Source organism: Alteraurantiacibacter buctensis, from assembly GCF_009827655.1.
GTDB classification, from domain to species: Bacteria; Pseudomonadota; Alphaproteobacteria; order Sphingomonadales; family Sphingomonadaceae; genus Alteraurantiacibacter; species Alteraurantiacibacter buctensis.
The window spans coordinates 398,984-510,100 of record NZ_WTYV01000001.1 but is presented as its reverse complement, the minus strand read 5'-3'; the positions used below and the strand labels follow the sequence as shown (position 1 = coordinate 510,100).

Below are 111,117 nucleotides of genomic sequence, written 5' to 3'. Positions count from 1 at the left end.
CTGCCTGTGCCTGGTCGGCTTCGGCCTGACGCTGGACCACGCGCCCGCCGTGCCGGACCTGGCGCTGCGGACCACGCTGGATGCATTGGCGGCCGGGGTGGGGGGCTTTGCCAGCGTGGCGGTGACCACGCTCTATGCGATGGCCGCGCTGCTTTACCCGCCGGCGATCCGTGCCGGCGGCATCGGCCTTGGCATGACGCTGGGCCGAATTGGCGGCATCGGCATGAGCTTTGCCGGCGGCTACCTGCTCGACTGGGCGGGCGGATCGGCGCTGCTGCTGTTCGGCGTGCTGGCCTTGTGTGCCCTGGTGGCCACCACCGCCGGCTGGCTGGTGCGCCAGCACGTCACCGCCGCTTAGCCGCGCGCCTTTTCTCGCGCGATTTCCTTGTTGCCGATGTCCCGCCGGCAGAACCCGGTGGGGAAGCTGATCCGGTCCACCGCCGCATAAGCCCTGGCCTGGGCCTCGGCCACGGTAGCGCCGCGCGCGGTGACGTTGAGCACGCGACCGCCATTGGCGCGCAGGGTGCCGTCCTCCTCGTCGATCACGGTTCCGGCGTGGAACACCACTGCGCCGTCCGCCTCGGCATCGTTCAGCGCGATTGCGCCGCCTTTCTGCGGCGTTCCGGGATAGCCCTGCGCCGCCATCACCACGGTCAGCGCAGTATCGTGGCTGAGCTTCGGGCGCTCCATCGTGGCGAGTGCCCCGGTGGCGCAGGCCAGCAGGTAATCGGCCAGGTCTTCCTCCAGCCGCATCATCAGCACCTGGCATTCCGGATCGCCGAAGCGACAGTTATATTCCACCAGCTTGGGGCCTTCGTCGGTCAGCATCAGCCCAGCATAGAGCACGCCGGAATAGGGATGACCGTCCGCCGCCATCTGCTGCACCGTGGGCACCAGGATGCGGCTGAGCACTTCGGCACGGATCTCCGGGGTGATGATCGGGGCGGGGCTATAGGCCCCCATGCCGCCGGTGTTGGGGCCGGTGTCGCCATCGCCCACCCGCTTGTGATCCTGCGCCGTGCCGAAGGGGATGATGGTGGCCCCGTCGGTAATGGCGAAGAAGCTGGCTTCCTCGCCTTCCATGAACTCCTCGATCACCACTTCCGCCCCCGCATCGCCAAAGGCACCATCGAACATGTCGGCCAGCGCACTTTCCGCATCGGCCAGCGTCTCGGCAATCACCACGCCCTTGCCTGCCGCCAGCCCGTCGGCCTTGAGCACGTAAGGAGCGCTGAAACCGGCCAGCGCGGCCTTGGCCTGCTCCAGGCTGGTGGTGCGGACATAGCCGGCCGTGGGGATATTCGCCCGCGCGCACAGGTCCTTGGTAAAGCCCTTGCTGCCTTCAAGCTGCGCGGCTGCGGCAGAGGGACCGAACACGGCAAAGCCTTCCGTCCGCAGCGAATCGGCCAGGCCATCCACCAGCGGGGCTTCCGGGCCGATCACGACCAGGCCGATATGCTCCTGCTCGCAGAAGGCCAGCACCAGTTCGTGGTCGCTCAGGTCCGTTTCGAAGCATTCGGCGTGTTGCGCGATGCCGGGGTTGCCGGGGGTGGCGAACAGCTTTCCCCCGTCGGTGGTGATCGCGCGGGATTGCGCCAGCTTCCACGCCAGCGCATGTTCGCGGCCGCCCGCGCCGATCAAGAGGATGTTCATGCCCGCATTTCCCGAAGATGATGATGGAATTGGCGGGCTGGTAGCCCGACCGCGCGCCGGGGACAATTCCGAGCCGCTCTCCATCACCGCAATTTCTGCCGCGCTGAAGCGGACGGTGGAGGATCGCTTCGGCTTCGTGCGCCTGCGCGGCGAACTGTCGGGCGTGAAGCGCGCGGCATCCGGCCACCTCTACTGCTGCCTGAAGGATGAGGGCGCGGTGCTGGACGGGGTGATGTGGAAGGGCGGGGTGCAGCGCCTGGCCTTCCGCCCGGAGGACGGGGTGGAGGTGGTCGCCACCGGCAAGATCACCACCTATCCGGGCCGCTCCAAGTACCAGATCGTGATCGAAAGCATGGAGATCGCGGGCGAGGGCGCGCTGCTGGCCCTGCTGGAGAAGAACCGCCAGCGCTTTGCGGCGGAAGGGCTGTTTGGCAACCAGCGGGCGCTGCCGTTCCTGCCGAAGCGCATCGGCGTGGTCACATCGCCCACCGGCGCGGTGATTCGCGATATCCTGCACCGGCTGGCCGACCGCTTCCCCAGCCAAGTGCTGGTGTGGCCGGTGCTGGTGCAGGGCCACGGCGCGGCCGGGCAGGTAGCGGCCGCTGTGCGCGGCTTTGCCCAGATGCCCGAAAGCCAGCGACCCGACCTGCTGATCGTGGCCCGCGGCGGCGGCTCGATCGAGGACCTGTGGGCCTTCAACGAGGAAGAGGTGGTCCGCGCCGTGGCCGCCAGCCCGATCCCCGTGATCAGCGCCGTGGGGCACGAGACCGATACCACGCTGTGCGATTTCGCCGCCGACCGGCGCGCGCCCACCCCCACGGCGGCGGCGGAGATGGCGGTGCCGGTCCGGGGCGAACTGCTCAACGCCGTGGCCGAGCTGGCGCTGCGCAAGCGGCGCGGCGTCATGCGCCCGGTGCAGCTTGGCCGCGAGCGGCTGGCCGCGCGTGCCGAGCGGCTGCCAAGGCCCGCCGCCCTGCTGCAACCGCAGGCACAGAAGCTGGATGACCTGGCGGGCCGCCTGCAACGCGCCCTGCTCGACCGGGCGGCCAGCGGGCGCGAGCGACTGGCGCGGCTGCGGCTGACCCCGGCGCTGCTGGAGCGCGAGGTGCGGATGGCCAGCCAGCAGCTTGCCCGCGTGCGCCTCTCCCCGGTGCTGGTCACCCGCCCGCTGGCCGACCGGCGCGCTGCCCTCGCCGGCCTCGCCCGCCTGGCCGAACAGCTGCACCCGGAAAAGCCGCTGGCGCGCGGCTATGCGATGGTGGTGGACGGCAACGGCAAGGCGGTTACCAGCCGCGCCGCTGCTGCCTGCCAGCCGCAACTGGGGGTGCGCTTTGCCGATGGCGAGCTGGCGGTCACGCCGCTGGGGGCCAGACGCCCTGCGCCGTCCCGCGCCGCGCCTGCGCCAGAGGGTAGCCAACCCAAATTGCTTTGATGGCCCAAATTGCTTTGATGGCAGGGCGCTGGTAGGGCATTGGCCATGCTGATGTCATCGTCCGACAAGCCCGCCACCCTGATCTATGGCCCCAACGGGTTCCGCGTGGTCCGCCCCGGCCATTATGTGCCCTGCGCGGTGACGGGTGCACCGATTCCGCTGGAGGAGCTGCGCTACTGGAGCGTGGACCTGCAGGAGCCCTATGCCAGTGCGGAGATTTCCACCCGCCGCGCTCTGGGGCTGGTGTGACCGGGGCGCTGCGGCCAAGAGCCCTGCTTGTTGTCCTGCCCGCTGGCCTGTTGCTGGGATCGTGCGCGGTGGTCCCGCCCGAAGTGCCCCGTCCAGTCGAGGCCCTGCCGCCCCCGCCGGTGGCCGTGGCGCCCGCCCCCACGCCTACCCCGCCAGCCGTGCCCACCTTCAGCGGCCCGGCCACCTTCACCTATGACGGGCAACTGACCCAGGGCGGCTGGATTCGCGGCCAGGTCCCCGGCGGCACGGTCTCGGCCCTGCTGGGTGACCAGGCCCTGGCCATCGCGCCTGATGGCAGCTTCTTCGCCGCGTTCGACCGCGATGCCGGCCCCTCGGCGCAACTGGTAGCGGTGATGGCCGACGGGCGCGAGGTGATCAGCAGCTTCCCGATCCTGCCCCGCGCCTGGCAGATCGAGCGGGTCAACGTGGCCCGCCGCCCCGGCGGTTCGACTGCCGCCTTCATGGAGCTGCGCCGTCCCGAACTGGCCCGCATCAACGCCGCGCGCGTGGCCGACGCGCCCAGCGAGGGCTGGCGGCAGCGGTTCATCTGGCCAGCCCCGGGGCGCATATCCGGCCGCTTCGGATCGCAGCGCATCTATCGCGGGGGCGAGGAGGGGGCCTATCACTCCGGCCTCGATATCGCCGGGGGCGGGGGCACGGTCTATGTCGCCCCGGCCGACGGGGTGGTGACGCTGGCGGCCACCACGCCGTTCAGCCTGGAAGGCTACCTGCTGATCATCGATCACGGCCAGGGCCTCAACAGCGCCTTCCTGCACAGTTCCGAGCTGCTGGTGCGCGAGGGGGACGTGGTGCGCCAGGGCCAGCCGCTGGGCCGCATCGGGGCCACCGGGCGCGCCACCGGGCCGCACCTGCACTGGTCGATCAAGTGGCGCGACGCGCGGCTCGACCCGCTGCTGTTCCTGCCCGCCCGGTCCTGACGGGGCCATGCGTCCGCGCCGGTATTCCGCCTTGCGGCTGGCCGCCGTGCTGGCGCTGGGCGCGGTGCTGGCCCCGGGCACCTGGCTGCGCTCGCACGTGCCCGACATCTACACCACGGCGGTTTCCATCCACCCCCTGCCGTACAGCCAGCGTCCGGTAGCCGGGCTGCAGGTGCTGGGCCTGTGGCAATTGCGCGGCTCGGGCGAGAACTTCGGCGGCTATTCCGGGATGCTCATCCTGGGGCGCGATGCGGTGCGCCTGTTTTCCGATCGCAACTACCAGCTCAACGTGCCTCGTCCGGGGGTCGATCCGCCATCGCCGCTGGACTTTACCACGCGTCGCCTGTTCCCGGTCAACCGCCCGCTGGAGGATATGTTCGATATCGAATCGGTCACCCAGTCGGCGCTTACCGGGCAGTACTGGGTGGGTTACGAGTTCAACCACACCATTTATCGCTACGGCATGACCGGCGATCCGGAAGCCTATGTCGAGCCGGACTATGCCGCCGGGTGGACCGAGAACGGTGGGATCGAGGCCATGGTGCTGCTGGCCGACGGGCGCTTCGTGGTGCTGCGCGAATACGGCGGCGATGCCTACGTCTATGCCGGCGATCCGGTGGAAGGGGCGCTGCCGCAGCACGCGCGGGTGTCGTGGCCCGCCGGCTATTCCCCCACCGACGCGGCCGAACTGCCGGACGGGCGGCTGATCGTGGTGTTGCGCCGGGTGGGCTGGCACCTGCCGGTGTTCGAAAGCCGCCTGGTCCTGCTCGATCCGGTGCAGTTCGTGCCCGGCGAGGCCTGGCACCCGCAGGCGCTGGTGCAACTGGAAGCGCTGCTGCCGCGCGACAACTGGGAGGCGATCGGCGTGGACCACGGCGGCAGCCCTGCCCCCGGCGCGCCGGTCAGCCTGTGGCTGGCTTCGGACGACAACCGCTCGGTCTTCCAGCGCAGCCTGCTGGCGCAGCTCGCCTTCGTGCCGCCGCCGCGGAATGCCGGACGCGAGCCATGAAAAAGGCGCCCGGCCTTGCGGCGGGGCGCCCTGTTCATTGGCCCGGAACGGGCAATCAGGCGGCGGCGAGGGCCTTCTTCAGCTCGCGCTTCACCTTCTGGGCGCTGGTCGACAGCTTCTCGTCGCTGGTCTTCAGCAGCCAGTTGTCGAGGCCGCCGTTGTGCTCAACCGAGCGCAGGCCGTGGGTCGACACGCGGAACTTGAAGCTGCGGTCCAGCTTCTCCGAGATCAGCGTGACGTTCTGCAGGTTGGGCAGGAAGACGCGCTTGGTCTTGTTGTTGGCGTGGCTGACGTTGTGGCCGATCTGGCGGCCCTTGCCGGTGAGTTCGCAAATACGCGACATGACAAAATCTCTCTTGCGAGTGTGAATCGGGTTGCAGCCGAAGCTGGGAAAGGCGCGCGCTTACAGGGGGCACCCGGTTTCGTCAACCGATCTTGCGCCTTGCGGGCGCGGGCGATAGCGCATGAAGCATGACACGCTGGCCCCTGCCCCCTCCCATGCAACAGGCACTGGCGCAAGCCCGAGCCGCCGCCGCGCTGGGCGAAGCGCCCGTGGGCGCAGTGGTGGTGAAGGACGGGGCGGTGATCGCCACCGGCCACAACCGCACGCGGACCGACAGCGATCCCACGGCCCATGCCGAGCTGGTGGCGATTCGCGAGGCCGCCAGGGTGCTGGGCAGCGAACGGCTGACCGGCTGCGAGCTCTATGTCACGCTGGAGCCCTGCCCGATGTGCGCCGGGGCCATTGCCCACGCGCGAATCGCCCGCCTCCACTATGGCGCGGCCGACCCAAAGGGCGGCGCAGTAGACCACGGCGCGCGGGTATTCGACCATCCGCAATGCCTGCACCGGCCCGAAGTGGTCAGCGGCCTGGGCGAGGGGGAAGCGGGGGAACTTTTGCGGACATTTTTTCAGGAACGGAGGTCCTGATCTCCTGATTTCCGCCCGCCCATCCGGGCGTGCGATCCTCCGGCGCTGTTCGCTCCGCCCTTCGGGCTGCGCGGCACCTGCGGGCGGCCGGTCGGCCTTGCGGTTCGCTGGCCGCGAACCGAACAATTGGCGGCCGGATGGGTCACAACCCTCGCCAGATACGCACTTCGGTTTCATCGGCCACGCCAAGCTGCCAGTTGTTGCAGCGTGTCGGCCGCAGGCGGCGGTCGTAGCACAGGCGCATTTCGGTCAGCCAGCCGCGCGGGTTGAGGCGCAGGCCCACCTGGTCGGCGGTGAAGCCGGGGTTGGCCTCCACGAAGGCCTGGCGCACGTCGCCCGCCGTCAGGCCCTGCTGGCGCGAGATGCGATCGTAATCGGGCCAGCGCAGCGCGTTCCACAGGCCGCGCGCGGTGGCGAAATAGCGTTCGGGCGTGCCGGACATGCAGGCCCCGTGCTTGGCCCATTCGTGGGCCAGCAGCCAGGTATCGGGCGTCATGCACAGGTGCTGGCGGGCGAGGGCCGGGGAGACGGTGCGCCGCGTGGGACACCATTGGGGATAGGCGCTGCCCCGCCCCTCGGGCCACAGGCCGTGGAGGATGAAGCCGAAGCGTCCGCCGCTGCCCGAACACTGGAAGGCGTTGCGGGCGGAGGTCTCGCGTCCGCGGCAGAATTCCGGGCTCCAGCTCAGGGCCAGGGTATAGCGGGCCACCGGCACCTGGCGCACCGGCCCGTCCATGGTGACCGGCGGGACCGAGAGCGGCGCGGCGGGGGCCTGGCACTGGTAGGCCTGGGCCCAGGCCGTGCCGGGCATTAGCGCCAGCAGCAGGGCAAGTGCCGCGCGCTTCACAGCGGCGTGAAATCCAGCCCGATGTCGGCGGCGGGCGCGCTCTGCGTCAGGCGGCCGACCGAGACGAAATCCACCCCGCTGGCGGCCTTGGCGGCAATGGTGTCTAGCGTGATGCCGCCGCTCGCCTCGGTCACCGCGCGGCCGGCCACGATCTGCACGGCCTTGCGGAGCGTGTCCGCATCCATGTTGTCGAGCAGGATGTGACTGGCCCCCGCGGCCAGGGCCGGTTCGATCTGGTCCAGCCGGTCGACCTCGCAGATCACGTCTTTCACCCCGGCGGCGCGCGCACGGCGTACCGCCTCGCCCACGTCCCCCGCCACCAGCACGTGGTTGTCCTTGATCATCGCCGCGTCCCACAGGCCCATGCGGTGATTCGTGCCGCCGCCCATGCGCACGGCGTATTTCTCCAGCATCCGGAGGCCGGGAATGGTCTTGCGGGTATCGAGCAGGCGGGCGCCGGTTGCCCCCATCGCATCGGCATAGGTGCGGGTGAGCGTTGCAATGCCGCTCAGATGCTGCACGGTGTTGAGCGCGCTGCGCTCCCCCGTCAGCATGGCGCGGGCATTGCCTTCCAGCCGCATCAGGTCGGACCCGGCGGGCACCTGTTGGCCATCTTCCGCCAGCAATTCGATCTTCATGTCCGGATCGAGCGCGCGGAAGAAGGCGATGGCGATGGGCAGGCCCGCCACGGTTATGGCATCGCGGCTGTCCATCACGCCGGAAAACCGCGCATCGGCGGGGATCACGCTTTCGGCGGTAACATCATGCCCGCCGCCCGGCAGGCCAGTACCCAGGTCCTCATCCAGCGTGGCGCGGACGAAACGGTCGAGGTCGAAGCCGGGCAGGGTGAATGCGCTCATGCGCCACCCTTAACGCGGGGCGCGACGACCGCAACCGTCAGATAAAGCGGGCGACCACGTCACGGTAAGAGCGTGAAACCTTCACCTCGGCACCCGATTCCAGCACCAGGAAGCATTCGCCATTGGTGTGCGGGCGCACTTGGCGCACCTGATCGAGGTTGACGATGGTGGAGCGGTGGACGCGCTGGAAGCTGCGCGGATCGACCCGGCGTTCCAGGTCCTTCATCGTCTCGCGCAGGATCAGGCTGTTGTCGGCGGTGTAGATTACCATGTAGTCGCCCGCCGCCTCGATCCGCTCGATCGAATCGACATCGACGCGGAAGATCTGGCCCTTGTCCTTGATGTTGATGAGCTTTTCATAGCGGCCGGAACTGACGTTGGCATTGGGATCGCCCTCATCCGGCATGGCGTCGATGGCATCCGGCGCCACTTCGGCCAGCACGCCCTTCAGCTTGCCCGCCTCTTCCGCGCTGCGCCGTTCGGCCAGCCGCTGGCGCACGCGTTCCACGGTGTCGGCCAGTTTGGCCTCGTCCACCGGCTTCATCAGGTAGTTGACCGCATTCGCCTCGAAAGCCCGGATGGCGTGTTCCTCGTAGGCGGTAACGAAGACGAACAGCGGGGGATCAAGGTCCATCACCCCCTTCACCACGCTGAAGCCGTCGAAGCCCGGCATCTGGATGTCGAGGAACACCAGGTCGGGCTTTTCGGTCTTGATGGCGCGGATCGCCTCGCGCCCGTTGGCGCAAGTGCCGATGATCTCGACGTCGGGAAAGGCTTCCAGCCGCAATTGCAGGCCCTGGATCGCCAGCTTCTCGTCATCGACGAGGATGGTGCGAATAGTCATGTGCCGGTTCCGATTGCCTTTTGCTGTGTTGCCCCGTCAACTGTCGGGGCGGCAGGAGGTTTCCCCGGCAAGGCAGATTGCGCCGGGTTTTGTGCCAAGGGCTGGGTGGGTTCCTCCCGCTCGTAGGGGATCTCGATGAACACGGTGAAGCCACCACCGGCCGGGGTTTCGATGGCGAAGCGGTGATCCTCGCCATAGGCCTGGGCCAGCCGGTCGCGGATATTGGCCAGGCCTACGCCGGTGGAGGCGGGAGCGCCGGCGCGCGGGGCGTTGTCGATGATGTCGCTGCGGCGCGAACCCTGCAGGCCGGGTCCGGTATCGCTGACGGTGATCCGCAGGTGCCGCCCCAGCACCTGGGCGGACAGGGTGATGCGCGCGCCTTCCTCCTGCGCGGAAACGCCGTACTTGATCGCATTCTCGATCAGCGGTTGCAGCAGCATGGAGGGGATCAGCGCCTGCGCCGCGGCGGGATCGATATTGAACTCGGTGCGCAGCCGTTCCTCGAAGCGCATGCGTTCGATGCCGAGATAGAGGTGCAGCGTCTCCACTTCCTGCGCCACGGTTACCCGTGCGCCCGGCTGGGTCACCAGTGTGTGCCGCAGGAAACCACTGAGGCGGATCAGCATGGCGTTGGCCGGTTCGGTCTGCTTCAGCAGCACCAGCGTGCTGATCGAATTCAGGGTGTTGAACAGGAAGTGCGGGTTCAACTGGTAGCGCAGCATGGCCAGTTGCGCGGCGGTAGCCTGCGCCTCCAGCCGCAACAGCCGGTCGTTCTGCTCCTCCACCCGCAGGAAATAGTTGATCGCGTAATAGAGGGCCGACCAGGCCCCCAGCAGCGTCATGTCGAGGTAGAACACGCCCAGCACCAGGCTGGTGAAACTGGTTTCCGCCGCTTCGGGCCGCAGCGAGATGGTCCACGCGTTGATGAAGGCCGAGACGAACACCGCCACGGCCAGGGACAGCGCGGTCACCCCCCATGTCACCAGAGGACGGCGGTTGATGAGCTGGCCGTAGATGACCGAGAGGATCAGGCTGAGCGAGAAGCCGGTGATCGTGGCGATCAGCACCAGCACCAGGAAATCCAGTGACAGGTCGTTGGCCAGCGCCGTGGCCGATCGCAGCAGCATGGCCCCGCCCCATCCTAGTAGCTGCAGCCGCCAGAAGGCACGGTTCTTGTCACCGAAGAAGGGGGTGGGGGTCAGCTCGAGGATGCCGACCGGCTCGGTCAGCGCGCTTGCAGGCCTGTGGGCCGGCTTGCTGTCCCGGCGCGAGCCCCGGCGCGAGAAGGTGAGCGCCATGCCCGTGCCCGGCCTCAACCGGCCTCGCGCGCGTCGGCCACGGCGCGGCCCAGCGCGTCCAGGCCCACCGCGCCATCAAGCGCCCGGTCACCCACGATCCAGGCAGGCGTGCCGCTGATGCCCAGGTTCTGGGCCAGGAACATGGTGTTCTGCAGGTGGCTTTCGAAGCGACCGGATTCGATGGCCTGGCGGGCCATTGCCAGGTTGACCCCGGCGCTGGTGGCGGCAGCCTCGATCGTGGCCGGGGTTACCTGTCCGGCGGCGAACATGGCATCGTGGAACTGGGCAAACCGGCCCTGCTGGGCGGCAGCCAGCGCCATGCGCGCGGCATCGGCGCTGTGTTCGGTCAGGATCGGATATTCGCGGATCACCACCTTCAGGTCCGGGTTGGCGGCGATCAGGCTGGTCACATCGGGCAGGCTCTGCCGGCAATAGGTGCAGGCATAGTCGGTGAATTCCACCAGGGTGATCGTCCCCGCCGGATTGCCCAGCACCATGCCGGGGAAGGGGGTTTCCAGTTCCGCCCGCACCGGGGCGATGCGTGCGGCAGTATCGCGGGTCTGCAAGACCTCCATCGCCTCGGGCAGCACTTCGGGATTGGCCAGCAGGTAGGACCGGGTCTGCATGTCGGACAGCCCCGTCAGGGCAAACAACGCCGCACCAGCAAACCCGGCAAACAGCGAAACGGCAATCGTAACGATCCAGCGCATCATCGGATACAGCTAGTCGCGATCCTCCTCGCGTTCAATCGCCACGCGCGCCTCGCGGCCGATGTCCTGCGCGCGGATCCAGTCGGGCGAGCCGGCGGGCAGCGCCGATTCGGCCGCGCCGGCATTGGCAAAGGCGCCTCGGAAATTGCCCGAGAGCACCTGCTGTTCGGCACTGGCGAGCTGGGCGCGGGGAAAATCGCCGCGCATCCCGTAAACCACGCCAAGCTGGTACCAGGCGAAGGGGTTCTGCCGGTCCTTGCCCACGGCGGCGCGCAGCACCCGCTCTGCCTCCTCCAGGTAGGCCGGGTTCTCGGTGGCGACCAGCGCGTGGCCCAGTGTGGGGGCGATCAGCGGGTCCGAATTGGTCAGCTCCACCGCGCGGCGCAGCGGTGCCAGCGAGGCTTCGGGATGGCCCGATTCGAGCAGGATCTGGCCCTTCAGCTCCAGGAAATAGGGGTTGTCCGGCTCGGCCGCGATCAGGGCATCGGCCTCCGCCGTTGCCAGGTCCATCTGCGCATCGTGGTGATAGGCATAGGCGCGCGCATAGCGCGCCGGTATGCTGGTCATGTAGGTGGGGAAGGCCGCCAGCGTCCGCTCGGGCGTGGCCTGATAGCCATAAAGCTTGGCCTTCACCCGCTGGAACCGCTCCTCGATGCTCGCATCGCCGGGCCGCTCCCATGCCGCGCTCTGCTCGAAATCGCCGCGCAGGGCCGCAATGCGGTTGCCCGACAGGGGGTGTGTGCGGCCGTATTCCTGGTTCTGGTTCTGGCTGATGCCGCGCATGAATTCGTAGTTCTGCAGCTTGCCGAAAAACTCCAGCGAGCCGCGCCCGCTGATGCCGGCTCCATCGAGGAAGCGGACCGAGGCGGCATCGGCGCTTGATTCCTGCGTGCGGCTGAAACTGAGGAAATTGCTCATCGCTGCCTGCTGGCCCAGCGCCATCGCCGCCATCGCCGCCTCGCCCCCGCCGGCCAGCGCTGCGGCAATGCCGGCCAGCGTGGTCAGCAGCGAAATGCGCATGGCATTGCTCGCGCCTTCATAGATGCGCAGCGAATGGCCGCCCACGATATGGCCCAGCTCGTGCGCCATCACGCCCTGCACCTGCAGCGCATTGTCGCTTTCCGCGATCAGCCCGGTGTGGATGTACATCCGCTGCCCGGTGGCCACGAAGGCGTTGATGGAATTGTCGTTGACCAGGTAGACCTTGACCGAGCCTGCATCCATGCCGGCGGCTTCCACCAGCGGGTCGAGCATGTCCTGGAACAGCGCCTCGGTCTCGGCATCGCGCAGGATGGACTGGGCCGCAGCGGGCACGGTGCTGGCAAGCAGCAGCACCAGGCTGGACAGGAAGGCAAGGATCGGGCGCATCGGCGGGGCCTGTCTAACGTGGCCACGCCTGAACGCAAAATGAAGACTGGCGCGATGTGCTCCTGCGCCGGTCAGCCGACCAGCTTGCGCGCGGCGCGCTCCACCAGCCCGGCATCGGGCGGAACCTCGCCCAGCACCACCATGTGCCCCGCACCGGTGCGACGGACCATCACCAGGGCAAACTCCTCGCCATCGGCAGGCAGGGCTGACAGGTCCAGCGGGGCAAGCTGGCGCAGGGCGTGGAAGGCGTTCACATGGCGGGCCAGCGGGCTGGCCTCGTCGTCGGCCCGGCGCAAGGCGCGTTCCTGCGCCACCACGCCCTTGAGGCCGCCCGGGGCCGCGCGCAGGTAATCGGCCAGCGCACCCTGCGGCAGGCCCAGCCGCTGGGCGTGCAGCAGGGCGGCGGCATATTCGGTCAGCCGCGTCTTGTCGTAATCTGCCCCGAAGACAAGCTTGACCACCGGGGTCATCGGCGCGCGGTCCTGCACGGTCAGGCCGGCATCGGCCACCAGCCCGGCGAAATCGTCGGGTGCGGCAGCGGCGGCCAGGGCAAAATCGTAGGCCCGGCCAATCGCCTGGTAGAGCGCCTGGCGGGTCCGGTCCTCGCTGGTGCGGGCTTCGGCGGCCAAGGCGCGGGCGGCGGCCAGGATATCGGCCAGGCTGTCGGATCCGGACGCAGGGGCAGGGGCCGGCCCAGGCGCGGCATCATCGTCCAGCAGCCCGAAAGAGGGTACGGGAAGCGCCTGCGCAACCATCGCACCGGGGCCGTCGGCCCAGTCGGCCAGCGGCGTGTCGCTGCGGGTGCGCGGCAGTTCCAGCGCCTGGTCGATCTCCAGCAGCAGCTCGTCCGCGGTGCGGGCGTCGGCCAGCTCCTTCCAGTTAATCACGCCAAAGATGAAGTCGATCGTCTCGTCGTTGCTTGAAAAGGGCAGCAGGATCCCGCGATAGAGCACCGTGGTGCCGCGCGGGGTGATGAATTCCGCCTCGAAGCCGATCGGGGCCTGGTTGGCCAGGATCTGCATGTAATGGTCGGTAATCCGGCTGAGCAGCGAGCGCGATGGCACGTCGGACAGGCGGCGGATCGTGCCACTGGCCTTGGCGTCGGCGGCATCGCATTCGGCGGCCAGCCGGTCACCGATGAAGACCACGGCGGGATCGTCGATTCCCGCGGAGAAATCCAGCAGCACCCCGTGCGGGCCGAAATCGGGCAGGCTTTCTGGGTGAAGATCCTCCACGGCGGGGAAATTGCGGTTGTCGAGCAGGCCCGCCCAGAAGTTGTAGGCGCGCACCTGCATGCGGCGCTCGTCCCCGCCGATCACCGCCGGGGGCGCATCGCCGGAAGCGTCGTGGGACGGCAGGTAGCTGTCGTTATCGGCGGCATCCTGGCTGCCGAACTGTCCCCGCAATGTGTCCATCGCCACGCAATCCCTTGATCTTGTACGGGGACCGCTATGGCGCGACGTGGTAAATATTCGGTGAAGTTGTGCCCGGTATTACCCGCTTAGAGCATATAGCGCATGCGGATGCTCTGCCGGTTGGGCGCAGTGCCCAGGTCGAAGGCGGCATCGGTGAAGTGCGGCGGGCCCATGCGGACCGGGGCATCGCGCGAGAAGCCGAAGCCTTCGCGCGGAATCATCAGCATCTTGTCCACCCGGCCGTTGCCGTTTTCATCATGCAGCACGGCCACGGCATAGGTGCCCGGCGGCACGTCATCGAATTCCAGCACCAGGTTGCTGCCGGCATGGACGGTCAGCCGCTGGGCAGCCGGATCGCGGTCGCAATCGGGGAAGTGGCGCGGGGCGGAGGTGAGGCAGGCCTGCACCAGGCCATTGGTGTTGCGCAAGCCCGTTACCGCCACGCTGACCGAGGTTGACCCCGCGGTGGAGGCGGCGGGCGTTGCCAGCAGCAGCCCGGCACCGGCCACCGCCCCACCTGCTACAAGCGCGGCGAAAGCCCGCGATCGGTGCCGCAGAGCTTGTCCCAGAAGCGGAAGTACAGGCCGAAATTGCATAGGTACTCGTCGTGATGGCGCTGGTGATGCGTCGCCGTTATCACCCAATTGCCTGCTTTGGAATGAACAAGCGCGCGGGGGAACATCTCCCAGCCCATGTGATTGGTCACGCCCATCACGGTCATGATCAGCAACACCAGCCCCAGCACGCCGATGTGGACCGGAATTACGAACACCAGCAGCGGCACCACCAGGGCGCCGGTCAGCGCCTCGATCGGGTGAAAGCTCATTGCCGCCCAGGCCGTGGGCGGGCGGCTGGCATGGTGGACCGCATGGGCCAGTTTGAACCAGCGCGGCACGTGCATCCAGCGGTGGGTCCAGTAGAACCAGGTGTCGTGCGCGAAGAGGTAGAGGAACAGCGAGAGCGGCAGGTACCACAGCGGCCAGGCCGACACATCGGTGTAGATCTGCGTCCACCCGCGGTTCTGCCAGCCCCAGGCAACCAGCCCGGCGGGCAGCCCATAGATCGCCGCCGAGACCAGCGACCAGCCGATTTCCGCTTTCACCTGCCGGTCAAGCCCCTGGTACAGCCCGGGATGCAGCCGCCCGGTCAGCCAGGCGAAGAAACCGCTGGTGGCCAGGTAGCGCAGGCCCACGATCAGCACCATCGCCACGGCCGATGCGGCGGCGGCCAGGGCCAGGGGTGCGGGATCGGTGCCGGTCATGCCCGGTCGGTTAGCACTGCCGCGCGGCTTGCAACAGGGGGGCTTTGGGCCGCCTGGCCGGGGCGGGCCGCGTTTGGGCCATCACTCCCAGCTGGCGCAGGCCGGATCGCCCAGCACGGTCTGGCGGCGCAGGGCGGCGCGGGCGAGACGCTCGATCTCGGCCTTGCGGCGAGCGGGGGCCAGCGGCTGGCTGGGGGCGGGGCGGACGATTTCCGCATCGTAGGCATCGCCCACCATGATGCCGCACAGGTCGGGCCGGAAATCCGCCCCGTCCAGGCAGGCGCGGTCAAGCTCTGGCGGCAGGGCCCAGTAGAACCGGTCGCAGAAATCGAGGTAGTCGGGCCACTTGCCGTCGCCCATCAGGTCACCCCGGGCGGTCTTGATCTCCACGATCACGATCTGCCCGCGCGGGTCCAGCCCCATCAGGTCGGCCCGGCGCCGGTTACGCAGCGGCATTTCCGGGATCAGCCACACCCCGTTGCGGGCGAACAGGCGGCATACGCCGCGCGCCACCTCCAGCGCCCGCTGGCCGTGGCGGCCGGCGAAGTCGGAAGCGGACACAGGTTGGGCAAGCGGCGAATCGGGCATGCCGCAATTCTGGAACGAAAGTAGAACACGGTCAAGCGGCTGGCGCTTGCCGGAGGGCCGGTTCAGGCCAGCCGGGGGTGCCCCATGTCGCCGCTGGGCGGCAGCAGCGCCAGCACAGCGGCGCGCGCGGCGGTGAATTCACGCCACAGGGCGTGGGCGGCGGGGCGCGGATCGGCGCCTCGGGCGTTGACCGCCAGCAGGGCGGCGATGCCCGGTTCCATCACGGCAGCCAGATCGGCCACCATGTTCTCGGCCAGATCGCGCCGCCATTGTGGGCACTCGCGGATCAGCACGGGGAAATTGCGCAGCGCCCGGCTGGTCGCCTCGGGCTCCACCCCGGCCAGCGTGGCCACTACCGTGCCGGCATCGCCCAGGGCGGACCAGCGCATGCTGGTGGCGCTGGCGGCCAGCGTGCCGCGCTCGGCGGCGGGGCGGGGCGGGGCAGCAGGGCTGCGCGGGGCGTACTGGCCAAACTGGGCAGGCGGAATGTTCATGCCGCCGGACTTACCCTGTCCCGGCTTGCCAATTGGTTAGCGGGCAGGCCGCAGGCGTCCACTTACTCGGCGGGAGCAGGCCCGAACGGGTCGGGCTCGTCCAGATGCTCGAATCCCAGGTCGATATTGGCCCCGTTCTCGCCCGCTTCCAGCCGGTTGTTCTCCGAGCAGACATATTCGCGGATCGGGAACTCGTTATCCAGCTTGTAAGCCACCCGCGTCACATAGGGCTGGGCCAGCAGTTCCGGATTGGTGATGGTGTACTCGATGAACAGGCTTTCCGGCCCGGCGCGCCAGATATGCTCATGCACGCGGCTGGCTTCGGTGTGCGGCAGGCCGGGCACGATGTTGGTGCGCGGATGCAGGCCGTTGGTGTCCACCACCAGGGTATCGCCATCCCAGAAGCCGACCGAATTGCCGTTGTAGAACAGGTCGAAATCCTCGGGCAACGGGCGCCCGTCGGTATAGACCCGGCGGGCCTGGGCATAGGCTTCGGTCAGGATCGTCACCCGTCCCGGGCTGAACAGGATCTCGATCGGATAGGGCTGCTGCATCAGGCCCGGCAGGCCCGGCGGCAGGCACTGGGCCTGGGCTTCCTGGTTGGGGCCGTTCTCGCGGATCGATTCGTTATAGGCGTCGAGGATCTGCCGCCCCCGCTCGGTCAGCACCGGGCGGGCGCCGCGGGTCGAAAAAAGCTGCGACCAGTCGGGATACCAGATGCCGCCCCAGTCCGGCAGGCCGGTGACAGTGCCGTAATCGGTGGCGCGCGGCGGGGCATAGGCCTCCTGCGCGGCCACCGGTGCAGCCAGCACCACAGCGGATGCCAATACGGCGCCAAGCAGTCCTGCGTGCATCCCCACAGCCCTCAAAGTCATCTGCTCCCTCCCCGGATCTCAGGCGGCATTTCCTGCCTGCGCTGGTTGATTTTGCCCATCCAAATGATGTCGCAATTGGTATCAAGTCAAGGCACCGGGTTGATTTTGTCAAACGGTTGCTGGCAAAGGATCGTCGACGTGTTTTGCTCAGGGTGCGTTCAACCGCCCTGGCTCAGGAGAGAGAGCATGAAGAGCACCATCATCCGTCGTGGGTTGCTGGCCTGCGCTGTCGCTGTTGCATCGGTCGCCACGCTGGCGATTCCGGGGTCCGCCCACCACTCCACCGCCATGTTCGCCTGGGGCACCAGCACCCGGCTGGACAACATGACGGTGGACCGCTGGGAGTGGACCAATCCGCACACCTTCCTCTACGCCCATTCGGCCGATGGCACGCGCTATGCGTTTGAAGGGATGAGCCCCAACCACCTGGTGCGCTATGGCTGGTCGCGCCGCTCGCTGCAGCCCGGGCAGGTGATCAGCCTGACGCACTATGCCCTGCGCGACGGGCGCAATGGCGGCTTCAACGTCACCGTCACCCTGCCCAACGGCACCACGCTCAACCAGTTCGGCGAGTCCGGTTCGCGCACGCGCTGATCGCTTGGTCCACAATAGGACTTGGCGTTGGCCCCGCCCGTTGCTAGGCGGCCCCCTGTTGCACCCGTAGCTCAGCTGGATAGAGCGCTGCCCTCCGAAGGCAGAGGTCACAGGTTCGAATCCTGTCGGGTGCGCCAAGGGCGCCGCTCCAGCAGGAGTGGCGCCCTTGGCGCATCCACGGAGCCAAACTTCGTTCGGAGTCGCAGGCCCGCCGGGCCGGAGGCGGGCGGAGCGAAGCGCAGCCCAATCCTGCTGTGTGCAGGGCCCGGAGTGGACCATGCCTGACGAAAAGCTATTCAGATACCTCGCCCGCATCGGCCTGGCCGGCCCCATGCCGGGCGATCCTGCCGGCCTCACCCGCTGGCTGGCCGCGCACCGGCAGGCGATCCCGTTCGAGAACCTCGACATCCCGCTGGGCCGGGGCGTTGCCATCGACGGGGCGAATGTCTTCGCCAAGCTGGTGGAGCGGCGGCGGGGCGGTTACTGTTTCGAGCAGAACCGCCTGCTTGGCGACATGCTGGCTCTGGCGGACCTGCCCACCCGCCCGCTGCTGGCGCGCGTCCTGCTGGGCGTGCCGCCGGGCCAGGTGCCGCCGCGCACCCACGTGCTGCTGCTGGCGCGGATCGGCGGGCAGGATTGGATCGCCGACGGCGGCTTCGGCGGCAGCTTCGTGCCCCCGCTGCCCCTGGCGGACGGGGCCAGCGCGGACACGGCGGACGGCGCGGCCCATCGCCTGCGGCACATCGTTGATTCGCGGGGAGAATGGCTGCTGGAACGGGCCGAACCGGTGGAGGGGGCCGATGGCCGCTATACCCCCAGCAGCGAATGGCAGCCGCAATATGCCTTCGACCTGGCACCGGTGGCGCAGGGTGACCTGGAGCAGGGCAACCACTGGACATCCACCCGCCCCGGTGAACGCTTCACCACCTTCCACGTGGTCAGCCGCGTGCTGCCCGGCGGCTTTGCCGGGCTGACCGGCGACCGGCTGGCGATCTATCGCGATGGCGAGACGCAGAAGCGGCAGGTGGCAGACCTGGCCGATTATGCCGACGTGCTGGATACCGTGTTCGGCCTCAGCCTGCCGGAGGAGGACCTGGCGCGGCTGCGCCCCTTCGGCTGACGGGCCGCTCAGTCTACCACCAGTTCGCGCTGGCCGCTGCCGTCTCCGCCGCCGGACACATGGGTGCGGCTGGCGGGCAGGAAATCGTGCAGCGGCAGGGCGGCCAGGCCGTTCACGATACGATACTGCGTGGGCATGTCCTCCCACCGCGCGGGATGGAAGGCGAAACGGCCGCTGCCGCCCTCACTGGCAACAAGCGTGGCGGGCGGGCCGTCTGGCGCGGTCCGCGTCAGGCAGTCGACATCGGCCTGCCCGGGAAGGCCGGTGCGCGGCACGTACTTGCGGAACACCATTGGCGGCGGCGGCGCGGGCGGAGCGGCGGGCGCGAAGCCGGTGGCCTCCGCCGACAGGAACGGGTGCCCGTCCCAGCTTGCCACGCCGGTCCAGCCGCCGTCTGCTGCCGTGTACTGGGCAATCTCGCCATAGATCTTGGCCCAGCCCAGCTCCTCGCGGCCGGTGATGATGGGATCGGCCATGTTCTCCCACACCACGGGCACGAAATGGCCCGCCACATCCTGGTCGCCCTCGCGCCAGCGGGCGGGAATGCGGACCATCACGATGTCGTAACCGCGCCCAGCCAGCCAGCCGATGTTGCGGAAGGCGGTGAAGACCATCTCGATCCGCGGTGCGCCGTCCAGCGAGAGGCCGGCGGGCAGCAGGGCCTGCAGCATGGCGCCGTCGCTATGCGCGGCCAGGGTGACCGAGTGGATATCCTTGGTGTAGCGCCGGTGCCGCTGGTCCTGCGGCAGGTTGCGCGGGCCGGGGGCCGGGCCAAAGCACAGCGGCATCCGGAACCATCCGTCGAGTTCTTCGGTCATCGGGATGGCTTAGGCCTGCGCTGGCGGGCCATGCAAGAGGCTAGGCAGGCAGCGGACGGGTGGCAGTCCGGCGTTGGCCCAGCGCGATGAAGGGTCGTTCTACCCAGAAATAGACCGCGCTCGCCACGGCAATCGTGGCTGCCGGCACGGCCAGCACATACAGCGTTGCATCGATGGCCAGCAGGCCGTGCAGGGCGCGCAGCACCGGTTCCTGGAACAGGTAGACCGAATAGCTGATCGTCCCCAGGAACACCGGCACCCGCCCCGCCGCCGGCTGGCGCAACACGGTTGCCAGGAAGATCGGCACGGCCAGCAAGGTGGCAGTCAGGCGCGGCAGCCCGTCGATGCGCGGATTGCCGCCGTCGAACAGCAGGGCATAGCCGCTGCCCGCCGCCAGCAGCGCTACGGTTGCGGCCACGGCCCAGGGTCGTGCCCTGGGATCCTGCTCCAGCAGGGCCAGGCGCAGCAGCAGGCCGGTCAGCAGCAGCGAGAAGTTGAGCAGCATGCCCGCGTATCCCGTGGGCACGGCAGGCACCACGCCCGCCAGCAGCACCAGCGTGGCCAGGCCCACCACCCGCGCGTTGCGCAGCAGGCCGCACGTGAACAGCCCGGCGACTACCAGGTAAAACGCCAGTTCGTAGGTCAGCGTCCAGTAGACTCCCGCCAGTTCGGGCAGGCCCAGCGGGCGGGCGATCATCGCCATGTTGGCGAGCACCACGCCCGGCGTGGCGCTGGCAAAGGCCAGCATCACCGCGATGGACAGCCACAAGGCCGGGAGCAGGCGCGCCGCGCGGCTGATGGCGAAGCGGCGCAGCGGCCGATCGCCGCGAATGCTGAATGGCACCACGAAGCCGGAAATCAGGAAGAACAGGAACACGCCCAGCCGGCCGATATTGCACCATTGCAGCAGCACGAAATGCGGCACGGCCTGCTCCAGCACATGCTGCAGCACCACCAGCAGCGCGGCGATCCCGCGCAGCGCATCGAGGCATTCGAGCCGCTTCATCCGGCGGCCGGTCTAGCGCGGCAATGGTTAATTTGGCCCTTGCCGGAGGAGTCTTACGCCCAGCCGCGCTCCAGGTAGCGCAGGGCGCAGGATGCCAGGAAGGCGCTGCCCTTGGGCATCACGCTCTCGTCCACCATCATCCGGCTGTTGTGGATACCGCAACAGGTGGTCCAGTCCTTGCCCTCGTGCGCCACGCCCAGGAAGAACATGGCTCCCGGCACCTTCTGCAGCACGTAGGAGAAGTCTTCCGCGCCCATCAGCGAATGGGCCATCTGGTGCCACTTGTCCGGCCCGCCCATCTCCTCGGCCACGGCGCGGCCCAGGTCGATCGCGCGCGGATCGTTGTTGGTGACGGGGAAGCCTTCGGTGACCGTGACGTCCGCCGTGCAGCCGTGGGCGCGGGCGGTCAGCTCGGCCACCTCGGTCAGCGCCGCGCGCACCGCCTGCCGCCGCTCGGCAGACAGGGTGCGGATCGTGCCGCGCATGTGGGCGTGGTTGGGGATGATGTTGTGCGCCGTGCCCGCCTCGATCATCGAGACGGTGACCACGGTCGCCTCGGACGCGGCGAAGCGGCGGGTCACCATCGCCTGGATGGCGGTGACGATAGCGGCGGCGGCAGGCACCGGATCGGCGGTGTCATGGGGCAGGCTGGCGTGGCCGCCCTTGCCCTGGATGGTGATGTCGAACTGGTCGGCAGCGGCCAGCATGGCCCCGGGCTTGCCGGCGATCATCCCGTGCGGCGAATTGGGCATGATGTGCAGGGCAAAGGCGGCATCGGGCAGGGGATCCAGCAGCCCCTCCTCAAGCATGAAACGCGCGCCGTGGAAGCCTTCCTCGCCCGGCTGGAACATGAAGCGCACTTCGCCCGCAATGTCCGCCTGGCGCGCGGCCAGGATGCGCGCGGCGCCGGCCAGCATGGCGGTGTGGGTATCGTGTCCGCAGGCATGCATCCGCCCGGGAATGGTGGAGGCGAAAGGCAGGCCGGTGTGCTCGTCCATCGGCAGGGCGTCCATGTCGCCGCGCAAGAGCACGCTTGGCCCCGGCCTGGCTCCCTTCAGGGTCGCTACTGCTCCCGTCGTCGTGTTGCCGGTGCGCCACTCCAGCGGCAGGTCGGCCAGCTCGGCGCGGACCTTGGCCAGCGTCAGCGGGGTGTCCAGCCCCAGTTCCGGTTCGGCGTGGATCGCACGGCGCAGGGCAGTAATGCGCGGTTCGATCGCGCGGGCGGCATCAAGCAGGGCGGATGTCAGCATGGGGCCAGTCTATCGCGGGCGAATCGATTGCGCCAGCGGGCAGGTTTTCTTGCGCGACATCGGGGCGGGCAGGCCCTAAGAAGCGCCTCCCCTGGCCATCAGAGGCTTGCGGAACCGGAGAAAAGGGCCAAGACCCTTGCCGGTGTGAATGGTTAAGCAAGACGCATGCACGGTATGATTCATCGTTTCGAACGTCTGCCGCAGGTCGATGCCGCGCCGGTGGACGATGCCGCGCGTGCTGCCCCGCCGGTGCGGGCCGTGCCGCTGGTGGGGTTGATCCGCAATCCGCGCAGCCACGGCCATGCCCGCAGCGGTGATGGCTCGGACCTGCCCGGCGTGATCACCGCCGCCCCTTCGCAGCGCAGCGAGCTGCCGGCCATCCTGGCCGATTTTGCCGCCCAGCGGGTGGATTACATCGCCATCGACGGCGGCGATGGCACCGTGCGTGACGTGCTGAGCTGCGGCGCAGGCGTGTTCGGCGATGCCTGGCCCACGCTGATCCTGCTGCCCAGCGGCAAGACAAATGCCCTGGCCTATGACCTGAAGGTGCCACGCCTGTGGCCGCTGGCGGAGGCACTGGAAGCCGCGCGGCGGGACAGCCACGTGGTGCGCCGCCCGCTGGTGGTGGCCGAGGCGGGCGACGAACGCTCGCAGGTGCGCGGCTTCGTGCTGGGGGCGGGGGTGTTCACCCGCTCGATCAGCCTGGGGCAGGATGCGCACCGCTATGGCGCGTTCAACGCCGCCGCCGTGGGGGTGACCGCGCTGTGGAGCGTGCTGCAGGCCTTCTTCGGTTCGGCCGGCAACCCGTGGCGCAAGACCAGCCGGATGCGCCTGCGGCTGGAGAACGGGCAGGAACTGGCCCACGCCGGCGGTGCGCCTGCGGACGAGCGGTTCATGGTCTTCGCCTCCTCGCTGGAAGGCTTTCCTGCCGGTCTCAAGCCCTTCGGCGACCTGAAGGCGCCGGTGCGGCTGGCGGTGCTGGACAATCCGCGCCGCTCGATCCTGCTGCGCCTGCCGCTGATCTTCCGCGGCCAGATTGCGCCCAAGGTTCTGCGCCAGGGGATGCACGTGGAAGGCGGCGAGGAATTCGTCATGGACCTGTCGGAAACCTTCATCCTCGATGGCGAGGAGTTTCCCGCCGGCCACTACCGCGTGTTCGCCGGCCCCCGGCTGCGCTTCGTAGTTCCGTGAGCGCGCCTCTGGCCGCGCGGGTGGACGCGGCACTGTCCCGCCAGGTCCATCCGGCGGTGGCCGCCTTCGCCGCACGGCTGGCGGGCGAGGCGGATGCCCGGGCGGTGCTGTTCTATGGCTCCAACCTGCGGACCGGCGAGCTGGACGGGGTGATCGACTATTACGTGCTGACCGGCGGCCCGGCGGAACGGGGCCTGTGGCCGCGCGTGTCCTATCGCGAATGGGACTGCGAAGGCCGCACCCTGCGCGCCAAGATCGCCACGATGACGCTGGCCAAGTTCGCTGCCGCCTGCCGGGGCGACAGCCGCGACACCACGGTGTGGGCGCGATTCGTGCAGCCGAGCGCGCTGGTCTGGGCAGCAGACGAGGCCGCGCGTGATGCGGTGGCCGAGGCGTTGCAGAATGCCGCCCGCACCGCCGCCCGGCTGGCCGTGGCGCTGGGGCCGGAACGGGGGAGCGAGCGCGACTATTGGGGCGCACTGTTTCGCAACACCTACAAGGCGGAACTGCGGGTGGAGAAGCCGGGGCGCGAGAATTCGATCCTCGACCTCAATCCCGCGCATTTCGCCGGCCTGCTGCCCGCCGCGCTGGCGGCCGACGGGATGCGCTTCACCGTGCAGGGTGACACGATCGTGCCGGACATGCCGCACTTCCAGCGCCGTGCCGTCCTCTCGTGGTGGGCGAAACGACGGCGGCTGGGCAAGGCGTTGAACGTGGCCCGCCTGGTCCGCGCCACACGCACCTTCGACGGCGCGGGCCGCTATGCGGCGTGGAAGGTAGAACGGCACACCGGGGTGAAGGTGGACGTCACCCCTTGGCGCGAGGCGCATCCGATCCTGTCGGCCCCGGCGGTGCTATGGAAGGTCTGGCGCGCGAAACGCCAGCCCTGACTCACATATACCGCATGTTGAGGTTCAGCGTCACCATGTCGCCGCCCACGGTGAAACGGGTGCGGTTCACGCTGGGGCGGCCCAGGTTGAAGATGTTGATGCTGGGGTTGTTCGACATGGCCCCGCCATCGGTCCTGATGTCGGTGCTGCCGTTGCCGTTGATGTCATGGCGCACGGCCACGGCATAGGACCCGGCCTCGGGCACCGGCAGGCAGAAGCTCATCGCCCCGGCGCGGGCAGGTGCCTCGATGCGGTAGAGCCACTTGCCGCGCTGGAGCCATTCGCTCTCGATCCCGCGATAGAGCTGCACGCGCACCGTGCCGCTGGCCCGTTCAATGCCCGACACGTTGACCCGGATCGACGGTGTGCCGGCGCGGCAGCGGCTCATGTCGTTGCGGATTTCCTGCTGGTACTGGGCCATTGCGGGCACGGCCACCAGGCCGCCGGCCACAACGGCGACGGACGCGGCGGCAGCAAGGACCTTGCCGGAAGCGGCACGGCGAAACTGGGCGAACATGGGCAATCCTGTGACCAAAAGACAATGCCGGGGCAGCCCCCGTTTGCACGTGTAACTAGTGTTTGGCCAGTGAATGCGACCTGAAGCGGGCGCTAACCCTGCGGCAATCCGGCCGCCCCACCCACTATAGGTAGTTTCCCCCTGTGCAAAATCGCCCCGGCTGCCTTGTTCCCCGAATCGCGCGCGCGTAGGGCCTCAAGGCACTATGGCGCGCCCCCTGATATCTCCCTCCATCCTTTCGGCCGACTTTGCCCGGCTGGGCGAGGAGGTGCGCGCCATCGATGCTGCCGGGGCAGACTGGATCCACGTGGACGTGATGGACGGCCACTTCGTGCCCAACCTCACCATCGGGCCCGGCGTGGTGAAAGCGCTGCGCCCCTACACCGACAAGCCGTTCGACGTGCACCTGATGTGCGCTCCGGTCGACCAGTGGATCGACCAGTTCGCCGCTGCTGGGGCTGACATCATCACCGTTCACCCCGAAGCTGGCCCGCATGTCCATCGCAGCGTGCAGACCATCAGGAACCTGGGCAAGAAGGCCGGGCTTTCGCTCAACCCCGGAACGCCGGCCAAGATGCTCGATTACCTCTACGAGGAGATCGACCTGGTGCTGGTGATGAGCGTCAATCCCGGCTTCGGCGGGCAGAGCTTCATCGCCAGCCAGTTGCGCAAGGTGGAGGCGATCCGCAGCACCATCGACAAGCGCGGGCTGGACGTGCTGGTGGAAGTGGATGGCGGCGTGAACGCGGAGACCGCGCGCCAGTGCATGGATGCCGGGGCCCACGTGCTGGTGGCCGGCAGCGCCACCTTTGCCGGTGGCCCCGATCGGTACGCCGCCAATATCCGGGCGCTGAAGGGCGAATAGGATGGACGACTTTTCCCGAACCCTGCAGGATAGCCGCGACGATAGCGAGCGTGACTATCAGGGCGAAGGACGCAGGCAACTGGCCATGCCGCTGGATGACGACAGGCAGGAGGAGCTGGTGCTCCCCACCCCGCGGCCAGCGCCTGCCCGGTCGCCCGCCCGGCCAGTCGAGCGCCCGGCCGGCGAACCGGCGCTGCCCACGGGCCGTGAACTGACCCTCAGTGACTTCAACCCGCCGGAAGTGAGCGCTGGCGAGCGGCTGATCCGCCTGGCCTATCGCTTCGGCGTGCCCGGCCACACGCTGGCCAGCCCGTTCAAGAAGCCGCTGCGCCCGCGCCTGCTGGCCACGGTGGAAAGCCCGCTTCCAGGTGACCGGGTGGCCGGCATGGCCCTGCGCGCAGGGCACTTCCTGGTCAACGGGGTCAAGGCCCCGCTGGCCCAGGTCGATTGCTCGCCGGTGGCCAAGTTGACCCCGCCGTTCGAGCGCACGGTGCACGGTTTCACCTGGCTGCGCGATCTTTCCACCAGCGGCACCGTGGGCCAGTGCGCCCCCACCGCCCAGCGCGTGCTGGCCCAGTGGGTGGAAGCGAACCCTTCGGCCAGGGGCGGCCCGCGCGGCATCAAAGGCGGCGCCTGGAAGGTCGAGAATGCCGGCCTTCGGCTGCTGGGCTGGCTGGTCCACGCCCCGCTGCTGCTGAGCGCGGACAAGGGCCAGCGTAACGCATTCCTTGATACCGTCAGCGAGACTGCCCGCTGGTTGGACCGGCACGTGGCCCGGGCTGACGACCGGCAGGGCGAGGTGACCGGCTGGTGTGCGATTGTGGCCGCCGGCCTGCTGCTGCCCGATGGCCAGCCGCGTCGCCTTTATGGCGAGGCGGGGCTGGTGCGCGCGCTGGGCGAACTGGTGGGCGATGATGGCGGCGTGCTGTCGCGCAGCCCGCTGGCGCAGATGGAAGCCATTGCCGCGCTGGTGGACCTCAACGCCTGCTATGCCGCCGTGCGGCGCGATCCGCCGCGCGCGCTGGGCACCATGCTGGGCCTGCTGGTGCCGCCGCTGCTGGCGCTGACCCATGCCGATGGCACGCTGGGCAACTGGCAGGGCGCCGGCGCCGTCTCGGCGAAGCGGATCGAGGCGCTGGTCAGGGCCAGCGGCGTGCGGGCCCGTCCCTTGCGGGATGCGCGCCAGTGGGGCTACCAGCGCGTGGCCGTCAGCGGCACCGGGCGGGGCACCGGGCACAAGGCCGTGCTGCAGGTGGATACCTCGCCGCCGCCGCTGGCCCGCCACGCGCGCAGTGGCTGCGCCAGCACGCTGGCCTTCGAATTCAGCCATGGCGACTATCGGCTGGTGACCAATTGCGGCGGCGCAGGCCTTGCCGGCGGGCAGGTACCGATGCGGATCGAGCAGGGCCTGCGCGCCACCGCTGCCCATTCCACGCTGGTGCTGGGCGATGCCAATTCCACCGCCGTGCTGATCAACGGCAAGCTGGGCACTGGCGTGGGCACGGTGGAAGTGGACCGCCGTACGATCGAGCTTGAACGGGGCGGCGGGGCCACCCGGATCGAGGCCAGCCACGATGGTTATGCCAGCCGCTTCGGCCTGGTCCATCGCCGCATCCTGATCCTGCGCGACGATGCCAGCGAACTGCGCGGCGAGGACCTGCTGGTTCCCAGCGGCCGCGGCGGCAAGCGCGGCAAGGTGCCCTATGCTATCCGCTTCCACCTGGGCCCGCAGGTAGCGGTGAAGCTGGCCGACAACGGCCGCAGCGCCAGCCTGGCCCTGCCCGACGGATCGTTCTGGCAGTTCCTCACCGGGGCCGAGAAGCTGGAAGTGGAGGAAAGCCTGTGGGTGGACGGCGAGGGCCGCGCCCATCCGGTGGAACAACTGGTGATCCAGGGCCTGGTATCGCGCGGCGGCGGCAATTTCGGCTGGCTGCTGAAGAGAATGGGGTAAGGCAAACACGATGAGCACGATGGCAATCAGGCGGGCACTCCTCTCGGTGTCCGACAAGAGCGGTATTGTCGAACTGGCGCAGGCGCTGGCCGCGCGCGGAGTGGAGCTGGTGTCCACCGGCGGCACAGCCAAGGCGATCCGCGATGCCGGCCTGCCGGTGAAGGACGTGGCCGACCTGACCGGTTTCCCCGAGATGATGGACGGGCGGGTGAAGACGCTGCATCCGGTGGTTCACGGCGGCCTGCTGGCGGTGCGTGACGATGCCGCGCATGTCGCCAGCATGGAGGAGCACGGGATCGGGCCGATCGACCTGCTGGTGATCAACCTCTACCCGTTCGAGTCGACCGTGGCCAAGGGTGCCGCGCGTGACGAAGTGGTGGAGAACATCGACATCGGCGGCCCGGCCATGGTCCGCTCCAGCGCCAAGAACCACGCCTTCGTTACCGTGCTGACCGATCCGGCGGACTATCCCGAACTATTGGCCCAGCTTGACGCCGACGGCGGCACCAGCGCCGCCTTCCGCATCCGCATGGCGGGCAAGGCCTATGCCCTGACCGCAGCCTATGACGCGGCGATTGCCAGCTGGTTCGCCTTTGCCGATGCCTTCGGCAACCCGCTGGGGCCGGATGCACTCAAGGCCACGCCCTTTCCCGCCACCCTGCCGCTGGCTTTCGCCCGCAAGGACGAGTTGCGTTATGGCGAGAACCCGCACCAGTCGGCGGCGGTCTATGTTCCGCGTGGCCCAGCCACACCGGGCATTCCGCAGGCCCGCCAGTTGCAGGGCAAGGAGCTGAGCTACAACAACTACAACGATGCCGATGCCGCGCTTGAGCTGATCGCCGAGTTTGCTGAAAGCGATCCGGCGGTGGCGATCATCAAGCACGCCAATCCGTGCGGCGTGGCGCAGGCCTCCACCCTGCTGGCGGCCTATGAAGCGGCCTTCGATTGCGACCGCACATCGGCCTTCGGCGGCATCGTGGCCACCAACCGGCCGCTGGATGCGGAAACCGCGCGGGCGATCACCGGCATCTTCACCGAAGTGGTCATCGCCCCGGGTGCCGACGAGGAAGCGCAGGCGATCTTTGCCGCCAAGAAGAACCTGCGCCTGCTGCTGGTCGACAGCCTGCCGCGCGCCAACCGGCCTGGCCTGCAACTGAAGACCATCGCCGGCGGCCTGCTGGTGCAATCGCGCGACAACGGCACCATTTCCGCCGCCGACCTGAAGGTGGTGACGAAGCGCGCCCCGACCGAGCGCGAGCTGGCCGATTGCCTGTTCGCCTGGACCGTGGCCAAGCACGTGAAATCCAACGCCATCGTCTATGCCAAGGACGGGGTGACGGCAGGCATCGGCGCAGGCCAGATGAACCGGCGCGATTCGTCGCGCATCGCCGCCATCCGTGCGGCGGAATCTGCCGAAGTTGCCGGCTGGCCGGCATCGCGCACCGTGGGCAGCGCGGTGGCATCGGATGCGTTCTTCCCCTTCCCCGATGGTCTGCTGGCTGCGGCGGAAGCCGGGGCGACCGCGGTGATCCAGCCTGGTGGCGCCATGAACGATGCCGACGTAATCGCCGCGGCGGACGAGGCGGGCCTGGCCATGGTGTTCACCGGGATGCGCCATTTTCGGCACTGATTTGCGCCCAGCCGAGGCGGGTGAACGGCGAAAATCGCGATGTTCAGTAGGCGGCAAGAACTGGCCGGCTAGGGATGTGTCCAAGACATCCTTGCCAAGAGAAACGCGTCATGGGACTTTTCACCTCTGAACTTTACCGTTCTTTCCTTGCCGGCTTCGGTGTAACTGCCGTTGTCATGGCGGCCACGATGCTGCCCCACTTGGGAGGATAACCGCAATGAAGCTGAAGGCTGCACTTGCTGCCGGCGTTCTGGCCCTGGTCGCCGTAACCGCCGTGCCGAGTTCTGCCGAAGGCACATTCAACGCTCCTGTCGCCACCCGCCAGGCGGATGAGAGCGGCCGGCAGACCGCGATTTTCGCCGGGGGCTGCTTCTGGGGGATCGAGGGCATCTTCTCGCACACCCGCGGCGTGACCAGCGTGGTTTCCGGCTATCACGGTGGCAGCGAGGAAACGGCCCGCTATCGCGCCGTGTCGGCCGGCGGCACTGGCCATGCCGAGGTGGTTCGCGTGACCTATGATCCCGCCGTCGTCCGTTATGACCAGTTGCTGCAGATCCTGTTCTCGGTGGGGGCCGATCCCACCCAGCTCAACCGACAGGGCCCTGACCGCGGCACTCAGTACCGCAACGCCATCATCCCGGTGACGCAGGAACAGCGCGCCGTGGCCACCGCCTATGTCGCACAGATGCGCCGTTCGCGCGTGTGGGACGATCCCATCGCCACCACGATCGAACCCTACGTGCGGTTCTATCCGGCGGAGGAGTATCACCAGGACTTCATGCTGAAGAACCCGGACAACCCCTATATCGTGCGCTGGGACGCGCCCAAGGTGGCGGCATTGCGGACCATGTTCCCGCGCCTGTGGCAGTCCACCTTCCGCCGGGGTTGATCGGGGGCTAGGCGGACCGGATTTGCCCCGGCGCGCCAGGCATCCTATATCCCCGGCATGAGTGCGTATAACCATCACGAACACACCCACCGCGAGCATGAGGGCGAGCCCCTGATCGCGGAAGCCGAGCGGGTGCTGGTCAAGGCCGGCGAACAGTGGACGCAGATGCGCGCCGACGTGTTCGAGGCGCTGTCCGCGCAGGACCGGCCTGCCAGCGCCTATGACATCGCCGAATCCGTGGGCCAGGCGCGCGGGCGGCGGGTGGCGGCCAACAGCGTCTATCGCATCCTTGACCTGTTCGTGCGCACCAACCTCGCCAACCGCATCGAGAGCGCCAACGCCTATATTGCCAACAGCCACCCCGGCTGCCTGCACGATTGCATCTTCTTGATCTGCGACGATTGCGGCCAGGCCAGCCACCTGGACGATGATGCGCTGACCGGCGCCCTGCGCGCCGCGGGCGAGAAGGCCGGTTTTGCCGCTGTGCGTCCGGTGGTGGAACTGCGCGGCCTGTGCCCGGATTGCCGGGGCTGAGCGCGCGAACAACTCCTGCAAATGGACCAAAGCCCTTCATCGACAGCGGGTTCCCCGCATTGTAGGAAGGCCGGATGACTTCGCGCCCCGCAACGCCGCTCCTCGACACGGTCGATACTCCGCACGACCTGCGCCGCCTGCAGCCCGCGCAACTGCGCCAGCTGGCCGACGAGCTGCGGACCGAGATGATCGATGCCGTGGGCACCACCGGCGGGCACCTGGGTTCGGGCCTGGGCGTGGTCGAGCTGACTGTGGCGATCCACTATGTGTTCGATACGCCTACCGACCGGCTGATCTGGGACGTGGGCCACCAGGCCTATCCGCACAAGATCATCACCGGGCGGCGTGACCGGATCCGCACCCTGCGCCAGGGCGGCGGCCTCAGCGGCTTCACCAAGCGCAGCGAGAGCGAGTACGATCCGTTCGGCGCGGCGCACTCCTCCACCTCGATCAGCGCGGGGCTGGGCTTTGCCATTGCCAACAAGCTGAACGGTGTGCCCGGCAAGGCCATTGCCGTGATCGGTGACGGCGCGATGAGCGCGGGCATGGCCTACGAGGCGATGAACAATGCCGAAGCCGCCGGCAACCGCCTGGTGGTGATCCTGAACGACAACGACATGTCGATTGCCCCGCCGGTGGGTGGCCTGTCGGGCTACCTGGCGCGGCTCGTGTCCTCGGGCCAGTTCCTGGGCCTGCGCGAACTGGCCAAGCGGTTTGCCCGCAAGCTGCCCGCCCCGCTGCACCGCGCCGCCAAGAAGACCGACGAATTCGCCCGCGGCATGGCCATGGGCGGCACACTGTTCGAGGAGCTGGGCTTCTACTACGTCGGCCCGATTGACGGGCATGACCTGGACCAGCTTGTTCCCGTGTTGGAAAACGTGCGCGATGCGGCTGAAGGCCCGTGCCTGATCCACGTGGTGACGCAGAAGGGCAAGGGCTACTCCTACGCCGAAGCTGCGGCCGACAAGTACCACGGGGTGCAGAAGTTCGACGTGATCACCGGCGAGCAGAAGAAGCCCGCCGCCGGTCCGCCCGCGTACCAGAACGTGTTCGGCGATACGCTGGCCAGACTGGCGGAAAGCGATCCGAAGATCTGCGCCATCACCGCCGCCATGCCCAGCGGCACGGGTGTGGACCGTTTCGCCAAGGCCCACCCCACCCGCGCGTTTGACGTAGGGATTGCCGAGCAGCACGCCGTAACCTTCGCCGCAGGCCTTGCCGCGCAGGGGATGCGCCCGTTCTGCGCGATCTATTCCACCTTCCTGCAGCGCGCCTATGACCAGATCGTGCACGACGTGGCGATCCAGAACCTGCCGGTGCGCTTCGCCATCGACCGCGCCGGGCTGGTGGGAGCCGACGGCGCCACCCACGCGGGCAGCTTCGATATCACCTACCTCGCCAGCCTGCCGAACATGGTCGTCATGGCCCCGGCGGACGAGGGCGAGCTGGTCCACATGACCTATACCGCCGCGTGCCACGACAGCGGCCCCATCGCCTTCCGCTATCCGCGCGGCAACGGCGTGGGCGTGCCCCTGCCCGAACAGCCGCTGGCCCTGCCCATCGGCAAGGGTCGGGTGGTGCGTGAAGGCAGCAAGGTGGCAATCCTCTCGCTTGGCACCCGCCTGGCCGAGGCGCTGAAGGCCGCCGATGCGCTCGATGCCAAGGGCCTCCCCACCACCGTGGCCGACCTGCGCTTCGTCAAGCCGCTGGATGCCGAACTGATCCGCAAGCTGGCGACCACCCACGAAGTGGTGGTGACGCTGGAGGAAGGCAGCGTGGGCGGCCTGGGCGCCCACGTGCTGACGCTGGCGAGCGACGAAGGGCTGGTGGATGCCGGCCTGAAAATCCGCACCCTGCGACTGCCCGACCTGTTCCAGGACCACGACACGCCGGACAAGCAGTACGAAGCGGCCGGCCTGACCGCGCCGCATATCGTGGAAACGGTGCTGAGCGCGCTGCGGCATAATTCGGCGGGGGTCGAGGAAGCGCGGGCGTGAGGCCGATCGCGCTGGCCGCATTTGCTGCGGTGGCGCTGGCCGGCTCTGCGCAAGCCCACGAGGTTAAGTGTGGCGACAAGGCTGGCGGCCTGTGTCATCGCTGGTCGCGCAATTTCGTTGGCGGACCTGTCGATTCCGGAATGCCGGACCGGCAAGGGACGGTCACGGTTGACCTTGCCATTGATCCGACGGGCCACGTTGCAGCCTGCACTGTCGCGCAATCAAGCGGCAACCCGGCGCTGGACCGCGAAACCTGCGAGCAAATGCAGGCCTACGCGCATTATCGCCCAGCCCTCGATGATGCAGGCATGCCAACCGAAGACAGTGACACGATCACCGTGGAGTGGGTGTTTCATCTCCACGAGCCCGGGCAGGTGCTGACCGGTCCCACGATATGATCCGCAAGCTCGCCCTCGGCATCACCTCTGCCGCTTCGCTCGGCTTCGTGGGCGTCACCGGGCTGCTCTACACCTACCAGCGTGACCTGATCTATCCGGTGCCGGAGGTGGACCGCAGCGTGCCCGCCGGGTTCCAGCGCATCAGCTACACCACCGAAGATGGGCTGACGCTCAGCTCCGGCTATCGCCCTGCCCGCCCCGGCATGCCCACGCTGCTTTTCTTCCACGGCAATTCCATCGACTGGCAATCCGCGCAGCACACCACCGAGCTGGCCGTGGCGCGGGGCTATGGCGTGCTGGCGGCGGAGTATCGCGGCTATGGCGGCAATCCGGGCAGTCCCAGCGAGGCGGGGCTCTATGCCGATGGCCGCGCGGCATTCGCCTGGCTGCTGGCGCAGGGCATACCGGCGCAGCAGATCGTGCTGGTGGGCAATTCGCTCGGTTCGGGCGTGGCGACCGAACTGGCTGCCACCGCCCGCGCCCGCGCGTTGATCCTGATTTCACCGTTCATGAGCATGACCGCCACGGCAGCCAACAAGTATCCCTTCGCGCCAGTAGACTCGCTGCTGGCGGACCGGTTCGAGAACGTGGCCAAGATCGGCCGCGTGGCCATGCCGGTGCTGGTGGTCCATGGGGCGGATGACGGCTTGATCCCGCTGGACCATGCCCGGCAACTGGCGGCGGCTAACCCGGCGGCGCAACTGGTGGTGCTGCCCGGCCAGGGCCACAACATGGCCGGCAAGGCCGAAGCGCAGGTGCCGCAACTGGCCTTCCTCGCCGCGCTGGAGCGCTGAGCCGGGCGGCTTTAGATAGGGCTGTCCTACAAGGCGCGCGCTGGTGCAGCACAGGCGCCATGATGACCCTGCCCCCTCACCGATCCCGGCGTTCTGCCGCCTCGCGGAACACCGTGTGCGTGGAAGGTCACACCCTGGTGGCGGGTTGGCGGCCGAAAATCGCCGCACGCCAGTCACTTGCCGCGAAAGTCACAGGCAACACAAAGGCCGTTCCGCGTTCCACATTGCCCGTGGCCTGGCCGCGATCAGGCCTTCGCTTCGGGATGGATCCCGGCGGCGGCCGGTTCGGCCAGCTCGTCACGGCCCGCCAGGTTGCCGTCGGTCCGGTCCTCCAGCGTGTCGAGGTGCATCCAGCGCTTCACGATCGGGCTGACCAGCAGCACCAGCACGGCGGCGCCGATGGCGATCCAGCCGAACAGCTCGTAAATGTCGAGCAGCGCAGTCTTGCTCATCGCGCCGTCATGTCCGCCGGTCGCCTCGCCGATCAGGCCGGCCACGAAGTTGCCCACGGCGGTCATGTAGAACCAGGCGCCCATGATCAGGCTGGCCAGGTGGACCGGGGCGAGGCGATTCATGGCCGAGAGGCCCACGGGCGACAGGCACAGCTCGCCGGTGGTGGCGAACAGGTAGTAGAGGAAGACGAAGATCACCGGCGTCATCGCCGCCACGCCGAAAGCCTCGGCACCCCAGACCAGCACCAGGTTGGCCAGGCCCATCTGCGCCAGCGCCAGGCCGAACTTGGCCGGTGCGCTGGGCTCCTTGCCCTTCTGGCCCAGCCACACCCACAGGCTGGCGAACAGCGGGGCCAGCAGGATGATGTAGATCGGGTTGATCGACTGGAAGATGCTGGCGGGAACACCGGACCGGTCAACAAAGCGGTCGGTAAACAGGTTCATCGATCCGCCGGCCTGCTCGAACAGGCCCCAGAACAGCGGGTTCAGGCTGATCAGGAACAGGATGGCGAACATGCGTTCGCGAGGTTCCTTGGGCAGCTTGAAGCTTTCGTAAAGCACATAGCCCAGCAGGGCCACGCCGCTGACCGCCAGCAGGGTCTGGATCACGTCCTGGTACTGGACCAGCGCCCAGATGACAGCGACGGAGGCGAGGCCGACGCCATAGAGCAGCATCTCCTTGCTCTTCGCCAGCGGGGCAGGCGCTTCGCCCGCGCCCAGCAGAGCGCCCTTGCCCAGCACAAACACGATCAGGCCGGCCAGCATGCCGATGCCGGCCAGGCCGAAGCCCCAGCCCCAGCCGATCGTCTGGCCCAGGTAGCCGACCATGATCGTGCCGATGGCGGCGCCCACGTTGATGCCCATGTAGAAGATCGTATAGGCCCCGTCGCGGCGCACGTCGGTCAGCTTGTAGAGCTGGCCCACCATCACGCTGATGTTGGCTTTCAGGAAGCCGGAGCCGACGATGATGAAGGCCAGCGCCCCCCAGAACACGTTGATCGTGGGATCGCTCTGCCCGCCGGTGCCTTCCACCGCCATCAGGCTGTGGCCCGCCGCCAGCAGCAGGCCGCCGAACAGCACCGCCTTGCGCTGGCCCAGGTAGCGGTCGGCCAGGTAGCCGCCCAGGACCGGAGTGATGTAGACCAGGCTGGTGTAGGCGCCGTAGATCAGGTTCGACTTGGCGTCCGAGAACAGCCAGTGCTGGGTGAGGTAGAAGATCAGGATCGCGCGCATGCCGTAGTAGGAGAAGCGCTCCCACATTTCGGCGAAGAACAGCATGTACAGGCCCTTGGGGTGGCCGGCGAACTCGGGCTCCTTCTGCACCGCGATCCGGGCACCCACGGCCAGGAACGCCGCCAGCACAACCACCGCGATCGCGGCGATCCAGTCACCTTCCTGCCACAGCGCCACGTCCTTCATCCGCGATCCCTCATGTCTTATGGTGCCCTTGTGTGCGGGGCCAAAGCGCGCACCCTAGCGGCTGGCGGCATATTGTGAAGCCAATAGTTGCAATGGAAACTGGCCCCGCGCGAGGCTGGCGGGGGCCGTCGCGCTTGACCCGCCCCGCTGTATTATGGCACTGCATCACCATGAGCGAGAGCAAACCGGTCTACCTGCGCCTGCGCGACATCATCGCTGCGGCGATCATCTCGGGCGACTATGCCGAAGGGGCCATGCTGCCATCGGTGCGGGCCCTCGCGGCGGAGCAGGGGGCCAATCCGCTCACCGTGGCGAAGGCCTACCAGCAGTTCCAGATCGACGGGCTGATCCGGGTGCAGCGCGGCGTCGGCATGTTTGTGCGCGAAGGCGCGGCGGAGCGGTTGCGCCAGGCGGAACGGGCGGCTTTCCTGCGCGAGGAATGGCCGGCGTTCCGGCGGCGGATGGCGCAGCTCGGAATTTCGCTGGCTGACCTGGGGGCAGATGCCTGACATCCGCAGGATTTTTCCTTAGTTGTAAGAACTCGACAATTGCGCCCCGCCCGGGAACCTGCCATTAATGGTAGCGAAAGGTGCAGGCCAAGGGTCGCAGGCGGGCACCCCCTTTTCTACTCATGGATCCGGCTTGGGCCGGGCCTGAAGGGGCGGCAATGATAAGATCCGAACTGCTGCAAATGCTGGCTGCCGATAATCCGGACCTGCGGGCCGAAGAGATCGAGCAGGTTGTCGACATCTTCTTTGACGAGATTTCCGCGCGCCTGGCCGAAGGTGGCCGGGTGGAACTGCGCGGCTTCGGCACATTCTCCACCCGCCAGCGCGAGGCACGCAATGGTCGTAACCCGCGCACCGGCGCAGCGGTACCCGTGCCGGCCAAGCGCGTGCCCTACTTCAAGCCGGGCAAGGAAATGCGCGAGCGGTTGAACGCCGACGGCGAATAAATCCGGTTTCAGGGACGGAAAAAGCAGGAAGGGCGCGGATCGTGTGATCCGCGCCCTTCCTGTTTGTCCGTCTGGTGTTGAGCCCCCGCCCGTGACGGCGGGGGCTGCATCAGATCAGAAGCGGCGGGTGACCGATGCCGACCAGGTCCGCGGCATGCCCGGCTGGCCGGTGACAAGACCCAGCGAAGCGGTCACGTCGCTGATAGTCTGGAAGTAGTAGCGGTCAAAGATGTTCTGCACTTCCAGCGCTACCGTCCAGTCGTCTTCCCCGGTGGTGTAGGCCACACGACCGTTGGCAATGAAATAACCGCCGATCCGGCTCCACTCGGTGTTGAAGGTTTCGGTGAAGATTTCCGACCGATAAGAACCGTCCAGACGAGTGCTGATCGTGCCCGAGCCGATATCGTAATCGTACTGTGCGCCGATATTCCACGTCCATTCAGGCGTGTACGGGGTCACTTCGTTACCCGTCAGGCCAGCGGCCCGCACTGATGCCGGATCGTAGTCGAAATCGATGTAGCTCAGGCCACCATCGAACGACAGGCCATCAGCCGGATAGGCTTCCATTTCGAGCTCGAAACCCTTCACCTTGGCCGAACCGACGTTGCGCGGCTGGAGGCACGGCGACGACGGACAGGCGGACAGCTGAAGGATGATGTTTGAGTAATCGTTGTAGAAAACCGCACCGTTCAGACGCAGGGTGCGATCAAGGATGTCGGCCTTGAAGCCAGCCTCGTACGTGATGATCGTTTCCGGATCGAACGCGCGCAGCTGGTTACACGGTGCCGGAGCGACGTAACCCGGTGCGTTGCAGTCGCCGGCCGAGGGACCGAAGAAAGGACGCGGGTTCACGCCGCCACCCTTGAACCCGGTCGAGACCGAGACGTAGGTCAGCAGCTCGTCCGAGAACCGGTAGTCGGCCGAAAGACGCCAGTCGACCCGGTCGCCGCGGAAATCGTCCGAGATGCCGAACAGGCCGGTCAACAGGCAGTTCGGCGTGTTGCCAATACCTGTCGGGCCCGCCGTGGGGGCGCCAAGAAAGAATTCGCAAGCGGGAACGCCAGGGATGAACAGGTTGGTGGCTTCGCGGAAAGGAACCGTGCCATCCGGGTTGGACCGGAAGTACGTGTAAATCTTCTTGTCCTTAGAGTACCGGATGCCGCCCGTGATGCTGAGAGCATCGGTCGGGCGAAGGGTGGCCGTACCGAACACCGCCTTCGTCGTGCTCGGCGTGGTGTCCGGGCCGTGAATGAAGTCGATACCGGCATAGTTCAGGTCCACGCGCGCGGTGTATTCGCCCGCCTGGTCCAGGTAGAACCCTCCCACGGTGCCTTCCACAAGACCATCGGCCAGCTCAAAGTTCAACCGCAGTTCCTGGCTCCACGCGTGGTGGTTGAGCTGGTTGTCCAGCTGGGCGATCGGAATCGGCGAGGCGTCCTGATCTTCGCCCCAGTTCGACTGGTACTGGCGGTACGACGCGATCCAGACGGCCTGCAGGTCGTCGGACAGATCGTAGGTGATGTTGCTGTGGAAGCCCCAGCCCACCAGTTCGCTGATCGGCAGTGCGGCATAGGGTTTGTACGGTGCCTGCTGGGTGGGCTGGCGGGCATCAAGGAAATTGGCGTAGTTGATGAAGCGCCGATCACCATAATTGCCGGTCAGCGTATCACAGCTGTATGGACCCGCAGCCACAAAGGCGCAGGTACCGGGAACCGCCTGGCCGTTCTTGCCGACCAGCCAAGGCAGGGCTGGCGGCGGGCCGGCAGGCGGCAGGGCTCCTGCGCTGGAGGCGGGGTTGCTGGAGAACGGGTTGAAGGTGGCGGCGGGCGAGGGAGCGCCCATGGCGATCAGGACCTGCGGGCCTGCCTCACCCTTATCGGACGAGTAGTCACCCGAGACGTTCACTTCCAGGCGATCGTTCGGAACCCAGCGCAGGGCCAGACGGCCGGCAACCATCGTGCCACCGCCAAGCGTCTGGTTGTCGGGGTTGCCGCGGCCGCGCGCGTTGTTGGCCGGCACGTTCGAGGTGGGGTGGGTCAGACCGTAGTCCACCAGGCGGACATAGCCATCGCGGCTGCTGCCCACGCCCGAGATGCGGGCAAACAGGTTATCCGTCACTTCGAAATCCGCCATGCCGCGCATTTCGATCCGGTTGAACGAACCGTAGGTCAGGCGCAGCGAGCCGTCGCCATCGCCGTTCGGGCGGGCGCTGAACAGCTTGATCGAGCCGCCGATGGAGTTCTTGCCCGCGAGGGTGCCCTGCGGGCCGCGAAGGATCTCGATACGGTCGAGGTCGATCAGTTCGAGCAGAGAGCTGGACAGGGTGGGAATGTAGACGTCGTCCACATAAACACCCACGCCGGGATCGAGTGCGTAGTTGAAGTCAACTTGGCCTACGCCGCGGATGAAGGCGATCAGGCCGTTGCCGCCACCTTGAGGCTGGGCCTTCAGCGTTACGTTGGGAGCCTGAGCGGCAACTTGCGAAATGTCGGTCTGGCCGCGCGCTTCCAGCATCTCGGCATTGACCGCCGTGATCGCGATCGGCGTATCCTGCAGGTTGGCTTCGCGGAATTCCGCAGTCACCACGATGGTATTGGTGCGGTTGTCGTCAGAGTCACTGGCATCCTGCGCATAGGCCGGAACGGCCATGCTGGCCATGATAGCAAGTGACGATGTGACGCTGAGCGTCTTGAACTTCATCAGGTTTCCTCCCCAGCAAGGCCGTTGCCAACCCTGCGTTTGTGTTGCTCGACCCCGGTTGCGCCACTCTTGCGGCTACGCCCGGAAACGATGGGGGATAGAAATCGCGCGGGCAGAGCCTGCGCCAATCCTCTCCCTGCAAATATACTAACCCCTGTTACAATTGGAGCAAGAGTGCTGCGCTTTTCCGGTTTCAAAGCGGGGTCATTGTCGTAATCTGGCAACACAAAAAGCACCGCTTTCTTGCGTAAAATCTGCCCGTCGGGATAGTATGTTGCGCAATCAACACATGCAGGTGTGACGGGAGAGATGATGCAAGCCACTCAAAAGGCACACGAAGGCTGGTTGCCGCGCGGTTACGAGTTGAGCGTACTGCTCTTGCTGGGGCTAGCCTATGGCTTCGCCTACTTCGACCGCATGGCGATGACATTTCTGGGGCCGGCAGTGCAGGCGGATATGGGCCTGAGCAACGAACAGGTAGCCTGGCTAGGCTCCGGACTGTCGCTGACCTGGGCGCTGGGTGCCTATTTCGTCGGACGGTGGTCGGACCTGATCGGGCGGCGCAAGCCATTCCTGCTGGCGGCGCTGGTGATCTTCAGCTTCTGTTCGGTCATGTCCGGCCTGGCGTGGAGCTTCGGCTCCCTGCTGGCGGCCCGCGTGGTGATGGGCGCAGCGGAAGGGCCGTTCCTGCCGATTTGCCTGGCGATCATGGTCGCCGCCTCGGCCGAGAGCCGCAAGGGCCTGAACGCCGGGGTGGTGCAGAACGTGTTCGGCTCGATCATCGGCACGGCACTTGCCCCGCTGGTACTGGTGGCCATCGCCACGGCCTACGACTGGCGGCTGGCCTTCATGCTGGCGGGCGTGCCGGGGCTGATCCTGGCCGTGCTGATCTGGCGCTATGTAAAGGAGCCGGACCTGCCGCCGCCGCCGGTGGAAGTGCAGGCGAGCGGCTTCGGCGCTCGGGTGGGCCGCGAACTGCGCGAGGCCGGATCGCTGCTGACTACGCGCAACATCTGGCTGTCCGCGGTGGTCAGCATTTGTGCAGTGGGCAGCGTGGTGGTCGGATCGATTTTCATGCCCCTGTACATGGACGGTCCGCTGGGTATCGAGCCCGCCGTGTGGAGCCGGATCATGTCCGCCGTGGGCTTTGCCCCGGCAGTAGGTGCGGTAAGCGCGGGGCTGCTGTCCGAGCGGGTGGGCCGCAAGCCTGCGCTGGTGCTGTTCTGCCTATTGATGACGCTGGCACCTGCCGGGCTCTTGTGGCTGGATGGCGGGCCAGCCGTGCTGGCGGCCCTGCTGTTCGTCAGCTGGATGGGCCTGGGCAGTTTCCCGCTGTTCATGGGTGTGATCCCGGCCGAGACGCTGGGCCGCGCGCGGGCTGCCACGGCCATGGGCGCAGTGGTCGCCGTGGGCGAGATCTTCGGCGGTTTCGCCCTGCCGCCGATGACCGGGCGGCTGGCCGACAGCTATTCGCTCGATGTGACGCTCTATGTCCAGCTTGGCCTGGCCGCGCTGGCCGGGCTGGTTGCGCTGGGCGTTGCCGAGACCAACCAGCGCGTGCTGGCGCGCAGAAGCGGAGAACCTGGCTGATGACATTCGATCCCCGCGCCACGGCGCTGGCCTATCTCGAGGCGATCCGCCGCCTCGATCTGGAAGCGATGCGGGCGTTCTATGCGCCTGGCGCCCGGGTGTGGTTGCCGGGACAGGGGTGGCTGGACCCGGCAGGCCTGGCCGCGCTGCTGGAGGGTGCGCGGAGCTTGCTGGTCGACGGCATCTGCTTTGCGCACGAGGGCGCCTTCGCTTGCGGCAACCGCGCCGTGGTGCTGACCACCTGTGACAGCCCGTTGAGAAACGGCAGGTCCTACGTCAACCAGTTCTGCTTCGTGTTCACTTTCGACGAGTCCGGCAAGATCACCGAACTGCGCGAATATACCGATAGCGTGCCCGCCGTGGGGGCGTTCCACTCGTAGCCTAGCGTCCCGGCTCCACCCGCCGGGCGCGCGTGTAGTTCAGCGCCGCCAGGATCGCGGGCAGGCCCATCAGCAGGCATACGATGCCCACGCCAAGGTCGGTGTCGAGCAGCGCTCCGCCCACGATCGGCCCGAAGATCGATCCCACCCGGCCGGCCGTGGTGGCAAAACCCAAGCCCGTGGCGCGCAGGTGCGGGGGGAAGGCATAGGCAATCGTCAGCCAGTTGGCGACCGCCGAGCCGAACAGCGCTGCGCCCATCAGCGGAGCGATCACCCACAGCGCCTGCTGGTTGCCGGTGAACTGGCCAAACAGCGCGATCAGCACGGCCAGGCTGATCATGGTAATCCACATCATGCGCTTAACGCCCGCGCGCCCGCAAAGGTAACCACCCGCCAGGCCGCCAACGATTCCGCCGTAGGACACCCAGGCCGAATAGCGCGCGCCCGTCTCGTCCGACGCGGTAGCCTCGGCCACCAGCGGCGGTCCCCAGTTGATGATGAAGTACCAGGCAAACATGTTGAGCGCGTGGGCGATGAACAGCTTGAACAGCAGCTCGTTGCGGTGGACCGGCTGCATGATTTCGCCAAGCGCGGTGGATCCCTCGGAAGAATCTGCGGGGCGCTCCGGCAGGGCGGCGATTTCGGGCACCTGCATGCGCCGCAGCACCTTGTTGGTGGTTTCCAGCGCCCCCTTCGGCTGGCGGGTGAGCAGGAAGTCGAGGCTTTCGGGCAGCCACAGCAGGGCGATCGGCAGCAGGGTGGCTGAGAGCGCCGCGCCCACCCAGAAGATGCCGCGCCAACCATACGAATCGAGCACCGCCACCGCCACACCCGCACCGATGATTGTGCCGACCGGATAGGCGCTGGCGACAGAGGCCGTAGCGAATTCGCGCCAGCGCACGTTGGCATACTCCAGCGCCATGGTGCCTGCCGTGCTGGTCATCCCGCCGATGCCCACGCCGGTGATCAGGCGGCCAATGGCCATCGTCCAGAAGCCGCTGGACACGGCGGAAACGGCCATGCCCACGCTCATCAGCGTCAGGCAGATCAACATGGCCGGACGGCGGCCCCACTGGTCGGCCACGGGCGACACACCCAGCGCCCCCAGGGCCATGCCGACCAGGTTCATGGATAACAGCGTGCCCAGCACGGCATCGCTCATGCCCCATTCGCGCTTCAGCGCCGCGCCCGCCTGGGCCAGGGCCAGGATGTCATACCCGTCGATCATGTTGATGAGCACGCAGATGGCCACCACGCCATATTGTTGCAGGTTCATCGGCCGCCCGCGCAGCACGTCGCGCGGGTCTGTGCCCGCTTGTGGCAAGCCTTCGCTCATCCCGGTCTCTCCCATGCCGCTCGACGGCGGCTTGGACACCTTGCTATGGTGGATGGAAATAATCGTCAAAGGGTTTGGGAGAGCGCCGTGGACGAAGCCGATACGCTGTTACGGGATGTGACCGCGACCATGAAATATGTGGTGCGCGGCGAGAAGGCGACCTTCTACGCCGGCGATCGCGAGCGCAGCTACTGGCCGGGCGAGGAGCACCAGGTGGTGTTCCATGACCTGCGGCCCGAACTGGGCGAGCTGGAGCTCGAGAGCAACGGCTTTGTGGTGGTGGACGAGCCGAGCGGCATTGCCGACTATTCCGACAAGGCCCAGCTCGACGCCTATTGCCGCCAGACCGAGGATCTGGTGCAGCGGCTGACCGGTGCCTCCCGGGTAATCAGTTTCGGCCCGATCCTGCGGACCAGTGCCAGCGGCACCCATGGCCACAACCAGCCCGCGTTCGGCGCGCATGTGGACTATGGCGCGAAGACGGTGGCCGATTTCACCCGGAAAATCGTGGGTGGGGAAGAGGCGGAACGGCTGCTGGCCCGGCAACACATGCTGATCAACGTCTGGCGGCCGATCACCTCGGTTGAAAGCGCCCCGCTGGCGCTGTGCGATGCGCGCACCGTGCGCCGCGAAGACCTGTTCGACAGCGAGATCGTGGGCGGGCTGGGCGGGCTCGATTTCTCGCTGTGGGGCTTCAACCTGGCTTATCGGCCCGATCATCGCTGGTGCTGGGTGCCGCACATGCATCCCAGCGAAGCGCTGGTCTTCAAGCTGTTCGACAGCGATCCCGCTGCGGTGCAGTTCACCGCCCACTCCGCCTTCAACGATCCCACCGCTCCGCCGAATGCCGCGCCGCGCCAGAGCGTGGAACTGCGGACCATCGCCTTTCTGGATTGAGAGGCTTCCGCTGGGGTCGATCGTGGCCTAGCAGTAACGATCGTTAGAGTCGCAAGGATGCGGCCGGGTTGGGAGACCATTGCCTTGGGGCAGATCGATTATCATCACACCGTCGAAGCGCGTGGCGGAAGTTGCACGCTGCACGGCCTGTGCGACGAGAAGTTCGCGCCCGTGTTCGATGCCTTCGTCCACAACTTCACCCACGAGGAAGAATTGGGAGCCGCGTGCTCAGTAGTGGTCGACGGCGAGACCGTGGTCGACCTGTGGGGCGGCTGGGCCAATGCCGATCGCACCCGCGAATGGGACGCGCACAGCACGGTGTGCATGATGAGCGTGGCCAAGGGCGTGACCGGCATTGCCTTCAACATGTGCGTGGAGCGGGGACTGATCGATATCGACAGGCCGGTGGCTTACTACTGGCCTGAATTCGCCCAGAACGGAAAAGAGGATATCCTGGTGCGCTGGTGCCTGGACCACCGCGCCGCAATCCCTGTTCTTACCACGGACACCGTGTATCCCGGCGGGTTCTTCGATTACCCGGGCTATATCAGGGCGCTCGAGGTGCAGGAGCCGCTGTGGCAGCCGGGCACCCGCGCTGCCTACCATGTGCACAACCAGGGCTTCCTTCTGGGCGAGATCATGCGCCGGGTAACGGGGATGACCGTTGGTCCCTTCCTGCGTGAACACGTCACCGGGCGGCTCCACGCCGAATATGCGATCGGCGGGATGAGCGCGGCCGAGCAGGAGCACGTGGCCGAAGTGCTGCCCAACACCGGTGCACGGCTGTTCGCGGCGAAAGATACCGCCATGCCTGCAAAGCCCACCACGCCCGAAGGGTGGCAGGATGGCGCGGTCCTGCGCAAGTTTGCTTTCCTGCAGAACCCCAACGAGCCGTGGCACACCACGATGAACAGCCCGGTTTGGCGCACGTGCGAGATCGCCAGCGGATCCGGCCACGGCAACGCCCGCGGCGTGGCGCGCATCTATGGCGCCACCGTGGGCGCTGTCGATGGCGTGCGGCTGCTGTCGCAAGGCGCGCTGGAGGCCATGATTACCGAACAGCACAACCAGGTCGAGCTGCTGCAGGACCGCCCCTATCACCAGGCGCTGGGTGTGCTGCTCAACACTCCGCAAGCGGTATGGATGGGCCCCAACATGCGCAGCTTCGGGCATCACGGCCTGGGCGGATCGATCGGCTTCGGCGATCCCGATGCGAAGCTGGGGTTCTCGTACTGTTGCAACCAGATGCACGCCGTGGGCGACAACGGCCCGCGCGCCCGCCGGCTGATCGATGCCACCTATTCCGTTCTGTAAGGACCCCTGCCATGACCGACAAGACACCCCCTGAAATGACCGGCGCGGAGATGTTCGACCGGGGCATGGCCATCCGCCGCAAGGTGCTGGGCGATGCCTATGTCGACAAGGCACTTTCGAAAAGCGGCCCGTTCAACGAGCCGCTGCAGGAACTGGTCACCACCTATTGCTGGGGCTGGAACTGGGGCCGCGAAGGGCTGCCCTTGCGCGATCGCAGCCTGATCAACCTGGCCATGATTGCGATCCTCAACCGCAGCCACGAACTGAAGATCCACATCCGTGGCGCGCTGAACAACGGCCTCAGCCGCGAGGAGATCCGCGAGGTCCTCCTCCAGGTGGGCATCTACGGTGGCATCCCGGCGGCGGTCGACAGCTTCCGCCTGGCGAACGAGGCCTTTGCCGAGATTGACGCCGAAGCGGCCGCGGCCGACCCCGGTTTTGCGGAGAACGGCGAATGAAGGACAAGAAGCGCCTGCGCATCGAAGCGGAAGTGGCCAAGCTGCCGCTGCTGTTCGCGCACTATGCCGACAACGGCGATCACGAGAGCCTGGCTGACCTGTTTACCGAGGATTGCCAGCTTTCCCGTCCGTTCCAGCCCGATCACACCTATCACGGGCGCGACCGGGTGCAGGCGATCTTCCGCGACCGGGCGCCGATCCTGGTGCGCCACATCGTCACCAACGTGCTGGTGGAGGTGATCTCCGAAACCGAGGCGCGCGGCACCAATTACCTGACCATGCTGTCCAGCTATGCAGGCGTGGAGCCGCCGCAGCCGTCAGGCGCGATCTATGTCGGCGGGTTCGAGGACCACTACGTCAAGAGCGAGGGCAAGTGGCGCTTCATGAGCCGCCATGGCCGGGTGGTGCTGCATTCGGGCGGACCCATGCCCGACATTCCCCCGCCGTCGGACGAGGCGCGCGGGCTGAAATAGAACGATCCACGGGAGAGGACGAAATGACCGTCAAGGCGGCAAACGCAGACGAACAACTGGTGCTGGATTTCTTCGAGGTGCTGTCGAGCGGCGACTTGGAGAAGCTGCGCACCTTCTACCACGACGAAAGCGTGTGGGAGCCCAAGGTAAAGGACATCGCTGGCGCCGGCCGCCACGTTGGCATGGACATCATCGACAAGTTCCTCGCCCCGGTGCGCGGCATGTTCAATCCCGGCGATCCCAAGGTCCACGTGCACACCATGTTCAGCCGTGACGGGTGGGTCTGCGTGGAGAGCAATTCGACAGGCGGTCTGCCCGACGGTAAGGTCTACGATAACGACTATTGCTGGGTGTTCGAGATCTCGAACGGCAAGATCGACAAGATGCGCGAGTACATGGACAGCCATTACACCGCCAAGCTCTTCGGGATGGACTGATGGCTGGCAGGTTCGATGGTCATCCGATCCTGATCTCCGGCGCAGGGCGGGGCCTTGGTGAGGGCATTGCCCGGCGACTGGCGGCGGAGGGCGCAATCGTGGGTGTGGCCGACATCAACGGGGCCAGCGCCCTGGCCGTGGCGGAAAGCATCCTGGCGGAAGGCGGGCAGGCCTTCAGCTATGGCGCGGACTGCGGCAGCCGCGATGCCTTTTTCCAGCTGGCCGAGGACTTCGCCGCTGACGCCGGGCCATTGCGCGCGGTCATCAACAACGCCAGCGTACTCGTCTACGAACCGATCGAGGACGTAACTGAGGCGACGCTGGACCGGATGCTGTCCGCCGGCCTCAAGAGCGTGTTCTGGGGCGTGCAGGCCTTCCTGGCCCATCGCGACCAGAACCAGACCGGCAACATCCTCAACTACTCCAGCCCCGTCGCCTATCGCGGGCGGCCCAACACCGGGGCCTACACCACGATCAAGGCGGGCATTGCGGGCCTGACCAAGGTGCTGGCGGGCGAGCTTGGCCCGCGCGGCATCCGCGTCAATGCCATCGCGCCGGGTTCTGTGCCCACGCCCGCCACCGAAGGGTTCGTAACGGCCGAGCAGTACGAGCAGCGGGCGAAGGGCATCCCGCTGCGCCGCAACGGCACCCCGCAGGACGTGGCCAGTGCGGCGGCCTTCCTGCTGAGCGACGAGGCATCATTCATCAACGGGGCCATGCTGGCCGTGGACGGCGGTATCATCGCCGCTGGTTAGAGGGAACACGAGGATCATGGGAGCAGTGTGGCAGGAGCGGCTCGACCACCTGAAGGCGGTGATCGAGGCCGACATCGCGAAGAACGAGTATTACGGCGTGGTCCTGAAAGTGGGCCGCGGCGGTGTGCTGGTGTTCGATGAGGCGATCGGCAGCGCCTATGCCAATGGCGAGCGACCGCTCAACAAGGATGACGTGTTCAGCCTGTTCAGCGTCACCAAGGCCTTCACCAACGTGCTGATCATGAAGGCGATCGAGGAAGGCCGCTTCCAACTCACCACCAAGGTGCGCGATGTCCTGCCTGAATTCACCGGCAAGCCGCGCGAGGATGCCACCTTCTTCCACCTGATCACCCACCAGGCCGGGATGCCCGGTGTGTGGACGCCCAAGCCCGGCATGTTCCTCGACCGGCTGCAGGAACTGTTCGACGAGAGCATTGCCCACGTCCACGGCACCAGCCAGCCAGGGGAGAAGAGTGACTATTCCCCGCTCGTCAATCACGTGCTGATGGGCATGGCGCTGGTTCGCACCGATCCCAAGGGCCGCAGTTATCAGACCCTGCTGCATGAGGACCTGTTTGCGCCCTTGAAGATGGACAGCACCAGCATGGGCCTGCGCGCCGATCTCGGCGGACGCCACGTGCGCCCCGACATGCGCGGCACGGTGCCGATCAAGCACCTCAGTCGCAACATCGAAGGCGATCATGCCCTGTTCGAGGACCCTCAGGTGGAGGCCCCCCACGTGGGCTGTGCCAGCACCTGCGGTGACCTGTGGCGCTTTGCCGAAATGCTCCGGCGCGAGGGCGAGCTGGACGGCGCGCGGATCCTGTCCCCCCGCATGGTGCGGCTGGCGCGCAAGGTCCACACGGGTGACAAGCCCAATGAGTTGTACAAGGGCGTGGCCCTGCGTGCGGGCTGGGTGGTGCCGCCGGCCAACCAGGGCCTTGGCTTCCAGGTGCGCGGGACGGGCGTATTCCAGCACCTGTTCGGCCAGCTTTCCAGCCCCGAGACGTTCGGCAACTATGGCGCGGGATCGACCATGTTCTGGGTAGACCCCGAGGCTGATGTCAGTTTCTCGTTTCTCAGCGCCGGGGTGATGACCCAGGCCGCCAATATCGAGCGGTGTGGCAAGCTGTCCGACATCGCCCTTTCCGCCTGTCTCTAGAGGATCATCATGGCAGACGCAGATATCATCGTCATCGGATCGGGCCATAACGGCCTGGTCGCCGCCGCCTACCTTGCCTGTGCGGGGAAGCGGGTCCTCGTGCTGGAACGCAACCAGTGGCACGGTGGCGGGGTGGTCAGCCGCGAGCTGACGCTGCCCGGCTTCACGCATGACCAGCATTCGATGAGTCACATCTTTATCCAGGGCAATCCGCTGCTGCTGAACGACGACCTGGGGCTGAAATCGAAGTACGGCTTGCGTTACGTGTTCCCCGATGTGCCGATGATGAGCGTGTGGGAGGATGGCGAGACCCTGCCCTTGCACCGCGATCCGGCCAAGAGCGCCGAGGCCATCGCCCGCTTCAGCCAGAAAGACGCCGCGACCTTCCTCAAGATGAGCGAGCAGGCCGCGCAATGGTTGCCGATGATCCAGTCCGGACTCTACTCGCCGCCGATGCCGCTTGGCGCACAGACCGCCATGATGGACCAGAGCGCCGAAGGCCGCGAGATCATGCGCACCATGGGCATGAGCACCTTCGACCTGATGGAAGAGTTGTTCGAGCACGACAAGGTGAAGGCCCACTTCGGCCGCGTGGCGGGCGAGAACCTCGTCAGCCCGGACGAGAAGGCCACGGGCATCGGCGCCTATGTGTTCCTGGGCTTCCTCGAGAAATTCGGCTTCGGTGTCCCGGTGGGCGGCTCGGGCAGCCTCACCGCCGCGCTGATCGCCTGCATCGAGGACCACGGCGGCACGATACGCGCCGGGGCCGAGGTGCGCGAGGTGTTCACCGATGGCAGCAAGGCGGCAGGCGTGGTGCTGGACAATGGCGAGCGGCTGACCTGCGCCGATGGCGTGATCGGCGCGCTGCATCCGCATGTGCTGCCCGATGTGGTGCCCAGCCTGCCCCCGCAGGTGGCCCGCAACGCGAAACGCACGCACATCACCCCGGCGGCCTGCTTCACCGTCCACGCGGCGCTGAACGGTCCGCTGAAGTTCAAGACGAGGCGCCACGATGGGGAGCCGCTGTCCGCGGTGATGTACGAGCTGATGCCCGACAGCTACGAGGACATGCGCCGCGCTTTCGACGAGCTGCGCTATGGCCAGATGAGCCCCACCCCGCTGGTGGGCGTGGGCCAGCTGACCCAGCACGATCCCAGCCGCTGCCCCGAAGGCAAGGCGATTTTCCACGCCTGGGACTATGTGCCCTATGAGCGCCCGGACGGGCGGCCGTGGGACGCGGCAAAGGGCGAGTTTGCGGAAGCGATTATCGCCCGCATGGGCCACTACATCGACGATCTGGAGGTGCTGGCCTACCACGCCGACAGCCCGGTGGACATGGAGCGGACCAGCCCCAGCTTCTTCCGGGGCGACCTGCACGGGATTGCCACCACCACCTACCAGTCCGGCAGCCATCGGCCCACGCCGGAACTGGGCCAGTACCGCGTGCCGGGCGTTGACCGGCTGTATCTGGTCGGCCCGTTCCAGCACCCGGGCGGAGGCGTATTCGGCGCAGGGCGTGCGACCGCGATGGTGATGGCCGAGGACCTGGGCATCGATTTCGACGAGATTCGGGCATGAAAATCCGCGCCGCCGACAAGAGCGAGCTGATGCAGGTCAGCAAGATTGAACGCAAGGGCAACGACCTGGTGCTGAAGGGCAAGGTCTACGGCACCATGCCCATGACCGCCACGTTGACGCCGGAGGAGGCGAAGAACTTCCTCAAGCTCCTCACCCCGGGCCTGGCTTGGTTCATCCTCACCCTCCCCTTCCGCAAGTCGAAAGGCTGATCCCCATGACCGAACGCCACCACGGAAAGAGCCACATCGTCAGCGGAGCGGCAGGCGCCATTGGCTTTGCCACATGCGAAATCCTCTGCCGCGAGGGCGCCGAAGTGCTGATGGTCGATATCGCGCAGGACCGGCTGGACAAATGCGTGGAGGAGCTTGCCGCGCGCGGCCACAAGGTGGTTGGCCATGTGGCCGATTGCGCCGATCCGGCGGCGGTAGAAGGCTATGCCCGCGCGGCAATGGATGCGTTCGGCAAGATCGACGGGTTTTTCAACAACGCCGGGATCGAAGGAACCCTGGCCCCCACGCACGAATACCCGATCGAGGAATTCGACAGGGTGCTGACGGTCAACCTGCGGGGCATGTTCCTGGGCCTGCGCTTCGTGCTGCCGCACATGGTGGCCGCCGGGCGCGGAGCGGTGGTCAACACGGCCTCGATCGGCTCCGAACGCGGGCTGGCAGGGGCCTGCGCCTACAACGCCGCCAAGCACGGCGCAGTGGGCCTGACCCGCACGGCGGCCAGCGAGGTCGCGCAAAAGGGCGTGCGGGTGAACTGCGTGATGCCCGGCGTGATCGAGACCCCGCTGCTGGTGGGCATGCTGGAACAGATGTTCGATTCTGTGCAGGAAGGCATGGACAAGCTTGGCCAGGTCGCCACCCTCAACCGTGTGGGCCAGCCGCGCGAAGTGGGCGACGTGGTCTCGTTCCTGCTGAGTGACGAGGCAAGTTACGTCAACGGTGCCAAGTGGGAGATCGACGGCGGCGCGCTGGCGACAATCCGCAATGATATCTGACGGGAACCTCTCCCGCCTGCTGCGTTGGGAGGGGATGACCGAAGAAGAACTGCGCCACTTCGCCGCCCGCAACGGCCTCACCGCCAACCAGGCGCGGCGGGTGATTGAGGAGCATGGCGCGGACCAGGGCGCCTGGGGCGAGGCGGCGAGAAACCTGATCCACTTCCTCAAGTCCCCCAGCTAGGGAGTGTTCGATGGCCGGCGGATGGACCCGCGATGGCGCGGTGCAGGACCAGATCGACGACACGGTGAAGGATGCCGTGTCCGCCGCGCGTGCCCGGCTGGAAGCCGGCGACGGGGCAGAATTCTGTGACGAATGCGGTGAGCCGATCCCTGCCGCGCGGCGCAAGGCCCTGCCATCGGCCCGGACCTGCGTTGCCTGCCAGCAACAGCGGGACAGGCAGCGGGTGGCTGCCGGAATAAACCGGCGGGGCAGCAAGGACAGCCAGTTGCGCTAGAGCGGGTTGTTGAGTTGCGGCACCAGGAAGTTGACCAGATAACTGCGCGGCCCGCCCACAATCGAGCAGACAACCGCAGACAGTTGCCCCTGTCTCATCTGAAGCCGGCAGAACCCGCGCGCCTCATCGATGGGCTCGATACCACGCCGCGCCACTTCCGCCACCCGCAGGCCATCGCCCTCCCACTCGCCTCGAAACGCAATCGCGGGCGTGAAGCCGCGTGCAGCGAAGGCAATGCCGTCAGCGGTGAACACGGCCTCGCCACACTGCACCAGCATTGCCTCTTCGGCCTGCTCGACCAGAGCGGGAGGATAGGTGCAGCGCCCCTCTACGCGCTGGGCAGCCGCGCCATCTAGCGGCGGGGCGAACTGCACCAGAAGCATGGTGGCAAAGGTCAGGCTCATGACGTTTCTCCTGCGATGTCCTGGCTTAACACAGGCGGAACCAATTGGCCGGCGAGACCGTTCCCCGTTCAAAGCAAAGGAGAATCGACATGTTTGGCAAGATCCTGGGTGCCGCTGCCGGTGCGGAAGCCTCGAAGTTCACCAGCGCCTTTGGCGGAACGACCGGTGCCGTGATGGGGGCATTGGCCGCGCCGCTGGTGCGCCGCCTGTCACTGCCCGCAATCGTGGTGCTGGGCGCGGGCGGCTATCTGGCCAAGCGCTATTACGACAAGCGGCAGGCTGAGGGCAGCAGCGCCGCGAGCAAGGCAGAGCGAAAAACTACGCGTCGGCGGGCCGAAGCTGCCGCCGCAGCCTAAACGGCGCGCTCCGGATCCAGCCCGGCTGCTTCCTCGGCGATCTTGGCGATGGCCGTGAAGTCCGCCTGCGGGCCCTCGCGTTCCAGCGTGCGGACCAGATAGTCTTCGACGATACCCCCCAGCGGCAGCGGCACCCCCGCTGCCGCTGCCTCGTCCAGCAGCAGGCGGGTGTCTTTCAGGCTCAGTGCGGCAGCAAAGCCGAAATCGAAGCTGCGGGGGAGCACCGAGCGCGGCCATTTGTCGCGGGTGGCCGAATTGATTCCGGTTGACTGGTTGAGCACCGCAATCATCTTGGCCGGGTCCAACCCCTGCTTGATGCCGAAGGCCATGCCTTCCGCAGTCACGGCAATGGCCACGGCACCCAGCAGGTTGTTGACCAGCTTCATCGTCTGCCCGGCACCTGGTGCCTCGCCCATGTGCGTGGGCTTGCCGATCAGCTTCAGCAGCGGCTCCAGCGTTTCGGTGTAGATCACCTGCGGACCGCCGACCATGATCGAGATCGTCGCCTCCACCGCGCCCTTGATGCCGCCTGAAACCGGCGCATCGAAACAGGCCACATCGGGCAAGGCCGCCGCCAGTTCCGCCGCCAGTTGCGGGCCGCTGGTGGAAAGGTCGCACAACACGCGGGGGTGGCCGCGCGAGCAGACGCCATCGGCCCCCAGTACCGCCTCGCGCACGATGGCCGGCGTAGGCAGGCTGGTGAAGACCACATCGCACCGCTCGCCCAGCACGGCGGTCGATCCGGCCGCCTCCGCCCCCTGGGCGACCAGCGCGGCGACCGCGTCGGCCGATACGTCATGCACCAGCAGCTTGTGGCCGGCCTTGAGCAGGTTGGCCGCCATCGGCGCACCCATGCGGCCTAGTCCGAGAAATCCGATCGTCGTCATAGCACCTCCGCAATGGGCCGGTGGGGTGCCAGGTCCACCCGGGCAATGTCGTTTTCTGTCGGAAAGCAGGCCAGCACCAGCGGATCGTGGCCGGGGATCACGTGGTCCAGGCTGCCATCGACCAGCCGCAGAACCTTGTCCTGCGCTGCCACATAGGCATCGATGTCCACGAAGATCGGGAAGGGAATGGAACGGGTGATGTTGGCGTAAAGATGGGCCACGTCACTCGCCAGCACCACGTCGCCCCGCGCCGTCTCGCACACCACCACCATCATCCCGGCGGTATGGCCGGAAGCCTGATAGAGCCGGATGCCGGGGGCGAACTCCTCGTCCCCGTCGTGGAACACCACGTGATCGGCATAGAGGCGGCGGACAAGCTGGGCCACCGGCTCGCCATCGAACGGGGCGCGGGTGGTGTCGGAGCACACGTGGCGGCCCGTGGCAAAAGCCATCTCCGCATCCTGCACGTGGAAGCGGGCATTGGGAAAGGTGCTGATCGACCCGGCATGATCGTAATGCAGGTGGGTGAGGATCACGTGCTCCACCGACAGGTGATCGATCCCCGCATCGCGCAGCCCCTGCGCCACTGGTCGGGTGATCGTGCGGCCACGCGCCACGGCGGCCTGTTCGCCAAAGCCGGTATCCACGATCACCGGCGGGTGACCTTCGCGATGGATCGCCCACACATAGTAATCGAGCGGCATGGGCAGGTCGTGATCGTCCACCGCATCGACGAAGTTGGCCGCTGCCGACCGTTCGTGCCGGGCATAGCGGATGGCGTCGATGCGGGTGACGGGTGCGGTCATTGCGAGAAGGTCAAACGCACCGGCTGGCTGATGGGTCCGTGGCCGACCGTGGTCATCCACGGCTGATACTCGCCGGCGATTTCGAACGCGGCCACTTCGCGCACCAGCGCACCCAGGAAGGCCTGGGCCTCGGTCTGCGCCAGCGTGCGGCCCACGCAGCCGTGAACGCCATAGCCCCAGCCCAGCGAGTGCTTGTTGTCACGCGTAATGTCGTACTTCTCCGGATCGGACCAGTAGCGCGGATCGCGGTTGGCGGCGGCGAACATCAGCCCGCAGCGGGTGCCGGCGGGGACCAGGTAACCATCGATCTCCACGTCCCGCGTGGCGATGCGGCCGGCCATGCGGCTGGGCGAATCCCACCGCAGGCTTTCATCAAAAGCGTTGCGCAGCAGCTTAGGGTCGGCACGAAGCTTTTCGTACTGCTCGGGGAACAAGGCCCAGGCGCGGATGGCATTGGCCATGGTGAGATAGGTGGTATCGGCCCCTGCGGAGAGGATCGTCTGCAACAGCAGCTTGGCCTCGTCCATCGTCACCTGGCCACGATCGGCCGCCTGGAAGATTGTCTCACCGATGCCTTCGGGATCCAGCGCGGAACGGTCGCAGGCCGTGCCCAGCCATTCGATCACAGCGGAGAAATCGGCCTGCATCGCTTCGTCGAACAGCTCGCCCGGCGGGCCCATCGTGGCCCAGACCATCTGTGAAAAGCCGTGCATGTGGTGGCGGCCTTCCTTGGGCAGGCCCAGCACATCGGGCAGCACGCGGAAGATGAAGGCCTGGGTGATCTCGCCCACGGCATCGACCACTTCGCCCTCCCGCTCGCGCAGTTCGGCGACGAACTCCTCGGCTGCCTGCTGGAACACCAGCTTGGTGCGCTCCAGCGCGCGGGGGGACAGAGCATCCTGCACCACCTTGCGCACCTGGGTGTGGCGGGGCGGATCGTCGGTGAGGAGGATTTCCGGGCGGGGGCTGTTGGGATCGTGCCACGGGCGGCTGGCGCTGGAGAAGGTCTGCCAGTCGAGCAACCCGGCGGTCACGTCCTTGTGCCGCGCGATCATCACCGTGCCATCGTGCAGCCGCACGGCGGGGGCGAATTCGCGCACCTCATCATCCACCGCGCGGGCATTTCTCACCGCGTCGGGGGTGAAGATGTCATAGGGGAACAGGACCACTTCTTTCATGGCGCTAGATCCCCAGCCCGTGAAACCACGTTTCCCCGTCCGGCCCGGTCTCGATGTGCCCCGCGGTGGGATCGAACCAGTGCGCGCCGATTACCAGCACGCCGCTGTCGCGGTACTTATCGACAAAGCCGATGCGGCTGGCGCGCCCGGCATCCTTGTCCATGTCGAAAGTCGCATCGCGGTGCGGCACGGCGCACTGCATGGGATGGTGCATCAGGTCGCCGGTAATCACGGCGCGACTGCCGGCGCTTTCGATGCACACGTGGACGTGGCCGGGGGTGTGTCCGTGGCTGGGTTCAGTGGTGATACCCGGCGCAATTTCGTGATGCGCGTCGATGAAATCGGCCATGCCCAGCGCCACGATGGGATCGACGCATTCGACCAGGTGGGTATCCGAATGCACGCCATCGTGCCGGATTACCGTCTGCCAGGCCTCGTATTCCTTGGCCCCGAACAGGTAGCGCGCGTTGGGGAAGGTCGGCCTGTACTCGCCGCTGTCCGGATCCCTGTAGGTGTTCCAGCCCACGTGGTCGAAGTGCAGGTGGGTGCACATCACCGTGTCGATATCCTCGCGTTCCAGGCCCAGCGAAGCGAGGTCTTCCAGGAAGCCTTCGGGCAGGTTGCAGAACACGTCGAAATCGCGCTGGCGACCGGCGCCGATGCAGCTGTCAACCACGATGTTCCTGCCCGGCGCCTGCACCACGAAGCCCTGGAAGTTCAGCCGCTGCTGGCCATCGGGCGTGGCATAGTGCGGGTGCAGCCACTTCATCGCGATCACCTCTTCGGGTGTCGCGTCGGGGATGGTCATGTTGATGTTGTCGACGAAGTCATACAGCTCGACGATGCGGGTGACGGTCACGTCGCCCACCTGCCAGCTCATCATGGTGTCGCGGGCCATCTGTCTCTCCCTCAGGCGGCTTTGGTCGTTTTGGGCTTATAGCGGGCCACGCTCTCGGGCGGCAGCTCTGCGGCGGGCAGGGGTGCCTTGCCCAGGATGAAATCGGCGCAGCGTTCGCCGATCATCACGCAGGGGGCATTGGTGTTGCCACCGATGACGCTAGGCATCACCGAGGCATCGGCCACCCGCAGCCCGGCAATGCCGCGCACGCGCAATTGGGGGTCCACCACGGCCAGCGGGTCCTTGGCATCGCCCATCTTCGCCGTGCCCACCGGGTGATGCACGGTATAGCCGGTCTCGCGGATATAGGCGTCCCACTCGGCATCGCTGTCGCACTGCGGGCCGGGCGCGGCCTCTGTGGCCTTGTAGCGGGCGAAGCTGGGTGCGGCGAAAGCGGCGCGGGCGATCTTCAGCGCGCGGATCAGGGGGAGGATGTCCTCCGGCTCCTTGAGCAGGTTGGGGTCGATCAGCGGCGCTGCCGTGGGCTCGGCGCTGGCAAGCCGCACCGTCCCCCTGCTCTTGGGATAGAGCGCCACCGGGCTGATGCCGAAGCCGTGGCCGATGGGGAACGGCACCTTGGGGTTGGTCAGCCGCTTGGCCGGCTGGAACACGAACTGCACGTCCGGCTTGGCCAGCGAAGGATCGGTGCGCAGGAAGGCCACGCTCTCGAACACGTTGCCCGCCAGCGGGCCCTTGCGGGTGGCGAGGTAGTAGAAGAACCAGAACACGTTGCGCGGCATGGCCCAGGGGCTGATGCCGTAACTGGTGATGTCATCGGTCTCCATGTGCATCGGGCTGGCGACATGGTCGTGATAGTTGCCCCCCACGCCGGGCAGGTCGGCCACCACCTCGATGCCATGCTCCTTCAGGTGCGCCGCGGGGCCGATGCCGCTCAGCATCAGGATCTGCGGGGTCTGCACTGTGCCGGCGCTCAGCACAATCTCGTGCCGGGCGCGGACCAGGCGGCCATCTGCCAGCTCCACCGCGACCGCGCGGCCGTTCTCGACAACGATCCGCGCCACCTGGGCATCGGTCTGCACGTGAATGTTGCCGCGCGCCATCGCGGGGCGCAGCATGTTCTTTGCTGTCGTCTCGCGCCGCCCATCGCGGATCAGGCCCTGGCGGCGGCCATAGCCTTCCGGGTCCGGCCCGTTGAAATCGGGGCAGGCCTTGAACTGGAGCGAGGCGAGCGCATCCATGAAATCGTAATTAAGCTGGTTCGGCCCCTCCACCATCTTGGCGTTGATGGGGCCCGACTTGCCGTGGAACACGCTCTCCGGATAGTCCTCGTTATGCTCGGTCCGGGTGAAATAGGGCAGCACTTCGGCATAGGACCAGCCCTTGCAGCCCGCGTCGACCCAGTCGTCGTAATCGGTCGGGTGGCCGCGGAAATAGACCATGCCGTTGATCGCGCCAGAGCCGCCCAGCACCTTGCCGCGCGGCACACCGATCCTGCGGCCCGCCATGCCGGCCTGCGGCACGGTTTCGAACCGCCAGTTGGTCTCCTTGCGGCCAATGGCGGCAGCGACGAAGCTGGGCAAGTGGATGAACGGATGGCTGTCATGCCCGCCCGCCTCAAGCACGCAGACGGTTTTCGAGGAATCCTCACCCAGCCGCGCCGCCACACAGGCCCCGGCCGAGCCTGCGCCGATAACGATGTAGTCGAATTCACCAGCGGTCATTGTTGACTCTCTCCCGCTTCCGTTTGTGCGAGGGGGCGGGAGGCTTGGCAAGGGGGATTGTATCGGGCGTTAGGGTTGGGGGCTAAATGACTGAAGGACGGGACAGATCAAAAACATCTATCTGATGCTTGAGAAACTCGGCTTCCAGATTTTCGAACCCCGATGTCTTGCAATACCGCATTTCGCTATCTGAGATCGGTACCGCCATTAGCCAATGAACGGTTAGCGCATCCAAACTCAAGGCTGTTTCGAAACCCTCCCACAAAAACGGAGAGGTGAGGACGATGTGGCGCATTGTATCCGAGAGGCCGTACTGTGAGATCACGTCGGGAACGATGCTTTCGATTGGCAGAGAAGTGCCATTCTTCATACATTCGATGGCACAACTTGAGATTACGCGATCAAACCCCTCCGTGATGGTTGAGCACGCGCCAAGCAGTTCCACGGACAGCGAACTGCCATGAAAATCGAACGGGTAAAGGGCCAATCCAACGGTGCCAAAGGAAGTCACTCCAGCGACAGGGCAATCGCGACCTGAAACAAGGAAAAGGTCAACGTCCCCGCTATCGTCAGCGTATCGATGCACCGATGTGTCGGAACCGAATTTGGAGCGAATGTAGCGCCCAATTGCGCGCTCCTTGTCACCGGGCGGACGGCCGCTCATCGTTCACTCCCCATCATACCCAATCGCCTGCGCCGCAGCCCCGCTCAATACGAACCCGATGGGCCGCTCGGCCTCCTCGGTCAGGTGGCCGATCAGGCCCGCTGTCCGGCACAGCAGGCCGATGCCTTTCAGCGCCGCCACCGGCCAACCGAGGTCGAGCATGATCGCGGGGATCGGGCCGTTGACGTTGACCGGGAGCGACCGGCCCACCGTTTCCGGGAGCGCGGCCTGCAGGGCGCGCATCATGGCCACGTGTTCGCCGCTCACGCCGCGTTCGTCGGCCAGCTTCAACAGCAAGTTGGCGCGCGGGTCCCCTTCGGAGTGTTGCGGGTGGCCGAAGCCGGGCACGGCCTTGGTGGTCTGCCGCAGCTCGGTGATCTGGCGCACGGCCACGGTGTGGAGGTCATCGCCCGTTGCCCGCTGGTCGGCCACGCACTTGGCGTAGAACCGTCCGGCCACCTCTGCGCTGCCCAGCACCACGCTGCCGCAGCCCAGCAGTCCCGCCGCCACCGCGCCCTGCACCGCCTCCGGCGCGGCGGCCAGCGTCATCCGCGCGGCGACCACGCTGGGGACCAGGCCATGCTCTGCCAGCGCGCACAGCACGGCGTTCAAAAAGAAGCTCTGCTGCTCGTTCGGCTGCTGGCCGGTGACCAGGAACCAGAAGTAGCTGGAGAAATCGAACTTGCCGATGATGTCCCCGCACAAGTCCAGCCCGCGCACGGTGATGCTGTCGGCATCGCTGGTGCAAATCGCTGAAAAAGGCTGGTCCTGCTTGCCGATGCGCATTGCTCTCTCCGGATTGAAACTTTAGCCAGTGCTTCGATCAGGGAGAGACAAATGGCAAGACCACTGGCAGGCATTCGCGTGCTCGACATGGGCACCTTCATCACCGGCCCGGCCTGCGGCATGCTGCTGGCGGACCTTGGGGCCGAGGTGATCAAGGTGGAGATGCCCGAGACGGGCGACCCGTTCCGCGCCTTCAAGGGCGATCTCTATTCGCCGCATTTCCAGACCTATAACCGCAACAAGAAGAGTATTACGCTCAACACCAAGGCCAACCCCGAGGACCTGGCCGCACTGGACGAGCTGGTGCGCGGGGCTGACGTGTTCATCGAAAACTTCCGCCCCGGCGTGGCGGAGCGGCTGGGCGTGGATGCAGAGCGGTTGCAGGCGATCAACCCGCGGCTGGTCTATGCCACCATCACCGGCTTTGGCAGCGATGGCCCCTGGAAGGACCGCCCGGCCTTCGACACCGTATCGCAGGCTTGCACCGGCTTCCTGCGCCTGCTGGTCAACCCCGCCAACCCGCGTGTGGTCGGCCCCGCCATCGGCGATGCGGTGACCGGGTTCTATACCGCTTATGGCGTGCTGGCCGCGTTGTACGAGCGGGAGAAGACCGGGCGCGGGCGCAAGGTAGAGACCAGCATGTTCGAGGCGATGAGCCACTTCAACCTCGACGATTTCACCCATTACCTCAGCGTAGAGGAGGTCATGGGCCCGTGGAGCCGCCCGCACGTGTCGCAAAGCTACGTGTTCCAGTGCGCGGACGGCGGCTGGATTGCGCTGCATATGTCCTCACCTCCCAAGTTCTGGGAGAACCTCGCCACCGCCGTGGGCCAGCCCGACATGCTCCAGCGGCCCGAGTTCGAAAGCCGCCCGGCGCGGATCGCCAATTACGAGAAGGTGGTGGATTTCCTGGCCCCCATTTTTGCCACGCAGCCGCGCGCCCATTGGGAAGAGACGCTGACCCGGCTGGAGGTGCCGCACAGCGCGGTCTATACCAGCAAGGAAGTGGTCGAGGGGGATCTGGCCGCGCATCACCAGCTGGTGGTGGAAGGCGAAGGGCCGCGCGGGACCTTCCGCACCATCCGCAGCCCGATCCGCTTCGATGGCGAGGTGCAGGACAGTGTTACACCGCCGCCCGAGCTTGGCGCGGACAATGCGGAAATTCTCGGGCGCAAGTGAATTGCGCCAGCCCGCCGATTTGATAGGCTGCGAACAATAACGGTCGTTGGAATCGGCCGCACGTAAGTTTGAGGGAGAGAACGATGGGCAACCTGCCAAGCCGCCTGCACCACACGGCCTATGTCACCAAGGACCTTGAGGCCACCCGCGCCTTTTATGAGGACATCATCGGCCTGCCGCTGGTGGCCACCTGGTGCGAGAGCGACGAGCTGTTTGGCAAGGTGCGCACTTATTGCCATTGCTTCTTCGGCATTGCCGATGGCGGCGCGCTGGCCTTCTTCCAGTTCGCCGATCCGGAAGACCAGGCGCTGTTCGGCCCGGATATTCCCGCCAGCCCCTTCATCCACCTGGCGCTGAACGTCGACAAGCAGACGCAGGACGAGATTGCCGCGCGGATCGAGGCGGCGGGGCTGGAAGCCACCTATGTGCTGGAGCACGGCTATTGCCGCTCGCTCTATGTGGTCGATCCCAATGGCATGACCGTGGAATTCACCCATGACGATCCGCGCGCGCCCGCCGGCGAGGCCGCGCGCCGCGCCAAGGCCCATGCGGAGCTGAAGCGCTGGCTGGCGGGTGATCACACAAGCAACAACGATTTCCGGTCAGACGCGGTGGAAGCTGCCGGTGGCGGTACCGGCGGGGAGCTGGTGCGCTAAAGGCGCCGTCACAGCCTGATTGACCTGGCTGCCGCGCCCGAAACGGGCGGGCGGCGGGTGCAATAGATACAAGAAGCGGAGAGACCATGACCCTGCCCCTGCTGCCGACCTCACTGGTCGGTTCCTATGCCCAGCCCGAATGGCTGATCGACCGCCAGGCTCTGGCCGGCCGCTTCCCGCCGCGCACCCGGATGAAGGAACTGTGGCGGATTCCGGAAGGCGAACTGCTGGAAGAGGCGTGGGACGATGCCACCATCTATGCCATCCACGAGCAGGAGCGGGCAGGCCTGGACATCATCACCGATGGCGAGATGCGGCGCGAAAGCTATTCCAACCGGTTTGCCACGGCGCTGAACGGGGTGGACATGGACAACCACGGCACCGCGCTCGACCGGTCGGGCGAACCGGTGCCGGTGCCGCGGGTGATCGGTCCGATCAGCCGCCGCCATGCCGTGCAGGTGCGCGATGTGGAGTTCATGAAGCAGCACACCGCCAAGGCGATCAAGATCACCGTGCCCGGGCCCTTCACCATGAGCCAGCAGGCGCAGGACGACTATTACGGTGACCCTGAAGCGCTGGCGCTCGCCTATGCCGATGCCGTGCGTGACGAGGTAAATGACCTGTTCGCCGCCGGGGCCGATGTGGTCCAGCTTGACGAACCTTACATGCAGGCGCGGCCAGACAAGGCACGGGCCTATGGCCTGAAGGCGCTCAACCGCGCGTTGGAAGGCGTCACCGGCACCACCGCGCTGCACATCTGCTTCGGCTATGCCCACCTGATCCACGAGCGGCCCGAAGGGTATTCCTTCCTGCCCGAACTGGCGGCCAGCCACGTTTGCCAGATCAGCATCGAGACCGCGCAGAGCAACCTCGATACCGCGGTGCTGGAGCAACTGCCGGGTAAGACCATCATCCTGGGCGTGCTGGACCTTTCCACCCACGCGGTGGAAGAGCCGGAGACGGTCGCTGCCCGCATCCGCCGCGCCCTGCCGCACATCGATGCGAAGAAGGTCATCGTAGCCCCGGACTGCGGCCTGAAGTACCTCCCGCGCGAGGTGGCCTTCGGCAAGATGAAGGCCATGGTGGACGGCGCGGCCATCGTGCGGGCCGAGCTGTCTTGACCGGCTTCAAGACCACCCACACCGGCAGCCTGCCGCGTCCGGAGTACCTGCTTGACCTGATGTTCGCCCGCGAGGGCGGCGACGAGGTCGACCAGGCGGCGCTGGACGAAGCGATCGACCGCGCCACTGCCGCAGTTATCGCCGAGCAAGTGAAGGCCGGCATCACCGTGGTGGGCGATGGCGAGATGTCCAAGCCCAGCTATGCCACCTATATCAAGCACCGCCTCTCGGGCTTTGGCGGCGAGGCCGGGCAGTACGAATTCCAGGACCTGGAAGAGTTTCCCGGTGCCAAGGCCCAGGTATTCGGCAACAAGGGCCGCGCCAAACGCTCCGCCCCCGCCTGCACCGCGCCGATTACCGTCATCGACATGGAAGCTCCGCGGCAGGATGCGGAACGGCTGAACCGGCTGGCTGCAGGTCAGGAGACCTTCATGTCAGCCGCCAGCCCCGGCGTGACCGCTCTGTTCTTTCCCAACCAGTATTACGCCACTGACGAGGAATACGTCTTCGCCCTGGCCGAAGGACTGCGTCACGAATACGAGACGATCGCCGCCGCCGGGATCACCCTGCAGGTTGACTGCCCGGACCTGGCGATGGGCCGCCACGTGCAGTTCACCCACCTGTCACTCGAAGATTTCCGCAAGCGCATCGGCATGAATGTGGCAGCGCTCAACCATGCGCTCCGCAACATTCCGGCGGAACAGTGCCGGATGCACCTGTGCTGGGGCAACTACCCCGGCCCGCACCATTGCGACGTGCCGCTGGGCGACATTGCCGATATCGTGTGGAGTGCAAAGCCGCAGGCGGTTCTACTGGAGGGGGCCAACCCGCGCCACAACCACGAGTTCGCCTGGTTCGAGGAGAATTCCCTGCCGGAAGGGAAGATCCTCTGCCCAGGCATGATCGAACCCCAGTCGAGCTATATCGAGCACCCGGAGCTGATCGCGCAGCGCATCGGCCGCTACGCCGACCTGCTGGGCCGCGAACGGGTGATGGCGGGGGTGGACTGCGGCTTCTCGGTCCATGCCGGCAGCAATAACCTGGACCCGGCGGTTGTGTGGGCCAAGCTGGCCGCCCTGGCTCAGGGGGCCGAGATAGCCAGCAAGCGCTACTGGTAAGCGTGGCCCAATCCCGCTAGCTGGCGGGAACACATGCGAGCGTGGCGGAATGGTAGACGCCGGGGACTTAAAATCCCCTGTCCTTTGGACGTGCGGGTTCGAGTCCCGCCGCTCGCACCAGCTCGACCGGCCGGACCGGTCCGGGGGATCGGTCGGGACCCAAGCCGCGCCTCTCACACCCCTGCAGAATTGCGATGAATTGAGCGATCAACGTTCACGCGCGTTATGAATTCGGCAACGCTTGGGGTGATAAATATTCGGCGGGATCAGTGATAATCTTCGCGTGGCAGCCGGGGGCTGCACGCGGCCAAGATTGGAGACAATATGGCCGAAGCCTGGCGCCTTGATAATTCTGGCAAATTTCCGGCGTCGGACGCCGAAGCCCCGGGGCGCGACCTGCGCCAGGCGCCGCGCTATACCCTGCTGATGCGGGCCGCCAAGCTGGTCAGCCGCGATGGCGAGTTCCTCTGTATAGTGCGGGATGCCTCGGAAAGCGGGGTCAACATCCGGTTGTTCCATGCCCTGCCGCAGAACGAATACCTGCAACTTGAATTCCCCAACGGCGATCGCCACCGGCTGGAGTTGGTGTGGCAGCAGGATGACCGCGCGGGCCTGAAATTCGTCGAAGGCGCCGATATCGGGCGGCTGCTGGAAGGACCCAGCCGCTACACCAAGCGGCCGATCCGCGTGAACCTCGACATGCGGGTGAAGCTGTCTGCCGGCGGCCTGGTGGCCGACGGGCGGCTGATCGACCTCTCGCAACAGGGAGCCAAGGTGCTGTGCGGCGAACGCTTCGCTATCGACCAGCGGGTGAAGCTGGCCGGGCCGAGCGCTGCGATGGGCCTGCCCGAGGTCAACGCCAAGGTCCGCTGGCGGCGCGAAAACGCCTATGGCCTGGTGTTCGAGGATACCTTCCAGTTCGGAGACCTGGCGCACATCGTCGCCAAGATCCAGCAGCCCGACCTGTTCCGCTGATCGCGCGTCAGACGGGCCGGAAGGTCAGCGCCACGCCGTTAATGCAATGCCGCTTGCCCGTGGGGCGGGGGCCATCATCGAACCGGTGGCCCAGGTGCCCGCCGCAATCGGCGCAGTGGATCGCACGGCGCGGATAACCCAGGTGATAGTCGGTGGTATAGCCGATCGAGTCCGGCTGCTCCTGCCAGAAGCTGGGCCAGCCGGTACCGCTGTCGTACTTGTGGGCCGATGAATAGACCGCGTTGTTGCACCCCGCGCAGTGGAACATGCCGCGGCGGTGCTCTTCGTTCAGCGGGCTGGAGTAGGCCCGCTCGGTACCCTCCTCGCGCAGCACACGATAGGCTGCGGGACCAAGGCGGCGGCGCCACTCTTCTGCCGTGTAGTTCACGCGGAAGCGACCCTGCGCCCGGGCGCTGGTGGTGGCCCCGCAGGCGGCGATCACCGGCATGGCGGCGCCGACGGCCAGCCAGCCGAGCAGCGACCGGCGGGAGAGCTTGTCTGTTGTCATGCCGTGCTCCTTACGCGGAGCCAGCCGAACCCTTGCTGAACAATCCGCGCACCAGTGTTACCAGCGAGCGCGACTTGCGGGAAGCACCCTGCGGCCCGGACTTTAGTACCCGTTTGCGGAACAGCCCCGCCCCGAGCTTGACGAACAGGGCGACGCAGGCCCCCTGCCACGCCAGTGCCAAGACGTGCGGCCACACCGCTTCATCCATCGCCGCGTGGCCCAGCATGGCGAAAGGCGAGCTGAGCGGGAAAACCATGGCTGCATGGTCCACCCATTCGCCCGGCCTGGTCAGCGCTGCACTGGCAAACAGGAACACCAGGATCTGGCTCATGGTCACGGGCATCGAGAGGGTCTGTACCTCGCGCACTGTCGCCGCCATGGACCCCACCGCCAGGAAGATCGCGCCGAGCAGCAGGTAACCCATGCCGAAATAGGCGGCGGCCAGCGCCAGGAACAGCGGCCAGCCCACCCCGGGACTGGCAAGATCCTCGAGCGACCGCCCTCCGATGGCTAGCAGCGTGGCCCCGGCGGTGCCCCAAACGGTTATGCCCACCACGCTGATCGCCAGCATGGCAAACAGCTTGCCCATAAACACCGCGTCCATCGGCACGGCGGCGGCCAGGATCTCGATGATCTTGTTGCCCTTTTCCTCGACCAGGTTCGACAGGACCATGCCCGCCAGCAGCATGATCAGCATGAACAATACCACCTGGCCCGTGCGCGCCGTGCCATATCGGCCCCGGTTCTGGTCGGCCCCGCTGGTGGCCACGGCCACGGTACCGACGGGGGGATAGGCCAGCGTTTGCTCCTGCCGCGCGGTGGCGGCGATATAGGCTACGGTTCCGCTCCAGCGGGCCAGATTGGCCTCGGGCGCGGTCAGGGTGGGCTGGTCCAGCGTGCCGGTGATGATGGCGGCAAGCTGCCCCTCGCGCCCTTCCAGCAGCGGGGCGGCGGCGAAATCCTCGCCCGGTTGCAGGCGTCTTACCACCACGAAGGGCGGGATTGCGGGCCCCAGCTTCCCGGCCAGTTCCTCGCGCGCGGCCAGCATCGCGTCCACATCTGGCGTCGGCATGGCCAGGCCCACGTCGGCGGACAGGATCTGGTTCTGCACCTGCCCGCCGACCCCGGCGGCCAGGCTGCCCACCACCAGCGGGAACAGCGGTCCCAGCAGGAAGAAGATGAATGCGCGGCTGAACAGGATGGCCACGAAATCGCGCCGCGCCACCACCCAGGCGGCGCGCCACAGCGGCAGGCGGCCATTGGCGGCGGTGATCTCTACGCCGCTCATGCGGCCTGCTCCTCGTCCTGTCCGGCGTCGGTGACCAGCCGGGCAGCGGCGGCCTCGCCCGCGATGGCCACGAAGGCATCGTGCAGGCCGGCGCGTTCGATGGAGAGCGAGCGGATGCCCGCGTTGCCCTCGATCAGGGCTTTCAGCAGCGGCTCGATCCCGCTTTCGGGCAGCGGGAAGAAACGGAACTGGCCCACCTTGCGGGTGCTTGCAGGGAGAGCGGCGGTCCAGGGGCCAGCGTCCGCACTGGTTTCCAGCCGCACCTGGGCAGGAATCCGGTCGCGTGCTTCGTCCACCCGGCCGGCAAAGGGCACCTTGCCGCCGGCAATGATGGCAATGCCTTCGCACAGGCGCTCGGCATGGGCGATCACGTGGGTGGAGAAGATTACCGTCACGCCCCGGTCCGCCAGGCCGCGGATTAGCACTTCTAACTTCCCCTGGTTGATCGCGTCGAGGCCGGAGAACGGCTCGTCCAGCACCACCAGTTGCGGTTCGTGGACCAGGGTGCCCAGCAGCTGCACGATCTGCGCCATGCCCTTGGACAGCTGGCGGATCTGCCGGTCGGCCGCGTGGCCAAGGCCCTGCTCTTCCAGCAGGGCGCGGCCCCGGTTGCGCGCCTCTTTGAGCGGCAGGCCGCGCAGCGCACCCATGTAGCCGATGGCATCATAAGCCTTCATCGAGGGATAGAGGCCCCGCTCCTCGGGCAGGTAGCCGATCAGGCGCGCCACATCGCGCGGATTGTCGTGCCCCAGTACGCGGCGATAGCCCTCGTCCGGATCGATGATGCCCAGCAGCATCCGAAGAGTGGTGGTCTTGCCCGCACCGTTGGGCCCCAGGATGCCGGTGATCGACCCGCGCGGCACGGCCAGGTCCACCCCGTCCACCGCCAGCGTCTCGTCGAACCGCTTGACCAGGCCGCGCGCTTCGATCGCCAGTTCGGGCGTGGTGGTGGGAAAATCCATTCCCGCGCGGTACAGGCCAACAATGAACAGCAGCAAGGTCAATATGGTTAACGCGGGCGACATCATGTCGCTTCAGCAAGACCTGCGGGCCGAGGCAGCCCGGCTGGGCTTCGTCGCCGTGGGCTTTGCTCCCGCCACAGACGATCCGGAGGTGGCCCGGCGGCTGCACGAATGGCTGGCGGCAGGCTATCACGGCACGATGGGCTGGATGGCCGACCGGGCCGACGTGCGCCAGGGCCCGCATAGCATGTGGCCGGCGGCGGACAGCGTGATCGCGCTGGGCATGTCCTATTGCCCCGATGGCGACCCGCTGGCGCTGGAGGGTGATCCGGAGAAGGCGCGCATCTCGGTCTATGCCCAGGGGCGGGACTATCACGATGTGCTGAAGAAGGCGGCCAAGGCGCTGGCCCGCTGGCTGACTGCCGAGGGGGAGAAGCGCGGCATCCCGGTAGAGCTGAAACTGTTCGTCGATACTGCGCCGGTGATGGAAAAGCCGCTGGGCCAGGCGGCCGGGCTGGGTTGGCAGGGCAAGCATACCTGCCTGGTAAGCCGCACGCACGGTTCGTGGCTGTTCCTGGGGGCGATCTATACAACGGTGCCCTTCGTGCCCGACCAGCCGCACAAGGACCGCTGCGGATCGTGCACTGCGTGCCAGGTGGCCTGCCCCACCAATGCGTTTCCTGCGCCCTACCAGATCGACGCGCGGCGGTGCATTTCCTACCTGAATATCGAGCACAAGGGGCCGGTGGCGGAGGAGTTCCGCGAGGCGCTGGGCAACCGGATCTATGGCTGTGACGATTGCCTGGCCGTATGCCCGTGGAACAAGTTTGCCGATGTGGCGGCGCGCAACATGGCTTTCGTGGCGCGCGAAGACCTGGTGGCGCCCAGGCTCGACGAGCTGCTAGCGCTTGACGACGCGGCCTTCCGGGCGAAGTTTTCCGGCAGCCCGATCAAGCGCATCGGGCGCAACCGGTTCGTCCGCAACTGCCTCTATGCGGCGGGCAACTCGCGCAATCCGGCGCTGCGTGCGCATGTGGCGGCGCTGCTCGACGATCCGGACGAGGTGGTGGCCGATGCCGCCCGCTGGGCGCTGCACCGGCTCTAGGGCGCGGCTCTAGATTGCGTCCTTCAGTGCCACATCGGGATCGGCCAGCTTGTCCGCATCCATAACGGCCTTCGCCTTGATCAGCTTCTGCCCCTGCACATAGTCGCGAGTGCGGTTGACCGCGTCCACTGCCACGATCCGCCCGCCTTTCAGGTAGACAACCGCCATGTCGTTGCCTTCGGCCCCCTGCCGCACTACCACGGTGTCATGCCCGGTGGAAAGGCCGGCGGTCTGCAGTCTCAGGTCATACTGGTTGGACCAGAACCAGGGCAGCGCGTCATAGGCCTGCCGGTCACCGCAGATCGCTTTGGCGACCACGGCGGCCATGTCATGCGCGTTCTGAACGCTTTCGAGGCGGATCACCGCACCATCGGCGTAAGCGTTCGCATGGGCGGCACAATCTCCGATGGCGTAAACATCGGGCAGGCTGGTGCGGCAGAACTCGTCCACGTCCACCCCGTTGCCGCCGGCAGCGCCAGCCGCGATCAGCGGGGCCACGGCGGGCACGATGCCGATGCCGACCACCACCAGTTCGGCCGCGATCTCCTCGCCGCCTGCCAGCCGAACGCCGGCCACGTGGCCCGCGCCGTTGTCCAGCAGGCATTCCACCTGGGCATCGAGCCGCAGGTCCACCCCGTGGGCCACGTGCTGCGCCTCGATAAAGCGCGACAGGTCCTCCCCCGCTACTCGCGCCAGCACCCGAGGCAGGGCTTCCAGCAGGGTGACCGTGCATCCCAGCTTGGTCAGCACGGCGGCCGCCTCCAGCCCGATATAGCCGCCGCCGACTACGGCGATGCGGCGTTTGCCGGCATCAAGCGCGGCCATCAGCGCATCGGCATCGGCCTTGTCGCGCACGGCCAGCACGCCCTCCAGGTCTGCGCCCGGGCACGACAGGCGGCGCGGATCCCCTCCGGCGGCCCAGATCAGAGTGCCATAGGCAAGGCTCTCTCCACCCGAGAGGTGCAGGGTCTTTGCCTGTGGGTCCACCTTCACCACGGCCTTGCCGGGCATCTGGGTAATGGCCTTTTCCGCCCAGAAGCCTTCGGGCCGGATCAGGATCCGCTCGAACGTCTTCTCGCGCGCAAGATAGTCCTTCGACAACGGCGGGCGCTCATAGGGTGGCACCGCCTCGCGGCCGAGGAGGACGATGGAACCGGCAAAGCCATGCTGGCGTAGCGCGATGGCAGCCTGCGCCCCGCCGTGCCCGGCCCCCACGATGACGACATCAGCGGCATTGATCATGCCAGCGCACTTCGCGCGGGCCGTGGCTCAGGTCAAGCGCGTTGCAGCAGGCCGCGCGCCTGGCTGGCGATCTGCGCCAGCACTGTGGGGGCCACGGGCGCCTTCTCCCGGGCCCGGTCGACCATCTGGCGGAAACGGCGCACTTCTGCCTCGTGCGTGGCAGCCCAGCCAAAGACCAATGCGGTGATGTCGGCCTTGCCCTGGTGGCTAGCGACCAGGCGACGCAGCAGGTCGCCGCGCATCTGCTGGAAGTCGCGGGCAAGGCCGGCTACCAGCAACCGCTCCCACGGGTCCTGCGGGCTGGCGAGGGCGGCCTGGCCCTGCGCCCAGTCGATGCCCAGCACCTCGCCCACAGCCACGAAGGCATGGACCAGCGGCAGCGGTGCGAGGTCGCTTTCACGTGCCAGGCTGGCAATGCCGATGGCCCCGTCGAGCGCGAAGAGGTGCGCCACCTGCCCGGCCAGGCGAGGAGGTGCGCCCAGCGCGGTCAGCCGGCCGGCAATGGCTGCGGCCTGGCTGCGCGCTTCCTCGCCCAGCGTCTCGTCCACCTCGCCGGAGAGGGCGTGGACCTGCGGGCCGACAGCCTCGACCAGCGCGGCCACACCGTGGCGGGCGCCGCCCGATCGCAGCACGTCGGCCATGTGGCTGCGCAGCGCCAGCGCCATGTCGGCCAACAGGGCAAGCCGGGCAGCTTCGGGCATCTTCGCGCTGTCTATCGCGTCCCACAGGCGGTCGGCATCGAGCAGCAGGCAGGCGGCCAGGAAAGCCCGCGCCACCTCATCAAGGGTCGCGCCCTCCTCCTCGGCCAGCTCGAACGGGTGCACCGGGCCCAGCCGATTGACCATGCGGTTGGCAAGGCACGTCGCCACGATTTCGCGCCGCAGGCGGTGTTGACGCAGATAGGGGGCAAAGCCATCGCGCATCTGCAGCGGGAAGTCGGCCAGCAGCAGCCCTTCGGCTGCCGGGTCATCGGCCAGGGTGCCCAGTTCCAGATCGGCCTGCAGCGCCAGCTTGCTGCTGGACAGCAGCACGGCCAGTTCGGGCCGGGTCAGCCCCTGGCCATCGGCGGCGCGGCGGAGCAGTAGGTCGCTGGGGGCCAGGCCTTCGGTCTTGCGGTCAAGCTGGCCCAGCTCTTCCAGCGTCTCGATCAGCCGCACTTGCGATGCCGTGGCTGCGGCCCCGCCGGTCTGCGCCACCGACAGGGCGAGCGCCTGCAGCCGATTGTCCTCCAGCACCAGCCCGGCCACCTCGTCGGTCATCGCCGCCAGTAATTTGCGCCGTTCGGGCTCGGGCAGCTTGCCATCGGCCTGCGCGGCGGCAAGGGCGATCTTGATGTTGACCTCGTTGTCGCTGCAATCGACCCCGGCGGAGTTGTCGATGAAGTCGGTGTTGGATCGGCCAGCCAGCAGGCCGTATTCGATGCGCGCGGCTTGCGTCATGCCCAGGTTTGCCCCCTCGCCGATCACCCCCGCCCGCACTTCGCCGGCATCGACGCGAAGCCCGTCGTTGGCGTGGTCGCCCACTGCCGCGTGGCTTTCCGCCGTCGCCTTGATGTAGGTGCCGATGCCGCCGAACCAGAGGAGGTCCACGGGCGCTTTCAGCACGGCGCTGATCAGGCTTTCGGGGTCCATCTCGCTGGCGGTCACGCCCAGCAGGGCGCGCACTTCCTTGCTCAGCGGGATACTCTTCTGGCTGCGGGGGAACACGCCGCCACCCTTCGAGATCAGGTCGGCCTTGTAGTCCGCCCAGCTCGATCGCGGCAGGCCGAACAGGCGCTTGCGTTCTTTCCAGCTCGCCGCCGGATCGGGCTCGGGATCGAGGAAGATGTGCCGGTGGTCGAAGGCCGCCACCAGCTTGATCGTCTTGGAAAGCAGCATGCCATTGCCGAACACGTCGCCCGACATGTCGCCGCAGCCGGCCACGCGCACCGGGTCCTTCTGCACATCGGTGCCGGCTTCAAGGAAATGTCGCTGGACCGACAGCCAGGCCCCGCGCGCGGTGATGCCCATCGCCTTGTGGTCGTAACCCACCGAACCGCCGCTGGCGAACGCATCCCCCAGCCAGAAGCCGCGTTCCTGCGCGATGGCGTTGGCCGTGTCGCTGAACGTGGCGGTGCCCTTGTCCGCCGCGACCACGAAATAGGGGTCCTCCCCGTCGCGCACTACCACGCCTTCAGGATGGACCACATTGCCGCCGACGATGTTGTCGGTGACCGACAGCAGGGTTGCGATGAACAGCTTGTAGGCTTCCTTGCCCTCGGCTGCCCAGCCATCGCGATCCAATGCCGGGTTGGGCAATTGCTTGGGATAGAAGCCGCCCTTGGCCCCGGTGGGCACGATCACCGCGTTCTTCACCCGCTGCGCCTTCATCAGGCCCAACACCTCGGTGCGGAAATCGTCGCGCCGGTCGGACCAGCGCAGGCCGCCGCGCGCCACCGGGCCGGCGCGAAGGTGGATGCCTTCGACCCGCGCGGAATAGACGAAGATTTCCCGCCACGGCACCGGCTTGGGCAGGCCGGGGACCAGAGCGGAATCGAGCTTGAAGGCCAGCGCCCCGCCCTGCGCCGGATCGCCGGCGGGGGCGAAGGCATTGGTCCGCAGGATCGCCTCTATCACCTGCCAGTAGAGGCGCAGCACCCGGTCATCGTTGATCGCGGTGACCCTGGCCAGCCCGGCGCGGATCGCCTCGGAAGTGGCCTTCACGGCAGCCTCCTGGTCTCCCGCAAAGGCGGGATCGTGCCGTTGGCGCAGCAGCGCAACCAGGGCGCGGGTCACTTCCGGCGCACCGGCCAGGGCATCGACCACGGTGTAGATGGTGAAGGTGGCATTGGCCTGCCGCAGATAGCGGTAGAGCGCGCGCAGCCATTGCGCCTCGGCCGCGGACAGGGCCGTTTGCACCACCAGCCGGTTGAACACGTCATTGTCAGCCGCGCCGTCCAGCACGGCGACCACGGCCTGTTCGATTGCGGCGGCGCGATCGAGCAGCGGCGCCGCGTCCAGCCCGGCGGGAAGCGCCAGGTGGAAATCGTGGATCGTGCCGCCATCCGCGCCCTGCAGCATGGTCGCCTCCTCGCCAAGCACGCGGAAACCGAAGTTTTCCAGTGCGGGCACGGCGTCGGACAGGGCCAGCAGGCCGTGCGCCTGGTAGACCTTCAGCCGCAGGTCCTGCGGCGCACCGTCGACCGGGCGATAGAGCCGCACCGCGCGATTGCCGGCGCTGGCAGGCAGATGGCGCAGGCGGGCAATATCCTGCGCGGCTTCGGCTGCGCCATAGGTTTCGCGGTAGATGGCGGGGAAGCTGGCGGCATGGCGCATGGCCAGCGCGGCGGCACGGCCGGCTTCTTCTCCGGCGGCTACCAGCGCTTCCTCCACCGCATCGCCCCAGCCGCGCAGCAACGTCTGCAGCCGGTCATCGACCCGGGCCGAATCGGCTTGTCCCTGCGTTTCGCGTGCATCCAGCACGTAACGCAGCACCGCCAGGCTGCCGCCCTCAACGCTGAGGCTCCAGTCCAGCGTGGCCGTGCCAGTCTCCCGTTCCAGCAGGCCCTGGATCCGCAGCCGGGTGGCGGTGGAAAGCATGTCGCGCGGCAGCCAGACGAAGGCGAACACATGGCGGCCCAGCGGCGCGGTGACCAGCGTGGCGCGCGGGCGCGGCCGGTCGACCAGCGCCATCATCGCCGTGGCCACCCGCAGCACGTCATCCTGCGTGAACCCGATCACCAGGTCATGCGGCAGGACCGAGAGGGCATGGACCAGCGCCTTCTCGTCATGACTGCCGGGGACGAATGCAAACCGTTCGGCAATGGCCGCCAGCCGCTGGCGCAGCACGGGGACCTGGGCGGGCAGGGTGGCCAGGGCGGCGCTGGTCCAGATGCCGGCGTGGGCAGCCAGCGCGGCTATTTCGCCATCCTCGATCACCGGCACGATGAACAAGTCCAGCGGCACACGGCGGTGGACGCGTGACAGGCGGTTGGCTTTCACGATCAGGGGGGCGGGTGCCCGGCGGCTTTTGCCGGCCCTGGCGAAATGGGCGAAGGCGCGCGCCCAGCCATCATCCGACAGCAGGTCACCCCCGGCCCGGCGGCACAGGCCCAGCCCCTGGCGGTGCGATCCATCCCTGCGACGCACCACGTGGCCAAGTTGGGTCAGCATACCGCCAGCCAGCCAAGCCAGCAGCGCCGCGCCCTCGCCTTCGCCCAGCCGTTCGGCATCGGCGGCGAGGGCCTCCTTCATCTTTGGCCAGTCGGTCACCGCCACGCGCACATCGGCCAGCGTGGCTTCCAGCTCGGCCTCCAGCGCGCGCCGCTGGCGGGCATCGATGCGGTCGGTTTCCAGGTAGATCAGGCTTTCGGGAATGTTTCCCGTGCCCAGCGTGGCAAGGGTTCCATCGGCCTTGCGCCTAACCGGCACGATCGGGTGAACCAGCAAGTCTACCGTCAGCCCTTGCGCGGCGAGGGCATGGCTGACCGAATCGACCAGGAACGGCATGTCGCGATTGACCACGGCCACGCGGGTAAGGCGCCGCCCCTCGGTGACGGTGCGGACCAGCACCTTGCCGGTGCCTTCGGCGCGGTGCTGCGCGGCTTCCAGCAGGAAGGCGGCCACCTGGTCCAGCGCGGGGCCAGCCAGCGGCGCTTCACCCGGGAGGATAGAGCCAGCAATCCGCTCGGCAAGCTGCGCCAGCGCCTTCGACTTGGCCATCAATCATCCCTCTCTCGCCCGTGTTCGGTCCTGGCCAGCGCCATAGCCCCAAACTGGTTTTATCTGCAACCAGTTCTCTGATCAGGCGGCGGCACCCGCGCCCAGTGCCTCCACGGTCAGCCGTAACGATTGTTCCCGCGCCAGCGGATCATAGGTCGCACCCGAGACGATGATCTCGTCGACCCGGGTCCGCTCGACGAAGCGGCCGATCCGCTCGCGCACTGTGGCGGGTGAGCCAACCGCGCGCGCTGCGCCAAGCCGATCCAGCATCCCCTGCACGGTCAGCGGCAGGCTGGCGCGATAGCCGGGCACCGGCGGGGGCAGCGGGCCGGGATCACCGGTGCGCAGGGCCACGAAGGCCTGGTCCTGCGATGAACCGAGCAGCTCGGCCTCTGCATCCGTCTCGGCGCAGATCACCGTCATCGCCGCCATGGCGTGGGGCTTGTCGAGATAGGCCGAGGGGCGGAACTGCTCGCGGTAGGTGGCCAGCGCCGCATCGAGGTGATCGGGCGCGAAATGGCTGGCAAAGGCATAGGGCATACCCAGTTGCGCGGCGAGCTGCGCGCCGAACAGGCTGGAACCCAGCATCCACAACTCCACCCGTGAGCCGAAGCCGGGGGTCGCGCGGATCGGCAGGTCGATATCGCCGGTCAAAAGGGCGCGAAGCTCAACCACGTCCTGCGGGAAGTATTCGGCGGCGCGGCCCAGATCCTTGCGCAGCGCCTGCCCCAGGATCGGTGCGGCACCGGGTGCGCGGCCCAGGCCTAGGTCGATCCGGCCGGGAAACAGGGCATCGAGCGTGCCGAACTGCTCGGCAATCACGAAGGGGTTGTGGTTGGGCAGCATGATTCCGCCCGAACCGATCCGGATGGTGCTGGTCACGTGGCCAATGTGGCTGATGGCAAGGCTCGTCGCCCCGCCGGCAATGCCGGGGCTGGCGTGGTGCTCGGCTATCCAGAAGCGGTTGTAGCCGGCCTCTTCCGCAACCTGTGCCAGCCGCCCCGCCGCCCGCAGGGCTTCGCCCGCGCCGCTGCCCTCGCGGATGGGGACAAGGTCGAGAACGCTGAGCGGCACCATCGCTGCAAGCTATGGCGTGGCGGGCGCTTCTTCAAGCTGCGCGAGATATTGCCGGGCAGTGGCTGCCTGCGGCCCGCCCAGCGCAATCACCGCACCCCAGGCGGAGCGCGCGGCATCGTCGTCGCCCGCCAGCGCGGCGATCAGGCCGGCTTCCAGCCCGATCGCACCATCCTGCGGGGCTAGCGCGGCGGCGGTGCCGATCCAGCTTGCGGCATTCGTCAGGTCTTCCGTGCGCCGGGCCAGGGTGGCGGAAAGGAGCCATACCTCGGCCTCCTGCGGGGCCAGCTCGCGCGCCCGGGCCAGCGCCGTGCCGGCTGCGGCCGCATCGCCCAGCGCCACCAGTGCACGCGCCCGGTCGGCTGCGGCCAGGCCGGCCAGCCGGGCATCGCCGCCCGCAAGCGCATCGTCCATGGCAACGGCAAACGCCCCTTCGGCTACCAGCTGCTGGCCGGCCTGCAATGCCGCGTTACCCGCCATCGAGCCCAGCCGCGCACGACCCAGCCTGTCATCCACGGCGATCGCATCGCGCGCGGTCTGGAAGGCAAGCATGGCGGCATCCCAGCGCAGCAGGCCCATGTAGGCAAAACCCAGGCACTGCTGTGGCGCGGCGATGGAGACGCCCGATAGACCCTCCAGCCATTGGGAGGCGGTGGTGATCGCCTGCCCCGGATCGGTGCGGGCCTCGGTCACGCAGGCGGTCAGCCGGTCCTGTTCCAGGGTGGGCGGTGCGGTAGTGGCCTGTTGGGCAAGTGCGAGAACCGTAGCAAGAACGAGGGGGAACATCGGCAGACCCTACTTGAACCAGGCCAGCGTGTGCAGCAGCAGGGCGATGTCCCCATCGCGCGACAGCCGGTGATCCCCGCCCTTGACGATAGTCACCTGCACATCCTGTGAACGCAGGGCAGTGGCGAGACGGAATGCGATAGCGCTCGGCACGTCCGCATCCAGCTCACCATGGAGCAGGCGCACAGGGCAATCGAGCGTAATCCGGTTGCCCAGCACGCGTTGTCGCTGTGCATCCTGCCAGAACCGCCCGTGGGTCGGGGTGGGTTCGGGTCCATAGGGATTGGCTTCGAAGACGGTTTTTCCGGCCCGCAGCAAGGTTTTCTGCTCGTCGGAATAGCCCCAGTCGGAGAAGTCCGGCGCGGCGGCAATGCCCACCAGCCCGGCCAGCCGGTCCGCCTCCTGCAGCACCTGGCCCGCGCCCAGCATCAGCCAGCCACCCATGCTGGAGCCGACCAGCACCACCGGCCCTGCCACGACGTGCTCGATCAGGTCCAATGTGTCGTTGGTCCACTCGCTTAAAGTCTGGTCGGCAAACTCACCGTGGCTTTGGCCGCAACCGGCATAGTCCAGCAGCAGGCATTCGCGCCCCTCGTCCCGGCACCACTCGTACACCGCCGTGGCCTTGCTGCCTGCCATGTCGGACATGTATCCGGGCAGGAACACCACGGCCGGACTGGTGCCCACCTGCGAGCGTGGCAGGTGGCGAAAGGCAATGCGGTTGTGCATCATGGTGTCGAAGCAGCGGATGTCAGTCATCGGCAAATCATGAACCGACAAGCGCGGTTGAGGCAACGGGTTTGCCCCGCTATTGGCCTTGCCATGTCAGAAATGCTCAAGATCTCCCTGCCCGATGGTTCCGTCCGCGAGATGCCGCGCGGATCATCGCCTGCCGACGTTGCCGCCGCTATCGGTCCGGGCCTCGCCAAGGCAGCCCTCGCCGCACGGGTGAACGGGGAATTGCGCGACCTGACCCGCCCCTTCGAGGGCGATAGCGAACTGGCGCTGGTGACTGCCCGGGACGAGGCCGAGGCGCTGGACCTCGCCCGGCATGACTATGCCCACGTGCTGGCCGAGGCGGTGCAGGCGCTGTGGCCCGGCACGCAGATCACCTTCGGGCCGGCTACGGATGATGGGTTTTATTACGACGTGCTCGCCCCCGCCAGTCGCGCGCCTTTCTCCATGGAGGATCTGCCCGCCATCGAAGAGCAGATGCGCGCCATCATCCGCGCCGACAAGCCGCTGACTCGCGAGGTGTGGAGCCGGGCGGACCTGATCGCCAAGTGGCAGGCCGATGGCGAGACGTTCAAGGCCGAGTGGGCCGCCGAACTTCCCGAGGGCGAGGAACTGACCGTCTACAAGAGCGGTGAGGACTGGCTCGACATGTGCCGCGGCCCCCACCTGCCCAGCACCGGCAAGCTGGACCCGCAGGCCTTCAAGCTGATGCGCGTGGCCGGAGCCTATTGGCGCGGCGACCAGAAGAACCAGCAGCTTACCCGCATCTACGGCACGGGCTGGCTGACCAAGAAGCAGCTCGACGCGCATCTCCACAAACTGGAGGAAGCCGCCAAGCGCGATCACCGCCGCCTGGGCCGCGAAATGGACCTGTTCCACCTGCAGGAGGAGGCGCACGGCTCCGTCTTCTGGCACCCCAACGGCTATCGCATCTGGCGCGAGCTGGAGGCCTACATGCGCCGCGCCATTGACGGGGCGGGCTACCGGGAGGTCAAGACCCCGCAGGTGATGGATGCCCGCCAATGGGAACAGTCCGGCCACTGGGGCAAGTACCGCGCCAACATGTTCGTGATCCCCGATGAGGTGCCTAATACCGAGGACGAAGGCCCGGTGATTTCGGGTGAGGCCGACTGGATGGCACTGAAGCCGATGAACTGTCCGGCGCACGTGTTGATCTTCAAGCAGGGCATCACCAGCTATCGCGATCTGCCGCTGCGGATCTACGAGAACGGGTGCTGCCATCGTAACGAACCGCACGGCGCGCTTCACGGCCTGATGCGCGTCCGCCAGTTCACGCAGGACGATGCACACATCTTCTGCCGCGAGGACCAGATCGTGGCAGAAGTGCGCGCCTTCTGCGAACTGGCCGACAGGGTCTATCGCGACTTCGGATTTACCTATTCGATCAAGCTGGCGCTGCGGCCTGACCAGCGCTTCGGCAGCGATGCCATGTGGGACCAGGCCGAGGCAGAACTGCGCAACGCCGTGGTCGAGGCGGGCCTCGCGACGCCCGAGTACGGCTGGGAGGAGCTGCCCGGTGAAGGCGCGTTCTACGCCCCCAAGCTGGAATGGCACCTGACCGATGCGATCGGCCGCACCTGGCAGGTGGGCACGATCCAGTCCGACCGGGTGCTGCCCGAACGGCTGGACGCGGTCTATGTTGGCGAGGATGGCGAGAAGCACCGTCCGGTCATGCTCCACCGCGCGATCTTCGGTTCCTATGAACGCTTCATCGGCATCCTGATCGAGCATTTCGCAGGCCGCCTGCCGGCATGGTTGGCCCCCACCCAGGCCGTGGTGGCAACCATCGTGTCCGATGCCGATGGCTACGCCGCCGACGTGGCCAGACAGTTGCAGGCCGCCGGTATCCGCGTGGACACCGATACCCGCAATGAGAAGATCAACTACAAGGTGCGCGAACACTCGCTGGCCAAGGTCCCCCACCTGCTGGTGGTGGGCAAGCGCGAGGCGGAGGAAGGCACCGTAGCCCTGCGCACGCTGGGGGCAGAGCACCAGAAGGTGATGTCGCTGGCCGAGGCGCTGGCCCTGCTTCAGGCGGAATGCACTCCACCTGATCTCAAGGGGGGTAACCGGCGCCCTTGATCACCGCCGCCGCCCTTGATCGCGATGCCGGCGTGGCGCGGGCCATCGCGCGGGTGGAGGGCTTCAACCCCGCCAGCAACGGGGCCTACATCCGCTATCACCGCCAGCGCTGCATCGACGATGTGGCGCAACTGGCGAGTGCATTTCCCGGTGCCCGGATCCTCAACGTGGGCGGGCGGCCCTACCTGTTCGAAGCCATTGCCCAGGTTGCGGGCCTCACCGTCGATACGCTGGACATCGCCCCCGACCGTGATGCCGCGACAATTGCCGACCTTGGCCTGTCGGTGCGCTGCGTGGATATCGAGCACGCCGCCCAGCGCCAGGTGCTGGACCTGTCACCCTATGACGTGGTCTGCATGGCGGAAATCTTCGAGCACCTGCGGATAGACCTGGTCGGCACCTTCCGCGACCTCGCCGGCGCCATGCGGCCCGATGCCGTGCTCTACCTCACCACGCCCAACTTCTACTATGCCCCCAACTTCCTGAAGATGCTGGCGACGGGGCGCAGCGGGCCGCACCTGGTCAGCGAGTGGAACAAGCTGGCCGGTGTGGGCCACATGGGTCACGTGCGCGAATACGCTGCCGGTGAACTGGCCGAATTCTTCCGTTTTACCGGCTTTGCAGTGGATCGCCTGATCCGGCGGACCACCAATCCGCAGGCCCTGCTCGGCGGCGGGATAAAGCAGGTGCCGGGCAGGCTTTTGGCCAGGGGAATGACTGGCTTGTCCGATCGTTTTGCGCAGGAACTGGTCTTTATCCTGCGACCGGCTCGCTGAAGCGCCTACCGAAAACTCGCAACACCGCCGGCGAGAAAACTGTCGTGCAGGATTTCTGGCCGCGTCAGAGCGGCAGCATCTCGCCTGCAGCGATCAGCGCCGTAGCGCAGCCCAGCACGATCGCACAGCGCAGCAACTCGATCGAATCGAGGGCATAATGGCGCGAAAGGGCGATGGCCTTGCTCATGGCCAGCACCTTCGGCGCAAATCCCTAATGAAATGTAAACGCGGCTCGGTCCGGCCCCTGCTCAACAGGCAGCCGGCACGTGCTGGCTGCAGCAATGGAAGCTGCCGCCGCCGGTCAGCACGGCATCGGCCATCAGCCCCACGATGTCGCGCCCCGGGAACAGGTCGGCAATGGCTATCACCGCCGCCTCGTCCTGCGGCGACCCATAAACGGGCACTACCACCACCTTGTTGGCGATCACGAAATTCATGTAGCTCGCCGGCTCCACATCATCATCCTCGCCCATCAGGCCGGGCGAGGGGATGCGACTTACCTTCAGGCCAAAAGCCTCGGCGCGCGTGGCGGCATCGTCATAGGTGGCGGCATTGGGGTCATCCTCCTCCACGGCCACGGGAATGGCCACGTGGTCGGGCCCCACGAAGCGGGCCAGGTTGTCCACGTGCCCGTCGGTATGGTCACCCAGCAGACCGTTACCCAGCCACAGCACCCGGTCGAAGCCCAGGTCGCGCCCCAGCCGATCGGCAATCTGCTCGCGGGTCAGGTGCGGATTGCGGTTGGCATTCAGCAGGCATTGCTCGGTGGTCACCACCAGCCCGGTTCCGTCACCATCCACAGCACCACCTTCCAGCACCCAGTCGGCCTGGCCCAGATCGGCAAGGCCACCGGCGCCCACCAGCGATGCGGCCACTTCCGTATCGTGCTCCAGCACGTACTTGTCGCCCCAGCCGTTAAAGCGGAAGCGCCTCGCGGCGCGCTGTCCATTCCGGTCCAGCAGCACCAGCGGGCCGGTATCGCGCAGCCAGATATCGCCATAAGCGTGGCGCTCCAGGAGCACCGACGGATGACACAGCGCGCGTGCGGCCGCTTCGCTGGCACCGTCTCGCACGACGAGGCGCACCTGCTGGCCGCTTTCGGCAATGGCATTGGCGAAGGCCGCCACCTGCTCCTGCGCCGGTTCCAGGTCTTCCAGCCACAGGTCTGCCGCGGCGGGAAAGCCGATCCAGATCCACTCCTGCTCGGCCCATTCGGGGGGCATCTGATAGGTCGAAGTCATAGCTCAGCGCTTTGGCAGCGGTGGGCCCGGCAGGCAAGGTTCTTGCCCTGGCGCACCGGGCGGGGCAGGGAACGGGCATGACCGACTGGACGCACGCCCTTGACCGCGCCCGCACGCATTCGCCGTTCCTGGCCCTAGCCATGGGCCGCATGCCGCACCTGGTCGAAATGCTCGCCCAGGGTCGCGTGGAAGAGGCGCTGGCCCTCGCCAAGGCCGTCGAGGAGGCCGATGTCGGCCGCGCCCTGCGGCTGGAGCGCACCGGGCTGGCGCTGGTGCTGGCCGTAGGCGACCTGGCCGGCCACTTCCCGCTAGCCCGCGTGATGGCCGAGCTGTCCGCCCTGGCCGACCGGGCACTGGACAAGGCCATCACCACGGTCATCGCGCGTCGCATGCCCGATGCCCAGCCGGCCGGCTTCGTGGCGCTGGCCCTGGGCAAGCATGGCGCTGGCGAGCTGAACTATAGCTCGGACATCGATCCGATCCTGCTGTTCGATCCCGAGACCCTGCCCCATCGCGCCAGCGAGGAGCCGGCCGAAGCGGCCCAGCGCTATGCCCGCGGTATCGTGGAACTGCTGTCGCACCAGACCGGTGATGGCTATGTCTTCCGGGTAGACCTGCGGCTGCGCCCGGCCAGTGAAGTCAGCCCGCTGGCAATCTCGCTGGGCACGGCGATCAGCCACTACGAAAGCTCGGCGCTGGCCTGGGAGCGCGCCGCTTTCATCCGCGCCCGCGCCGCAGCAGGGGATGTTGCCGCAGGAGAAGCCTTTCTGGAGCAGGTGCGCCCGTTCGTTTGGCGCCGCAGCCTGGATTTTACCGCTATCGAGGAAATCCGGCGCCTCACCGCCCGCATCCGCAAGGCCTACACCGGGCCGCTGGTGCAGGGGCCGGGGTTTGATCTGAAGCGCGGGCGCGGCGGCATCCGCGAGGTGGAGTTCTTCGCCCAGACCCACCAGCTCATCTACGGCGGCCGCCGCCCGGAACTGCGCCTGCGCGGCACGCGGGAGGCGCTGGATGCCCTGGCGGCCGAGGGCATCATCGGGGTGGATGATGCCCTCGCCTTGGGGACCAGCTATGACCGTCTTCGCGTGGTCGAGCATCGTCTGCAGATGGTTGGCGACCACCAGACGCACAGCCTGCCCGCGGACGCGGCGGCATTGGACAATGTGGCCCGGCTGGATGGCCTGCCCGATGCGGCGGCGCTGGTGGCGGACCTTGGGCAGGTGTGCGGCCCCGTGGCGCAGCGCTACGATGCCCTGCTGGGCGAGGATGCCGAGCCTGCCGCCCCTACCCCGGAGGCGAGCGATCCGCTGGTGGCGCGGGTGCAACACTGGAAGGACACCATCCGCGCGCTGAAGGGGGTGGAAGCCCGCAAGGCGCTGGATGCCGTGCTGCCAGTACTGGCCCAGGCCTTCGCCAAGGCCAGCGCGCCCGAACAGGCCATGATCCGCTGGGAAACCCTGCTGGCCCGGCTGCCCACCGCGATCAACCTGTTCCGCCTGTTCGAACAGCGCCCCGGCCTGCTCGACCAGGTGCTGCGCCTGATCACTCTGGCCCCTCCGTTGGCCGATGCCCTGGGCCAGCGGGTGGGCCTGCTCGACACCCTGATCGATGCCAGCGCGCTCGATCTGCCCGAGGATGTGGCCACCCTGGTTGCCCGCATGGCCGCCAGCGAGCAGCCGGACTACGAGGCGCGGCTAGGTCGCCTGCGCGAGGTGGTGGGCGAAGAGCGCTTTGCCCTAGGCGTTCAATTGGTCGAGGGCCGGCATGATCCCCTGGCCATTGCCGAGGGCCTGTGCCGCGTGGCCGAAGCCGCGCTGATCACCGGTGCTGACGCCGCGAGCGAGGAGTTTGCGCGGGTCCACGGGCGGATCAGCAATGCCGATCTGGTAATCCTGGGCCTCGGACGGTTGGGAGGCGGCGCACTGACCCACGCCTCGGACCTGGACGTGATCTTCCTGTTCGACGGGGCGGAACTGGGCGAGGAATCGGACGGATCCCGACCGCTGACCACCTCGCTCTACTTCAACCGCCTGGCCACCCGCGTCACCGCCGCGCTGAGCGTGCCGACGGCCGAGGGCGCGCTCTACGAAGTGGATACCCGCCTGCGGCCGCAAGGCACCCAGGGGCCGCTGGCGGTAAGCTTCGAGAGTTTCCAGCGCTACCAGCAGAACGAGGCCTGGACCTGGGAGCACATGGCCCTGTGCCGGGGTCGGGTGCTGTACGGCGCCCCCGCCTCGCGCGAGCGGCTGGCCAGCTTGATCCGCCAGGTGCTGGCCGCTCCACGCGATGCGGGCAAGCTGAAGGCCGACGTGCTCAAGATGCGCCACGACATGGCCGCGCACAAGCAGGCGAAAGGTCCGCTGGATGTGAAGCTGGCGCGCGGCGGCATGGTCGATTGCGAGTTCATCGTCCACTATCTGCAGTTGCGCGAAGGCGTGGCCCTGCAGCCGGGGGTCGAGGTGGCGAGCCGCGAACTGGCCCGCGCCGGCCTGCTGCCAGACTGGTTTGCCGACGCCTTCCTGTCGCTGGCCCGGGTGCTGATTGCCGCGCGACTGTTCGCGCCGGACGGGCAGGAGCCACCGCCTGCCGCCCGTATTGCCCTGGCCGAAGCCTGCGGCGAAACCGACTATGCCGCGCTCCTGCGGCGCATTGCCGAGGCCCGCCGAGCCGTGGCCGGCCAATGGGCCACCACCTTCGGCGAAACACTGGAGATCGAATCATGAGCGTTTTCCCCGAGGTCGGCGATGCAATGCCCGCCATTGCCCTGGACACGCCGGAGGGTGGCAAGGTGTCGCCCGCTGACTTCGCTGGCCGCAAGCTGGTGCTGTTCTTCTATCCCAAGGACGATACCCCCGGCTGCACGACCGAAAATCTGGATTTCAGCGCGCTGCAGGGCGAGTTTGATGTTGCCGGGGTGTCCGTGCTGGGCATCAGCAAGGATCCGCCGACCAAGCATGCCAAGTTCGCCGCCAAGCATGGCCTCACCGTGCCGCTTGCCTCCGATGCTGCCGAGGGTGGCCTGTCCGATGCGCTGGGCATCTGGACCGAGAAGAGCATGTATGGTCGCACTTACATGGGCATGGAGCGGACGACCTACCTGGTCGATGCTGCGGGCCAAATCGCGCAGGTGTGGCGCAAGGTGAAGGTAAAGGGCCACGCTGCCGAAGTGCTGGAGGCGGCGCGGGCGCTCTGATCGCGGTGGCCAGCGAGGACCTCTCCACCGCGATTCGCGCTGCCCTGCGTACTGCCGATCCGCGTGCCAAGGTGATGGCCACGCGCGCGCTGGTTCGCCGCTGGCGCAAGGGCGAACTGGCGCACGCGTTCAGCGTTACCATGCCCGACCGGCCAGCCTGGCCCGACTACCTGGAGCTGCGCCCGCCGGGCCAGATGCCCAAGCGCGGCAAAGGCGGGTCGGACCGCAACCGGCAGGCGCTGTGGCATTCGCTGGCGCATATCGAGTTCGTCGCGATCGACCTGGCGCTGGACATGGCCGGCCGCTTTGGCGGTGCCATGGGCCGGGCCTTTGTCGGCGACTTCCTGTCAGTTGCGGCAGACGAAGCGCTGCATTTCGCGCTGGTTGACCGCAAGCTGCACAGCATGGGCCTCCGCTATGGCGACCTGCCGGCGCATGACGGACTGTGGGCCTCTGCGCAGGCCACTGCGCACGATGTGGCTGCCCGACTGGCGGTTGTGCCGATGGTGCTGGAAGCGCGCGGGCTTGATGTCACGCCCGCCATGATCGAGCGGGTCCGCGCCCAGGGAGACGAGCACGGCTCACGGATTCTGGAACGAATCCTTGACGATGAAATCCGGCACGTTGCGGTCGGGGCAAGGCATTTCAAGGATTGGTGCCACAAGGCGGCAGTGCCAACCGATTCAGCCTGGATTTCGCTGGTGAAGGAGCACTTTGCCGGCGTCGTTAAGCCGCCGTTCAACGACTCAGCGCGTCTCGCAGCCGGTTTATCGCGCACGGCGTATGGCGCGCTTGCCTAATCAAGCTTTGGCCCTCTACCCCTTGCAACACGCCAGGTAGGAGAAAGTTCCGGCATGGCAAATCTTTCGGACGGGAAGCCCGGGGCGGGCTGATTAGGGGTCCGGCGAAATTGACGAAGTGCCGCAAGGCGATTGAAAAATAAAGGGATCGTATGTTCGTCAAGTCCGCTTTTGGTGTCCTGGCCAGCCTCGTGCTCGGCGTGTCGCCTGCTCTTGCCAATGATGCTGCCGCTCCCGCCGCGGTCCAGATTGCCGGCGCCGTGGAAGCTCCGGTTGCCGCCGATGACGGCGAATTCAACGAACTCTTCGCCAGCTGGGGTGAATTGGGCAACGGTGGCATGGTGACCACCAGTGGCCAGATCATCGCCGCTCCGCGACTCGACGTGGCCATTCCCTCGCGCATGCCGCTTGCCGGCATGACGCTGACGAGCAGCTTCGGCATGCGCACCCACCCTGTGCTCGGCGGCCGTCGTCAGCACAACGGTGTTGACCTCGCCGCACCGACCGGGACCCCGGTCTATGCCACCGCCGATGGCAGCGTGGGCATGGCGCAGTGGTTCAGCTCCTATGGCAACTACGTGCAGATCGAGCACGGCGGCCAGCTCCAAACCCGCTATGGCCACCTCTCGTCCTATACCGTGGTCCCCGGCCAGCAGGTCCGCAAGGGTGACCTGATCGGCTATGTCGGTTCCACCGGCCGCTCCACCGGCCCGCACCTGCACTATGAAGTGCGTGTTGCCGGCGAAGCCGTTGACCCCACCCCGTACATGAGCGAGCAGTTTGCCGCCGTGGAAGTGGGCGCGGGCGGACAGGGCGGCGAATAAGCCCCCTACCAGCTTCGGTCTGGATAAAGTGGAAGGCGGCGGGGCAACCCGGCGCCTTTTTCTTTGCGCGGATCAGGCGCGCAGCAGGCGTTCCGCCATGGCGCGCACTTCAGCGCCCATGTCCGGGCGTTCCAGTGCCAGGGCCAACGTCGCTTCAACAAAACCGGTCTTGCTGCCGCAGTCGAACCGCCGGCCATCGAAGGTGACCGCGTGGAACGGCTGGTTGCCGATCATGCGGGCCATCGCATCGGTCAACTGGATCTCCCCGCCTGCGCCCTTTTCCTGGTTCTCGAGCGTGCGCATCACTTCGGGCTGCAGGATGTAGCGACCGGAAATGATCTTGTTGCTGGGGGCCTTGTCGCGGGGCGGCTTTTCCACCAGGCCCTTCACTACGGTCAGGGCCCCTTCGCTGGAGCCGGGATCGATAACGCCATAGCTGGACACCTCGTCCCACGGCACTTCCAGCACGGAGATCAGGTTGCCGCCGACTTCGTTGTAGGCTTCCACCATCTGCGCCATGCAGCCACGGCCGGGCGCGCCGATCATCAGTTCATCGGGCAGCATGATAGCGAAAGGTTCGTCGCCCACGATTGCACGGGCGCACCAGATGGCATGGCCCAAGCCCAGCGGCACCTGCTGGCGCACGGTAATGATATCACCGGGGGTTGCCCGGGTGGGTTCCAGCACCTCGAGCGACTTGCCGCGCTCTGCCATCGTGGATTCGAGTTCGTAGGCCACGTCGAAATGCTCGACGATGGCGGTCTTGCCGCGACCGGTGACGAAAATGATCTGCTCGATCCCTGCTTCGCGCGCTTCATCGACGGCGTACTGGATCAGCGGCCGGTCAACGATCGGCAGCAGCTCTTTGGGGATGGCCTTGGTGGCGGGGAGGAACCGGGTGCCGAGCCCCGCGACGGGAAACACAGCCTTACGGATCGGTTTCTTTTCGCTCATGCACAATGGTTCTAGGGGGGCACCGGCAGCGGTCAAGCGCCATCTTGGCACGCCTTGTCACATGACAAACCCAAGCCGCGAGAACCTTCTGCGCCGTCGCCCGTTGGGGGTTAGGAAAAGGAGATCACCATGCTGATCAAGACTGCGGCACTCGCCGCCCTGGGTTACCTGGGCTATCGCTATTACAAGAAGGAAGAAGTCCGCCGGAACGCAGCCTTCGCCACTGGTCAGGGGGACGGCACCAACTTCGCGCAAGTGCGCGATGCCGGGCCGAATGCCATGGCCAGCAACCAGAACAAATGGAGTAAGGTCGACGAGCGGAGCGACGAAAGCTTTCCGGCCAGCGATCCGCCCTCGACCTATTGACCCGGCCGATTGGCTACCAGCCACAGCCTGATCGCGCCCGCCAGCCCGGGAGGCTGGGGGGCGCCGATACGCTGGGCATCAATCCGGGCAACAAGCGCGTTCAGCGGCACTCCCTCGGCTTCGGCAGCCCTCCGCAACATGTCCCAGAAAAACGGTTCGAGGCTGACCGAGGTCTTGTGGCCCGCAATCTCGACCGAGCGCTTGACCGGTGGATGGAACAGATCATCCACCTGTCGGCTCAATACATATGCTGGCCACCGTTAATCGACAGGGTCGACCCGGTAATGAAGCCACCGTCTTCCGATGCCAGGAAGCTCACGCCACGGGCAATCTCGCCCGCGTGGCCCAGCCGGCCCACGGGAATGCGGGCGACGATCTTCTCCAGCACGTTCTCCGGCACAGCTGCAACCATGTCGGTATCGATGTAACCCGGTGCGATGGCGTTGACGGTGACGCCAAAGCGCGCGCCCTCCTGTGCCAGAGCCTTGGTAAAGCCGTGGATGCCGCTCTTCGCGGCGGCATAGTTGACCTGGCCGTATTGCCCCGCTTGCCCGTTGATCGAGCCGATGTTGATGATCCGCCCCCACTTCTGGTCGCGCATGTGCGGGAAACAGGCTTTGGCCATGTTGAAGCAGCCGCCCAGGTTGATCCGCAACACGTCGGTCCAGTCCTCGTAACTCATCTTGAGAAGTGTGCCGTCGCGGGTGATGCCGGCGTTGTTGACCACCACGTCGATCGGTCCGACTTCTTCCGCCACCTTGGCACAACCGGCCAGCGTCTCTTCATGGTCGCCCACGTTCCACTTGTAAGCGGGGATGCCGGTCGCATCGGTAAAGGCGCGAGCCGCGGCATCGTTGCCGGCATAGTTGGCCACCACGGTCATCCCGTCTCCGCGCAGGCTCTCGCAGATAGCCTTGCCGATGCCCCTGGTGCCGCCGGTGACGATTGCAACGCGTGCCATATATGCCTTCTCCCCTTTTCGAATCGGTCGAATGTCCGGGGCCGAGCCTAGGATGAACTCCAAGGCAGGGGCAAAGAAAAACCCCGCCGTAGCGGGGTCTTGTTGCAACCGGCGATGGGTTGTCGATCAGAAGCGGAACTGGGTGCCGACGTAAACGGCCTGGCTGTCCTGCTGCTCCACGTTGGGCAGCGCGGTGAGACGGTTGCGATCCTGCTCGTAGCGGACACCTGCGGTAACATCGAGGTTCCGCGACAGGCGGTAGCTGCCGGCGACATCGAGCCGCTGGTCGCCCACCGAATCAAGCGAACGCGGCGCTGCGGGGGCGGGACGGTCCTCTTGTTCCAGAGCGATACGAGCGGCGAAACGACTGGAGCGCTCGTCGCTCTCCGCGCTGCGAGCCAGATCAAAGTCGCTCATGATCGGCGCGGATACCTGGCTGGCGGCGCGCGACGCGGCCGGCTGGGCAAAGCTGTGATAACCGCGTGCCATGCCCAGGTTGTAACGCGTAGCGGCAATGCGCGGCGCACCGGTAGCCGAAGCTTCCGCAGCGGCGCTGGCCACCGCATTTCGGACGGTGATGGCATTGGCCGGCTCAGGGTTGACGCGCACGGCCACGGTGATGGCGTGCCCGCTGCCGGAGGCGGCCCCGGCCGGGGTGAACCGCTTCAACCGCACGGTGCTGCCACGCGCCTCGATCAGGCGGGCCATCTCCGGATCGGCAGAGGCGGGGGTGAAAGATACGAAAGTCGACGGGCTGCCGCTATCGCGGATCAGGCTGACAGCAAGGCCCGCACTGGGCACACCAACAACCAGCGCCGCGCCGCACAGTGCGGCGACGATGCGGCCCTTGCGGCCAGTGGTTGCAGTCCTGCTCACGCCGGGATCATCCCAAAATCGCTTTCAAACACGAAGCATAGACACAATCGCGGCTTAACGGTTCCTGATCGGGCTGCCATTCTGCAGGCATCGGCCCGAAGGGTTCCTTGCACGAATCTGCCCTCCTCCGATTCGCCGTGTAAACCCATGCATGGCCGTTGGCCAGCGGATCGGAAGCTCTACTCGGTGTTTTTACAAAGTGTTGCCGCCACTCCACAATCGGGCGCTTGGAGATTCAGCCCGCGTTCACCCGCCGCCCAGCCAAAGGGCAGGGTGGCGCGCCCGCGTGCCGCTCGCGCCTTGCCGCCTGCGGCAGGCAGGCTATAGAGACCATCCGGCTGCTGCGAACAGCGGCCGCAACCTGGATGACTGGACCCATAAATGGAAATGAGCATGCGCGCCCTGGCCAAGACCGCCACTTCGAGCAGCAGCGCCCTGGGCCGCCTTGCCGTGCTGGGCCTGATGAGCCTGGGCCTGGCAGCGTGCGGCGGCGGGAACGAGCGGCCGCAGGCAGACCTCGCCGCCTCGCAGGTGACCAGCATCGGCGTCAATTCCTATCTCTGGCGCGCCAGCCTTGAGGCGCTGGCTTTCATGCCGCTGACCCAGGCCGACAGTGCCGGCGGGGTGATCGTGACCGACTGGTACGCCAATCCCGACAGCCCCAACGAGCGGGTGAAGGTTTCGGTGTCGATCCTCGATTCCGACCTGCGTGCCGATGCCCTGCGCGTGGCAGCCAGCCGGCAGGTGCTGCAGAACGGCACGTGGGTGGAAGCGCCGGTGCAGGCGTCCACTGTCCAGCGGCTGGAAGACATCATTCTGACCAAGGCACGCGATCTGCGCCGCTCCGCCGTGGGCTGAAGCGCGCGAGCGACAGGGGTAGTTCATGACTGATTCGTCCTTCGATGTCCGGTTCGATGCCGGGCAGGCTGACAGCCGTTGGCAGGCAGCGTGGGAACAGGCGCGCTGTTTCGAGGCCGACAGCGCCTCCACCAGACCCAAAAGCTATGTGCTGGAGATGTTCCCCTATCCCAGCGGGCGCATCCACATCGGCCACGTACGCAATTACACGATGGGTGACGTGCTGGCGCGCTACAAGAAGCTGAACGGCTTCGAGGTGCTGCATCCGATGGGCTGGGATGCCTTCGGCATGCCGGCCGAGAATGCGGCGATGGAAAAGGGCGTCCACCCTGCTGGCTGGACCTATGACAACATCGCCACGATGAAGCGGCAGCTGAAGCAGCTTGGCTTCGCGCTCGACTGGAGCCGTGAGATCGCCACCTGCGATGCCAGCTACTATGGCCACGAACAGGCGTTGTTCCTGAATCTGTACCAGGCAGGACTGGTCTATCGCCGCGAGAGCGCGGTCAACTGGGATCCGGTGGATCAGACCGTGCTGGCCAACGAGCAGGTGGTGGACGGGCGCGGCTGGCGCAGCGGCGCTCTGGTGGAGAAGCGAAAGCTCAACCAGTGGTTCCTGAAGATCACCCATTTCGCGCAGGACCTGCTGGACGGCCTCGCCACCCTCGACACCTGGCCCGAAAAAGTCCGGCTGATGCAGGAGAACTGGATCGGCAAGAGCCAGGGGCTGGAGTTTTCCTTCGACCTGTCGAACGGCGATACGCTGCCCGTCTACACCACCCGGCCTGACACCATCTTCGGGGCCAGCTTCGTGGCCGTCGCCCCCGACCATCCGCTGGCGCAAGGCGTGGCGGCGGTGAACTGCGATGCGGCGAACTTCATAGCCCTGTGCAAGAAGGGCGGCACCACTGCAGCCGAGCTGGAGACGGCGGAAAAGCTGGGCTTCGATACCGGCATCGGCGCGAAGCACCCGTTCACCGGCGAATACCTGCCGGTGTACATCGCCAATTTCGTGCTGATGGAATACGGCACCGGGGCAATCATGGCCGTGCCCGGACATGACCAGCGCGACTTCGATTTCGCGACCAAGTACGGCCTGCCGATCACCCGCGTGATTGCCGCCAGCGCCGGTGCCGCCGATGCTCCGCTGGCGGAGGCCGAGGCGGGCGACGGTATCTGCGTCAACTCCGGCTTCCTTGACGGTATGTCCGTGGCCGATGCCAAGGCCGAAGTGATCCGCCGGATCGAGGCTGAAGGGCGGGGCACTGGCAAGACAGTATGGCGCCTGCGCGACTGGGGCATTTCGCGTCAGCGCTATTGGGGCACGCCGATCCCGTTCATCCACTGCAATGCCTGCGGCGTGGTACCTGTGCCCAAGGCGGACCTGCCGGTGGCCTTGCCGGAGGACGTGGACTTCTCCGTCCCCGGTAATCCCCTGGACCGCCATCCCACCTGGAAGCACGTCGATTGCCCGCAATGCGGCAAGGCAGGCCGGCGCGAGACGGACACTCTCGACACCTTTGTCAATTCCAGCTGGTATTTCCTGCGCTTTGCCAGCCAGCCGGCCGACAAGCCGTTTGACCAGGCGGAAGTGGCCCAGTGGCTGCCGGTGGAGCAGTACATCGGCGGCATCGAGCACGCGATCCTGCACCTGCTATACGCCCGGTTCTGGACCCGCGCGCTGGCCCATGTGGGCCTGATCGAGGTGAAAGAGCCGTTCGCCAGCCTGTTCACCCAAGGCATGGTGACGCACGAGACCTATTCGCGCAGGGACGGCCCGCGCGAAATCTATTTCAGCCCTCCCGAAGTCGACCGTTCCAGTGGCGGCGCAGTGCTGCGGGAAGATGGCCAGCCGGTGCAGATCGGCAAGGTCATCAAGATGTCCAAGTCGAAGAAGAACGTGGTCGACCCCGAGGACATCATCGCCGACTACGGGGCGGACGCGGTGCGCTGGTTCATGCTCAGCGACAGCCCGCCGGAGCGCGACCTGCCCTGGTCCGAAGCCGGCATCGAAGGCTGCGCGCGCTTCGTGCAGCGGCTGTGGCGGCTGTTCGGGCAGGTAGGCATGGGCGGGGCCGGAGCCGACGCGGAGAATGACATCGCGCTTGACCGCAAGCTGCACCAGACCATTGCCGCCGTCGCCAGCGACATCGAGGCGCTGAGCTTCAACAAGGCCGTGGCGCGGATTTACGAGCTGACCGGTGCGATCGAGAAAGCTTCGCCTTCGGCCAGCCGGTCGAATGCAATCCGCCAGCTTATCGTGCTGGTTTCGCCGATGATGCCGCACCTGGCAGAGGAAGCCTGGTCGCAGTTCCGCCTGGGCCTGGTGGCCGAAGCAAGCTGGCCCAAGGTTGATCCCGCCCTGCTGGTGGAGGACGAGGTAACCGTGGCCGTGCAGGTGAAGGGCAAGCTGCGCGATACGCTGACTGTTGCCAAGGGCCTGCCCAGTGCAGAGCTGGAAGCACTGGCGCTCGCCAGCGAAAAGGTCCAACGTTCGCTGGATGGCGCGCAGGTGCGCAAGGTGATCGTGGTGCCCGACAGACTGGTGAATATCGTCGCATGAGCCGGGTGACGCGCCTGGCCCTGGGCTGCGCCTTGCTGGCCGCGCTTTCCGGTTGCGGGCTGCGCCCGATGTATGCCGGCGGATCGTCCGGCGTGGTGGCACAGGGACTGGCAGCGATCGACGTTCCCGCTATCGAGGGACAGGAAGGCTGGCTGGTCCGCAACGCGCTGATCGACCGGCTGGGCCAGACCGGCAGCTCGACCGCGCCGCGCTATCGCCTTGATGTGCTGCTTGATGACCAGCTCGAAGGCCTGGGCCTGCTGACCGACGATACGATTGGTCGCGAACGGCGCACCCTGCGTGCGCGCTATCAACTGGTCGACATCGCCAGCGGGGAGATCCTGCTGGATGCCACCGCCGGTTCCGACGCGGGTATCGACGTGGTGAGTTCAGAATTTGCCACCATTGCCGCGGAGCAGACCGCGCTGGAGAACCTTGCCCAGCAGGTGGCTGACCGCATCGTGACGCGGCTGTCGCTGGCGCTGCGCGATCGGTCGTGAAAGCGACCCACGCCAACTTTGCCACTGTCGCCCAGCGGGTTTCGGCCACGTGCAGGGTGTGGTTCTTTTGCGGCCCTGACGAAGCCGGGGCCGAATTCGCTGCCGCGCGGGTGATCGGCGACATGATCGATGCGGGCGAGCGGATCGAGCTGAGCGGGGCCGATCTGAAAGCCGATACCTCGCGTCTGGTCGACGAGGCGCGATCTACCTCCCTGTTTGGCGGCTCACGGCATATCCTCGCCAAGGTCAACGGGGAAGAGGCGCACGATGCCCTGCGCGCGTTCCTGGAAATGGCGGACCTGGGCGCAATGGGCGGAGCCTGCCCCGTGCTGGTGATTGCCACGAGTGCGACCGACAAGTCACGAACGGCCAAGCTGCTGATCGATCGCGGCGACAGCCTGGTGGCCATGTTCCACTCACCCGATATCAAGGATGTGCGCGGGGCGATCAACACCATGCTTGCATCTGCCGGTGTCAAGGCCAGCGGCGACCTGGCGGACCGGCTGGCGCAGGCCAGCACCATGGACCTGCGCATTGCCCGGTCGGAAGTGGACAAGCTGGCCCTTTATCTCGACGCAACCCCACAGACGCCCAGAACTGCGACATTGGATGTGTTCGAGGAAATCTGCGCTCGCACAGCGGATGATGATCTGCCGCCAATCGTCAACACCGTGCTTGGCGGAGACATGAAGAAGCTGCCGGCGGAACTTCGCAGGATCCGCGAACAGGGGATCAATCCCGTGACCATCGCTTTGGCGCTGGAGCGCCGGGCCGCCCAGCTCGCCGGGCTGGCCGCCCGCATGGCTCCCCGTGAAGATTTGCCCCGCTTCCTTGAAAGACAGAACGTGTTCTTCCGCGATCGACGCCCAATCGAGGAGCAATTGCGCCACTGGCCCAGCCACAAGCTTGACCGCTTGGTCGGACGGCTGACCGAACTGCACCGTACTCTGATGGCCAACAGCCAGGGGGCCGATCTGATACTTGCCCAGTCATTGGCCCAGATAACGCGAGTCGCTGCAAGTCGACGCTGAAGCAGGCACAGTTCGGCTCAACAACTCGTCGCAAACAGCTCACGGCCTGTGCCAAATTGCAGCGGGGAGTCTATTCGCACTTGCAAAAAACAATGGATAGCGCTGGATAATTCCTATACTAGGTGAGAATACCTAGTCCACAGGTAGGGTGTGGGCAGAAGGAATTTCCATGGATCTCTCGTCTGCTGATTAAGCGACTGATGTGCGTCCGGTCAATGCCGGATTGTCGCGTGAGGTCGAGCCCCGACGGGTGCTCGACGAGCGGCCCGCCCGTATCCCGCGTGCACCGCGCAACGGTCTGGCCCTGTCGCTGGAGCGGCGCCGTCTCCAGCTCTATCTTGCCCTGATCATCTGCGATTCCGCGATACTGCTCGCCTCCTTTGCCCTCATCAGCGGCATCTACATGCCGCTGATGCCGCTGCCCGAGGCGATGGCCCCCGGCTACCTTCTGCTGCCGCTGTTCCAGACCATCGCCATGTACAGCGGGACCTATTCACGCGAAGGGCTGATTCATTGGCACGAGGCTACCAAGCGTTGCGTGGTGGCGCTGCTGGTGTCGACGCTGCTGCTCAGCTTCCTGGGCTTCCTGATGAAGACCAGCGAGGATTATTCCCGCGTCGTCTTCGCGGCCAGCGTCACGCTGTCGGCAGTTGCCATGGGCTTCGTGCGCTATGTGGTCGCGCGCATCACGATGTACCTCTGGGGCCCAAGCATGACCAATCGCCTGCTGATCGATGCCGGCGGCCCGGAAGTGCGCATCCCGCACGTCTACCGCGTCTCGTCGCGCGAGCACGCGCTGAGGCCGGATCTGGAAGACCCCGTGATGCTGGACCGTCTGTCGCGCTATCTGCGCAACATGGACCAGGTGATCGTGAGTTGTCAGCCATCGGACCGGATCGCCTGGTCCGAGGTGCTGAAGGGTTCCGGCATCCACGGCGAGGTGATCAGCGACTACGCCCGCGAGATCGGAGCGCTGGGTATCGTCCGCCACCGCGAAGCCAATGTTTATGGTTTGCTGGTGTCGACCGGCCAGCTGGCCATGCGGGCCCGGATTACCAAGCGGCTGTTCGATCTGACCGCCTCGGCTGCCGGGCTGCTCCTGTTGTCGCCCGTGCTGTTGCTGTGCGCGCTGGCCATCACGCTGGACGATGGCGGGCCGGTGTTTTTCAGGCAGCGGCGGATGGGTCGCGGCAACACCTTCTTCGACATCTACAAGTTCCGCTCGATGCGCACTGCCAAGGCCGATGCTGCAGGCTTGCGCTCGGCCTCGCGCGATGATGATCGCATTACGCGCGTCGGGCGGTTCCTGCGCCGCACAAGCCTGGACGAGCTGCCGCAGCTGATAAACGTTTTCCTCGGTGACATGAGCATCGTCGGCCCCGCCCTCACGCGCTCGGATCGCATGCAGGTGACAAGCTGTTCTGGGAGGTCGACCGAAAGTACTGGCAGCGCCACTGCCTCCGCCCGGGCATCACGGGCCTGGCCCAGATCCGCGGCCTGCGTGGTGCCACTGATAGCGAAGCCGATCTGTCTGACCGCTTGCAGGCCGACCTTGAATATCTGAATTCGTGGTCGCTGTGGGGCGATATCAAGATCATTCTGGCCACTGTGCGGGTGCTGGTCCACCACCGGGCTTTCTGAGGCCCATCCCGCGGCACCACGTTCGCCCCCCGGCTTCCCCGGGTGTCTAGCGGCGAATATCCTGGGCCAGAAACGCGCGATAGGCATCGGCAATGCCTTCCCGCAGCCCGATGCGCGGGGCCCAGCCCATTGCCGCGATCTTGTCACCACTCATCAGTTTGCGCGGGGTGCCATCGGGACGCGAAAGATCGTGCGTGATCGAGCCTTCGAAGCCGACCACTTCCGAGACGATCGCCGCCAGTTCGGCGATCGTGACGTCTTCGCCGGAACCGACATTGACGTGTTCGTCGCCCGAGTAGTTCTTCAGCAGGAAAACGCACCCATCAGCCAGGTCGTCGACATGCAGCAATTCGCGCCGCGGTGTTCCGGTGCCCCAGATTTCGATTGAGGGTGCCCCTGCTTCCCGCGCTTCATGCGCCTTGCGGATCAGCGCCGGCAGCACATGGCTGTTCTCGAGATCGAAGTTGTCGCCCGGACCATAAAGGTTGGTCGGCATGGCGCTGATGTAATCGCAGCCATATTGCCGGCGATAGGCCTGGCAGAGTTTGACCCCGGCGATCTTGGCAATCGCGTACCACTCGTTCGTGGGCTCCAGCGGTCCGGTGAGCAGGGCATCCTCGGTGATCGGCTGCGGGGCCATCTTGGGATAGATGCACGAGGACCCAAGGAACAGCAGCTTGGCGACATCGGCCTGCCGCGCAGCCTCGATCACGTTCGCCTCGATCATCATGTTGTCGTAGAGAAACTCGGCCGGATAGGTGGAGTTGGCGTGAATGCCGCCAACCCGCGCAGCCGCGACGACCACCACGTCCGGGCTGTTGGCGGCAAACCATTCGCGGACTGCGGCCTGTTCGCGCAGGTCCACCCGCGGCTCATTGACCAGCACTTTGCAGTCTTCGCTGGCAAGCCGGCGGACGATTGCACCGCCGACCATTCCGCGGTGCCCGGCAACATAGACCCGCTTGCCCGCCAGGTCGAACATCAGTCGCCACCTGCGATCGGCGCATCACGCATGGCCTCAAGGTCGGCCAGGACCATCTCGCGCGCCAGTTCGCGCGGACCGGTTTCATGACGCCAGCCAAGCTTCTGATTGGCCTTGGTGGGATCGCCGATCAGCAATTCCACTTCGGTCGGCCGGAAATAGCGCGGGTCAACTTCGATCAGAACCCGCCCATCGGCCTGCGAATAGCCCTTCTCGTCCACGCCCTCTCCCCGAAAGTCGATCGGGATGCCCGCATCCTCGAAGGCCCAGCGGACGAAATCGCGCACGTAAGTGGTCTCTCCGGTGGCGAGCACGTAATCGTCCGGCTCGTCCTGCTGTAGCATCATCCACATGCCGCGCACATACTCCCTGGCGTGCCCCCAGTCGCGCTGTGCGTCCAGGTTGCCGAGGTACAGCTTTTCCTGCCGGCCCAGAGCAACGGCCGCAGCAGCGCGGGTGATCTTGCGGGTGACGAAGGTCTCGCCGCGCAGGGGGCTCTCGTGGTTGAACAGAATGCCGTTGGAGGCATGCATGCCGTATGCTTCCCGGTAGTTTACCGTGATCCAGTAACCATAGAGCTTGGCCGCCGCATAGGGGCTGCGCGGGTAGAACGGCGTGGTTTCGCGCTGCGGGACTTCCTGCACCAGGCCATAGAGCTCGGAGGTCGAGGCTTGGTAAAATCTGCAGGTCTTCTCCATGCCCAGGATGCGGATCGCTTCCAGCAGGCGCAATGTGCCGATAGCATCGGCATTGGCGGTGTATTCCGGCGTCTCGAAGCTCACCGCGACATGGCTCTGCGCAGCCAGATTGTAGATTTCGCTGGGCTTTACGTCCTGCACGATGCGGATCAGGTTGGTTGAATCGGTCAGGTCGCCGTGATGCAGATGGAACTGCCGATCATCCACGTGCGGATCCTGATAGATGTCTTCGATCCGACCCGTGTTGAAACTGGAGGAACGCCGCTTGATGCCGTGGACCTCGTAACCTTTCGAGAGGAGGAGGTGAGAAAGGTAAGCGCCGTCCTGTCCGGTTACACCGGTAATCAGGGCGACTTTCTTGGTTCCTTGCGGCATTTACGTAAGTACTCCTTCAGGCGTTCGCTACCGCAGCAATTTGTGCGTCGCAATGGATGAGCGAGACGTCAGATTGCTGCAACGTAGTCGCGCAGCACTTGGGCCAGTCCCGAATAGTCGGTGCGCACCGGGTTTGGCGGCGCGCTACGCGCCGCATGCAACGCCTTCTCGAAAGAGGCAAGGTCGTCGGCGACCTGCACAAGCTCGCGGGCTGCAAAAGCCTCGCAGATCTCGGCCTGATGGTTGTCGTAATGCTCGCCGAGCTCGAAGCGGCGGGGAATTACGATCGTGCCGCACTGGGCTTGCAGGGCGGTAATGATTGATCCGGTACCTCCATGCCCCACGACGATACGCGCATCCCGCAATCGGACCAGCAGCTCGTCGAACGGTAACGAGTTCACAATTGTCACGCCATCAACGGGCGCAATCGCCTGTGCGACATCCCCGGTCTGCAGCAGGACATCTTCCGTAATCAGTCCCTGGCGTTTGGCCTCCAGCACCAGATCCACCAAGCGGGGAAACGGCAGTGTCGCCCCAACCGTCGCAACCAACAGGTTCTGCTTCTGAATGGGTTCACAGGTGTCATGGCGCAGGGGCTCATAAACCAGAGCTCCGGGCCAGTCCGCTGCGGCCGCTGCCGACTGGGCGATCCGCAGATGAGCCAGCGGGCCCGCCAGACGGGCAAAGGCGCTTGGTCGGTCGAAGCGCGCAAAACTGTCAATCAGCACGATCCTTGCGCCCAGAAGGCGGGCCCAGAGGGCGATGAACAGTTGCGATCCCGCTCCGGTGCTGATGACCAGATCCGGCCGCCGGCGCCACACGATTCGCAGCGAGGTCCAGGCGCTGCGCAGGGCGCGGGCCACCATCAGGGCGGGATTGCCCAGGCGGGCCTGTCCCAAGGCGAAGTGCGGCACGAATTCGGTCGGCCGTTCCCGGGCAACCGAGCGGCCAAGCGCAGTGTCTTCAGTTACGAAAAAGTGATCGTGCGATGCCCAGAACGGCTCGAGATCAAGCAGCTGCCGTAGGTGGCCACCGCCCGAGGCGGCAAGACACACTTTGAGGGTCGACCTGCTGCCATCCATGGGATTTCTGCGCCTTGTTCCGCGACCAGCCCGATGCAAAAACCACCAAAGCGGTGTCGCCTTACGAATTCAGGCTGGTGCCTTATGTTGCAGTGCGGCGCAAGGCAAAGTCCTAACCCTCCGGCGGCTTTTTGGCGCTGAGCGGGTCAGTGCCAGAGACAATCCTGATGTAGCGCACCGCTGCCATGCCTACCAGGAGGGCTATACCACCTTCGAAAACGATGTTGAGTTTCGCAGGTCCGTAGAGAAGCGCGTCAACAGCGTGCAGAGACACATGGCGCAAACCGGTCAGAAACAGCATGCCGACCCCTCCGGCCAGCGCCAGGGCGACGGCAACATTGCGCCGGCCCGGCAGCCCTCCAGCGAGAGGATGCCAAGCCAGGAACCCCACCGCCGCTGCGGCCACCAGTACTGCGGCAACCACAGGGCGTTGATATTCCCGACGGTGATCGAAAATGCCGTTAGACCATAGGGTTTGCCGAAGATGGTTGCGCAGCATTTCCTCCGCGTTGAAATACCTCGCAAGAGCGAGCAGGACGAACAGGACGAGCAGAAAAAGCCAGATTTGCCCGTGCCATGGCTGCTGCTTGCGGGCGAGAGCGATCCTCAATGCGAAACCCGCAGTCACTGCGATCAACACATGCAGGGTGGTGGCAAGAAGGCCCAGGAAATGCGCGGTGGAAGACATTGCTGCAGGCAACTCTGGCAAGTTATCGAAAACCCTCGCTTGCCAGCGCTCGGAAGCCGCACCTCCCGCCGTGCGAAACCCCGAATACATTCGGGAAGATCCCTACCCGTTTCTTCCCGAACTCAGTGGCGCAATCGCGGCGGCACTGGCCTGATCGTCAGGCTTTATCTCGCCAGGTGCCGGTTTTCAGAGGACCATCGGCGGATCCGCAGCGAAGCGTGTGACCCTGAAAGGGCTCAGCGGACGAGCAGGGGACGCCACCAGTCTTCACGGTCGAGATACCAGCGCAGCGTCTGGCGCATGCCATCCTCGAACCGGTGCTGGGGGATGTAGCCAAGCTCTGCCCGGGCTTTGCGCTCGTCGATCGCGTACCGACGGTCGTGGCCCGCCCGGTCGGTAACGTAGGTCTTGAGGGTGTCGCTGGCCAGGCCCCTAGCGGCAGGCGCATCGGGAAAGCGCACGCCCAGTCCATCGATCTCGGCAAAGGCGCGGTCGACTTCGGCGCAGATCGTGTCGATTACTGTCATGTTGGGCAGCTCGGCACCGCCCCCGATGTTGTAGGTCTCGCCAACCTTGCCGTTCCGCAGGCAAGCCTCGATCCCCCGGCAGTGGTCTTCCACGTGCAACCAGTCGCGCACATTCATGCCGTCGCCATAAATAGGCAGGTTTCGACCGTGCAGCGCATTGAGCAGAAAGAGCGGAATCAACTTTTCCGGATACTGGTACGGACCATAGTTGTTCGAGCAGTTGCTGGTGGTCACCTGCAGCCCGAAGGTGTGATGATACGCGCGGACCAGGTGGTCCGACGAGGCCTTGCTGGCTGAATAGGGTGAGTTCGGCTGGTAAGGCGTGGTTTCGCTGAAGGCCGGATCAAGCGGACCCAGCGACCCGTAGACTTCATCAGTCGACACGTGATGAAAGCGGTGATCCCGGCCACCGTCACGATCTAGCCATGCCCTGCGCGCGGCCTTGAGGAGGCTGTTGGTGCCAAGGATATTGGTTTCGATGAAGGCATCGGGGCCGGTGATTGAGCGGTCGACATGGCTCTCGGCAGCGAAATGGACGATTGTGCCAATGTCGCGTTCAACGAGCAGCTTTTCGACCAGATCGGTGTCGAGAATATTGCCGACGACAAGTTCGGCCTGTTCCACGCCAGCGATCGTTGACCGGTTGCCGGCATAGGTCAGGCAATCAAGCACAACGATGGTGTCTTCGGGGCACTTGTCCGCCCAATAGTGGACGAAGTTGCCGCCGATAAATCCCGCACCGCCAGTGACCAGCAGGTTAGCCAAGCGCCTTTTCCTCTTCGATCATGCGGCGCAGGTTAATGCGCCAGTGAGTGTAGCCATCGACCAGCAATGCACGCGTGCCGCTGCAATCCAGCAGGGAGAACTGCGGACGCCGCGCTGGGGTAGGGTAATCGCCCTCGGCATCACGATTGAAGAGCTCGTGACTTCGAAGGGCATCTTCAAGTAAGAGCGGTTGCTCACCTCGTGGTGAGCTGCACGATTTCGAAAGGGAGCCTGCCTTGTGCAGGCTCCCTTTTCGTTTGTACCGCAGGCAACCGCGGGAGTGGTACGATAAAATGACAGCGACCCGGGTGTGGTCCGCCATCCGCTTGCCGGTGGTCCAGTTGCAGGCGCTTCTTGGCCTAGCAATTGCCTTGGGTGGCGGCGGCATCGCCTATGGCGTTCGGCATGCCATCATCCAGCTGACCGCTGTGGCGATCCTTGCCGCCAACCCGCGCGCGGTTGGCCTCTTCCTGAGCCGCGGGCCGCGCTTTCTGGTCGTCCTGGTAACGGCCACAATTGCACTGCCGCTGCTGCAGATCGTCCCGCTGCCGCCTGCACTCTGGCAAGAACTTCCCGGGCGTGATCTTGTTGCCAAGACCTTCGCCCTTGCGGGTGTTGCACCCTCTGCCTGGTTCCCGCTCAGTCTCGACCCGCAGCGGACCCTCCTTGCCTTCTGCAGCACCCTTGTTCCGGCCGCCATGATCGTGATCGGCTGGCAGTTGTCACCGGACCACCGGCGCCGGCTGGCGCTGACCGCGACTGCCGCCGCGGCCTTGGCCTTTGCCCTGGGCGTGGTCCAGTTGACCAGCGCGAACACGTTCGGGGTGTTGCAGGACATCGATGCCGGGCGCGATATCTTTTACGCCACCTTTTCCAATCGCAATTCGACCGGGATGTTCTTCCTTCTCGCGCTCCTGCTCGTGATTGCCTTGCCTTTGCCTCGCCGGCCAATCGAATTCGCGGTGGCGGGGGTTTTCGGCAGCCTGTTCCTGATCGCGGTGATCCTCACCCAGTCGCGCACCAGCATGGCCTTGCTGATGATCCCCATTGGGTTCCTTGTCCTCCGACTGATTGCAGCACGGCTGAAGCCCTCGGTGTCTGTCGCCAGCCCTTCGGGCCATGCGCGGCTGGCGATGGGTGCTGGTGCAGCAGTGCTGGCATTCGCGCTGGCCGGATCCTTGCTCGGCGGCGGGCGGGTTGCGGACAGCGTGGGCCGTTTTTCGCAAATTGACCGGGACCGGTTGGAGATTTGGGAAGATGGCGCCTACGTCACCGGAGTTTATTGGCCGGTGGGTTCCGGCACGGGAACGTTCGACGAGGTGTTCCAGGTTTACGAATCGCTGGAGTTCATTTCTCCCGCGCGTTCCGGCCGCGCGCATAACGACTATGTGGAACTGGCCATTGAATCCGGTGCGGTTGGCTACGTTTTGCTGCTTGGGTGGCTGATCTGGCTCGGACCGGCCTGCTGGCAGCGGCGGTCCCAGCCGGATCGTTGGCTGGGCTATGCTGCGTGGGCCGGGACCATCTGCCTCGCACTGCAATCGGCCATGGATTATCCGCTTCGCAACGAGGCGCTGCTGTGTTTTGCGGGGCTCCTCGTGGTGCTGCTGTTGCCACCGCGCGAGGGAGCACGAACATGATCAAGCGCGGGCTTTACTTTGCCTTCATGGCGCTACTGGGCCTGATTGTGCTGGGCAGCCAGCTGGATCGCCAGGCCCAGCTTGATCCGCGCTACCTTGCCGCCGTTCCGGCCCCGTTCCGCTCCACCGCGCAACGAATCCTGGTGGAGGCTATGCTGGCCGGTGGCGAGGAAACCGCCAGCATGGAGGAGGCCCGCAAACTCGTGCGCTGGCGCCCCATGCCGGCGCATCACCTCGTGCTGTTTGCCCTGTCCGCCCAGATGGATGGCGGCGAAGATCTGGCTCTGCCGATGCTGGAGGAGTCGGCCCGCCGCGGGTGGCGCGAACCGATTACCCAGATCGCCGTAGCCCGGGCCGCGCTACTATCGCGCGACTACCCTTCCGCTGCGCAGCGTGTGGCGGCGCTGATTGCGACCGGATCGGCCCCTGACGTTACCGATGGCCTGCTGGCGGAACTCATCGCGACCCCTGCGGGACGCGGGGCGCTGGCCGCGATGGTCAGCCAGCCCGGCTATTGGCAAGGCAGCCTCATGCGGCGGGTTGCGTCGGCCGGGCGACCGGCGGACGCCGCATCCATGCAGGCACTGATCGATTCCGCTGGCAGCCATTAGGCCTGCCGCCGCCGGGTTTCGCGCCTATCGGTTGTTACTGTTGCGGAACCGAGAATGTCCCCGAAACCCGGCCGCCACCTTGGGAGCTGGTACCTGCGCTGCCCGCCCCATCCACGCTGGATAGGCCGGAGTTGAGGTCGATCACCAGCCGGCCACCGTTCAGCGAATCGCTACCACGGCGCAGGTTGACGCCGCCCGAGAGGATGATGACCTTGCGGTTGAAGTCATAAACCCCGGCGGAGCCGCTGGCCCGCTCGCTGCCGCGCGTCACCACCACGCCGCCGGTGGCGTCCAGCCGCTGGATCGTGAGCGTGCCGGTGTCGGTGTAGGAGATCGTCGTCCGCTCGGCGTTCAGCCGCAGGTCTCCCTGCGTGATTTGCACACCGCCCGAAAGCACCACCCGGTTCTGCCGGTCCTGCAGTTCGATCCGGTCAGCGTTGAACTGCACGGGCTGGTTGGTATTGAACCCTGCAATGTTCTGGGCCCCGGCCACCGATCCGAACGAGAGGGCCGCCACGCCCCCCGCCAGCAGACCGGCGGCGAGGCCACGCAGGGCAAGGGCGGACAGCGGCAGGCGGCTTGTGCTCATGCCATCAGCCGATAGCCGATCCCCGTCGGCAGGCAAGCGCCGGTTTCCGGACATCAGCGGTTCCTTCCCGGCATGCGGGGCATCTGCAACTGGCCCGGCACCATCCGCAGGCTGGCGTTGCCGATCAGCGCCAGGCTGCGGTTGGGCAGATCGGCCCGGAAGTCGTCAGCCGCGAACGTACCGGCCGGGATGGACCCAGTGACCCGGCCATTGCCCACCATGGTGCGCGAGGGAAGGTCGATCCGCACGTTGCGGGCCACGATGTTGTAGCCATCAGCGGCAACGAAGCTGACTGCGCCGGGCACGGTCATCTGCTCGCGCTCGATGTCGTAGGCGCCCGTGGGAGCAGAGAGCACGGCTGGGCCTTCCGGCAGCACGATCCGGGCCACCAGGTCGCGCATGTCGACCAGCGGCACGCTGCCACTGGCCTGCACCGCCTCTCCAGCCGATAGCGAGAACGGGCGGCCGGAGTTGTCCTCGCCGCGGTACATGGCGTTATCCACCCGCAGCCGGTCCTCGGCGATGGCCACCTTGTTGCGGTCGAGCAGGAACGAGACCTCGCTGCGCGGGCTGAGCGGGGTGATCATCATCATCGCGGCAACCACCCCTACGGCAGCCGGCAGCGCAACGGCCAGCAGCCGCACGATCCGGTCCAGCGAACCGCCGGGGGCTGCAAAGGCCTGGCGGCGGGTGCGGATGCGGTCGGCGGCGACGGTCATGGCATGGGTTCCTGCAACAGCCGCGATTACTCGTGGCTGAAGATGTCCTTGTCGATCCAGCCGGCCAGGTCCAGCTCGGCACGGGTGGGCAGGAAAGCGAAGCAGGCCTCGGCCATGGCCAGCCGCCCTTCACGCTCCAGCCGCGGGATCAGCACCTCGCGCAGGCGGTGAAGGTAGCGCACGTCGCTGGCGGCATACTCCTTCTGCGCCTCGGTCAGCACCGGGGCACCCCAGTCGCTCGACTGCTGGACCTTGGACAGTTCCTCGCCCAGCATCTCGCTGACCAGGTTCTTCAGGCCGTGGCGGTCGGTGTAGGTGCGGGTCATCTTGCTGGCGATCTTGGTACAGAACACCGGCCCGGCCTCGACCCCCAGATAGTGCTTGATTGCCGCCAGGTCGAACCGGGCATAGTGGTACAGCTTAAGCCGCGCCGGGTCGGCCAGCACGGCTTTCAGGTTGGGCGCATCATACGTGCTGCCCCTGGCGAAGCGCACCAGGTGCTCGTCGCCCTGCCCGTCGCTGATCTGCAGCAGGCACAGCCGGTCACGGTGGGTAACGAGGCCCATGGTCTCGGTGTCGACGGCAACGGGGCCGGGGGCCAGCACGTTTGCGGGAAGGTCTTCTTCGTGGAAATGGACTGCCATGCGCCCTGCCTTAGGCGGATTGGGGATAGAGGGAAAGGGCATGCTGGATGGCACATCCCCGCGCCTGTAGGATAGCGCATTATGGCAGACACCGTTCCCCCAAGCTGGCGCGCCGCGCTCGATCCCGTGCTGGCCACGCCCGAAGCGCGGCGGCTGGGCGGCTGGCTGCGCACGCTGGAGGAGGGCGGGGCCACGGTCTATCCACCGCGCGGGCAGCGGCTGACGGCGCTGGAGCTGACCCCGCTCGATGCCGTCAAGGTGGTGATCCTGGGGCAGGACCCGTATCACGGACCCGGCCAGGCGCATGGCCTCGCCTTCTCGGTGCCGCCAGGCGAGCGGGTGCCACCTTCGCTGGCCAACATGCTGAAGGAGCTGAAGGCCGACCTGGGCATCGACCATCCGGGTCATGGCAACCTGGAAGTCTGGGCGCGCCAGGGGGTGCTGTTGCTCAACAACGCGCTCACCGTGACCGCGGGGCAGGCGGGATCGCACCAGCAGCAGGGGTGGGAGGCGATCACCGATGCCGCCGTGGCGGCCGTGGCCGCGCGGCCGGAGCCCAGCGTCTTCGTGCTGTGGGGCAGCCACGCCCAGGCCAAGGCGGCGCGGATAGCGGGGCTGAGCGATGGCCGCCACCTGGTGCTGCGAGCACCGCACCCCAGCCCGCTGTCCGCCCATCGCGGCTTCTTCGGCTCGCGGCCCTACAGCCAGGCGAATGCCTTCCTTGAACAGCACGGCCGGGGTGCGATTGACTGGCGGCTGCCGGGTTAGTTGATAAAGTACATACCGGGCAGCCTGCCCATGCAGCCCAAAGGGGGCGCGTGGGTTGCTTGCCGGAAATAGCGCAAAGGCGGGTATCAACGCAGTCAAAGAGCGTGAGGATGCTGGCACGGCTTGCCCAGTGTAGGAAAGGCCTTTCGCGCTGGTATGGTTAGCGTGCTAATGATATTCCGTGGTGCAGGAGAGCACGCCATGACCCTGACGATCACCCCGCTGGCCGATCGCTTCGGAGCAGAAGTCTCCGGCGTGGACATCACCCGACCGCTCGACGAACCCACCAAAGCCGCCATCCGCGCCGCGCAGGACCGGTGGGGCGTGACCGTGTGGCGCGATACCGGCCTGACCGACCAGACCCACGTGGATTTCAGCCGCCTGTTCGGCCACGTGGAACTGGCCCCGGTGCACAAGAACCGCCCGCCGCGCTTCAGCCGGCCCGAACTGTTCGATGCCAGCAATATCGATGCGGACGGCAACATCGTCGACAACCCGCTGCGCCGCTTCGTCAACGCCGGCAACCGGCTGTGGCATATCGATTCCAGCTACATGGACGTGAGGAGCGCGCAGGCCCTGCTGCTGTGCCACGAGGCGCCACCGGCGCACGTGTCCGCCCCCACGCTGTTTGCCGATGCCCGCAGCGCCTACGAAGACCTGCCGCAGAGGATGAAGGACCGGATCGAGGGGCTCTCCGCCCGCCACTGCTATTTCTACAGCCGCATGCAGGCCGGTTACCCCACCACCGAGGAGGAGCTGGACGGAATGCGCCACAGCGTCCACCCGCTGGTCCACGTGCACCCGGGATCGGGCCGCAAGACGATCTATGCCGGTGCCCACGCGCGCGACGTGGTGGGTTTGGGCCGCGAGGAAGGCCGCGCCCTGCTCGACGAGTTGAACGCCCATGTCACGCAGGATCGGTACGTCATTGCCGTCGACTATCGCCCCGGCGACCTGAGCATCTGGGACAACCTGTGCGTGCTCCACCGCGCGGGCGATTTCGACGATACAGCGTGGAAGCGCGACATGCGCCGCACCACCATCCGCGAACCGGGCGTGGAGGCGTCGGACGACCACTTCACCGCGCTGTTTGCCAGCCCCCCGAAGGCAGCCGCCGAAGCCTGACCGGCGTAACGCGGCCGGCATTGCCGGCGGATCTCACCGGAACCTTGTCGGCACCCGGCTCGCCTCCAGGCACGCGGAGGCGCACGTGCGGTTAGGTAGTGTCCCGCAATGCCAACCGCGGCAACATGGTCAATATTTTCCGGCCGGGCCGAGAGGGCCAGTCTGGAAAAGGAGACGGATCGTGAGAATCCGCAAGATCACAGCCATCGCTGCCCTTGCCGCCAGCATGGCTACAACCGCCGCCGTCCCCGCCCAGGCCGATACCTGGCCCACCGAAACGTTCAGTAGCTATGGCGAATGCACCCGCACTCTCTATCGCCTGCGCAACGAACGGCGGCAGGACGGCGATATCGGGTGGTGGAGGAACGACCAGTACATGGCCTACGTGCGCTGGTACCTTGACTGCGTCGAGGTTGACCGCAACCTGTGGATGATCATGCGCGTTGACCCGCGCGGCTGACGGCACTCACCGCCCGCCACACGCCGCGCCCGCCGATTGCAGCAGAGGCGCAAGCGCTCACCGCGGCAGTTCGCTCACCCCCATCAGCGCCTCGTCCACGCTGCGTGCGCACTGTCGGCCTTCGCGGATGGCCCAGACCACCAGGCTCTGGCCGCGGCGCATGTCGCCGCAGGCCCAGATCTGCGGGTCGCTGGTCTGGTAGCTGACGGTATCGGCCTTAACGTTGCCGCGCGGGTCCAGCTCCACGCCGGACTGGTCGACCATGCCGGCCTTCTTGGGGCCGACGAAGCCCATCGCCAGCAGGATCAGGTCTGCCTTCAGGGTGAACTCGGTACCGGGAATTTCGCCCAGCTTGCCATCGGTCCAGTCGGCCCGCACGCACTTGAGGCCGGTGACTACGCCGCCATCGCTGACAACTTCCTTGGTCAGCACGGCCCAGTCGCGCTCCACGCCTTCTTCGTGGCTGGTGCTGGTACGCAGCTTCATCGGCCAGTCGGGCCAGGTGAGGAGCTTGTTCTCCTTCTCCGGCGGCTGCGGCATGATTTCGATCTGGGTGACCGAAGCGGCACCCTGGCGGTTGCTGGTGCCCACGCAGTCGCTGCCGGTGTCACCACCGCCGATCACGATCACGTGCTTGCCCTTGGCGGTCAGCGTGCCGCGCGGGGCGGCGCGTTCCTCGCTGTCACCCGCGTTGCGCTTGTTCTGCTGGGTCAGGAACTCCATCGCCAGGCGCACGCCGGGCAGTTCCGCACCCGGAATGGTCAGCATGCGCGCATCTTCCGCGCCGCCCGCCATCACCACGGCATCGAAGTTTTCCTTCAGGCTCTTCATCGACACGTCCACGCCCACTTCGGTGGAGGTGCGGATGGTCACGCCTTCGGCCTCCATCTGCACCGCGCGGCGGTTGATGAGGTGCTTCTCCATCTTGAAGTCGGGGATGCCATAGCGCAGCAGGCCGCCGATCCGGTCGGCCTTCTCGAACAGCGTCACCGAATGGCCGGCGCGGGCCAGTTGCTGGGCGGCGGCCATGCCAGCGGGGCCGGAACCGACCACGGCGACCGACTTGCCGGTCTTCTTCGCGGGGACCTGCGGCTCGATCCAGCCTTCCTTCCACCCGCGATCCACGATGGCGCATTCGATGCTCTTGATGGTGACCGGCTGGTCCATCAGGTTCAGCGTGCAGCTCGCTTCGCACGGGGCGGGGCAGATGCGGCCGGTGAATTCGGGGAAGTTGTTGGTGGAGTGGAGCACCTCCAGCGCGTTCTTCCAGTCCCCTTCATAGACCAGGTGGTTCCAGTCGGGGATGATGTTGTTCACCGGGCAGCCGTTGTGGCAATAGGGGATGCCGCAGTTCATGCACCGCGAGGCCTGCCCGCGCAGGGCATCCTCCGAATGCGGAATCACGAATTCCTTGTAGTGGTTCAGCCGCGCCTTGGGATCGTCATAGGTGCGATCCTGCCGGTCGAGTTCGAGAAAGCCGGTTTCCTTGCCCATCTTCGGTAATCCTTACTCGGCCGCAACGGAAGCGGCGGCCTCACGCTCGGCTTCCATGGCCTTCAGCGCCTTGGCGTAATCGGTCGGCATGACCTTGACGAACGCCTTGAGGGCGTTGTCCCAGTCATCCAGCAGCGCGGCCGCGCGGGCCGAGCCGGTGTGCAGCTTGTGCCGTTCCACCAGCACGCGCAGGCGCGCGGCATCGTGGTACAGCGGATCGCCCATGCCGAAATCGTGGATCGAGCTGGCCCGTTGTGCCGGACGGCCGATGCCATCCGGGTCCTGCGCGGAAGCATCGATCGGCTGCAGCGCCACCTGGGCCATGTTGCACCGGTCGGCAAACTTGCCGTCAGGGTCATAGACATAGGCGATGCCGCCGCTCATGCCTGCGGCAAAATTGCGGCCGGTTTCACCCAGTACGCAGACCACGCCGCCGGTCATGTATTCGCAGCCATGGTCACCCGTGCCTTCCACCACGGCAACCGCGCCCGAATTGCGTACCGCAAAGCGCTCGCCCGCCACGCCGTTGAAGTAGGCTTCGCCCGCAATCGCGCCATAGAGCACGGTGTTGCCGACGATGATGTTCTGCGTGGGATCGCGGTCAACACCCTCAGGCTGGCGCACGATGATGCGCCCGCCGGACAGGCCCTTGCCGACATAGTCGTTACCATCGCCGGTCAGCGCCAGGGTCAGGCCGTGGGCCGCCCACGCACCGAAGCTTTGCCCCGCCACGCCGGTGAAGTTGATGCGCAACTGGTCCGCCTTCAGCCCGGCATGGCCGAAGCGGCGGGCAATCTCGCCCGAGAGCATCGCGCCAACCGTGCGGTTGACGTTGCGGACCGGGAAATCGAGCACCAGCGTTTCGCCCTTGTCCAGCGCGGGCGCGGCGGCGGCGATCAACTGGGTATCGAGCGCGGTTTCCAGGCCATGGTCCTGCACCTCGGTCTGGTTCAGGCCCTTGCCCTCCGGCACTTCGATCTTCGTCAGCAGGCGCGACAGGTCGATGCCCTGCGCCTTCCAGTGGCGATCCACCCGGCGCATGTCGATCCGGTCAACCCGGCCGGTCATCTCAGCCAGGGTGCGGAAGCCCATCTGCGCCATGATCTGGCGCAGTTCCTCGGCCACGAAGAAGAAGTAGTTGATCACGTGTTCCGGCTGGCCGACGAAGCGGGCGCGCAGCACCGGATCCTGCGTGGCCACGCCCACCGGGCAGGTGTTCAGGTGGCACTTGCGCATCATGATGCACCCGGCGGCGATCAGCGGGGCGGTGGCAAAGCCGAACTCGTCCGCGCCCAGCAGCGCGCCGATGGCCACGTCCCGGCCCGTCCGCAGGCCGCCGTCAACCTGCACCACGATGCGCGACCGCAGGTCGTTGAGCAGCAGGGTCTGCTGGGTTTCGGCCAGGCCGATTTCCCACGGGCTGCCGGCGTGCGTCAGGCTGGTCAGCGGCGAAGCGCCGGTGCCGCCTTCATAGCCGGAGATGGTCAGGTGGTCGGCCTTGCACTTGGAAACGCCGGCCGCCACCGTGCCCACGCCCACTTCGGACACCAGCTTGACCGAGATGCGCGCCGCCTGGTTCACGTTCTTGAGGTCGTGAATCAGCTGCGCCAGGTCCTCGATCGAATAGATGTCGTGGTGCGGCGGGGGGCTGATCAGGCCCACGCCGGGGGTGGAGTGGCGGGTGGCGCCGATGGTCTTGTCCACCTTGTGGCCGGGCAGCTGGCCGCCCTCGCCGGGCTTGGCACCCTGCGCCATCTTGATCTGGATGTCGTCGGCGTTGACCAGGTATTCGGTGGTCACCCCGAAGCGGCCCGAAGCCACCTGCTTGATGGCGGAACGCAGGTTGGTGCCATCGGGCTGCGGCTGGAAGCGCTTGGGATCCTCGCCGCCCTCACCGGTGTTGGACTTGCCGCCGATTCGGTTCATTGCCGCCGCCAGCGTGGTGTGCGCTTCCCAGCTGATCGAGCCATAGCTCATCGCGCCGGTGGCGAACTTCTTGACGATCTCGGAGGCCGGCTCGACCTCGTCCAGCGGGATCGGCCTAAGTTCGCTGCCGTCGGCAGGCTTCAGTTCCATCAGCCCGCGGATGGTCAGCGCGCGCTCGGCCTGGTCGTTGATGCTGGCGGCGAAGGCTTCGTAATCGGCCCACTTGTTGCCGCGCACGGCGTGCTGCAGGCTGGCGACGTTGCCCGGCGTCCACGCGTGTTCCTCGCCGCGCAGGCGATACTGGTAAATACCGCCCACATCCAGCATGTTGGCGTAGATCGGGTTGTCGCCAAAAGCGGCCTCGTGGCGGCGCACCGCCTCTTCCGCCACTTCGGTCAGGCCGATGCCTTCGATGGTGGTGGCCGTGCCGGTGAAGTACTGGTCGATCAGCGCGCTGGACAGGCCCACCGCGTCAAAGATCTGCGCCCCGCAGTACGACTGGTAGGTGCTGATGCCCATCTTGGACATCACCTTCAGGATGCCCTTGCCCACGGCCTTGATGTAGTTCTTCTGGACCTGTTCGGGTGCCAGCTGCGGGTGCTTGGACGCGCGGATCTGCTCCAGCGTCTCGAACGCCAGGTAAGGGTTGATCGCTTCGGCGCCATAACCCGCCAGCACGCAGAAGTGGTGCACTTCGCGCGCTTCGCCCGTTTCAACCACCAGGCCGGTCTGCATGCGCAGGCCCTGGCGCACCAGGTGATGGTGCACGGCGGCGGTAGCCAGCAGCGCGGGCATGGGGATGCGATCGGCAGAGGCCGCGCGGTCCGACAGGATCAGGATGTTCTTGTCCTGCAGCACGGCCTCGGTGGCGGCCCAGCACATTTCCTTGATCGCCATTTCCAGGCCTGCCGCGCCGGTGGCGGCATCCCAGGTGATGTCGATCGTCTCGGTGCGGAACGCGCCATCGAGGCTGCGTTCCACCGAGCGGATCTTTTCCATGTCCTTGTTGGTCAGGATCGGCTGGTCGACTTCCAGCCGCTTGTGCAGGCCGGCATCCATGCCCAGCAGGTTGGGCCGCGGCCCGATCATGCTGAGCAGGCTCATCACCAGCTCCTCGCGGATCGGATCGATCGGCGGGTTGGTGACCTGGGCGAAGTTCTGCTTGAAATAGTCGTACAGCAGGCGGCTGCGGGTCGACAGCACGGCAATCGGCGTGTCGGTGCCCATCGAACCGATCGGATCGTCGGCATTGACGGCCATCGGCTCAAGGAACTTGGCCACGTCTTCCTGCGTGTAGCCGAAGGCCTGCTGGCGATCGAGCAGCGTCTCTTCCGCCTGGCGCACGGCTTCCACGTCGGTCTCGATCGCGTCGAGATCCTTCAGCTTGTACTGCGCGCGTTCCAGCCACTTGTCATAGGGCTGGGCGCTGCACAGGCCGGCCTTGATTTCCTCGTCCTCGATGATGCGGCCCTGTTCCAGGTCGATCAGCAGCATCTTGCCGGGCTGCAGGCGCCACTTGCGCACGATGTCCTCGTCCCGGAACGGCAGCACGCCGCTTTCGGAGGCGAGGCAGACCAGGTCATCCCTGGTTACGCACCAGCGCGCGGGGCGCAGGCCGTTGCGGTCCAGCGTGGCGCCGATCTGG

110 protein-coding genes, 2 tRNA genes and 1 pseudogene (2 of these 113 only partly in view) are annotated in these 111,117 nt (G+C 66.6%); 60 read left to right on the top strand and 53 right to left on the bottom strand.

The features are described 5' to 3' along the window. Positions 1-358, top strand: partial view of an MFS transporter gene (locus tag GRI99_RS02310; protein ID WP_160770377.1) — the final stretch only. Its footprint begins 863 nt before the window's first position; the window shows 358 of its 1,221 coding nt (coding positions 864-1,221); its start codon lies beyond the left edge, outside the window; its stop codon occupies positions 356-358. On the opposite strand, the gene purD is transcribed toward GRI99_RS02310, so the two are convergent. Further along, on the bottom strand, positions 355-1,653 hold the full coding sequence (gene purD / locus GRI99_RS02305) for a phosphoribosylamine--glycine ligase (RefSeq protein WP_160770376.1): 1,299 nt from the start codon (positions 1,651-1,653) through the stop codon (positions 355-357). The genes GRI99_RS02310 and purD overlap by 4 nt on opposite strands. On the opposite strand from purD, the gene xseA reads away from it, so the two are divergent. Genes xseA through GRI99_RS02285 form a run of 4 tightly spaced genes read left to right on the top strand, consistent with a single transcriptional unit; the run spans position 1,652 to position 5,281 of the window. Beyond that, the gene (gene xseA / locus GRI99_RS02300) at positions 1,652-3,085 is read left to right on the top strand and encodes an exodeoxyribonuclease VII large subunit (RefSeq protein ID WP_160770375.1); all 1,434 of its coding nucleotides are present in this window, start codon (positions 1,652-1,654) and stop codon (positions 3,083-3,085) included. The genes purD and xseA overlap by 2 nt on opposite strands. A gap of 45 nt (positions 3,086-3,130) precedes the next feature. After that, entirely contained in the window at positions 3,131-3,334 is a 204-nt protein-coding gene (locus GRI99_RS02295; protein ID WP_160770374.1) for a DUF2093 domain-containing protein, read from the top strand. Then, complete coding sequence (locus tag GRI99_RS02290) at positions 3,331-4,272, top strand: M23 family metallopeptidase (protein ID WP_439098416.1); 942 nt, start codon at positions 3,331-3,333, stop codon at positions 4,270-4,272. Before GRI99_RS02295 ends, GRI99_RS02290 begins: the two co-directional genes overlap by 4 nt. 7 nt (positions 4,273-4,279) lie before the next feature. After that, positions 4,280-5,281: an esterase-like activity of phytase family protein gene (locus tag GRI99_RS02285; RefSeq protein WP_160770373.1), complete on the top strand. Its 1,002-nt coding sequence runs from the start codon at positions 4,280-4,282 to the stop codon at positions 5,279-5,281. A gap of 55 nt (positions 5,282-5,336) precedes the next feature. Here GRI99_RS02285 and rpmB read toward each other — a convergent pair whose 3' ends face one another. Continuing rightward, the gene (gene rpmB / locus GRI99_RS02280; RefSeq protein WP_160770372.1) at positions 5,337-5,624 is read right to left on the bottom strand and encodes a 50S ribosomal protein L28; all 288 of its coding nucleotides are present in this window, start codon (positions 5,622-5,624) and stop codon (positions 5,337-5,339) included. Between the two features lie 128 nt (positions 5,625-5,752). Here rpmB and GRI99_RS02275 point away from each other — a divergent pair, with 128 nt between their 5' ends. Next, positions 5,753-6,211 carry a nucleoside deaminase gene (locus GRI99_RS02275; protein WP_160770371.1) on the top strand — a complete coding sequence of 153 codons (459 nt, stop codon included), beginning with the start codon at positions 5,753-5,755 and terminating at the stop codon, positions 6,209-6,211. Positions 6,212-6,353: 142 nt separating this feature from the next. Here GRI99_RS02275 and GRI99_RS02270 read toward each other — a convergent pair whose 3' ends face one another. From GRI99_RS02270 to GRI99_RS02215, 12 genes are all read right to left on the bottom strand, one after another. Continuing rightward, complete coding sequence (locus GRI99_RS02270; protein ID WP_337192830.1) at positions 6,354-7,058, bottom strand: ribonuclease T2 family protein; 705 nt, start codon at positions 7,056-7,058, stop codon at positions 6,354-6,356. Further along, positions 7,055-7,918, bottom strand: a complete 864-nt coding sequence (gene nadC, locus GRI99_RS02265; protein WP_160770370.1) for a carboxylating nicotinate-nucleotide diphosphorylase — start codon at positions 7,916-7,918, stop codon at positions 7,055-7,057. Before nadC ends, GRI99_RS02270 begins: the two co-directional genes overlap by 4 nt. A gap of 37 nt (positions 7,919-7,955) precedes the next feature. Beyond that, positions 7,956-8,762 (bottom strand): LytR/AlgR family response regulator transcription factor, encoded by an 807-nt coding sequence (locus tag GRI99_RS02260; protein WP_160770369.1) that lies wholly within the window; start codon positions 8,760-8,762, stop codon positions 7,956-7,958. After that, positions 8,759-10,060 carry a sensor histidine kinase gene (locus GRI99_RS02255; RefSeq protein WP_160770368.1) on the bottom strand — a complete coding sequence of 434 codons (1,302 nt, stop codon included), beginning with the start codon at positions 10,058-10,060 and terminating at the stop codon, positions 8,759-8,761. The genes GRI99_RS02260 and GRI99_RS02255 overlap by 4 nt, the downstream gene beginning before the upstream one ends. A 14-nt stretch (positions 10,061-10,074) precedes the next feature. Beyond that, positions 10,075-10,773: a DsbA family protein gene (locus GRI99_RS02250; RefSeq protein WP_237438072.1), complete on the bottom strand. Its 699-nt coding sequence runs from the start codon at positions 10,771-10,773 to the stop codon at positions 10,075-10,077. A 9-nt stretch (positions 10,774-10,782) separates the two neighbouring features. Continuing rightward, positions 10,783-12,138 carry a M48 family metalloprotease gene (locus GRI99_RS02245; RefSeq protein ID WP_160770367.1) on the bottom strand — a complete coding sequence of 452 codons (1,356 nt, stop codon included), beginning with the start codon at positions 12,136-12,138 and terminating at the stop codon, positions 10,783-10,785. A 71-nt stretch (positions 12,139-12,209) separates the two neighbouring features. Then, entirely contained in the window at positions 12,210-13,553 is a 1,344-nt protein-coding gene (locus GRI99_RS02240; protein ID WP_160770366.1) for a PAS domain-containing protein, read from the bottom strand. A gap of 86 nt (positions 13,554-13,639) precedes the next feature. Then, on the bottom strand, positions 13,640-14,062 hold the full coding sequence (locus GRI99_RS02235; protein ID WP_337192829.1) for a DUF2141 domain-containing protein: 423 nt from the start codon (positions 14,060-14,062) through the stop codon (positions 13,640-13,642). Positions 14,063-14,073: 11 nt separating this feature from the next. Continuing rightward, positions 14,074-14,814 (bottom strand): sterol desaturase family protein, encoded by a 741-nt coding sequence (locus tag GRI99_RS02230; RefSeq protein WP_237438071.1) that lies wholly within the window; start codon positions 14,812-14,814, stop codon positions 14,074-14,076. Between the two features lie 81 nt (positions 14,815-14,895). Continuing rightward, a complete protein-coding gene (locus tag GRI99_RS02225) occupies positions 14,896-15,402 on the bottom strand; it encodes an MmcB family DNA repair protein (RefSeq protein WP_160770364.1) in 507 nt (168 codons plus the stop codon). Positions 15,403-15,464: 62 nt separating this feature from the next. Beyond that, on the bottom strand, positions 15,465-15,896 hold the full coding sequence (locus GRI99_RS02220; RefSeq protein WP_237438070.1) for a hypothetical protein: 432 nt from the start codon (positions 15,894-15,896) through the stop codon (positions 15,465-15,467). Positions 15,897-15,958: 62 nt separating this feature from the next. Beyond that, the gene (locus tag GRI99_RS02215; protein WP_160770363.1) at positions 15,959-16,771 is read right to left on the bottom strand and encodes a hypothetical protein; all 813 of its coding nucleotides are present in this window, start codon (positions 16,769-16,771) and stop codon (positions 15,959-15,961) included. Between the two features lie 186 nt (positions 16,772-16,957). On the opposite strand from GRI99_RS02215, the gene GRI99_RS02210 reads away from it, so the two are divergent. From GRI99_RS02210 to GRI99_RS02200, 3 genes are all read left to right on the top strand, one after another. After that, positions 16,958-17,365, top strand: a complete 408-nt coding sequence (locus tag GRI99_RS02210; RefSeq protein ID WP_160770362.1) for a DUF6152 family protein — start codon at positions 16,958-16,960, stop codon at positions 17,363-17,365. Between the two features lie 60 nt (positions 17,366-17,425). Further along, a tRNA-Arg gene (locus GRI99_RS02205) sits at positions 17,426-17,502 on the top strand. Positions 17,503-17,642: 140 nt separating this feature from the next. Then, the gene (locus GRI99_RS02200) at positions 17,643-18,485 is read left to right on the top strand and encodes an arylamine N-acetyltransferase family protein (RefSeq protein WP_160770361.1); all 843 of its coding nucleotides are present in this window, start codon (positions 17,643-17,645) and stop codon (positions 18,483-18,485) included. An 8-nt stretch (positions 18,486-18,493) separates the two neighbouring features. Here GRI99_RS02200 and GRI99_RS02195 read toward each other — a convergent pair whose 3' ends face one another. Genes GRI99_RS02195 through GRI99_RS02185 form a run of 3 tightly spaced genes read right to left on the bottom strand, consistent with a single transcriptional unit; the run spans position 18,494 to position 21,559 of the window. Then, complete coding sequence (locus tag GRI99_RS02195) at positions 18,494-19,303, bottom strand: acetoacetate decarboxylase family protein (protein ID WP_160770360.1); 810 nt, start codon at positions 19,301-19,303, stop codon at positions 18,494-18,496. Positions 19,304-19,343: 40 nt separating this feature from the next. Further along, positions 19,344-20,309 carry an acyltransferase family protein gene (locus tag GRI99_RS02190; protein ID WP_160770359.1) on the bottom strand — a complete coding sequence of 322 codons (966 nt, stop codon included), beginning with the start codon at positions 20,307-20,309 and terminating at the stop codon, positions 19,344-19,346. A gap of 53 nt (positions 20,310-20,362) precedes the next feature. Further along, positions 20,363-21,559 carry a M20 metallopeptidase family protein gene (locus GRI99_RS02185; protein WP_160770358.1) on the bottom strand — a complete coding sequence of 399 codons (1,197 nt, stop codon included), beginning with the start codon at positions 21,557-21,559 and terminating at the stop codon, positions 20,363-20,365. Between the two features lie 165 nt (positions 21,560-21,724). On the opposite strand from GRI99_RS02185, the gene GRI99_RS02180 reads away from it, so the two are divergent. Further along, entirely contained in the window at positions 21,725-22,750 is a 1,026-nt protein-coding gene (locus GRI99_RS02180; RefSeq protein WP_160770357.1) for a diacylglycerol kinase family protein, read from the top strand. Then, the gene (locus tag GRI99_RS02175; RefSeq protein ID WP_160770356.1) at positions 22,747-23,640 is read left to right on the top strand and encodes a hypothetical protein; all 894 of its coding nucleotides are present in this window, start codon (positions 22,747-22,749) and stop codon (positions 23,638-23,640) included. Before GRI99_RS02180 ends, GRI99_RS02175 begins: the two co-directional genes overlap by 4 nt. A gap of 1 nt (position 23,641) precedes the next feature. On the opposite strand, the gene GRI99_RS02170 is transcribed toward GRI99_RS02175, so the two are convergent. After that, positions 23,642-24,157 (bottom strand): DUF2141 domain-containing protein, encoded by a 516-nt coding sequence (locus tag GRI99_RS02170; protein ID WP_160770355.1) that lies wholly within the window; start codon positions 24,155-24,157, stop codon positions 23,642-23,644. Between the two features lie 205 nt (positions 24,158-24,362). Here GRI99_RS02170 and rpe point away from each other — a divergent pair, with 205 nt between their 5' ends. The 8 genes from rpe (at position 24,363) to GRI99_RS02130 (ending at position 33,215) form a co-directional block, all read left to right on the top strand. Next, positions 24,363-25,022, top strand: a complete 660-nt coding sequence (gene rpe, locus GRI99_RS02165) for a ribulose-phosphate 3-epimerase (RefSeq protein WP_160770354.1) — start codon at positions 24,363-24,365, stop codon at positions 25,020-25,022. Between the two features lies 1 nt (position 25,023). Next, positions 25,024-26,973, top strand: a complete 1,950-nt coding sequence (locus GRI99_RS02160) for a heparinase II/III family protein (protein WP_237438069.1) — start codon at positions 25,024-25,026, stop codon at positions 26,971-26,973. A 10-nt stretch (positions 26,974-26,983) separates the two neighbouring features. Next, positions 26,984-28,603 (top strand): bifunctional phosphoribosylaminoimidazolecarboxamide formyltransferase/IMP cyclohydrolase, encoded by a 1,620-nt coding sequence (purH, locus tag GRI99_RS02155; protein WP_160770353.1) that lies wholly within the window; start codon positions 26,984-26,986, stop codon positions 28,601-28,603. A 217-nt stretch (positions 28,604-28,820) separates the two neighbouring features. Next, a complete protein-coding gene (gene msrA, locus GRI99_RS02150; RefSeq protein WP_160770352.1) occupies positions 28,821-29,492 on the top strand; it encodes a peptide-methionine (S)-S-oxide reductase MsrA in 672 nt (223 codons plus the stop codon). 57 nt (positions 29,493-29,549) lie between these two features. Next, complete coding sequence (locus GRI99_RS02145; RefSeq protein WP_160770351.1) at positions 29,550-30,026, top strand: Fur family transcriptional regulator; 477 nt, start codon at positions 29,550-29,552, stop codon at positions 30,024-30,026. Between the two features lie 74 nt (positions 30,027-30,100). Then, a complete protein-coding gene (gene dxs, locus GRI99_RS02140) occupies positions 30,101-32,023 on the top strand; it encodes a 1-deoxy-D-xylulose-5-phosphate synthase (protein ID WP_160770350.1) in 1,923 nt (640 codons plus the stop codon). After that, the gene (locus tag GRI99_RS18955) at positions 32,020-32,421 is read left to right on the top strand and encodes a TonB family protein (RefSeq protein ID WP_160770349.1); all 402 of its coding nucleotides are present in this window, start codon (positions 32,020-32,022) and stop codon (positions 32,419-32,421) included. The genes dxs and GRI99_RS18955 overlap by 4 nt, the downstream gene beginning before the upstream one ends. Next, positions 32,418-33,215 carry an alpha/beta hydrolase gene (locus GRI99_RS02130; RefSeq protein WP_160770348.1) on the top strand — a complete coding sequence of 266 codons (798 nt, stop codon included), beginning with the start codon at positions 32,418-32,420 and terminating at the stop codon, positions 33,213-33,215. The genes GRI99_RS18955 and GRI99_RS02130 overlap by 4 nt, the downstream gene beginning before the upstream one ends. Before the next feature lie 245 nt (positions 33,216-33,460). Here GRI99_RS02130 and GRI99_RS02125 read toward each other — a convergent pair whose 3' ends face one another. Beyond that, on the bottom strand, positions 33,461-35,086 hold the full coding sequence (locus GRI99_RS02125; RefSeq protein WP_160770347.1) for a peptide MFS transporter: 1,626 nt from the start codon (positions 35,084-35,086) through the stop codon (positions 33,461-33,463). 170 nt (positions 35,087-35,256) lie between these two features. Between GRI99_RS02125 and GRI99_RS02120 the strand changes: the two genes are divergently transcribed. Together GRI99_RS02120 and GRI99_RS02115 are read left to right on the top strand one after the other, a co-directional pair. Then, the gene (locus GRI99_RS02120) at positions 35,257-35,595 is read left to right on the top strand and encodes a GntR family transcriptional regulator (protein ID WP_160770346.1); all 339 of its coding nucleotides are present in this window, start codon (positions 35,257-35,259) and stop codon (positions 35,593-35,595) included. 158 nt (positions 35,596-35,753) lie between these two features. Continuing rightward, entirely contained in the window at positions 35,754-36,041 is a 288-nt protein-coding gene (locus GRI99_RS02115; protein WP_160770345.1) for an integration host factor subunit beta, read from the top strand. Positions 36,042-36,155: 114 nt separating this feature from the next. Here GRI99_RS02115 and GRI99_RS02110 read toward each other — a convergent pair whose 3' ends face one another. Then, positions 36,156-38,741: a TonB-dependent receptor gene (locus GRI99_RS02110; protein ID WP_160770344.1), complete on the bottom strand. Its 2,586-nt coding sequence runs from the start codon at positions 38,739-38,741 to the stop codon at positions 36,156-36,158. A 309-nt stretch (positions 38,742-39,050) separates the two neighbouring features. Here GRI99_RS02110 and GRI99_RS02105 point away from each other — a divergent pair, with 309 nt between their 5' ends. Next, entirely contained in the window at positions 39,051-40,331 is a 1,281-nt protein-coding gene (locus tag GRI99_RS02105) for an MFS transporter (protein WP_160770343.1), read from the top strand. Beyond that, complete coding sequence (locus GRI99_RS02100; RefSeq protein WP_160770342.1) at positions 40,331-40,711, top strand: nuclear transport factor 2 family protein; 381 nt, start codon at positions 40,331-40,333, stop codon at positions 40,709-40,711. Before GRI99_RS02105 ends, GRI99_RS02100 begins: the two co-directional genes overlap by 1 nt. Before the next feature lies 1 nt (position 40,712). On the opposite strand, the gene GRI99_RS02095 is transcribed toward GRI99_RS02100, so the two are convergent. Next, a complete protein-coding gene (locus GRI99_RS02095) occupies positions 40,713-42,047 on the bottom strand; it encodes an MFS transporter (protein ID WP_237438068.1) in 1,335 nt (444 codons plus the stop codon). Between the two features lie 87 nt (positions 42,048-42,134). Here GRI99_RS02095 and GRI99_RS02090 point away from each other — a divergent pair, with 87 nt between their 5' ends. The 12 genes from GRI99_RS02090 to GRI99_RS02035 are packed head-to-tail and all read left to right on the top strand — an operon-like array spanning position 42,135 to position 50,582. Then, positions 42,135-42,944 (top strand): CmcJ/NvfI family oxidoreductase, encoded by an 810-nt coding sequence (locus GRI99_RS02090; RefSeq protein WP_160770340.1) that lies wholly within the window; start codon positions 42,135-42,137, stop codon positions 42,942-42,944. A gap of 57 nt (positions 42,945-43,001) precedes the next feature. Further along, positions 43,002-44,258 carry a serine hydrolase domain-containing protein gene (locus tag GRI99_RS02085; protein WP_237438067.1) on the top strand — a complete coding sequence of 419 codons (1,257 nt, stop codon included), beginning with the start codon at positions 43,002-43,004 and terminating at the stop codon, positions 44,256-44,258. A gap of 11 nt (positions 44,259-44,269) precedes the next feature. Beyond that, entirely contained in the window at positions 44,270-44,716 is a 447-nt protein-coding gene (locus tag GRI99_RS02080) for a carboxymuconolactone decarboxylase family protein (protein WP_369126899.1), read from the top strand. After that, entirely contained in the window at positions 44,713-45,189 is a 477-nt protein-coding gene (locus tag GRI99_RS02075; RefSeq protein ID WP_160770338.1) for a nuclear transport factor 2 family protein, read from the top strand. Before GRI99_RS02080 ends, GRI99_RS02075 begins: the two co-directional genes overlap by 4 nt. A gap of 23 nt (positions 45,190-45,212) precedes the next feature. Beyond that, positions 45,213-45,626, top strand: coding sequence for a nuclear transport factor 2 family protein (locus GRI99_RS02070; protein ID WP_160770337.1), 414 nt, complete (start codon positions 45,213-45,215; stop codon positions 45,624-45,626). Further along, positions 45,626-46,381: an SDR family NAD(P)-dependent oxidoreductase gene (locus tag GRI99_RS02065; protein ID WP_160770336.1), complete on the top strand. Its 756-nt coding sequence runs from the start codon at positions 45,626-45,628 to the stop codon at positions 46,379-46,381. The genes GRI99_RS02070 and GRI99_RS02065 overlap by 1 nt, the downstream gene beginning before the upstream one ends. 16 nt (positions 46,382-46,397) lie before the next feature. Then, complete coding sequence (locus GRI99_RS02060; RefSeq protein WP_160770335.1) at positions 46,398-47,543, top strand: serine hydrolase domain-containing protein; 1,146 nt, start codon at positions 46,398-46,400, stop codon at positions 47,541-47,543. A gap of 9 nt (positions 47,544-47,552) precedes the next feature. Next, positions 47,553-49,121 (top strand): phytoene desaturase family protein, encoded by a 1,569-nt coding sequence (locus tag GRI99_RS02055; RefSeq protein ID WP_160770334.1) that lies wholly within the window; start codon positions 47,553-47,555, stop codon positions 49,119-49,121. Beyond that, a complete protein-coding gene (locus GRI99_RS02050; protein ID WP_160770333.1) occupies positions 49,118-49,330 on the top strand; it encodes a hypothetical protein in 213 nt (70 codons plus the stop codon). Before GRI99_RS02055 ends, GRI99_RS02050 begins: the two co-directional genes overlap by 4 nt. Positions 49,331-49,335: 5 nt before the next feature. Further along, positions 49,336-50,124 carry an SDR family NAD(P)-dependent oxidoreductase gene (locus tag GRI99_RS02045; RefSeq protein ID WP_160770332.1) on the top strand — a complete coding sequence of 263 codons (789 nt, stop codon included), beginning with the start codon at positions 49,336-49,338 and terminating at the stop codon, positions 50,122-50,124. Positions 50,125-50,158: 34 nt separating this feature from the next. Next, complete coding sequence (locus GRI99_RS02040) at positions 50,159-50,308, top strand: hypothetical protein (RefSeq protein ID WP_160770331.1); 150 nt, start codon at positions 50,159-50,161, stop codon at positions 50,306-50,308. Between the two features lie 10 nt (positions 50,309-50,318). Beyond that, entirely contained in the window at positions 50,319-50,582 is a 264-nt protein-coding gene (locus GRI99_RS02035) for a DksA/TraR family C4-type zinc finger protein (protein WP_160770330.1), read from the top strand. Here the strand turns inward: GRI99_RS02035 and GRI99_RS02030 are convergent. Further along, positions 50,579-50,986, bottom strand: a complete 408-nt coding sequence (locus tag GRI99_RS02030) for a hypothetical protein (RefSeq protein WP_160770329.1) — start codon at positions 50,984-50,986, stop codon at positions 50,579-50,581. The two genes, GRI99_RS02035 and GRI99_RS02030, sit on opposite strands and share 4 nt — an antisense overlap. 89 nt (positions 50,987-51,075) lie before the next feature. On the opposite strand from GRI99_RS02030, the gene GRI99_RS02025 reads away from it, so the two are divergent. Beyond that, positions 51,076-51,342: a hypothetical protein gene (locus GRI99_RS02025; RefSeq protein WP_202392891.1), complete on the top strand. Its 267-nt coding sequence runs from the start codon at positions 51,076-51,078 to the stop codon at positions 51,340-51,342. On the opposite strand, the gene GRI99_RS02020 is transcribed toward GRI99_RS02025, so the two are convergent. The 7 genes from GRI99_RS02020 to GRI99_RS01990 form a co-directional block, all read right to left on the bottom strand. Then, on the bottom strand, positions 51,339-52,229 hold the full coding sequence (locus GRI99_RS02020; protein WP_160770328.1) for an NAD(P)-dependent oxidoreductase: 891 nt from the start codon (positions 52,227-52,229) through the stop codon (positions 51,339-51,341). The genes GRI99_RS02025 and GRI99_RS02020 overlap by 4 nt on opposite strands. Beyond that, complete coding sequence (locus tag GRI99_RS02015; protein WP_160770327.1) at positions 52,226-53,035, bottom strand: N-acyl homoserine lactonase family protein; 810 nt, start codon at positions 53,033-53,035, stop codon at positions 52,226-52,228. Before GRI99_RS02015 ends, GRI99_RS02020 begins: the two co-directional genes overlap by 4 nt. Beyond that, a complete protein-coding gene (locus tag GRI99_RS02010; RefSeq protein WP_160770326.1) occupies positions 53,032-54,213 on the bottom strand; it encodes a cytochrome P450 in 1,182 nt (393 codons plus the stop codon). Before GRI99_RS02010 ends, GRI99_RS02015 begins: the two co-directional genes overlap by 4 nt. Before the next feature lie 4 nt (positions 54,214-54,217). Beyond that, a complete protein-coding gene (locus tag GRI99_RS02005; RefSeq protein ID WP_160770325.1) occupies positions 54,218-55,111 on the bottom strand; it encodes an MBL fold metallo-hydrolase in 894 nt (297 codons plus the stop codon). Between the two features lie 11 nt (positions 55,112-55,122). After that, positions 55,123-56,793 (bottom strand): GMC family oxidoreductase, encoded by a 1,671-nt coding sequence (locus GRI99_RS02000; RefSeq protein ID WP_160770324.1) that lies wholly within the window; start codon positions 56,791-56,793, stop codon positions 55,123-55,125. Between the two features lie 82 nt (positions 56,794-56,875). Beyond that, the gene (locus tag GRI99_RS01995; protein ID WP_160770323.1) at positions 56,876-57,457 is read right to left on the bottom strand and encodes a suppressor of fused domain protein; all 582 of its coding nucleotides are present in this window, start codon (positions 57,455-57,457) and stop codon (positions 56,876-56,878) included. 3 nt (positions 57,458-57,460) lie between these two features. Beyond that, positions 57,461-58,243, bottom strand: a complete 783-nt coding sequence (locus GRI99_RS01990; RefSeq protein ID WP_160770322.1) for a citryl-CoA lyase — start codon at positions 58,241-58,243, stop codon at positions 57,461-57,463. Positions 58,244-58,294: 51 nt separating this feature from the next. Here GRI99_RS01990 and GRI99_RS01985 point away from each other — a divergent pair, with 51 nt between their 5' ends. The 6 genes from GRI99_RS01985 to GRI99_RS01960 all read left to right on the top strand — a co-directional run bounded on the left by GRI99_RS01985 (position 58,295) and on the right by GRI99_RS01960 (position 63,292). Further along, positions 58,295-59,422, top strand: coding sequence for a CaiB/BaiF CoA transferase family protein (locus tag GRI99_RS01985; protein ID WP_160770321.1), 1,128 nt, complete (start codon positions 58,295-58,297; stop codon positions 59,420-59,422). Positions 59,423-59,505: 83 nt separating this feature from the next. Next, on the top strand, positions 59,506-60,078 hold the full coding sequence (locus tag GRI99_RS01980; protein WP_160770320.1) for a VOC family protein: 573 nt from the start codon (positions 59,506-59,508) through the stop codon (positions 60,076-60,078). A gap of 86 nt (positions 60,079-60,164) precedes the next feature. Further along, a complete protein-coding gene (locus GRI99_RS01975; protein WP_160770319.1) occupies positions 60,165-61,199 on the top strand; it encodes a uroporphyrinogen decarboxylase family protein in 1,035 nt (344 codons plus the stop codon). Next, on the top strand, positions 61,196-62,317 hold the full coding sequence (locus GRI99_RS01970; protein ID WP_160770318.1) for a cobalamin-independent methionine synthase II family protein: 1,122 nt from the start codon (positions 61,196-61,198) through the stop codon (positions 62,315-62,317). The genes GRI99_RS01975 and GRI99_RS01970 overlap by 4 nt, the downstream gene beginning before the upstream one ends. A 35-nt stretch (positions 62,318-62,352) precedes the next feature. Continuing rightward, positions 62,353-62,437: transfer RNA gene (locus tag GRI99_RS01965), tRNA-Leu, on the top strand. Positions 62,438-62,641: 204 nt separating this feature from the next. Continuing rightward, the gene (locus GRI99_RS01960) at positions 62,642-63,292 is read left to right on the top strand and encodes a PilZ domain-containing protein (RefSeq protein ID WP_160770317.1); all 651 of its coding nucleotides are present in this window, start codon (positions 62,642-62,644) and stop codon (positions 63,290-63,292) included. A gap of 7 nt (positions 63,293-63,299) precedes the next feature. Here GRI99_RS01960 and msrB read toward each other — a convergent pair whose 3' ends face one another. Genes msrB through GRI99_RS01945 form a run of 3 tightly spaced genes read right to left on the bottom strand, consistent with a single transcriptional unit; the run spans position 63,300 to position 66,050 of the window. Beyond that, positions 63,300-63,800, bottom strand: a complete 501-nt coding sequence (gene msrB, locus GRI99_RS01955; protein ID WP_160770316.1) for a peptide-methionine (R)-S-oxide reductase MsrB — start codon at positions 63,798-63,800, stop codon at positions 63,300-63,302. 10 nt (positions 63,801-63,810) lie between these two features. Then, on the bottom strand, positions 63,811-65,088 hold the full coding sequence (locus GRI99_RS01950) for an ABC transporter permease (protein WP_160770315.1): 1,278 nt from the start codon (positions 65,086-65,088) through the stop codon (positions 63,811-63,813). Next, positions 65,085-66,050, bottom strand: coding sequence for an ABC transporter ATP-binding protein (locus GRI99_RS01945; protein ID WP_160770827.1), 966 nt, complete (start codon positions 66,048-66,050; stop codon positions 65,085-65,087). Before GRI99_RS01945 ends, GRI99_RS01950 begins: the two co-directional genes overlap by 4 nt. A 43-nt stretch (positions 66,051-66,093) precedes the next feature. On the opposite strand from GRI99_RS01945, the gene queG reads away from it, so the two are divergent. Then, a complete protein-coding gene (gene queG / locus GRI99_RS01940) occupies positions 66,094-67,155 on the top strand; it encodes a tRNA epoxyqueuosine(34) reductase QueG (RefSeq protein ID WP_160770826.1) in 1,062 nt (353 codons plus the stop codon). A 9-nt stretch (positions 67,156-67,164) separates the two neighbouring features. On the opposite strand, the gene GRI99_RS01935 is transcribed toward queG, so the two are convergent. The 5 genes from GRI99_RS01935 to GRI99_RS01915 all read right to left on the bottom strand — a co-directional run bounded on the left by GRI99_RS01935 (position 67,165) and on the right by GRI99_RS01915 (position 75,716). Further along, positions 67,165-68,397 carry an NAD(P)/FAD-dependent oxidoreductase gene (locus GRI99_RS01935; protein ID WP_160770314.1) on the bottom strand — a complete coding sequence of 411 codons (1,233 nt, stop codon included), beginning with the start codon at positions 68,395-68,397 and terminating at the stop codon, positions 67,165-67,167. 32 nt (positions 68,398-68,429) lie between these two features. Further along, positions 68,430-73,097 (bottom strand): NAD-glutamate dehydrogenase, encoded by a 4,668-nt coding sequence (locus tag GRI99_RS01930; RefSeq protein WP_160770313.1) that lies wholly within the window; start codon positions 73,095-73,097, stop codon positions 68,430-68,432. Between the two features lie 81 nt (positions 73,098-73,178). Next, a complete protein-coding gene (locus GRI99_RS01925) occupies positions 73,179-74,174 on the bottom strand; it encodes an LLM class flavin-dependent oxidoreductase (RefSeq protein WP_160770312.1) in 996 nt (331 codons plus the stop codon). A gap of 9 nt (positions 74,175-74,183) precedes the next feature. Beyond that, positions 74,184-74,957, bottom strand: a complete 774-nt coding sequence (locus tag GRI99_RS01920; protein WP_160770311.1) for a hypothetical protein — start codon at positions 74,955-74,957, stop codon at positions 74,184-74,186. A gap of 9 nt (positions 74,958-74,966) precedes the next feature. Continuing rightward, complete coding sequence (locus GRI99_RS01915; RefSeq protein WP_160770310.1) at positions 74,967-75,716, bottom strand: alpha/beta hydrolase; 750 nt, start codon at positions 75,714-75,716, stop codon at positions 74,967-74,969. 63 nt (positions 75,717-75,779) lie between these two features. On the opposite strand from GRI99_RS01915, the gene thrS reads away from it, so the two are divergent. Further along, positions 75,780-77,795: a threonine--tRNA ligase gene (gene thrS, locus GRI99_RS01910; protein ID WP_160770309.1), complete on the top strand. Its 2,016-nt coding sequence runs from the start codon at positions 75,780-75,782 to the stop codon at positions 77,793-77,795. Then, positions 77,792-78,571, top strand: coding sequence for a class I SAM-dependent methyltransferase (locus GRI99_RS01905; protein ID WP_160770308.1), 780 nt, complete (start codon positions 77,792-77,794; stop codon positions 78,569-78,571). Before thrS ends, GRI99_RS01905 begins: the two co-directional genes overlap by 4 nt. A 64-nt stretch (positions 78,572-78,635) precedes the next feature. Here GRI99_RS01905 and GRI99_RS18825 read toward each other — a convergent pair whose 3' ends face one another. After that, the gene (locus GRI99_RS18825) at positions 78,636-78,758 is read right to left on the bottom strand and encodes a hypothetical protein (RefSeq protein ID WP_272917373.1); all 123 of its coding nucleotides are present in this window, start codon (positions 78,756-78,758) and stop codon (positions 78,636-78,638) included. 61 nt (positions 78,759-78,819) lie between these two features. Next, on the bottom strand, positions 78,820-79,812 hold the full coding sequence (locus GRI99_RS01900) for an agmatine deiminase family protein (RefSeq protein WP_160770307.1): 993 nt from the start codon (positions 79,810-79,812) through the stop codon (positions 78,820-78,822). Positions 79,813-79,889: 77 nt separating this feature from the next. On the opposite strand from GRI99_RS01900, the gene GRI99_RS01895 reads away from it, so the two are divergent. From GRI99_RS01895 to GRI99_RS01880, 4 genes are all read left to right on the top strand, one after another. Then, the gene (locus tag GRI99_RS01895) at positions 79,890-82,535 is read left to right on the top strand and encodes a [protein-PII] uridylyltransferase family protein (RefSeq protein ID WP_160770306.1); all 2,646 of its coding nucleotides are present in this window, start codon (positions 79,890-79,892) and stop codon (positions 82,533-82,535) included. After that, positions 82,532-83,005 carry a peroxiredoxin gene (locus tag GRI99_RS01890; RefSeq protein WP_160770305.1) on the top strand — a complete coding sequence of 158 codons (474 nt, stop codon included), beginning with the start codon at positions 82,532-82,534 and terminating at the stop codon, positions 83,003-83,005. The genes GRI99_RS01895 and GRI99_RS01890 overlap by 4 nt, the downstream gene beginning before the upstream one ends. A gap of 74 nt (positions 83,006-83,079) precedes the next feature. Next, complete coding sequence (locus GRI99_RS01885) at positions 83,080-83,805, top strand: ferritin-like domain-containing protein (protein ID WP_202392924.1); 726 nt, start codon at positions 83,080-83,082, stop codon at positions 83,803-83,805. A 152-nt stretch (positions 83,806-83,957) separates the two neighbouring features. After that, positions 83,958-84,629, top strand: coding sequence for a M23 family metallopeptidase (locus tag GRI99_RS01880; protein ID WP_160770303.1), 672 nt, complete (start codon positions 83,958-83,960; stop codon positions 84,627-84,629). A 72-nt stretch (positions 84,630-84,701) separates the two neighbouring features. Here the strand turns inward: GRI99_RS01880 and GRI99_RS01875 are convergent, their stop codons facing one another. Then, positions 84,702-85,583, bottom strand: coding sequence for a UTP--glucose-1-phosphate uridylyltransferase (locus GRI99_RS01875; RefSeq protein ID WP_160770302.1), 882 nt, complete (start codon positions 85,581-85,583; stop codon positions 84,702-84,704). 129 nt (positions 85,584-85,712) lie between these two features. Between GRI99_RS01875 and GRI99_RS01870 the strand changes: the two genes are divergently transcribed. Next, complete coding sequence (locus tag GRI99_RS01870) at positions 85,713-85,949, top strand: hypothetical protein (RefSeq protein WP_160770301.1); 237 nt, start codon at positions 85,713-85,715, stop codon at positions 85,947-85,949. On the opposite strand, the gene GRI99_RS01865 is transcribed toward GRI99_RS01870, so the two are convergent. The 3 genes from GRI99_RS01865 to GRI99_RS01855 form a co-directional block, all read right to left on the bottom strand. Then, positions 85,943-86,179 (bottom strand): ribbon-helix-helix domain-containing protein, encoded by a 237-nt coding sequence (locus GRI99_RS01865; RefSeq protein ID WP_160770300.1) that lies wholly within the window; start codon positions 86,177-86,179, stop codon positions 85,943-85,945. The genes GRI99_RS01870 and GRI99_RS01865 overlap by 7 nt on opposite strands. Before the next feature lie 8 nt (positions 86,180-86,187). Beyond that, the gene (gene phbB, locus GRI99_RS01860; protein ID WP_160770299.1) at positions 86,188-86,910 is read right to left on the bottom strand and encodes an acetoacetyl-CoA reductase; all 723 of its coding nucleotides are present in this window, start codon (positions 86,908-86,910) and stop codon (positions 86,188-86,190) included. A 126-nt stretch (positions 86,911-87,036) separates the two neighbouring features. Next, entirely contained in the window at positions 87,037-87,786 is a 750-nt protein-coding gene (locus GRI99_RS01855) for a hypothetical protein (protein ID WP_160770298.1), read from the bottom strand. Positions 87,787-88,248: 462 nt separating this feature from the next. On the opposite strand from GRI99_RS01855, the gene GRI99_RS01850 reads away from it, so the two are divergent. The 5 genes and pseudogenes from GRI99_RS01850 (at position 88,249) to GRI99_RS18950 (ending at position 94,379) form a co-directional block, all read left to right on the top strand. Next, positions 88,249-88,644: a DUF3576 domain-containing protein gene (locus tag GRI99_RS01850; RefSeq protein ID WP_160770825.1), complete on the top strand. Its 396-nt coding sequence runs from the start codon at positions 88,249-88,251 to the stop codon at positions 88,642-88,644. Positions 88,645-88,669: 25 nt separating this feature from the next. Then, entirely contained in the window at positions 88,670-91,207 is a 2,538-nt protein-coding gene (leuS, locus tag GRI99_RS01845; RefSeq protein WP_160770297.1) for a leucine--tRNA ligase, read from the top strand. Further along, complete coding sequence (lptE, locus tag GRI99_RS01840) at positions 91,204-91,707, top strand: LPS assembly lipoprotein LptE (protein WP_160770296.1); 504 nt, start codon at positions 91,204-91,206, stop codon at positions 91,705-91,707. The genes leuS and lptE overlap by 4 nt, the downstream gene beginning before the upstream one ends. Beyond that, positions 91,704-92,738, top strand: a complete 1,035-nt coding sequence (gene holA / locus GRI99_RS01835; RefSeq protein WP_160770295.1) for a DNA polymerase III subunit delta — start codon at positions 91,704-91,706, stop codon at positions 92,736-92,738. Before lptE ends, holA begins: the two co-directional genes overlap by 4 nt. Positions 92,739-93,141: 403 nt before the next feature. Then, positions 93,142-94,379: pseudogene (locus GRI99_RS18950) on the top strand (sugar transferase). A gap of 46 nt (positions 94,380-94,425) precedes the next feature. On the opposite strand, the gene fcl reads toward GRI99_RS18950, so the two are convergent. From fcl to rfbB, 5 genes are all read right to left on the bottom strand, one after another. Then, positions 94,426-95,361, bottom strand: coding sequence for a GDP-L-fucose synthase (gene fcl, locus GRI99_RS01825; RefSeq protein WP_272917372.1), 936 nt, complete (start codon positions 95,359-95,361; stop codon positions 94,426-94,428). Beyond that, positions 95,361-96,434: a GDP-mannose 4,6-dehydratase gene (gene gmd / locus GRI99_RS01820; RefSeq protein ID WP_160770294.1), complete on the bottom strand. Its 1,074-nt coding sequence runs from the start codon at positions 96,432-96,434 to the stop codon at positions 95,361-95,363. Before gmd ends, fcl begins: the two co-directional genes overlap by 1 nt. A gap of 68 nt (positions 96,435-96,502) precedes the next feature. Then, positions 96,503-97,516 (bottom strand): beta-1,4-glucuronosyltransferase WelK, encoded by a 1,014-nt coding sequence (gene welK, locus GRI99_RS01815; protein WP_160770293.1) that lies wholly within the window; start codon positions 97,514-97,516, stop codon positions 96,503-96,505. A 112-nt stretch (positions 97,517-97,628) separates the two neighbouring features. After that, on the bottom strand, positions 97,629-98,294 hold the full coding sequence (locus GRI99_RS01810; protein WP_160770292.1) for a hypothetical protein: 666 nt from the start codon (positions 98,292-98,294) through the stop codon (positions 97,629-97,631). 146 nt (positions 98,295-98,440) lie between these two features. Continuing rightward, complete coding sequence (gene rfbB, locus GRI99_RS01805) at positions 98,441-99,496, bottom strand: dTDP-glucose 4,6-dehydratase (RefSeq protein WP_160770291.1); 1,056 nt, start codon at positions 99,494-99,496, stop codon at positions 98,441-98,443. 293 nt (positions 99,497-99,789) lie between these two features. Here rfbB and GRI99_RS01795 point away from each other — a divergent pair, with 293 nt between their 5' ends. Both GRI99_RS01795 and GRI99_RS01790 read left to right on the top strand, forming a co-directional pair. Beyond that, the gene (locus GRI99_RS01795; protein WP_237438065.1) at positions 99,790-101,136 is read left to right on the top strand and encodes an O-antigen ligase family protein; all 1,347 of its coding nucleotides are present in this window, start codon (positions 99,790-99,792) and stop codon (positions 101,134-101,136) included. Next, positions 101,133-101,747 (top strand): hypothetical protein, encoded by a 615-nt coding sequence (locus tag GRI99_RS01790; protein WP_160770288.1) that lies wholly within the window; start codon positions 101,133-101,135, stop codon positions 101,745-101,747. Before GRI99_RS01795 ends, GRI99_RS01790 begins: the two co-directional genes overlap by 4 nt. A 34-nt stretch (positions 101,748-101,781) precedes the next feature. Here GRI99_RS01790 and GRI99_RS01785 read toward each other — a convergent pair whose 3' ends face one another. Genes GRI99_RS01785 through GRI99_RS01775 form a run of 3 tightly spaced genes read right to left on the bottom strand, consistent with a single transcriptional unit; the run spans position 101,782 to position 103,699 of the window. Then, the gene (locus GRI99_RS01785; RefSeq protein ID WP_160770287.1) at positions 101,782-102,336 is read right to left on the bottom strand and encodes an LptA/OstA family protein; all 555 of its coding nucleotides are present in this window, start codon (positions 102,334-102,336) and stop codon (positions 101,782-101,784) included. Between the two features lie 53 nt (positions 102,337-102,389). Further along, the gene (locus tag GRI99_RS01780) at positions 102,390-103,055 is read right to left on the bottom strand and encodes an LPS export ABC transporter periplasmic protein LptC (protein WP_160770286.1); all 666 of its coding nucleotides are present in this window, start codon (positions 103,053-103,055) and stop codon (positions 102,390-102,392) included. A gap of 26 nt (positions 103,056-103,081) precedes the next feature. Next, positions 103,082-103,699, bottom strand: coding sequence for a ribonuclease D (locus GRI99_RS01775; protein ID WP_160770285.1), 618 nt, complete (start codon positions 103,697-103,699; stop codon positions 103,082-103,084). 81 nt (positions 103,700-103,780) lie between these two features. On the opposite strand from GRI99_RS01775, the gene GRI99_RS01770 reads away from it, so the two are divergent. From GRI99_RS01770 to GRI99_RS01760, 3 genes are all read left to right on the top strand, one after another. Further along, positions 103,781-104,467 (top strand): uracil-DNA glycosylase, encoded by a 687-nt coding sequence (locus tag GRI99_RS01770; RefSeq protein ID WP_202392889.1) that lies wholly within the window; start codon positions 103,781-103,783, stop codon positions 104,465-104,467. Positions 104,468-104,668: 201 nt separating this feature from the next. Beyond that, positions 104,669-105,592, top strand: coding sequence for a TauD/TfdA dioxygenase family protein (locus GRI99_RS01765; RefSeq protein WP_160770284.1), 924 nt, complete (start codon positions 104,669-104,671; stop codon positions 105,590-105,592). A 181-nt stretch (positions 105,593-105,773) separates the two neighbouring features. Further along, on the top strand, positions 105,774-106,052 hold the full coding sequence (locus GRI99_RS01760; protein ID WP_160770283.1) for a hypothetical protein: 279 nt from the start codon (positions 105,774-105,776) through the stop codon (positions 106,050-106,052). Between the two features lie 57 nt (positions 106,053-106,109). Here GRI99_RS01760 and GRI99_RS01755 read toward each other — a convergent pair whose 3' ends face one another. Both GRI99_RS01755 and gltB read right to left on the bottom strand, forming a co-directional pair. Then, positions 106,110-107,546, bottom strand: a complete 1,437-nt coding sequence (locus GRI99_RS01755) for a glutamate synthase subunit beta (protein ID WP_160770282.1) — start codon at positions 107,544-107,546, stop codon at positions 106,110-106,112. 12 nt (positions 107,547-107,558) lie between these two features. After that, a protein-coding gene (gene gltB, locus GRI99_RS01750) for a glutamate synthase large subunit (protein WP_202392888.1) crosses the window boundary here: on the bottom strand, positions 107,559-111,117 show its 3' portion. 1,097 nt of this gene lie beyond the right edge of the window; only the last 3,559 of its 4,656 coding nucleotides appear in the window; the start codon falls outside the window, past its right edge — the gene reads right to left on this strand; its stop codon occupies positions 107,559-107,561.

Bases quoted from the DNA above. Each gene is read 5' to 3' on its own strand.
- xseA (WP_160770375.1), top strand. From the start codon at position 1,652: ATGCCCGCATTTCCCGAAGATGATGATGGAATTGGCGGGCTGGTAGCC.
- purD (WP_160770376.1), bottom strand. From the start codon at position 1,653: ATGAACATCCTCTTGATCGGCGCGGGCGGCCGCGAACATGCGCTGGCG.
- GRI99_RS02295 (WP_160770374.1), top strand. From the start codon at position 3,131: ATGCTGATGTCATCGTCCGACAAGCCCGCCACCCTGATCTATGGCCCC.
- GRI99_RS02285 (WP_160770373.1), top strand. From the start codon at position 4,280: ATGCGTCCGCGCCGGTATTCCGCCTTGCGGCTGGCCGCCGTGCTGGCG.
- rpmB (WP_160770372.1), bottom strand. From the start codon at position 5,624: ATGTCGCGTATTTGCGAACTCACCGGCAAGGGCCGCCAGATCGGCCAC.
- GRI99_RS02275 (WP_160770371.1), top strand. From the start codon at position 5,753: ATGACACGCTGGCCCCTGCCCCCTCCCATGCAACAGGCACTGGCGCAA.
- nadC (WP_160770370.1), bottom strand. From the start codon at position 7,918: ATGAGCGCATTCACCCTGCCCGGCTTCGACCTCGACCGTTTCGTCCGC.
- GRI99_RS02260 (WP_160770369.1), bottom strand. From the start codon at position 8,762: ATGACTATTCGCACCATCCTCGTCGATGACGAGAAGCTGGCGATCCAG.
- GRI99_RS02255 (WP_160770368.1), bottom strand. From the start codon at position 10,060: ATGGCGCTCACCTTCTCGCGCCGGGGCTCGCGCCGGGACAGCAAGCCG.
- GRI99_RS02250 (WP_237438072.1), bottom strand. From the start codon at position 10,773: ATGATGCGCTGGATCGTTACGATTGCCGTTTCGCTGTTTGCCGGGTTT.
- GRI99_RS02245 (WP_160770367.1), bottom strand. From the start codon at position 12,138: ATGCGCCCGATCCTTGCCTTCCTGTCCAGCCTGGTGCTGCTGCTTGCC.
- GRI99_RS02240 (WP_160770366.1), bottom strand. From the start codon at position 13,553: ATGGACACATTGCGGGGACAGTTCGGCAGCCAGGATGCCGCCGATAAC.
- GRI99_RS02230 (WP_237438071.1), bottom strand. From the start codon at position 14,814: ATGACCGGCACCGATCCCGCACCCCTGGCCCTGGCCGCCGCCGCATCG.
- GRI99_RS02225 (WP_160770364.1), bottom strand. From the start codon at position 15,402: ATGCCCGATTCGCCGCTTGCCCAACCTGTGTCCGCTTCCGACTTCGCC.
- GRI99_RS02220 (WP_237438070.1), bottom strand. From the start codon at position 15,896: ATGAACATTCCGCCTGCCCAGTTTGGCCAGTACGCCCCGCGCAGCCCT.
- GRI99_RS02215 (WP_160770363.1), bottom strand. From the start codon at position 16,771: ATGACTTTGAGGGCTGTGGGGATGCACGCAGGACTGCTTGGCGCCGTA.
- GRI99_RS02210 (WP_160770362.1), top strand. From the start codon at position 16,958: ATGAAGAGCACCATCATCCGTCGTGGGTTGCTGGCCTGCGCTGTCGCT.
- GRI99_RS02200 (WP_160770361.1), top strand. From the start codon at position 17,643: ATGCCTGACGAAAAGCTATTCAGATACCTCGCCCGCATCGGCCTGGCC.
- GRI99_RS02195 (WP_160770360.1), bottom strand. From the start codon at position 19,303: ATGACCGAAGAACTCGACGGATGGTTCCGGATGCCGCTGTGCTTTGGC.
- GRI99_RS02190 (WP_160770359.1), bottom strand. From the start codon at position 20,309: ATGAAGCGGCTCGAATGCCTCGATGCGCTGCGCGGGATCGCCGCGCTG.
- GRI99_RS02185 (WP_160770358.1), bottom strand. From the start codon at position 21,559: ATGCTGACATCCGCCCTGCTTGATGCCGCCCGCGCGATCGAACCGCGC.
- GRI99_RS02180 (WP_160770357.1), top strand. From the start codon at position 21,725: ATGCACGGTATGATTCATCGTTTCGAACGTCTGCCGCAGGTCGATGCC.
- GRI99_RS02170 (WP_160770355.1), bottom strand. From the start codon at position 24,157: ATGTTCGCCCAGTTTCGCCGTGCCGCTTCCGGCAAGGTCCTTGCTGCC.
- rpe (WP_160770354.1), top strand. From the start codon at position 24,363: ATGGCGCGCCCCCTGATATCTCCCTCCATCCTTTCGGCCGACTTTGCC.
- GRI99_RS02160 (WP_237438069.1), top strand. From the start codon at position 25,024: ATGGACGACTTTTCCCGAACCCTGCAGGATAGCCGCGACGATAGCGAG.
- purH (WP_160770353.1), top strand. From the start codon at position 26,984: ATGAGCACGATGGCAATCAGGCGGGCACTCCTCTCGGTGTCCGACAAG.
- msrA (WP_160770352.1), top strand. From the start codon at position 28,821: ATGAAGCTGAAGGCTGCACTTGCTGCCGGCGTTCTGGCCCTGGTCGCC.
- GRI99_RS02145 (WP_160770351.1), top strand. From the start codon at position 29,550: ATGAGTGCGTATAACCATCACGAACACACCCACCGCGAGCATGAGGGC.
- dxs (WP_160770350.1), top strand. From the start codon at position 30,101: ATGACTTCGCGCCCCGCAACGCCGCTCCTCGACACGGTCGATACTCCG.
- GRI99_RS02130 (WP_160770348.1), top strand. From the start codon at position 32,418: ATGATCCGCAAGCTCGCCCTCGGCATCACCTCTGCCGCTTCGCTCGGC.
- GRI99_RS02125 (WP_160770347.1), bottom strand. From the start codon at position 35,086: ATGAAGGACGTGGCGCTGTGGCAGGAAGGTGACTGGATCGCCGCGATC.
- GRI99_RS02120 (WP_160770346.1), top strand. From the start codon at position 35,257: ATGAGCGAGAGCAAACCGGTCTACCTGCGCCTGCGCGACATCATCGCT.
- GRI99_RS02115 (WP_160770345.1), top strand. From the start codon at position 35,754: ATGATAAGATCCGAACTGCTGCAAATGCTGGCTGCCGATAATCCGGAC.
- GRI99_RS02110 (WP_160770344.1), bottom strand. From the start codon at position 38,741: ATGAAGTTCAAGACGCTCAGCGTCACATCGTCACTTGCTATCATGGCC.
- GRI99_RS02105 (WP_160770343.1), top strand. From the start codon at position 39,051: ATGATGCAAGCCACTCAAAAGGCACACGAAGGCTGGTTGCCGCGCGGT.
- GRI99_RS02100 (WP_160770342.1), top strand. From the start codon at position 40,331: ATGACATTCGATCCCCGCGCCACGGCGCTGGCCTATCTCGAGGCGATC.
- GRI99_RS02095 (WP_237438068.1), bottom strand. From the start codon at position 42,047: ATGAGCGAAGGCTTGCCACAAGCGGGCACAGACCCGCGCGACGTGCTG.
- GRI99_RS02085 (WP_237438067.1), top strand. From the start codon at position 43,002: ATGCGGCCGGGTTGGGAGACCATTGCCTTGGGGCAGATCGATTATCAT.
- GRI99_RS02080 (WP_369126899.1), top strand. From the start codon at position 44,270: ATGACCGACAAGACACCCCCTGAAATGACCGGCGCGGAGATGTTCGAC.
- GRI99_RS02075 (WP_160770338.1), top strand. From the start codon at position 44,713: ATGAAGGACAAGAAGCGCCTGCGCATCGAAGCGGAAGTGGCCAAGCTG.
- GRI99_RS02070 (WP_160770337.1), top strand. From the start codon at position 45,213: ATGACCGTCAAGGCGGCAAACGCAGACGAACAACTGGTGCTGGATTTC.
- GRI99_RS02065 (WP_160770336.1), top strand. From the start codon at position 45,626: ATGGCTGGCAGGTTCGATGGTCATCCGATCCTGATCTCCGGCGCAGGG.
- GRI99_RS02060 (WP_160770335.1), top strand. From the start codon at position 46,398: ATGGGAGCAGTGTGGCAGGAGCGGCTCGACCACCTGAAGGCGGTGATC.
- GRI99_RS02055 (WP_160770334.1), top strand. From the start codon at position 47,553: ATGGCAGACGCAGATATCATCGTCATCGGATCGGGCCATAACGGCCTG.
- GRI99_RS02050 (WP_160770333.1), top strand. From the start codon at position 49,118: ATGAAAATCCGCGCCGCCGACAAGAGCGAGCTGATGCAGGTCAGCAAG.
- GRI99_RS02045 (WP_160770332.1), top strand. From the start codon at position 49,336: ATGACCGAACGCCACCACGGAAAGAGCCACATCGTCAGCGGAGCGGCA.
- GRI99_RS02040 (WP_160770331.1), top strand. From the start codon at position 50,159: ATGACCGAAGAAGAACTGCGCCACTTCGCCGCCCGCAACGGCCTCACC.
- GRI99_RS02035 (WP_160770330.1), top strand. From the start codon at position 50,319: ATGGCCGGCGGATGGACCCGCGATGGCGCGGTGCAGGACCAGATCGAC.
- GRI99_RS02030 (WP_160770329.1), bottom strand. From the start codon at position 50,986: ATGAGCCTGACCTTTGCCACCATGCTTCTGGTGCAGTTCGCCCCGCCG.
- GRI99_RS02025 (WP_202392891.1), top strand. From the start codon at position 51,076: ATGTTTGGCAAGATCCTGGGTGCCGCTGCCGGTGCGGAAGCCTCGAAG.
- GRI99_RS02020 (WP_160770328.1), bottom strand. From the start codon at position 52,229: ATGACGACGATCGGATTTCTCGGACTAGGCCGCATGGGTGCGCCGATG.
- GRI99_RS02015 (WP_160770327.1), bottom strand. From the start codon at position 53,035: ATGACCGCACCCGTCACCCGCATCGACGCCATCCGCTATGCCCGGCAC.
- GRI99_RS02010 (WP_160770326.1), bottom strand. From the start codon at position 54,213: ATGAAAGAAGTGGTCCTGTTCCCCTATGACATCTTCACCCCCGACGCG.
- GRI99_RS02005 (WP_160770325.1), bottom strand. From the start codon at position 55,111: ATGGCCCGCGACACCATGATGAGCTGGCAGGTGGGCGACGTGACCGTC.
- GRI99_RS02000 (WP_160770324.1), bottom strand. From the start codon at position 56,793: ATGACCGCTGGTGAATTCGACTACATCGTTATCGGCGCAGGCTCGGCC.
- GRI99_RS01995 (WP_160770323.1), bottom strand. From the start codon at position 57,457: ATGAGCGGCCGTCCGCCCGGTGACAAGGAGCGCGCAATTGGGCGCTAC.
- GRI99_RS01990 (WP_160770322.1), bottom strand. From the start codon at position 58,243: ATGCGCATCGGCAAGCAGGACCAGCCTTTTTCAGCGATTTGCACCAGC.
- GRI99_RS01985 (WP_160770321.1), top strand. From the start codon at position 58,295: ATGGCAAGACCACTGGCAGGCATTCGCGTGCTCGACATGGGCACCTTC.
- GRI99_RS01980 (WP_160770320.1), top strand. From the start codon at position 59,506: ATGGGCAACCTGCCAAGCCGCCTGCACCACACGGCCTATGTCACCAAG.
- GRI99_RS01975 (WP_160770319.1), top strand. From the start codon at position 60,165: ATGACCCTGCCCCTGCTGCCGACCTCACTGGTCGGTTCCTATGCCCAG.
- GRI99_RS01960 (WP_160770317.1), top strand. From the start codon at position 62,642: ATGGCCGAAGCCTGGCGCCTTGATAATTCTGGCAAATTTCCGGCGTCG.
- msrB (WP_160770316.1), bottom strand. From the start codon at position 63,800: ATGACAACAGACAAGCTCTCCCGCCGGTCGCTGCTCGGCTGGCTGGCC.
- GRI99_RS01950 (WP_160770315.1), bottom strand. From the start codon at position 65,088: ATGAGCGGCGTAGAGATCACCGCCGCCAATGGCCGCCTGCCGCTGTGG.
- GRI99_RS01945 (WP_160770827.1), bottom strand. From the start codon at position 66,050: ATGGATTTTCCCACCACCACGCCCGAACTGGCGATCGAAGCGCGCGGC.
- queG (WP_160770826.1), top strand. From the start codon at position 66,094: ATGGTTAACGCGGGCGACATCATGTCGCTTCAGCAAGACCTGCGGGCC.
- GRI99_RS01935 (WP_160770314.1), bottom strand. From the start codon at position 68,397: ATGATCAATGCCGCTGATGTCGTCATCGTGGGGGCCGGGCACGGCGGG.
- GRI99_RS01930 (WP_160770313.1), bottom strand. From the start codon at position 73,097: ATGGCCAAGTCGAAGGCGCTGGCGCAGCTTGCCGAGCGGATTGCTGGC.
- GRI99_RS01925 (WP_160770312.1), bottom strand. From the start codon at position 74,174: ATGGTGCCGCTCAGCGTTCTCGACCTTGTCCCCATCCGCGAGGGCAGC.
- GRI99_RS01920 (WP_160770311.1), bottom strand. From the start codon at position 74,957: ATGTTCCCCCTCGTTCTTGCTACGGTTCTCGCACTTGCCCAACAGGCC.
- GRI99_RS01915 (WP_160770310.1), bottom strand. From the start codon at position 75,716: ATGACTGACATCCGCTGCTTCGACACCATGATGCACAACCGCATTGCC.
- thrS (WP_160770309.1), top strand. From the start codon at position 75,780: ATGTCAGAAATGCTCAAGATCTCCCTGCCCGATGGTTCCGTCCGCGAG.
- GRI99_RS18825 (WP_272917373.1), bottom strand. From the start codon at position 78,758: ATGAGCAAGGCCATCGCCCTTTCGCGCCATTATGCCCTCGATTCGATC.
- GRI99_RS01900 (WP_160770307.1), bottom strand. From the start codon at position 79,812: ATGACTTCGACCTATCAGATGCCCCCCGAATGGGCCGAGCAGGAGTGG.
- GRI99_RS01895 (WP_160770306.1), top strand. From the start codon at position 79,890: ATGACCGACTGGACGCACGCCCTTGACCGCGCCCGCACGCATTCGCCG.
- GRI99_RS01890 (WP_160770305.1), top strand. From the start codon at position 82,532: ATGAGCGTTTTCCCCGAGGTCGGCGATGCAATGCCCGCCATTGCCCTG.
- GRI99_RS01885 (WP_202392924.1), top strand. From the start codon at position 83,080: ATGGCCACGCGCGCGCTGGTTCGCCGCTGGCGCAAGGGCGAACTGGCG.
- GRI99_RS01880 (WP_160770303.1), top strand. From the start codon at position 83,958: ATGTTCGTCAAGTCCGCTTTTGGTGTCCTGGCCAGCCTCGTGCTCGGC.
- GRI99_RS01875 (WP_160770302.1), bottom strand. From the start codon at position 85,583: ATGAGCGAAAAGAAACCGATCCGTAAGGCTGTGTTTCCCGTCGCGGGG.
- GRI99_RS01870 (WP_160770301.1), top strand. From the start codon at position 85,713: ATGCTGATCAAGACTGCGGCACTCGCCGCCCTGGGTTACCTGGGCTAT.
- phbB (WP_160770299.1), bottom strand. From the start codon at position 86,910: ATGGCACGCGTTGCAATCGTCACCGGCGGCACCAGGGGCATCGGCAAG.
- GRI99_RS01850 (WP_160770825.1), top strand. From the start codon at position 88,249: ATGAGCCTGGGCCTGGCAGCGTGCGGCGGCGGGAACGAGCGGCCGCAG.
- leuS (WP_160770297.1), top strand. From the start codon at position 88,670: ATGACTGATTCGTCCTTCGATGTCCGGTTCGATGCCGGGCAGGCTGAC.
- lptE (WP_160770296.1), top strand. From the start codon at position 91,204: ATGAGCCGGGTGACGCGCCTGGCCCTGGGCTGCGCCTTGCTGGCCGCG.
- fcl (WP_272917372.1), bottom strand. From the start codon at position 95,361: ATGTTCGACCTGGCGGGCAAGCGGGTCTATGTTGCCGGGCACCGCGGA.
- gmd (WP_160770294.1), bottom strand. From the start codon at position 96,434: ATGCCGCAAGGAACCAAGAAAGTCGCCCTGATTACCGGTGTAACCGGA.
- welK (WP_160770293.1), bottom strand. From the start codon at position 97,516: ATGGATGGCAGCAGGTCGACCCTCAAAGTGTGTCTTGCCGCCTCGGGC.
- GRI99_RS01810 (WP_160770292.1), bottom strand. From the start codon at position 98,294: ATGTATTCGGGGTTTCGCACGGCGGGAGGTGCGGCTTCCGAGCGCTGG.
- GRI99_RS01795 (WP_237438065.1), top strand. From the start codon at position 99,790: ATGACAGCGACCCGGGTGTGGTCCGCCATCCGCTTGCCGGTGGTCCAG.
- GRI99_RS01790 (WP_160770288.1), top strand. From the start codon at position 101,133: ATGATCAAGCGCGGGCTTTACTTTGCCTTCATGGCGCTACTGGGCCTG.
- GRI99_RS01785 (WP_160770287.1), bottom strand. From the start codon at position 102,336: ATGAGCACAAGCCGCCTGCCGCTGTCCGCCCTTGCCCTGCGTGGCCTC.
- GRI99_RS01780 (WP_160770286.1), bottom strand. From the start codon at position 103,055: ATGACCGTCGCCGCCGACCGCATCCGCACCCGCCGCCAGGCCTTTGCA.
- GRI99_RS01775 (WP_160770285.1), bottom strand. From the start codon at position 103,699: ATGGCAGTCCATTTCCACGAAGAAGACCTTCCCGCAAACGTGCTGGCC.
- GRI99_RS01770 (WP_202392889.1), top strand. From the start codon at position 103,781: ATGGCAGACACCGTTCCCCCAAGCTGGCGCGCCGCGCTCGATCCCGTG.
- GRI99_RS01765 (WP_160770284.1), top strand. From the start codon at position 104,669: ATGACCCTGACGATCACCCCGCTGGCCGATCGCTTCGGAGCAGAAGTC.
- GRI99_RS01755 (WP_160770282.1), bottom strand. From the start codon at position 107,546: ATGGGCAAGGAAACCGGCTTTCTCGAACTCGACCGGCAGGATCGCACC.